Raw genomic sequence first — 91840 nt, forward strand, 5'->3', positions numbered from 1 at the left:
AAAATAAAGGTCGAATTAGAAAAATTAATTAAAAAAGATCATAAAAAGATAACGCTGAGCGCACATCCTTTTATTGCAGCTTTTTTAACAAAAGGATTTCCATCCACCCGATCCAAATGGCTTATAAACCATAAAAGATGGGTAAAGATTGTACCTAGAGACGCTTACACGTATTTAGAATATCATTTTCACGATAAAAATGGTGAATTGATAAAATAGCAAAAAACCCAACCCTTTTCAAGAGTTGGGTTTTTTTGTTTTTACTATCACACAAAAAAAGTGTGCCTGTTAAGTGTTATATCTTTTAACCCTGTTTTATGCTACAACACATTTTATTCAAAAAACAGAAAGTCAGGAAGATGCCAAATAACTTACCTGCGTTTTTTGATATCGGGATAAAAAATCATAACAAACCAGTTCATAAAAACGCTGCCTGGATCTAAATGCACGATTTACCAACATGTGTATATAACTACTTAAAAGGTCATCCAAAGATATTTCTAATTCCTTTTTTTGATGCTTGTCCCTAATGTTTTGAATTGCAGATACCGATTTTTTAACTTTACGGTCTATTATCTGATCTAATACAGAATAATCTTCCTGAGTATAATCTCTTTCTAAAAATGAGGTAACCTTATTTTTTAAACCTCTGTACTTTTTATCCAATTGCTTGTTTAATAACTTATCTGCATTAAATTCTTTTTTAAATCCCATGCCATTTTGACTTGCCAAATCTAATTTTTGTTTGTTGTTATACCCAAAGCTATTCAATAAACTATCTATGGCTTTTACTACAAACAAAAAATACAGTTCTTCATCTTCAATACTCACTATCCCATCCAAAAGCATTAAACTATCATAAAAAAACAATTCTTCAGAGACCACCATAGTATTATTGCCATAACGCTCAAGCTCCCTTATATAAGTATCTGTTTGTATTTTATATATTATATGTTGTTCTACATACTTTTGTAATGCTTTATTTATTTTAAGAATAATATCTCCTATATGTTTTACATCTTGCAAATGCAATCGTATTCTAATATGAAAATCAGGATCTGCATATCGTATAAAAAACCAGGAATCTATCCATTTTTTTTTCAACAACTCCTCTGTAACAGGTTTAATGGATTCTGTAAGAATTGTATCTGATGTTCTTGCCCCACAATATATCTTATAATACAACCACTCATCCCCTGGTATAAATGTTCTTTTAATGCTCATAAAGTAATTTATCTTATCTCGATTTGTGCCTTTTTTGAAATGTTGTTTCTTTCTCTTGCTTGTTTTAATTTTTCATCATTATATAAGGAAACAACAAATTGATTGGTATAGTTATTTTTGTTTTGTTGAACTATAGCTGATTGTTTTTTAGAATTGATTTCATTCATAAATAAAAATTCTTCGAGAACACAGTTTTTTTTGTTTTTTATGGCATCCAACCACATTTCTATCGAATTATTGTTTTTCAAATTAATTAGCAGAGTATTATCTCCATCTACCAATTGTACCAAATCTGGTATGTTCAGTTTTGTTTTCCATACAGTTATGGCTTCAAACATATCCTTTTTATCGTCTGAGTTTGTAAATTCTAAATCTGCAACAATGATTTTCCACCGGGCTGCTGCCAAAATAAAATCTTTGTATACTACCCTTGGTAAAAAGGTATTTTTTTCTAATGCTTCTCCCCAATAAAATCCTATACCCGACCTACCGCCTTGTTTTTGCATATCACATAAAAAATGATATACCGGCAATGCATTGGCACTATAATTATGTGCATTGGTCAACCGTGGTACAATCTCTTTATTTAAGGTTTTAGACCTCAACACAATTCTGTCATACTTTACAGAGATCATCAAATCTTCTATAGGTATTTGTTTTTTTACAGATACATTTGATTTCCCCAAATAAGGTATTTCGTGCTCTCTTATAGTTGCCCTGCGTATTACGTTCCCGGTTCTGGATTCTGGCAAATGAACCACCTCTGCTATAATAAAATTTTGATGTATTTCCTGCTCTATGGCAACTATATTGTGAATATGTTTTAAAACTTGTTTGTTTCCCGTAGAAAATCTGCCCAAAAGGTTTGCTGCCGATGATCCCCCCATCGAGGATAAAACCATTTTTTCTTCGTCATCTATTTTTATAATTTCAACAATTGTCGACATGGTATCTGGCAAGTCGTTCCAGTTTGGCTCCAAATCTTCAAAATCTTTATCTTCCAGCTCTAAAATATATGAATTTTGTATTTCTTGTAATTTATTGCCCAATATTTCAGAAACAGCCCCCCAAGAGATCTCCTGTCTTGCATTTGATTTGAACGGAATATAAAGGTCATCCAAAAAAGAGGTGGAATCGCTGGCATCCTGATGTTGTAAATAACCAATGCCTATTTCTGTATCCAGAGCAATTGCCAGAGGGATCTCTTGTGTTTCATATCGTTTTACAAAAGCATCTTTAAACCGTTTTAAATCCGTTTCTTTATTAGCAATACTTATTTTATTTAGCACTACTAATACCCGTTTCAATTTATATCCCCATCTAATATCTAATTGATTGGATTGTGTTTGGGTGTACATGTCGGTTTGAAAAAGGTATTTTAACTCAAAAGGGGTTTCTAATTGTTTTAACCTTTCACTTACTTCAATGTATTTTTTGGTCTCGTTGCCCAGTTTATGGTCTATTTGATCCAGAAATTTCTTATAAAACTGAATTTCTTTCAGAACAGTTGTGTGGGTGTCCAATCTAATCAGGCATTGTTCTAATTGTATCAAAAAATCTTCGCCGGTTACCGTTGGTTCTATTTCACTTATCAAAATTTGATTATCGATAAGCTGTTCTATAAACTCTTCGGCCTCTTCTTGGGTAATTTCATCATCTACCAATAGCAATGCTAATTCCCCAATTTTTTTACCTGCCTTTGCATTATCTATTATGGTTTCGAGATACCCGGCATAAGTAACTGCTTCTATAGAATGCTCTCTGCGATTGTTTTTATTATAGGTATACTCTATATACCGGTATTGATCCCCTATCCTGTATATACTGCTGTTAGGATACCATAATAATTGCTTTTTGATTGCTTTTTCCTTAGCTAGTTTTTGTGAAAAAGCTACCAAAAAATTCATATCAAAACGGGTTTGCCTTTTATACAAATTATAATTCCCCAATTCGATATCTGTGGTTTCTGCAAAATTGCCTATACTACAGCCTGCAAATAACCCAAAAGGAGTACATCGCGAGCTCATCCTGGAAATATATTTTAATAAAGATACTTCTAGTCTTTTTTGTTTTTTGGTGTCTTTTAAATTTCCTGACAACCATTTTTCTATTTCAGAGAACAGTTCTGGCGAAGCTAAAAAAATGGCTTCTCTTATAATATCATCTTTCCATATATCTGCAAATATGTCTGTTGTTATATTTTTCTCTTTGGTAACGTTATAATAAAAATCCAATGGCAAGATTGGTGTTCTAAGGCAATACTGATCAAAAAAAGTATATGGGTTTTTTAGTTTCAAGAGGTCTCTAATTTATTTATGCTTAATAATCCGGAATAAATATACTACTTTCTGGTTTTATAGTTTTTTATGAGATCATCCTTATAAAAAACATCTATCCCCTGATTTTCCAGAAAGAAAGGCAACGTAACGGGTTTGTGGTCAAACCAAAGCCTTATCTTTCAAAATAGATAATAAAATAGTTATAGTAATGGTTTTGTATCGAAGTTCTGGGAACTGGTTTTATAAAATCCCACAGATAGATTTTTTTCTAATTACAAAAGTACTTTACCTTTGTGTATTATGTACAAAAACTTTTCAACACCTGTGACTGTAGCCGAGGCTATAAAAAAAATGGAGCATTATTGTGCTTACCAGGAACGTTGCCATAAAGAGGTGGAGGATAAGTTGTATACCATGAAACTGATTCCTGAAGCTAAAGAAAAAATCATATTACACCTTTTGGATCATAATTTTATTAATGAAGAGCGCTTTGCCAAAGCTTTTGCCAGAGGTAAATTTACCATCAAAAAATGGGGAAAACAGCGTATTACCCAAGAATTAAAAATACGACAAATCTCTGCTTATAATATTAAAAGTGCTCTTAACGAAATATCCAAAGCAGATTATCTGGAGGCTTTTCATACACTTGCCGAAAAGAAATACAAAAGCATAAGCGAACACGATAAAAATAAAAAACGAAAAAAGCTGGCAGATTATCTTTTATACAGAGGTTGGGAAACAAGCCTTGTGTATGATAAAGTAAGTGAACTTGTACCTTAAACCTGCATCAGGTTTGCCATAAATTTTTGTCTTTATGAAAAAAATAGAATCTTAAGATATAAAAAAAAGACCCAAAAAAATATTAGTATCAACAACTTATATTGTCAAAAATAATATTATACTAAATTAATAGCTACCAAAACTTACCTTCTCTGTTTATAAGTAACATTAAAATAGACTTTTCAGGTCTTTTTCAAAAAAAAATCAATAACTACTTACTATTTCACTTCAATTTCTTTAAATATTTCTACTTCAACAATACGTTGTCCATTGTTTATTCCGTCAGATTGATTAAACCCGTCTAATTTTTTTCTTCTTGTTACTGTAAGTATCGCTTTTCCTTTTTCCATTTTTCCTACAAAAACCTTGTCAAACTCCAACAATTCTGTTCCTTTTATTATTTCTGTGGCCCCATTACCTGCTTGTTGCAAAGACACTATAATTTGTTCATTTTTGCCTAAAGAAGCTCCGGACCATTTTAGCTTGGTTTTGCCATCCAGGGTTACCGATGCAAAAGATGCCGGTATCTCAATAGTTTCTGCTTCTTCAAAAGAAATTTTATTTTTAAAAGATTTCGAATCACTCTTTGTATATATAAATTCTGCATCAACAAGCCCTTTTACCTTCCAACCGTGACTATTAAATATAAGATTAAACCTTTGTGGTGGTTTTCCATTGCACAAAATCTTAGAATCCCCTTTTAATTCTAGTCGGGTCCCTTTTTCATCTATAGTTCTAAGAGTTGCTTCTGCAACTGTTTCTTTTTGATTCATCTGGTATCGCACAAGCAATTCTTGATAAACGGGTATATTGAGTTCTAAATCTGTAGAATCTCTTTTTTCACAAGAAAACACAGTACATAACAACATTAGAGCAGATACTACGCTTAGTGTGGTTTTAATTTTTTTCATCCTATTGGTTTAAGGTTTGTATAAAAAAATAATTGTTCTGTATACTACCTACAACAGGCAAAAGTAAAAACACCCTATTTTTTTTTTTACTTAAATTATCCATCAAAACTATAATCGCAATCTGGCAAGGTATGTTTATAAAAATGCTTCTTGTTGGGGGGCTGATTCTTCAAAATTTTAATCCATATTAGGGAATTAAAAAAGTTGTTCTTTTTGAATGAGCTTTTGGATTTGGGTTTCACTAATAAAACACTATTTTTGTCCAACGCTTTTAGCATCCAAGCAAACTAATGTATCTATGTCTATAAAGAAATCTATTCTGGTTATAATTTTGGTGTTACTTATTGATCAAATCACAAAAATTTATATAAAAACTCATTTTACCATCCATGATAATGTAAAAGTTTTTGATTGGTTTAGAATTATATTTGTAGAGAATAAGGGGATGGCTTGGGGGTTTGAACTTCCTGGCAATTACGGAAAACTAATCCTTACCCTGTTCAGGCTGGTAGCAATAACAGGTATTGGCTATTGGCTTTACGACTCTGTACGCAAAAATAGTGCGCCAATACTTACATTTTGTATAGCGTTGATTTTTGCAGGGGCGTTCGGGAACATCATCGATTCTATTTTTTATGGTATCCTGTTCAGCGAGAGCACAACCCTGGAGGTTGCAACTTTTTTGCCTGAAGGAGGAGGATATGAAGGAGTTTTTTATGGCAAAGTTGTAGATATGATTCAGTTTACCTTTTATGATGATATTTTACCAGAGTGGATTCCTTTTTGGGGTGGACAGCATTTTTCTTTTTTCGATCCGGTATTTAATATTGCTGATTCTGCAATAAGTGTAGGTGTATTTTTACTTATTGTTTTTAACAAAAGGGCTTTCCCTAAAAAATAACCTTTAAAATTAATTTCAGGGCACAACAATTCTGTTAGCCTGCTACGTTTTTATAAATCGCCTGTAATTTCAGAACCTGTAAATTGGAAAGCAAGGGATATTGTTTTTTGTAAAGTAAAAGGATAAACAGCCCCCTTATGAGTGATAATTTTTGGGCTAAAGTGCTTTCCAGAAGGGGTAAAAGTGATATATTCTGGGATCAGATCCCGCTCTAAGGTAGTTCGAATTACCTCTGGATGGGCTGGAAGCACTTCCATGGTTCTTCGAAGAACCCTGGTAACCACTATAAGTAGGTAGTAGTGTTCAATAAAGTGTGATAGGATTATGGATTCTCTGCCAAAACAAGGTTTTCCTAATTGAAAATGACCGTTCCCTCATTCTATGTTTTATAAAAAAGTTTTGGGTATTACTTTTGGGTAAACCAAATGAATATATATGCACTTTGCTCTAAAGCATGACTTTGGAAAAAGGGGTTTCAAAAAACAAAAGAATATGGTAACAATTGTGGTATGTGCAAATAGAACAGAGTTTACATAGGTTCTCTAAAATTTATAGGATGGATGCTGGAGGAAATAATTTTAGGTTGGTTAGTTGAAAAGAAACGAATGGGACATGGGGTAGTCCCGTTCGTTTTGATGTAATAAAGAGCTTCTAAATCGCTAACCTCATAGCAAGCTGAAAGGGGCATGCTTCTCCAAAATTATGTTTTGTTTTCAAGGCAATCCAGAGAGAATCAAAACCCTTAATGAGGGGGCTAATGAAGCTCTTTTCATGGTTAATAAATAAAAATGGTTGGTTATAATCTTTATTCCTCAGGAGTAAACCATTCTCCCCTAGAATTGGCATACACAGTTTTTGTGGTGTTATTTATAGTCAAAATCAATTTACAATTGCCCTTTTTATCTGTGTAAGCTTCAGAAATAGTTGCTTCGGGAAAATCTTTTTCTACAGCAGCTTTAATAATTTCAGAAAGCTTATCTGTATGTATTTTTTTATAATCCCCTTGATCTGCATAGGTTTTTGTAACCGGTAGTTCTTCTTCTGTCTGTTGGGCAAATACATTTGCAGAAGATAATGATATAGCGCATACAGCTATAAGAACAAATATCTTTTTCATAAAATATTAATTTAATTGCTCGTGTATGATTTTAAAAGAAATTATCATTCCAAAAAATTAAATAAATACAACAATGTTTTAATGTCTTGAAAAACAAATAATTGTATTTTTTATTGGTTTTAAGTTGTTTTTTGAAATGTTGACTTATCGTTATAGTTTGTGGAAATTTTCCACAAACAAAAATAAATAAAAACAGAGGTGCCTTTATTATGATAATTTTTGGAATAGTTTATTCATAGAGTTTCTATTTTTGAAAATAAAATAGCTGCAATTCAAAATTAAAGATCCCTCTTTAATTTTGAATTGATACTTACTAAAGAAAAAAATGAAATATACTACATTACCTGATACCGATATAAAAGTTAGTAAAATATGTCTGGGGAGTATGACCTGGGGAGAGCAAAATACAGAGGTACAAGGGCATGAGCAATTAGATTATGCTATTGCTCACGGAGTCAATTTTATAGATACGGCAGAGTTGTATTCTGTACCGGCAAATAAAAATACACAAGGCAGTACCGAAAAAATTATTGGCTCATGGCTGCATAAAACGGGTAAGCGAGAGGAGTTGGTTATTGCTACTAAGATAGTAGGACCAAGAGATTTTGTAAAACATATTCGTACAGGTGGTTTTACCAAAGATGAATTTACCGATGCTATACATAAAAGTTTAAAACGCCTGCAAACCGATTATATCGACTTGTACCAGTTACATTGGCCAGAAAGGAACACCAACTTTTTTGGGGTAAGAGGGTATTTGCATGACCATGAAGAACAATGGCGCGATAATTTTAACGAAGTATTAGGATACTTACAAGAATTTATAAAAGAAGGAAAGATACGACAAATAGGACTGTCTAACGAAACCCCTTATGGGGTAATGCGATATGCAGAAGAAGCCCGAAACGGTATGCCAAAAATGATTACTGTTCAAAACCCGTATAGTTTGTTAAATCGAAAAGATGAAGTGGGGCTTACCGAAGTTTTGCATCGTGAAAATATAGGGCATTTACCATATTCTCCTCTTGGTTTTGGGCAACTTACGGGAAAGTATCTCGAAGAAACACCAAAAAATGCAAGAGTAACCTTATTTCCTCAATTTTCCAGATATCACAACAAAAAATCATTTGAAGCTACCCGTGCATATAACCAAATAGCAAAAAACCATGGTATTGGTTTAACACAAATGGCACTGGCGTTTGTAAACCAACAACCTTTTGTAACCAGTACTATAATAGGGGCTACATCTTTAAAACAGTTAAAAGAAAACATAGGTAGTATAGATATAATCCTTTCTGATGCGATTATGAAAGAGATAGAAGCTGTACATGAAAACAATCCAAACCCTGCACCGTAGGTAAAACCAGAATTATGCATTAGAAAATGGATTACAACTCGAGCTATTTCAAGATATATTACTTTGTTTAGTACATGATAAAATTTTTCAGGATGTAGAAACAAGTTGATTTGTCATTCCGTTGAAGAACGGAATCCACTTATTAATAACACTATGCCAAAATGGATCCCAGCCTTTAGTTTATCCTGAGCCAAGTCGAAGGGCTGGGAGAAGAAAAAACAAGAAGCATTATTTTATTGCATTTTCAAAGTTAAAATGGTATAAGTACATCACAAAAATTGATCGAATTGTCATTCCGTTGAAGAACGGAATCGAATATTAATACTACCTAAGTAAAATGAATTACACCCTTTACTTTATGTAAAATACTAAGAGAATAAAAGATTTTTATGTCACATTGAGCTTTGTCGAAGTGTTTTTTAACCCATTACCCAAACAAGTGTTCTGCCACATCTTCAATTTTGGTAACCAATTGAATTTTGATCTGCGTATTTTGTAGCGATATCTTATTGTATTTAGACACAAAGATAGTAGAAAAGCCTAGTTTTTCTGCTTCTTGTATTCGTTGCTCTACCTTGTTTACCGGGCGTATTTCTCCTGCCAATCCAACTTCTGCGGCAAAACAATAATCTTTTGGCACAGGAATGTCTTCATTAGAGGATAAAATGGCTGCAACTACTGCCAAATCAATAGCAGGATCGTCTACAGATATTCCTCCTGTAACATTTAAAAACACATCTTTTGCTCCTAGCCTAAAACCCGCCCTCTTTTCTAAAACGGCAAGGATCATATTAAGACGTTTAAGATTGTAACCGGTGGCACTACGTTGTGGCGTTCCATAAACTGCGGTGCTTACCAAAGCTTGTATTTCTATCATAAGCGGGCGCATCCCTTCTACCGTAGATGCAATAACGGTACCGCTTAATTCTTCATCGTTTTTAGAGATCAGGATTTCACTGGGGTTATTTACTTCTCGCAGACCACTGCCCTGCATTTCATAGATCCCCAACTCTGATGTTGATCCAAAACGATTTTTTAATGCACGTAAAATTCGGTATACATGATTACGGTCTCCTTCAAACTGTAATACGGTATCTACCATGTGTTCCAAAATTTTTGGTCCTGCAATATTACCATCTTTTGTGATATGCCCAATCAACAAAACAGGGGTCGCTGTTTCTTTGGCAAATTTAATAAGCTCTGTGGTACATTCCCGAATCTGAGAAATACTCCCTGCACTACTTTCTATATAATCACTATGCAGGGTTTGTATAGAATCTATAATAACAATATCTGGCTGTATTTCTTCAATCTGCCTAAAAATATTTTGTGTCTTGGTTTCGGTTAAAATTAAGCAGTTGTCTGTTTTAGAATGTATTCGTTCTGCGCGCATTTTTATTTGCTGCTGGCTTTCTTCACCAGAAACATATAGTGTTTTATAAGGCAGTTTAAGGCTTATTTGTAATAAAAGTGTGCTTTTTCCTATTCCCGGCTCTCCTCCTAACAAGGTTAAAGATCCCGGCACTAAACCGCCACCCAATACTCTGTTTAGCTCTGCATCGTCTGTATTGTAACGAGCCTCCTGGCTGGAGTTAATTTCTGAAATACGTAAAGGTTTGGCCACCTTATTTGTTTTTGGGACAGAGGCAGCATTTCGCCAATCGCTTTTTTCTGCTTTTTGAACAACCTCTTCGGCAATAGTATTCCATTCTTTACATGAAGAACATTGTCCCTTCCATTTTGGATATTGGGCTCCACAATTTTGACAAAAAAAAACAGTTTTGGTTTTGGGCATTTGGTTTCAACAAAAAATGCCTTCAAGGCTTTTAAAAACCTTGAAGGTTTTGGTTTATTTTGGTTTATGTTTGTGATTGGATCAGTTTACCAGCCAAAATCTTCTTTGATCTTGTTTACTTTATCCAGCATATAATCTTTGGTTAAAAAAGCTACTTCAGCTAACTGAAATCCACTTTCATAAGCTCTCATTGCTTTTTTAGGTTCTCCTGTTTGCTCATAAAACATCCCCAGATAATAATACCCTAGCATTAGATCAGAGTGCTCTTTGATTGCCAGTTTTCCTAAAGGCTCTAATTCTGTCCAATTTTCATTTTTTTCGATAGCAGTAGATACTGCAATAAAGTCATTGATCCTTATTTTACGTTTTATCCCATATAATTTTTCTGTAGTTCTGTATATATCTACCAAATACTCATAGGGAGAGGTCTCCAGAGAAAGAATAACTTCTTTATATGTTTTTTTACTAATAGGGCGGTACATTTCAAAAATGTTTTCTAACGCTTGAGGGATTGCTTTACCTACCAGAGTGTAATGTGAAGATTCTTCAAAATTATTAAAGAAATAATTCATTTCAGTATTTTCAATTGCAGATAACTTTTCATTCAAAGCAACAAGATCATTTTTAATATTATCTGCATCATTGGTTGCTGTAGCCAAATAATACCAAATATCAGAAGAGGTTGCAAGCTTACTTTCAATACGCTCCCCCATTTTTGGAGCCAATTCTGGACTAAGACTTATATATCCTTGAAAAATAGGGTTGTCTTTAAATAAAAAATAGTTAATAAAGTTTGCCGTATAATCATGCCCTACAATAATTTTTAATTGAGCGGTACGATATGTTTGATTTAGATAAGGAACGAGTTCCTGTCCGATAAACTCAAAAAACTCTGCCCCTTTAAGTTCTGGCAAAAATTCTGCGGTATCATATTGGCAATCTGTTTGTCTGGTTTTACGCTGATTAACGCCTACAACTATAGATTCTGGCATATCTTCCCAGTACGAAAAATAATCTACATTACCAGCAACTGGTTCGAATAAATAATCCCCGTCTAAAACAATAATTAGTGGATATATTTTATCTTCATTTTTTTTATAATTACGAGGGAGCTGTATTTTTAACTCTCTGCTTTGATCTAGTTTGATAGATCTAAAAGACTCATAGATTGCCTGGGTATAACCAGAAAAGGCAAAAAGACAAGCTATAATAAGAGTTGCACTTTTTTTCATGATGTAATTAGGATTAAGGTTAAGCAAGGGACAATATATAAATTATTTCCTTATTTTTCTCTGTTTAAAATAGGAAGAAATAAAAAGGATAACGCTCCTATAATTATATTTATTGCGGTTTGAGACCCCCACAATATCCAACCTAAAGCTTCTCCCGCGGGTTTTTCTACATCAAAAAGCAGTAAAATAGCTGCTATTGCTATAGGAAAAGCCCCTATTCCTCCATTAGTGGTGGACATAGCAAAGGATCCTGCCACAAAAGTAGCAAGTATTGGGCCAATAGATAAAGATGCTGTTTCAGGAACTGTAAATTTAATTACATAAAACATACATATATATAATCCCCAAATAAGAAAGGTATAAAAAACAAAAGCTCCCCGCTGTTTGATTTTTGAAATACTTTTTACCCCTTCTAACAAGCCGTTTCCAAAGTCCCTTATTTTTATAAGTATTGGGTTGGTCGATTTTTTTAAGAGTCTCAAAAAAAATATTCCTGCAATTAACAAAATCAATAAAGCAGCCAAAGTAACAAATGGACTTGCAATTTTTTCTTGCAGGTAGGATAATAATAGTTCGGATTGAAAAAGCAAGGTGACACCTATTACCAATAGTAGCATTATCAAATCAATAACCCGTTCTGAAATTATGGTTCCGAATGCTTTTTTGAAAGGGATATTTTCGTAGGTAGAGATAGTACCTCCCCTAAGGATTTCTCCGGATCTGGGTATTCCAAGATTAGCAAGATACCCTATCATAACTGCCATAAAGCTATTAGACAGTTTTACAGAGTACCCTAACGGGGCCAATAAAAATTTCCATCGATATGCTCTGGCAAGATGAGAAATAATACCTAAAGCAAGAGATAAAAAAACCCACTCAGGGTCTGCTTGCATAACATATTGAAATGTTTTTTGTCTTTCTTCGGGTGTAGCAGACGAGATCGAATACCATATTAAAAAAACTCCCACTGCTAATGGGAGTATTATTTTAAGAATTTTTAGGATTTTGGGATTCACTATTTATTTTAATAAATTGTTCTCTTCGTTAGGAAAAAGGAGTCTGGGTTTAAAGCTTTTAGCCTCTTCGATGTCCATCATAGCATAGGTAATTAATATTAAAATATCCCCTTTGGCTACTTTTCTGGCCGCGGCACCATTAAGAGTAATTTCTCCACTATTTCTAGGTCCTGGTATTGCGTATGTTTCTAAGCGTTCTCCGTTATTATTATTCACAATCTGCACCTTTTCTCCTTCAATTATATTGGCGGCATCCATTAAGTCCTGATCAATAGTGATGCTGCCAATATAATTAAGATCAGCACCAGTTACTTTAACGCGATGAATTTTTGATTTTACTACGTGTACAAACATTTTACAAAGTTAGTTATTTTTAATTTAGGGCAATGTTATCAATAAGTCTTATTTCTCCTGCAAATACAGCTATAAAAGCTCTGTATTTTGTATGTCTTTGTTTTCTTTTTATGGATTTTAGATCCGAAACCTTAGCAATTTCAAAATATTCCAGTTTTAATTCTCCGTGGTTTTTAAACTGATCTAATACCCAGCTATTTAAGTTAGTAACACTTTTTGTGCCAAAGTCTTTTTTGACCTGTTTAAGAACTGTATAAATAAATGGGGATGCTTCAAGCTGTTTTGTGTTAAGCCTTTTGTTTCTGGAACTTAACGCCAAACCATTTTCTTCTCTATAGATAGGACAGCCAATAATTTGTACTGTCATTTTTTCAATTTCAACCAACTTTTTAACAATTTGAAGTTGCTGGAAATCTTTTTCTCCAAAATATGCTTTATCCGGGTCTACAATTGTAAAAAAATGTTTTAGTACAGTCCCCACTCCATCAAAATGTCCTTCTCTAAATTTACCTTCCATTTCATGCTCTAACCCATTAAAATTGTAATTCGTAGATAGCATTTTATCTCCATATATCTCTTTAGGTGTGGGAGCAAACACAATTATATTTTTGGACAAACCAGATAAAAGCCCGATATCAGAATCCAAAGTACGGGGATAATTAGTCAAATCTGCATTGTTGTTAAACTGTGTGGGATTTACAAAAATGCTAACTATTACCTTGTCATTTTCTTTTAATGCTCTTTCTACCAAAGCAAGGTGCCCACGGTGCAATGCTCCCATAGTAGGGACAAACCCAATGGTTTTCTTGTTTTTTTTAATAGATGCAACATCTACTAATATATCTCGTCTTTTTTCGTGTACCCGCATTGGTATATAAACTTATAAAGCGTGCAAAAATAAGATATTACTGGCAGACTGCATAAATTTTCGTAATTTTGCAAAATTAATTCCAAAAGGAGGACGATAAAAGTATCGATATATATGAAAGATAAGAGGATATTGTACGTATCATCAGAAGTAATACCTTACCTGCCAGAGACTGAAATTTCATCTATGTCTTTTGAAGCACCAAGAATGGTAAACAGCAAAGGAGGACAAATAAGAATTTTTATGCCAAGATATGGGAATATCAATGAAAGAAGACACCAATTACACGAAGTAATCCGGCTTTCTGGCATGAATTTAGTAATTAACGATTTAGATATGCCTTTAATCATTAAAGTTGCCTCTATTCCTAAAGAAAGAATGCAAGTATATTTTATTGATAATGAAGATTATTTTAAACGAAAAGCAACTTTAACAGATGAAGAAGGAAAATTATTTCCTGATAATGACGAGCGTGCGATCTTTTTTGCAAAAGGAGTTATTGAAACAGTAAAGAAGTTAAACTGGTCCCCAGATGTGATACATGTGCATGGTTGGCTGGCTTCTCTTCTGCCATTATACCTAAAAAATTATTATGCCAATGAACCTCTTTTTGGTCAAAGCAAAATTGTAACCTCTGTATATGATTGTGGTTTTGATGGAACATTAGATAAGGATATGATGGCAAAAGTAAAGTTTGATGGTATAGCCGAAGAAAAGATTAGCGATTTAGCAAAGCCAACATACAGTAATCTTATGAAAGTTGCTGTAGATAACTCTGATGCCGTAATTGTAGGTTCAGAAGAAATCCCCACAGAACTTGTAGAACATTTAAAAAAGATCAGCCAACCAGTTTTAGAATATAAAAAACCAGATGAATTTGCCGAAGCTTATGAAGCTTTCTACAAAACGGAAGTATTAGTATAAGCAAAACGATGAAAACTATTTATGAAATTGATGAACATTTTTATTAAAATAACAACTATAGTAGTTGTTGTTTTTACTTTTTTATCCTGTGATAATGATTTTAATTCTGTTGGTAGTGAAATTATAGGGGATGTTAATTTTAAAGACAGCCAATATATTGCCATACCTGTAGCATACAGCAAAAAACTAGAAAGAGTCCAGACCAGTAGGTTGGTTCGACAAGTAGGCGCCAACAATCAGCTCATTAACCATGCTAACTTACTAGGGGTTTATGATGACCCGGCTTATGGGCAATCTGTGTATAGTATATTATCGCAAGTGCGATCAGGGGTCGACAACCCTAATTTTGGAGAAGCGCCCGTACTGGATAGTGTGGTTCTTAATTTACCTTATTTTAGTAAAGAAACAAGCACAGTAACCAATAATAATATAACCACAAAAACATACCGGTTAGATTCTATTTATGGCACACAACCATTTAAATTATCCATATACCAGTCCAACTACTTTTTAAGGGATTTTGACCCTTTGTCTAATAACAGACAACTATACTATTCTGATGATGTAATAACCAACTTTAGTTCTGAAGTAGAAAAAAGTTTGTTGTATACAAATGAGTCTTTTGTGCCGTCCTCTTCAGAAATAACCTTACTTGGTCCTGATGGGAGTGATGAGAACACAGATCCAGACGTTACCAAAGCAAAACCAGCGTTAAGGGTTAAATTTTCTGATGCTGTTAAAGATAGTTTTAAAACACAGTTTATAGATAAACAAGGTAGCTCAGAATTAAGTAATTCAAACAATTTCTTTAATTATTTCAGAGGAATATATTTTAAAGCAGAACCATCTGGTACTTCAGGAAACATGGTTCTTTTTGATATGAGCCAAGGGAGAATAACTCTTTATTATACTTCTGGAGCAGGAACACCTGCAATAAGAGAACAAAAAACGCTAGAGCTGTCTTTTGCCAATAATATTGTTAATTCTATAAATACTAATTTTAAGGCAGATATTGTTAATAATCTTAAACCAGATAATCAGGATAAAGTTAATGGAGAGCCCGATTTATATCTTAAAGGAGGAGATGGTGCATACGCAATAGTTGATTTGTTCAATAGATATGTGGATACAGACGAAAATGGAAACTTTATCTTAGATCAAAATGGAAACCCGATTTTTATACCAACCCCACAAAACCCAACAGATAAAGATAAAACTGAATTAGATTTTTTAAGAACACAAAATTGGTTGATTAATGATGCTATTCTTACATTTTATGTAAACCAAAGCGCATTGACATCCGGAGGAGCAACAGAACCGGAAAGAATATTTGTTTTTAATGAAAAAACAGGTTCTGTTCTTGCAGATTATGCATCTGATGCAAGTTTTCAATTACTTAATGAAGAATCTCCTGTAAATTCTATTCTTAGCCATTTAGGAAGAATCAACAGAGGTTCTGATGATATAGGGGATTTTTATAAAATAAGACTTACCCGACACATTATTAATCTTTTAAAAGATGAAAAAACAGAAAACATTAGGTTGGGAGTATCGGTATCTCAAAATGTAAACGTAACAACAAGCGCAATTGGCATAGTAAAAAATGAAAATCCCCCTTTTAAAGATGAGATTATCCCCTCCTCATCAATAATTTCACATGAAGGAACTATTTTATATGGAAATACAGAAAATGTTCCCGAAGAGAAACGTTTAAAACTTGATATTTTTTATACAGCGTCAAAAAAAAACTAATAACATTTTAAAAACTTAAGTCATGTGCGGAATTGTAGGGTACATTGGGCATAGAGAAGCCTATCCAATTGTGTTAAAAGGGTTAAAAAGATTAGAGTACAGAGGGTATGATTCTGCAGGAATCGCTCTTTATGATGGTACGGATATAAAGTTATCCAAAACAAAAGGTAAAGTTGCAGATCTTGAAGAAAGATTAGTAAAAGAAATTCCTACAAAAGGAACTATTGGAATAGGACATACCAGATGGGCAACCCATGGAGTACCTAACGATGTAAATTCTCATCCTCATTATTCTAACTCTGGAAACCTTGTTATAATCCATAATGGGATTATCGAAAACTATGAATCTCTTAAAAAGGAATTATCAAATAGAGGGTATACGTTTACCTCAGATACAGATACAGAGATATTGGTAAACCTGATTGAGGATGTAAAGACCAAAGAAAACGTAAAACTGGGCAAAGCCGTTCAGATTGCATTAAATCAAACGATAGGCGCTTATGCAATAGCAGTTTTTGACAAACAAAAACCAGATGAAATTGTTGTTGCAAGATTAGGCAGCCCGCTTGCAATTGGTGTGGGTGAAGATGAATTTTTTATTGCCTCTGATGCCTCTCCTTTTATAGAGTATACAAATAATGCAATCTACTTAGAGGATGGCGAAATGGCTATTGTAAGCAGAACAAAAGGGGTTAAAGTAAGAAATATTAAAAACGACAAACCCGTAGATCCATATTTGCAGGAATTACAAATCAACCTTGAGCAAATAGAAAAAGGAGGTTATGACCACTTTATGCTTAAAGAAATCTATGAGCAGCCCAATGCTATTAGTGATACTTACAGAGGAAGAATACGAGTAGCAGAAGGAATAATAAAAATGGCAGGAATCGATGATAACCTTGCAAAACTTTTAAACGCAAAGCGTATTATTATTATTGCTTGTGGTACATCCTGGCATGCTGGTTTGGTGGCAGAGTATATTTTTGAAGAACTGGTTCGTATACCTGTAGAGGTAGAATATGCTTCAGAATTTAGATATCGAAACCCTGTGATTCATCAAGACGATGTGGTTATTGCAATATCGCAAAGTGGAGAAACAGCAGATACTATGGCAGCTATTAAGTTGGCTAAAGAAAACGGAGCTTTTGTTTTTGGGGTATGTAATGTGGTAGGGTCTTCAATTTCCAGAGAAACCCATGCAGGAGCATATACTCATGCAGGACCAGAAATAGGAGTTGCTTCAACCAAAGCATTTACTACTCAGATTACAGTTTTATCCTTGATTGCATTAAAACTAGCTGAACGAAAAGGAACAATTCCTAACAGTGATTTTCATTATTATTTACAAGAATTGGAAAGAATCCCTGAAAAAGTAAAACAAGCATTAGAGTCTAATGAGCACATTAAGTTTATTGCCGACACTTACAAAGGAGCAAAAAATGCTTTATATTTAGGCAGAGGGTTCAATTTTCCTGTGGCATTAGAAGGGGCTCTAAAGTTAAAAGAAATATCCTATATTCATGCAGAAGGATATCCGGCAGCAGAAATGAAGCACGGGCCAATTGCTTTGATCGACGAGCAAATGCCTGTAGTGGTAATCGCTACCAAAAAAGGTCACTATGACAAGGTAGTAAGCAATATCCAGGAAATTAAATCCAGAAAAGGTAAAATTATTGCCATTGTTACAACAGGTGATGAAACTGTTAAAAATCTGGCAGATCATGTAATTGAAGTTCCTGAAACAGTAGAGTTTTTAACTCCTCTTCTTACCACTATACCATTGCAATTATTGTCATATCACATAGCAGTAATGTTGGGTAAAAATGTAGATCAGCCAAGAAACCTTGCAAAATCAGTAACAGTAGAGTAATTTTTTTCTACTTGTACCAAAATAGACAAAACCTGTTTGAAAAATTTTCAAACAGGTTTTTTATACTATGATTGGTGTTATTGTAAAGTAGCTGAATAAAAAGTAGGATAATTTTTTGCTTGCACCATAGGCAAATTAGATCCATATTTAGCATTTATAGATTCCATTGCTTTATTTGCCAAAAAAGCATAGCCTCTTGCAGTAGGATGAACCCCGTCTAATGAAAATGCTCCTCCAAAAACCAAGTTGCCTTTCAACAAAAATTCATCAAATTTCACTCCATTTACAGAAGCTTCTTTAAGAATTGTATTTGCATCTACAAAAGCCAGATCTGCTTGTTTATATGCTGCCTCAATAACGGCATTAAATGCAGACGTTGCATCTTTAATCTCTTTTTGTTCCCGGGGTGTCAACACCCATTTATCTGCCAAAGGAATAGCTACCCCATTTACCGACAAAGGATTTTGTGGGTCTGCCAAAGTCCCTATAAAACTGCTTGCAGGTAATACCAAAAGGTCTTTTACAGTAGCTTGCCTTATACTTATCAAAGCCGGGTTTATTGATGTCAAATCAGTTAGGTATTCATCCAAAATAACCACAGCATTTCCTTTTCCTTCTGTAAAACTAATTTTTCTTTGCGCTATTTCTTTATCTGCAGCTTCTTGTGACATTATATTTTGGCCAACCAAAAAAGCAAAGGCTTGTACTATACCTCCATTATACGCCGCATAAGATCCGTTTAGCAAATTTGCCGTTGTTGCATCCAAAGGAACAGGGTTATAAGGTACAGTTGTAAAATGTGGTATGGACGTTACATCTGGTATGTTAAACACCACTCCTTTTGCTCCTCCAGAAGTTAATGTTGTAACCAGGGTATTATATGCCTGGGTAAACAGGGTTATATCTGTAATTGGATCTGATTTACCCGGGTCTGATTCTGCACCAGACAATGCATATCCTAAAACATCGTTATTACCTATCCATAGTGAAAAAAAAGTTGGTTTTTGTGCCATTGCATCCCCAATAACAGAGGCTGTGGCAGCAGATGCCATTCTTGCAAAATAGGGGTTTGCTGTGGGTGGTGTTGTACCCAATCCCGCTACGTTTCCATAACCTTGAGCAAGTAAGTGAAAACTCTTTGCCCCGGGAATCCCCATATTGTTAAATGGTCCTGTTACCGGAGTTGTAATTTCGGTAGTTGGCACACCATTAAGAATACTTGGTTTAGCTCCGTCAAAAAAGAACCTTGGGTTTAAGATCCGGGTTCCTCCCAAAAGTGCCCCTCCAATATTATCATTCATCAAAGGCTGTTTAAACTCTCCTCCTCCTGCCAAAGCAAATTGTTGTGCCAAAATATTGGATATTGAATTTTCTTGACCGGCAATAAACAGAGCTCCGTCTGTAAATCCTGCTGTTAGTGAGTTTCCTAGAGAAACGTACTTTGAAAAATCCGCGTTTCCTGCTGTAATTACTACTTCTGCACCTGTTGTTGCAGTTTTATCGTCATCTGATTCGCAAGCAATACACCCAAAAATTAGCAGGAGTATTAACCATTTATATTGAGTATTTATATTTTTCATATTTCTTTTACTATAATTAATAATTAGTTATAAATTATTTATAGACAAACCTATATAGTACTGGGATCCTATATATCCTGTTCCAAAAGCTGTAAAATATTCATCCCCTCCAAGGTTTGTTCCCCCAACTTTAAGAGTAGCTTTCAATTTTGGGATCTTATAATTTATTTGTGCATCGATGACAAAAAAAGAAGGTATATCCCCATCTCCAAACGAGGCTTCCCAGAAATAACTATCACTCCATCTGTAGCTTGTATTAAAACCAAAGTTTTTAAACAGATCTGTGTGCCCAAAAGTAGCTTTTACTTTATGCTCCGGGGTATTAAATTCGGTTCTGAAATCCGGATCTTTATTTTTGTCAAAATCTTGTTTTGAATAGGTATAATTAACTCCCAAATCAAAATCTCCCGGTATTTTGGTATTTACACCTATAGTACCCCCAAAGGATTTAATATCTATATCTGAGTTTGTATATGCCTGATACACCTCGACATCATCATTCTGCAAAGCCAACAAAGACAATGTTCCATCTCCTACTTTACCATACAACGGCACTAATACATTTTCTGTAGATATAAAATCTTTATACTGGTTATAATACCCGCTTAAATCAATAATAAATTTGCTTACTTTACCACGATATCCTACCTCGAATGCGGTAATTTTTTCTGGTTTTACTATGTTTGCGTCCGACGCTTCCGGGGTTCCGTTTCGCACAGAGTTTACCGAAAAAGAGTTTTCGTAGGCATCTCTGCCCGTAATAGTAACCGAACCAGAACCTATAAGATTTTGACCGTTTCCGCTTACATCAAAAGTTCTGACATCCCTGTCCAGATTATCTTCTGCAGAGCCTACCAATATTGCTCTTCCTACATTTAATCCTATATATAAATCCTGTGTGGTTGGATTTCTGAAACCTGTTTGTACAGAAGCACGAATATTATGATTTTTTTCTGCACCCAGTGTATAGCCAACAGATAATCTTGGTGATAAGTTACCATCAAATAATTCTGACTTGTCATAACGAACAGATCCGGTTAATTTTAACTTTTCTTCCATCAATTTTTTCTGAATCTGAGTATATATACCATACTCACCATACCGAATAGGACCATCAAAATCAGTAAAAATTGTACCCGAAGAGTTTAGTTTATATTCTCTAAAAGAGCCCCCTACTTGTATATCAGCAAAATCCCCTGCTATATGTGTAAAATTATAATTGGCATCTACATGCCTTAATTGGGTTGCGTCCTGAAATTTTGATCCTGTGGCAAGACTGGGATCATTGGTAACCTCTTCAAAAGCTTGTTCAAAACCGGGTGTTCCCGGTAATAGCCTGCCTGTATCTGCAGCTTGCCTTGCAAGAATATGTGCTTGTTCTGGCAATTGCCCGCCCAAAGTTGCCTTTACAAATGCTCCTGCATACTGACCAAACCATGTTTGATCATTTTTCCATTTTCTATTAATATTTATACCTGTAAATCTTGTATCATAGGAGTCCCCTGCATCCTCATCTGTCAAATACCCCCTTATAAAAAAGTTGTTGTTTTTGAACTCTAACTTATGTTGTTGCAAGAAAAAATTACGTATCGAATATCGGTTTGCTCCTTGATAAATTGTGGTTCCTTTTCCTATTTTTCCGTTATAAATAATCTCAAAATCATTTGCAAATGGCCTGTAATGCATTGCTGCATCAAATTTTATGCTTTCTGCTTTGTACTCGTTTAAATCCTGCTCATCATACCCCGTTCTGCTAACACTTTGATTTGGCAGTAAGTTTTCTGCTCCTGCGGGCAAAACCCCTAGATTTACCAAAGCCACTCCAACACCTCTAATATTTGTGCTAACCTCATCACCATACACATTTAAGCCATCATAATTAGGATCTGATCTATCTGTATTTGTATTTAACAGATTAATTCTGTTAGATGCAAACCAGTCTGTACCTCTTAAGTAAGAAAAATTTGTTTTTGCAGCAAACTTATCTGAAAACTTATGTGCAATTCTTATCCCATAATCATAAAATTCATTGTCCCCCGCAGCTTCTTGTGAGGTGATCCCGCCTTTAAAATATGCACTTATACCTGAATGATCAAATGGGTTTTTGCTTGTCATAAACAAAATCCCGTTAAAGGCATTTGCTCCATACAATGCAGAGGATGCTCCTGGTAATAACTCTACACTATTTACATCCAACTCTGTCATTCCCAATAAATTTCCCAAAACAAAATTAAGAGCAGGAGCTGTATTATCCATACCGTCTACCAATTGAACAAATCTTGTGTTTGAAAACGTAGCAAATCCCCTGGTGTTAATAGATTTAAAGGTTAAGCTATTGGTATTGATATCCACTCCCTTTAGGTTTTCTAATCCATCATAAAAGTCTACCGAAGGAGTGCTTTTTATTTCTTTGACCCCAAACCGTTCTACACTTACAGGTGATTCAAAAATACGCTCTGGAGTTCTGGAGGCAGAAATAACCACCTCATCGAGTTCGGTTCCCTCTTTTAATACGATAACTAAATCTTTGGCTTGTGATGATATATTTGTTGAAGAAGATTCAAACCCTATACTGCTTACTTCTATTGTAAAAGGAAGAGATTCCTCAATGGTTAAAGAAAAAAGACCATCAAAATCGGTTACTGTTCCCAAAGAAGAGTTTTTCACAGTAATATTAGCTCCTGGTATAGGATTGCTATTATTGTCTACAACTTTACCACTAATTGTTGTTTGTGCTGTTGCAATTGCAACAAAACTTGCCATTAACAAAATCATTAATGTAATTTTTTTCATGCCCAAAATATTAAATGATTATAACAACAAGATACGTTTTTTTATGATTCGTTTAATCAAAATGTTAAAACTATGTTTTATTTACACAAATAAAACTTAAAAGATAGGGGTCTGTAAAAGGTTGCATAATCAAAAACCTGAGAGTACCCAGAAATAACGCGGGAGAGTCAGGAAATAAGGCAGGAGTCCTGAGAAACCTCGTCGGAGAGCCAAGAAATAACCTCAGAGTCCTAAGATATAAGGTTAAAGTACCAGAAGATATAACAAAATGTTTAAAAATAATGTAAAAAAGATGGGGTGAAAAATACAAAGTTCCGAAAAATGAAGCTAATATACTTTACTATTGTACTGTTAAACATAAAGTAATAACTTTTAAAATTTACTTTATTTATGAAACAGACACAAATCAATCGATTAGAAATGGCTCAAGCAACCGATAACCATTTAAACTTGCATACAGCTATATGGAACACCATTCCTATTTTTGGAGAAACCAAAAATAGATTAGCACAGCTTATTTCTGAAATCAAAAAAACGGCTAAAGATCAAAATGAAGCTCAGGTATTTATAGGAAGTTCACAACGTGAAATTAAAAAAACAATTGCAGATAAAATGGATATTATTGATGATGCTATCGAATCGTATGCAGAAGATACCGAAAATGCAGAGTTACTATCCCGGTCCAGTAATACTGCATCTGATTATTTTAAATTACCTAATGAAGACTTTGAAACCAAAGTACTTGCTATGATCCAACTTTCTGAAGATACTTTGCCTGCAATGCAAGAGTACGGGGCAACACAGGAAGAGATCGAAGATGTAAAAATCCTGGTAAATAATTTTCTGGAAAAAAGACAAAAACCAAGAGCTTTTCAAATAGCATCTAAAGTAGCTACCTTAAGCCTGGACGATCAATTTAAAGAAATAACACAGGTTTTAAAAAGGTTGGACAGGTTAATGAAACGATTCAAATCTTCTAATCCTACGTTATATAAAGGATATACAGCTTCTAGATTAGTGGTGGATAAGTAATTTAATTCTGGAATACGACATTTTAGAAAGGAATTGGTATAAAAGCAAAAATCCTCGTTCGATTATTGAACGAGGATTTTTAAAAATATAGTTTTTATGTCTTAGAAGTTGTAACGTAAACTTGCATTCCAAGTTCTTCCTATTCCTAAAAAGTAACCAAAAGAGTCCAATTGATTAATATATGGTGAATTAAATACATTTTTAACATTTCCTCTAAATGTGAATTTATTTTCTCCAAGATTGAGTTTATATGTTAAACCAGCATCAACTAGATCATAAGATGGTAATCTAGGAGCTTGATAAACTTCTCCATTTTGACGTGCATTAAAAACATCTTCAGGATCTACAAAACCATATAAATCTGTATAAACATTATAGTCTGCATCAAAAGATAAATTATCTAAAATGTCAACATATATCCCTGCACCAAAAGAAGTTTGAGGTGCATTACCAACTTTGGTTTCTGTTAGATCAATTTCTCCACTACCAATAATAGTCGTAGTTTGATCGTTTGTTAAGGTAAATGGGGTTTTTCCATCGAATTTCCAGTTACCTATAGAACCGTATCCTTTTAATCTCCATCTTCCACCATCAGGACGATATTCCAAATCAAATTCAAGTCCTTTGTGGATTTGAGCAATATTGGTTAATCTAAATGTTGTAAAATCTCCTCTTGGCTGTAATTCAGGCCCGTTAAATGATAAAAAACGATTTGCCCATTCGGTTTGATAAATATCAATGTTTAATCTAAAATTATTATTTTTAAAGCGATATCCAGCTTCAAAACTTGTTATTTCTTCGTTATCTACTTCTGGTTCTACCATATTATTAGAATTTCTGACATCAACAAAAATATTATCTAAGAATGGTTGACGAGAGAAAAATCCTGTATTAGCGAATACGGAATGCTCTTCGGTAATATTATAAGATACCCCTCCTTTTATATTGTATCCTATTTTATTTAATTTTTCAGATTTCCCTAATCCATTTTCAGTACCTGAAAAACGACCATCTCTTTGATAAGATTGGGTAGATACAGCCGCTTGAACAAACATAGCGAACTTATTAGTAGAGTATTCTACCTGTCCAAATCCTCCTAAGTAATTGATATTTTCTGAATAATCAAACTGAAGACGATCAGCTTCGTCTGCATAATCAAATAATGCAGACCATGGATTTGCTTCAAATTCTGTGTTAATCACATAATCAGCTGGTCTATCATTCCTGAAATTGTCATTATATCCAGTAAGACCTAATAGATCATTAATTTGATAAAAGTGATCTCCTCTATATAATCTACCATCAAAACCAACATTAAATGTCCAGTTTTCTTCTAATTCGATATTTAAGTTAGAAAGTAGTCCATACCAGTTATGGTTGTTAACAGAAGATCTTCTAAGGTATGAATCGCTATTATTTCCAATGCCATTATTAGCACTAGCAATATTATTCATCCTTATTTGTTCAAAATCTATATTATCATTATTGTTATTATTAACTCTAACACGACCTCTACCAAGACCTCCTGTACCACCACCGCGTCCCCAAGATGCATAAAGTACTGTTGATAAATCTAATTTTTCGTTAATGTCAAAATCCCAGTTTAGGTTGGCAACAGGTTTGTGATAATAGTTTCTACGTTCTGTAAAACGTTCCCCATCCAAGAAACCTGAATTTCTATTTTGCTTTGAACCAAATTCATCATAAACTTCTAAGTTTTGAGAGAAATTTTGGTCATGCCATTGTGGAGCACCAGTAATTAAAAAGTTAAAAGTATTTTTTTCATTTGGTTTATATCCTACAGAGAATAAATAGTTTTGCCCTTGCCCAGCAGTACCTTCTGAATATTTTCTATGTGCTTGCCAGTGATCTACTAAAACTGAAAATGCCCAACCTTTATCACTTAATCCAGTATTATAACTAATAGTACCTTTGGCATAACTATCATTACCTCCTAATAATCTTACAAATCCACCTTCTTTTTGGTCTGTACTCTTAGAAATAATGTTTATGGTACCACCTACAGATGAAATGGCTAGCTTAGAGGATCCTAAACCACGTTGAACCTGTACAGCATTAGCAACATCAGACATTCCTGCCCAGTTTGACCAATAAACTCGCCCATCTTCAGGGCTATTAATTGGCTGACCGTTTAATAAGATTGCTGTATTGGTATTATCAAAACCTCTTAAGAAAATCTGACTATCTCCAAAACCTCCTGCTTGATTAGAAACATAAACTGAAGGAGTATTTTTTATAGTTTCAGTAAATTCTACGTTACCTGCAGCTTTAAGTTGAATCTCTTCTCCTTTTACTGTCGAAACCGCAATTGGTGTTTTTCTGTCTTCTGCTAAGTCGACAATTCCTGCTCCTACAATTACAATTTCTTCTAAAGAATTATCAAATCCTAAGCTAATAGCCCCAAGATCCTGATCTCCATTAGTTACATCAAAAGCGATGTTTTTAGACCCAAACCCTACATACGAAATATTAATCGTGCCTGTAAGATTGCTTACTTTAACAGAAAATTTTCCGTCAAAGTCTGTTGTAGTTCCATTAGAAGTCCCTGCTTCTAAAATATTTGCTCCCGGTAATGGAGCATTTGATTCGGTATCAAATACCGTTCCTGTCACTACCCCCTGTGCAAACGTCTCCCCAACGATTGCCATAAGGATTACAACTAATAAAAATGTAATCTTTTTCATGTGTGTTGTTTAATTGTTTGTTTGTTTGTTTTATAAAACTTTTAGCAAAAAAAATAAATGTGCTGTATAGTAGTAGCCTATGGGTTATTTAAATCGCATCCTGTTTTACATTAATTTATAGCATTAATAATCTTCGCAAAAGAACAAATTTTTATGCATGCATAGCTTATCTTAATGTTAAGTTTTTAACAGGTTCTTATTATGGTTTTAAAGTTAGTTTTTATATATATTGTGTTGATTTTTAATAAATTAAAAATAACGAAAAGTTGCCACTCAAAAAAATATTAACCAATAATTGATAAACTTTTGCAACAATTATAAAAAAAGGGGGTTGGCCCGAGTTGATTAGCTGGGTTTAAATAATACTATTTTAACTTTGAAATCGTGCGTATAGAAATTGAATTTATTTTTTAAGTATTCAAGGCAAAAAGCTTGTGCCAGACTTGATCTGGTATCAAGCATAGCTGTAGTTACGGTTATATTTTTTAACGAAGAATAGATGAAAAAGAAATAATTTATTAGTACTATTTCAAAGTTAAAATGGTATAATACTGAAATGTTGGTTTTAGATACAAAATTCTTAACAGAATTTCACTCAAATTGGTGCATTTTAGATTAATCGAGTTTAAGGTCAATAAATTATTTACCCGCTTATTGTTTCTTTTCCAGATATCGTTGTAAAAGCGCACTGGTAGAAGAGTCGTGATCTTTAATTTTTTTGGTACTGATCTCAGATAATATAGAAGTTGCCAATTGCTTGCCTAATTCTACTCCCCATTGATCATAGCTAAAGATGTTCCACACTGCTCCTTGTACAAAAATACGTTGTTCATACATCGACACTAATGCTCCCAGATTTTTAGGAGTAAGGCTATCAATCAAGATAGTGGTGGTGGGTTTATTGCCTGCAAAAACTTTAAACGGGATTAGTTGTTTTACTTTATCTGCAGATAGATTTTCAGAGGCTAAGTCTTTTGTTACTTCTTTTTCTGTTTTACCGTGCATAAGGGCTTCTGTTTGTGCAAAAAAGTTTGCCATTAGCTTGTCTTGATGTTCCTGATCGCCAAACAAAGGGTTTTTAAAGCCTATAAACTCTGAAGGAATTAGTTTAGTACCCTGGTGGATTAGCTGAAAAAAAGCGTGTTGTGCATTTGTTCCGGGTTCTCCCCAGATAATAGTTCCTGTTTGATAAGAGACAGGGTTTCCGTTACGGTCTATACTTTTTCCGTTACTTTCCATAATACCTTGTTGCAGATATGCGGGTAACCTGTGCAAGTATTGAGAGTATGGTATTATTGCTTCGCTTTCTACTTTAAAAAAATTATTATACCATATACTTAGCATTGCTAATAATACCGGAATATTTTCTTCAAAAGGAGTATTTTTAAAATGTTGATCCATTTCATAAGCTCCTTCGAGTAGTGCTTCAAAATTTTCAAAACCTATGGACAGGCTTATGGACAATCCAACAGCACTCCATAACGAAAAACGACCGCCTACCCAATCCCACAGAGGAAAGATATTTTCTTCGGTTATTCCGAATTTGGTAACATTGGGGATGTTGCTCGATACTGCTACAAAATGTTTGCTTACTGCTTGTTTTGGGGCATTTTTGGTAAACCAGTTTCTTGCTGTAGTAGCATTGGATAAAGTTTCTTGTGTAGAAAAAGTTTTGGATACTACTACAAACAAGGTGGTTTCGGGATTTAATTTTTTCAGATTTTGATGTACATGGTCCCCGTCTACATTAGAGATAAAATGTACATTAAGATGGTTTTTGTAAAAAGCCAAGGATTCTGTGATCATTGCAGGTCCAAGATCGGATCCTCCAATACCAATATTTACAATATCGGTAAATGGCTTATTGGTATATCCTTTGCGATCTCCCAAAATGATTTGATTGCTAAAGGTTTTTATTTTGTCTCTTACTTCAGTGATTTCCGGAATTACATTTTTACCATTAATTTGTACAGAACTTGTATAAGGGGCTCTAAGTGCTGTATGCATAACTGCCCTGTCTTCGGTTTCATTAATGATGTTTCCGTTAAAATAATGTTGTATAGCTATATCAAGTTTTACTTCTTTGGCTAAATCCAACAGCAACTTTTTGGTGGTAGAATCTATTCTGTTTTTAGAATAATCTACATAAAAATCTTTCCATATAACCGAAAAATCTTTTGCTCGTTCCGGATGTTGGGCAAAAAAGTCTTTGAGATGGGTATTTCTAATATTTTGGTAATGTGTATTTAGTGCATCCCAGGCTTTTGTGGTGGTAGGGTTAATAGTTGGTAAGGTCATGGTTTATAAAATTTCTCTTGGTTTTTGCGGTTTAAAAATAATGTTGTCCAATTCTGTCTTTAAGGGCTCAATTTGGTTATAAAATGCTGGTCTAAGACTGTCGGGTAGTGGTTTTGATGCAGGAAGATCTTCTTTGAACGGATCTATTTCTTTGCCGTTTTTCCAGAATCTATAGCATACATGGGGACCACCTGTATTACCGGTCATACCAATATATCCTATAACATCTCCTTGTTTAACAAATTGTCCTACTTTTACTGCTTGCCTGCTCATGTGCAGGTATTGTGTATCGTAGGTAGCATTATGCCTTATTTTTACATATTTTCCATTACCTCCTTTACGTTCGGATTTGGTTACTATACCATCTGAAGTTGCTAATATAGGCGTGCCAATGGGTGCTGCAAAATCGGTTCCTCTGTGAGGTCTTACTTTGTTGCCGTAATATTTTATTCTGCGTGTAAGGTTATATCGAGAAGAGATTCTGCTAAATTTTACGGGAGCAGTAAGAAATGCTCTTCGCAGGTTATTTGCCTGGTCATCAAAATAATCGGATACTTTATGGATAGAATCATTCATAAATCTAAATGCATAGATCGGTTTACCTCTGTGTTCAAAATAGGATGCTTTGATTTTATCAATTCCTGCCGGAATTGTATCATCAATAAATTTTTCGGTATATATTACCTTAAATTTATCTCCTGCTTGTAGTCTTGTAAAATCTATAGTCCATGCATAAATGTCTGCCATTTTGTATGCAACCAAAAAATTAAGATCCATATCATCAAAAGTTTGCATTAAACTACTATTAATGATTCCTGAGGCTGTTTTTTCTACAAGTTTAACGGATTTCTTGTTTTTTTTGGCAATAATACTATCTCTAAAATCTATTACGGTGTACTCTATTTTATTGTTTTGGTATACAAAAACCTGAGCTTCTTCTGTGGTGTCTTTTGCTTTAAGAAGCATATATGGTTTTCCGGCCTGGATCTTGGCTACATTAAATGTATCTTTAATGGTATTGGTTATTTCAAAAACTTTTGCTCTGGTTATTCCATGCGTATCTAATATAGCCCCAAAACTATCTCCTGGCCGTATAGTATCTTTTATAACATTGAAATCATTTAGCACATAACCAAACTCTTTTATTACAGGAGGTTTTTTTTCTGCTTTAGTAATTTCGGGAAGGATAACTTTTTCTTCTTTTTTTTCTGTATTACATGAAAATAATACTACCATTATAAGTAGTAGGTGACCAAATTGTTTCAACTGACGACTATTTTATTTTGCGGTATTAAATTGATGAGTAACCCATTGCTGACCCCAGTTTTCTTTTTCTTCTTCACTCCAAAGCGTAGGAAAAAATTGTATTTTCTGAAAACTGGGAGGTAAGAATTTTTTCCAGTTTGTTCCTCCTGTAGCCAAAACTTCTCCTTTCTCTTTATTGAGATACCTATAGGCAGCACCCATGTGCATTAATAACCAATTAATATTCACATTAGTGTCAAAAATACGTAATGCTTCGATAAGGTGCACATTATTTTGTTCTTTTTCTGGTAGTTCAAGATATTTATGATAAATAGTACTTTTTTTTACTTGATGAGCAATACGCATCATCCTTGGGGTATATCGGTATTCAAACTGTTTTAGAGTAAGTGTTTTTTCTCCGGTTTCTTTATCGGTAGCACCAGATTTCCAGTATAAATGTTCGAATACTTCTTCTAGAGAGTCTTTTTCTGAAAACAAACTTCTTTCTTTGGTGTTTACCAGATTTGTTAACGGGGTAGAGTAAATTTCGATTAGTCTAAACTGTACTGATTGAAAACCACTGGCGGGCAGAAGAGACATTCTGTATTTAAGAAACTGTTCTTTGTCCATCCCTTTAATCATTACATCAAAAGAACTGATTAGAACTCCAAAATACCGGTTTATTCTATGGATTTTTGTAGTAAAAAACTCTGCATTTTGCAGCTTATCATCTGCAATTTGTTTTAACTCATGGATGATTAATTTAAAATAGAGTTCTGTAATTTGATGATATGTAATAAATATTTCTTCGTCGGGAAAATGTGTTTTTGGTATTTGTAAACTTAGCAAGGTATCCAGATGAATATAATCCCAATAGGTCAAATATCTGTCATGAAGTAGTCCATCCAGATAAGACCCCAAATCTTGTCCAGAATTTTTAAATTTTTTTTCTAGTTGCTTTATTTTTTCAGCAATCTCGGGTTTTATAGTGTCATTCATTAATCTACTACAATTTTAAACGGGTGCTTAAGTCCTTTAAAGGCGTCTAAATCTGCTTTTATCGAACCTACTAATATATCTGCTTTTATTCTTACAGGCATACGGTTTTCGTCATCGCTTACCCAAACAGTCATACTTTCTTCTTCTTTAAAAATCCTGTCTGCCTGAACGTATGGTCTGAATTTTAAACAGGCTATTTTACCCATTTTTGTATTAATAACCTCTCTGCCCAGGAATTTTAACTTAAAAGGATAGTTTTCGTTATCAAAAAACATATTTACATATTGCTCATCTCCTTTTTTTAAGGAAGATGTGTTGATTTTATTTCGTAAATAATAAAATGAAGACATCATGTCTTGCACACCTGATTTTACAGAAAAAGATTCTTTGGTATTATGTTTTTTATTAAAAACCAAAGCTTCATTTTTTTGATGGTCAAAGTTAATTTCTATGTCTTTGGTGTGCCCGCCTTCATTTATTTTTCGAATAAACCGATACGGTTTAACCTCATTTTTGTCTATATAGGTTTCATAGTAATCTTCTACTTTAAAAAATACGCTTAAAAATCCAGAGGATTTACCTATGCCTACTACGTGGTGTACAGGAATCCCATTAAGTTTTTCATCTTTAATCTCGAGTGTAGCATAACTTGCAGTAAACAATCCATAGTGAATTCTGAATCTAAACCATTCGCCAGAATCAAATGCTTTATGGTTTTCCTGTGCTATAACAGAAATTGTGCTTGTTATTAAAAGTAATATCAGGATATACTTTTTCATAGTTTAGGGCATTATTATAATTTAACATACATATAATTAGATATGTAGTTACAATATCCATTCCAAAAGTACTATTTAATGCAAAGAGATAAAAATGAATATTGTTATCAAATTTAAAAATATAAACAAAAAGAGAGCCACCACAGCTCTCTTTTTTACTTTTATTAACCAACTAAAAACTTAAATTATGAGAATAATTATTGTTTTAGATATAGGTAGTAACCACTCCACCTATATTTGCAAAAATGAGCTTTTTTTGCATAATTATCAAACGAAAACGTTTTTTTATTATTGGCTTTAACAAAAATTTATATTGATTGCTTTAAAAATTACATTTTTCTCAAAATTTAATGAACTTGTATTTTAAGTAAAAAGGTGCTTTTTGTTCTTTAACAGATAGGTTTATATGATTTTACAACTTGATCTATTTTTCCAAAAATAGAGTTTCCTTGTTTGTCCTTCATTTCTATTTCGATACGATCCCCAAAACTCATAAATGGAGTAGAAGCTTTTCCTTCTTTTATAATTTCTAAGCATCGAACCTCTGCTAAGCAGCTAGAACCATTGGGGCTTCCTTGATTTGCTACTGTACCTGACCCAATTATAGATCCAGCCATCAAAGATCTTGTTTTGGCTGCATGAGCTATTAATTGTGCAAAATTAAATGTCATATCAATTCCTGCATTAGGAGAACCTATAATTTTAGAATTTAACGCAGATAGTAATGGTAGATGAACTTTGGTGTCACTCCAAGCACTGCCTAGCTCATCCGGGGTAACAACTACAGGAGCAAATGATGTCCATGGTTTTGATTGATAAAATCCAAATTGTTTAGATAGTTCGTTTGGAATTAGATTTCGTAAAGAAACATCATTAATAATTGCTATAAGTTTAATGTGTTTTTGTGCATTTTTTACACTTACTCCCGCAGGGACATCATCTGTGATTACGGCTACTTCGGATTCAAAATCTATTCCCCATTCTTCGTTTTCGATTTTAATATCGTCATTTGCCCCAATAAATGCATCTGAAGCCCCCATGTACATTAAAGGGTCTGTCCAGAATGTCTCTGGCAATTCTGCATTTCTGGCTTTTCTTACTAACTCCACATGGGTTACATAAGCGCTGCCATCTGCCCAATGATAGGCTCTTGGAATTGCTGCCATTGCCTGCGTAGGGTCAAAATCAAAAGAGTTAAGTGCTGTTTTATTTTGTAATTGTTGGTATACTTGTTCTAGTTTAGGAGCGATAGTGTCCCAATCGTCTAATGCTTCTTGTAATGTTTTAGAAATTTCAGGGACTTTTATTGCCTTGGTCAAATCTCTGTTTACTACTACTAATTGCCCGTCCCGGGTATTGTTTTTTATGGTTGCTAATTTCATTTAGTCTTTTTTATAAAGTGAATTGTCCGGCAATGCATTATTTATGACTGCCTTTATATTTTAAAGGGATACAAATACGTTATACCATTTTAACTTATCTATTATTATAACTGTATAATAATGGGTAAAAAACAGGGAATAGGATTACAGAGTACCTCTTTGTTCTTGTTCTCTCTCTATAGCTTCAAACAGGGCTTTAAAATTACCTTTCCCAAAGGATTGTGCTCCTTTGCGTTGTATGATTTCAAAAAACATAGTTGGTCTGTCCAGAACAGGTTTGGTAAAAATCTGAAGTAAGTATCCTTCATCATCGCGATCAATCAGGATTCCTAGTTCTTTAAGTGGAGCAAGGTCTTCGTCTATTTCTCCAACTCGATCCAAAACAGTTTCATAATAACTGGCAGGTACGGTAAGAAACTCTATCCCTCGATTTTGAAGTGTCGAAACAGTTTCTATAATGTTATCTGTAGCTAAGGCCATGTGTTGCACTCCTGCACCTTTATAGAAATCTATATATTCTTCGATTTGAGATTTTTTTCGTCCTTCTGCAGGTTCATTGATAGGGAACTTGATTCGTCCATTACCATTGCTCATTACTTTGCTCATCAAGGCAGTATACTCTGTAGAAATATCTTTGTCATCAAAAGATACTAATTGAGCAAATCCCATTACTTTGGCATAGAACTCGCACCATTTGTTCATTTCGTTCCAACCAACATTACCTACCATGTGGTCTATAAATTTTAAACCTGTAGATTCTGTTTTGTATTGTTTATTCACAGGCATATATCCAGGTAAAAAGATTCCTTTATAATTTTTTCTTTCTACAAATATGTGAACAGTTTCTCCATAAGTATGGATTCCCGAAAAAACAACGCTGCCATTTTCATCTTTTTCGACTTTAGGCTCAAAGTAGGGGTTAGCGCCTCGCTTAACAGTTTCTTCATAACTTTTTGTTGCATCATCTACCAAAAGGGCTATTACTTTTACCCCGTCGCCATGTGCATTTATATGATTGTTAATGTCCCCATCTGGTTGTAAAGGAGAGGTAAGTACCAATCGTATTTTGTCTTGTTGCATTACATAAGAAACACTATCCTTGCGTCCTGTTTCTAATCCGGCATAAGCTACGGTTTGAAATCCCCATGCTGTTTGGTAGTAATAGGCTGCTTGTTTGGCATTACCTACATAAAGCTCTACATAATCTGTTCCTAAAAGAGGCAAAAAGTCTTCTGCTTCGGGAACAATTTTTTTTAGGTTTTGAGAAGTTGTATTGGCAGACATATTATTTTGTTTTTAATGATTTAATCCCTCACAGAGGGTTTTTAATTTCTTAAGGATTCCCTCAAAAACAAGATATGTTTTTGAAAACATACCTTGTGGATTCCCTAAGGTTGTTGATTAAAAAATGAGATATGATTTTTGTTATGGTTTGTTATATCAAATATAATTACCACATCGCCCTTAAGTGTGCAGTAATATCTTTTCTATAATTTAACATAATAACTATTTTTATTGAAATATTTTATATTTGTCATTCCAGCCAGGATTTATGATAATCTTCATCTGCTATTTTCATAGCTTCATCGGTAATCATAAGTGGTTTAAAAGTATCTACCATAACTGCTAATTCATCTGTTTTGGTTTTACCAATGCTTCGTTCTACTGCTCCCGGGTGTGGCCCGTGCGGGATACCAGCTGGATGCAGGGAAATATGCCCTGCATCAATATCGTTTCTGCTCATAAAATCGCCGTCTACATAATACAATACTTCGTCACTATCAATATTACTATGATTATATGGTGCAGGAATGCTATTGGGGTGGTAATCGTATAATCTGGGCACAAAGGAGCATACAACAAACGCATCGGTTTCAAAAGTTTGATGAACAGGAGGCGGCTGGTGTATTCTTCCTGTAATGGGTTCAAAATCATGTACAGAGAGCGCATAAGGAAAATTAAACCCGTCATAACCTACTACATCAAAAGGGTGTGTGGCGTAGATCATATCAAAAATTTCATCCTGCTTTTTTACTTTTATTAAAAAATCTCCTTTTTCGTCATTGGTTTCTAATTCGTATGGAGCTCTAAGATCCCGTTCGCAAAATGGGGAATGTTCTAATAGTTGCCCAAACCAATTACGATATCTTTTTGGGGTATAAATTGGTCTTCTTGATTCTACGATAAACAATCTATTATCTGTTGTATCAAAGTCAAGTTTATAAATGGTCCCTCTTGGAATAAGGATGTAGTCTCCATATTTAAAATCTAGGTTTCCCAGATGGCTTCGAAATTTTCCGCTTCCTCGATGTACAAAAATTAACTCATCTGCATCGGTATTTTTATAAAAGTAAGTGGTGGTTGATTCTTGAGGGGCAGATAAAATAATACTTACATCGCTATTGGTTAATACATTTTTTCGACTTTGCAAATAGTCTTTTTCGGGGGGTACTTTAAAGCCATGAAAGCGATAGGATTTAATATTGTTTTTGATTGCTAATCCCGGAGCTATACTATAACTGCCTTCGATTTTTTTTACTTGTGTTGGTCTATGGCAGTGATACAGGTTTGTAGACATCCCATCAAAACCAATGGTACCAAACAGTTGTTCATAATACAAATTGCCATCGGGCTTTTTAAAGATAGTATGGCGCTTGGGGGGTATTTTTCCCAGAGAGTGATAAAAAGGCATGTTGTTACAAGTTTATGGTATAACTATTTTTTATAAGATAATCAGATATCAGTTTTACCTTATTCGGGGTTTCGCTTAATAAGGTAGCATAGTAATAATAGCAAATCCTGCCAAAACAAGTTCATAACATTACAAATATCGTAAATATTTTTTTTCTTTTAAGGGTATATTTTTTTTAAAACCAAAACCCTATACTAAAAAACCAATTGCTTTCATCCAGTTCTGGAGAAAAGGAGTATTTAACTTGTATTGGTCCGGCAAAGGTATCCAATCCATAACCAAGAGCATATCCAGAAAACTCCGGGCTTTCAAACCATTTTCCTGTACTAAATAATTTGTTGCCCACATTGGCAAAATTAGCAGATAAATTTATGTGGTTATTTCTAAGTACTTCATAGTCTAACGTTACCAAAGTTTTTGCAAAGCTTTGTCCTGTAATAGCCAAAAAATCATATCCATAAAAAGGAATAAAATTATTGATTGTTTTTGCTCCAAACCCCCCTAAAAGGAAATCCAAAGAGTTTAGAGAAGCGTTACCAATTTTTGTGCCTGCCTCTAAGGTTATATTCATGGCAATATTTTCGAATAATGGTGCTGCATAGCCAAATTCTGCCTTTGCAATAGAAAACTCGTTAAAATCTTTTGTAAAATCGCTTGAAAAAAGATATGTGTGTATATCTCCTTCGAATAAAAACCCTTGTTTAGGAAAATATTTGTTATCGTAGGTATCTAATTTAATATACCCAAAGACGCTCCAATAATCACTATCGTCAAATACGGTTCTTGGCACTTGATTTTCGTCTTTTCCAAATGTTTCAGAAATGATTCTAAGGTGCTTGTATTCTCCCCCTAAACCAACAGAAAAAGTTTGCTTCAACAGTGTTTCTGCATACGCTTGGGCATTAAAATTACCGTATTCTATATCTATAGTGTTTATATTTAAGTCAGGAATTTCTCTAAAACGACCTATAAAATCGAAGTCAATTGCTTTGTTAAAATTACTATAACTAACTTTTAATCCGGTACTCCAATAAAAACCTTTGTCTACATAATAATCCAGATTATATCGTATGTTATCTCCCAGAGCAGCATCGACAGATAGTACGTCATTATCCAAAAACAAACTTTTTCTGGTTACATTTACTAAAGCTGCTGTTTGGTATAGATCGTCATAATGAAGTGCAAATCGCAACAACATTTTATTTTCACTTTCTTTTACATTAATGGTTAGCTCCTTACCATCTTTTGTGTCTTCCAATCTATGATTTACACGATCAAAATTTCCTGTGGCAGATAAGTTATTGATCCCTTCATTTAATTTTTCGTATGTTGTAATACTTGGTGTTTTAAGCTTTAGTTTTCCTTTAATATAAGCTCTTGTATATCTTTCATTTCCCAAAATAACCAAATTGCTTACAAGTATATTTTTTGATCTTTTAGGAAAGGTAATTTTTTTTGGAAGTGATTTTTGCTGTTTTGCAATTTTTTTTAAACTTTCATATTTTGCAAACGCAGCTTTTTCTCCATTAGTAATAATTTGATCAATTTGGTCAAAGGATATTACCGAAAAATCTACTATTGAAGGTTTGATATACAGATCTGTTTCAGAAACTTTGGCTCTCATCGCTTCATAGGTCTTGAAATTACTAATCTGTAACATAATATTAGTTACAGAGTTTAACTGTTCTTTGGACATTAAACTATCCTGTACATCAACTCCTATTACTATTTCGGCTCCTTTTTCTCTAATTTCTTTTATTGGGTAGTTATTGGTTACCCCTCCATCGGTCATCAAAACACCGTTAAGTTCTACAGGATTAAAAACCGAAGGCAGCGCACCACTTGCAGCAACTGCTTCTGGCAAATACCCTTTGTCTAAAAGGACTTGTTTTCCGGTTTCAATATTCGTGGACATACAAAAAAAAGGGATCGGTAATTCTCCAAAGTCTTGAATATGATTTACATGAGCTGTAAATCTTGAAAATTGGTTGTAAAAATTTTGACCTTTGGACAATCCTTTGGGCAAATCAATTTTAAAATTGTCAAAAGGCAGGGTAACGGCATATTTTTCTGAATCTTCCCGTTCGTAAAAAGTTTTTGCTGCTCTTGGCAATTCATCTTGTATAAAAGCGCTAAAATCGACAGCTTTGAATATCGAATCTAATTCTGTGGCATTATATCCGGATGCATAAAGGGCTCCCACTATTGCTCCCATACTTGTGCCTCCGATATAATCAATACGTATCCCGGCTTTTTCTATTATTTTTAGAACGCCAATATGCGCAAGTCCTTTTGCTCCACCGCCACTTAACACCAAACCTACTTTTATATCTTTTGCAGGATCGTCATGGTTTTTATCTGGAATTTCTTTTTGTTGTGACCAAGTTATATTGGTAGCAAGTAATGCTATATATACTATAAAGCTTAAAAATAATCTTGAAATATTGTGAATAACCACGTTTATTCTTTTTTAGAAAGATAATAATTATATACTTTGGTTGCTCTGGAACTGCCGATTACTTCGATTAATTCTTGTTTAGAAGCTTCGCTTATCCTTTTTACAGATCTAAAATGTTTTAACAATTCTATCGCTGTTTTTTCTCCTACTCCGGGAATTTCATCCAGTTCTGTGTCTATTGCAGATTTGCTTCTTTTTTGTCTGTGAAAAGTTATTCCAAATCTATGTGCCTCATTACGCAAATGTTGTATAACTTTTAAGGATTCTGATTTTTTATCCAGATATAACGGTACAGAATCCCCCGGATAATAAATTTCTTCTAATCGTTTTGCAATACCTATGATGGTTATTTTTCCTCTTAATCCCAATGATTCGAGAGCCTTTAATCCAGAAGACAGTTGTCCTTTTCCTCCATCTACAATTACCAGTTGTGGCAGCGGTTGTTCTTCTTCTGTTAAACGTTTGTAACGGCGATACACTACCTCTTCCATCGATGCAAAATCATTAGGGCCATCTACAGTCTTGATATTAAATTTTCTGTATTCTTTTTTGCTTGGCTTACCGTTTTTAAAAACGACACATGCAGCAACAGGGTTGGTTCCTTGTATGTTAGAATTATCAAAACACTCTATATGTCTGGGTTCTTGGGGCAACCTTAAATCTTTTTTCATTTGTGCCATTAATCGGTTTGTATGCCGGTCAGGGTCTATAATTTTGATTTGTTTAAAGCGTTCTTGCCTGTAATATTTGGCGTTTCGTACAGACAGATCCAATATCTTTTTTTTATCCCCTAATTGTGGAACAGTAACTTTTAGGTTTTCACCAACGGCTACTTTAAAGGGCACATATATTTCTTTGGAGGTACAATCAAAACGTTGTCGAAGTTCAACGATAGCCAATTCTAAAAGCTCTTTGTCTGTTTCTTCCAGTTTTTTTTTGATTTCTGTAGTGTGCGATCTAATAATAGAACCATACGATAGTTGAAGAAAATTTATATACCCATAAGACTCGTCGGATATAATTGAAAAAACATCTACATTACTTATTTTAGGGTTTACTACAGTTGATTTTGCCTGGTATTTTTCAAGTATTTGGATCTTTTCTTTAATTCGTTGCGCATCTTCAAACTCCATTTTTTCAGCGTGGGCAGTCATTTGATCTCTAAAACGATTAAGGGAATCCTTAAAGTTGCCTTTTACAATTTGTCGAATAGCTTCAAGGTTTAAGGCATACTCTTTTTCATCTTGTAAACCTTCGCAAGGTCCTTTACAATTTCCCAAATGGTATTCCAGACACACCTTATATTTATCGTTGTCTATTTTTTCCTGAGATAAATCATAAGAGCATGTTCTAAGGGGATATAACCCTTTAATAAGGTCCAAAAGAATATGCACTGTTCTTACAGAGGTGTATGGTCCAAAATACTCAGACCCATCTTTGATAAGGTTTCGGGTAAGGAATACTCTTGAAAAGCGTTCTTTTTTAATGCAAATCCATGGGTAGGTTTTATCATCCTTGAGCATTACATTAAAACGTGGTTGATGTTTTTTGATTAAATTGTTTTCCAGAAGCAAAGCATCCGTCTCTGTTTCAACAACGATATGACGTATATTTTTAATTTTTTTTACAAGAACATTTATTCTGTAACTATCGTGACTTTTTGTGAAATAAGAAGTTACCCTTTTTTTTAAATTTTTTGCTTTTCCTACATAAAGCAACTTGTCTTCTTTATCATAATATTGATATACACCAGGACTGGTGGGCAATGTTTTAATTTGTATGTCCAAAGTTGCTTCTTGCATATTACAATTGTAAAGTTAAGGGTTTACCTTAATTGAAAGGTAAATATGGTGGCTTTAAATTTTTGTTAAATCTGTATTAGAATACTGTTTTTTATTAAAAAGGACAGATCTCTTATATTGCTAATTGATTTTTACTACTTTAGTGGCCTTTACTTAGGAATAGATTTTTTGTAAAAAACAAAATAACCGGCTTGTTTATTAAAGTCGGTTTGTACTTTTTAAAAAAGAATGGATTCCAAAAAAAGCAACACAGATCTTTGATTATTTATAAATTTAATATAAGAAAAGTTAACCAATTGTTATTTTACCTTTTTTGATGTTGTATATATAAGTTATAAATAGTAAAATATTTATATTTAATCTATACTGTAGAGTTTAATCCTGCGGGGCTTGCCTCGAAAACAAAATATATTTTGAAAAACATACCTTGTGAGCTTGCTCCAAGGTTGTTTATTAATCATGATAATACAACTATAAAAGACTGTGCTAAAAAATTAAGAATACCAGATACTATTAAAAGAAAAATTACTTGTTTTTATAAAAACCCTATATCTCTTTATAGGAGAATTTACGTTCTAATATAGCGGTATCGTAAATTTTTAAGCAGAAAATTTTTAGTGGATTCACAACTGTAAAATTCGTCTTATAACCAAAAACCACCATGAATATAAAAATATTGTCGCGAAGTGCGAATTTGTTTTCTACTAATGCGCTTGTTCAGGCAGCAGTAAAACGGCGACATAATGTACAGGTAATAGATCCTCTTAGTTGTGATATTGTAATAGAAAAGAAAAAACCCGAAATTTATTATCGGGGCAAAAAATTAGACCATGTAGATGCTGTGATCCCAAGAATAGGTTCTTCTATTACTTTTTATGGAACTGCCGTAGTAAGGCAATTTGAAATGATGAATGTATTTACCACTGTACAATCACAAGCATTGGTACAATCCCGGGATAAATTAAGAAGTTTACAAATATTATCCAAAGCAGGTTTAGGATTACCAAAAACAGTATTCACCAATTATTCCAAAGATGTATCCGAAGTTATTTCTCATGTAGGAGGGGCTCCGTTAATTATTAAACTTCTGGAAGGCACTCAAGGATTAGGAGTAGTACTGGCAGAAACAAAAACGGCAGCAGAGTCTGTATTGGAAGCTTTTAACGGTTTACAAGCAAGAGTAATCGTTCAGGAATTTATAAAAGAGGCCAAAGGAGCAGACATCAGGGCGCTGGTGGTTGACGGGCAGGTAGTAGGGGCAATGAAAAGACAAGGTAAAGAAGGAGAGTTTAGATCTAACCTTCACCGAGGAGGCAGCGCATCTATTATTACTTTAACAGACGAAGAAGAGAACGCAGCAATAAAGGCTGTTAAGGCTTTAAAATTAGGGGTTGCAGGAGTGGATATGTTGCAAAGTACCAGAGGCCCCCTGATTCTGGAAGTAAATTCGTCTCCCGGATTAGAAGGCATTCAAAGTGCTACAGGAAAAGATATCGCAAAAACTATTATTCGTTATATAGAAAGAAGTGTATAAGCTATATGGCAAAGAAAAAAGAAGAAAACATACTTAACATTCTGGGCAAAGAGGTACTGCCAGGAACCAGTACAACAATAAATTTTAATATTGCAAAGTTGTACACTTCTACCAAGGTAGAAATACCAATTATTATTGAAAGATCCAAAACCCCCGGGCCTATAGTCCTTATTACTGCCGGGATTCATGGGGATGAGATCAACGGAGTAGAAGTGGTACGGCAAATTATTGCAAAAAAAATCAACAAACCCGTAAAAGGGAGCATTATATGTATCCCGGTACTTAATGTTTTTGGGTTTTTGAACATGGATCGTTTTTTTCCGGACGGAAGAGATCTAAACAGGGTTTTTCCCGGAACCAAAAAAGGATCCTTAGCAAGTCGTTTTGCATATCAGTTTGTTAACGAAATTTTGCCGGTAGCGGATTTTTGTCTGGATTTTCATACAGGAGGTGCCAGCAGATTTAATGCACCACATATTAGAGTAGATCCCAAAAATGAAAGATTGGTAGAGATGGCAAAAAAATTTAACGCCCCCTTTATTCTGTTATCCAAAAATATGGATGGATCCTATCGCTCTACCTGTAGCAAAAAAGGAAAAGATATATTATTGTTTGAAGGCGGAAAATCCCAAAATAGCAGTAAGGAAATTGCTATTGAAGGAGTACAAGGCACCATGCGTATATTGCATCATCTGGAAATGCTGGATATTAAATTTGAAGTACCTGTAAGATCCACAGATAGTATAATAATTAAAAATAGTTTTTGGGTACGTGCAAAATATAGCGGGTTGCTACATATAAAGATACCTATAAGCAAACATGTGGTAAAAGGAGAGATTCTGGCAACAATCACAGATCCGTATGGTAAACTTAGACATGTGGTTAAATCTACTAACGATGGATATGTGATCAATGTAAATGAAGCTCCAATTGTGTATCAAGGAGATGCAATTTTTCATATCACCAAAGAATTGATTCATGAATAAAAAACAATTACGAGCCAAATATAAAACTCTAAGATCGGGTTTAAGCGATAAGCAAATTGAGGATTTAAGTGTTGATATTGCTAATCAATTATTAAAACTGCCAATTTGGGAAAAATCATTCTATCATATTTTTTTGCCAATAGATCAGCAAAAAGAAATTAATACAGAATATATATTAAATATCCTTCAAGGAAAGGATAAGAACGTAATTGTATCCAAAAGTAATTTTGAAGATAATACATTAACTCACTTTTTACTTTTGGATACAACCGTATTGAAAAAAAATGCATGGGGAATCCCGGAACCGGTAGATGGAATCGAAATCCATGAAGATAAAATAGAAGTGGTTTTTGTTCCGTTACTGGCTTTTGATACCAGAGGAAACCGAGTAGGATATGGCAAAGGGTTTTATGATAAGTTTTTAGCAAAATGTGGTTCTGAAACTCTTAAAATAGGACTCTCTTTTTTTGAAGCTGAAACCGAAATCCATGATGTAAACGATACAGATATACGTCTCGATTTTTGCGTTACACCTCTACAAACAGTACGATTTAATCCCCTGTAAAAGCTTATTTTGCAGACCTTGCTTTTAAAGGTGTTGATTAAGCCCGATTTATCGGGATCTCTCTATGAAAAATCACTTTTTACTTCAATTCCTTACCTCAAAGCCAAGGTTATAATCGTTACCAAGGTACTTCGAAGAGCCATCGAGGTACTTTCAGCCCACCCAGAGGTAGTTCGAACCACCTCTGGGTGGGTCCTGACCCCAAAACATATCACTTTTACCCCTCCTGGCAAGCCTTTTAGCCCAAAAATTATCACTTATAAGGGTCTGTTTATGGGCTAAAGGGGGTCTGTATGACCCTTCGAAGCGATAAATTATCGGCTCGAACCACCTCTGGGTGGGCTCGACCCCATACCTGCAAGGGGGTACCCCCTTATCGGTATGGGGTAAAAGAACTAAAAATATTATGTTTTTGAATGCTTAAAGGTCTGGTGTTAACCCAAGTCTCGATTAGTCTGAAATGCTGGTTTTCGATAGTTCTGCTGAGTTTTACCGACGTAAATTTTCTTATATAGAACTCTGGTTTTCAAGGCAAGTCTTAAGGAAATAAACTCCACAATATAGATAAAACGGGATTGGCAGAAACAAAAAAAGCGCTCCTCGCGCTACTTTTAGGATACGGGTAATATTTCTATTACTTTGCCGTATACATTTTTGGTCCAGCCATTAAGGCGACCATGGTTGTTACCTATAAGGAGTCCTCGTTTTGCATTTTTTCCTTTTACCAAATGCGTAAAACAGTTTCCTCTTACTTTACAAAAAACAATATCTCCTGCTTCACAATCTTCCCAATGTACGGGTTCTAAAAGTACAGGTTGTTTTGATTTCAAGATAGGTAACGTCGAATTACCAGGTTCTTTAGAGACGATAGTCTCGCCATTCAATAGCTTTTGAATTTTCCAATTCATCATATATAGTTTTAAAATTAAACATAAATTCAAAAACTATGGAGTATGGTTTGTTTACAAAGAACTGGTACAAAAGTAGGTATTTATCTTGAATTATTATAATTATCTGTTTTTTAATCGTTTCCTGTACTGCCATCCAACAAAAACAAGAATACTTAAAATGCCCAATCCAAAGATACAATATATAAACGTATTATCTACAAAATGCATGGGATCCGGGTTTCCTACCAGATAAAATCCTCCCCAATAAAAAGGATCGGTACGGTTTATATCTGCGGTGGTAAGGTATTGCAATTTGGCTTGTTGTAATGCTTTTCCTTTATTCATTCCTTCTTTAAGGTTGGTATAAAAATATTGCATGATCTCTGGGGTGGTTTTATCTGATACCTCCCAACCGGTTAATACCAAACTTTTGGTGCCCGCATATTGAAAAGCAGTGCCCAAACTCATTATCCCCTCACCTTTAGCGATTTTTCCTGTTCCTGTATTACATGCACTAAGTACGGCTAGTTCTGCCGGTATGTCCAAAGCAAACAACTCATGGCTATACAGGTTATTATCCTCCAGGGTATCTTTGGTTTTGGTAAAAAATAGTTTTGAGTTTTCAGGATGTTCGTTATCTACCTCGCCATGTAATGCAAGGTGTATGATCGCATATCTGTCGGCATTTTTTTTAAAATTGGCTTCTATGGCATTGGATCCAAAATAATACTCCCCATCGATAATATTAGATATTGCTTTGATCTCTTTACGGGTTCCCGGCAGATCTGCTCCTGTATTTCTAAGAGCTGCCAGACGCATAGTTTGCGAATCTGTTATTTGTGTACTGTCTGAAAAAGAAAAGGCAAGGCACTCTGGGGTTGTTTTCGTTTCTGTTTCGTTTTTAAAATCCTGAAACAACAGATTTGCAGAATTGGCATAAGTGATTGCATACTCCCGCAACATATACGATAAAAGCGCGGGGTTATTAGAATCATCCTTTTTTGTTAGTAGCAGATCAAAGTTGAGATGCCATAAAGAGGCATCGGGGATAATGATAAGATTATCTCCTACTAATTTATTAGCAACAGGCGCAATAAGAGTAGTATATAACAGGTGTGCCTGTTTTTTATACGTTGCTACATCTTTAGAGATAATACTAGTACGAAATGCCTCTACTTTATCGGTAAGTTGTGGGGTAGCCAGCTCGTGTACTGCGATATCATTTTTGGATATGGTAAACGCATACGTAGTACTGTCTGCTGTAAAAAACTCTAACAAAGTAGTGTTGTTCTCTAGTTGTTTCTGGATCTGCTTAACACTTACAATATTGTTTTGATATTTAAGCTGATAGTATTTAGGATAGGTTTTTTCTAAAGTTTTGGTTACAGAATCTTGCTTCCTGTTAATGTCAAACAGCTTGTTTTCGTATTCTCGTATTTTAGAAGTGTCTTGATTGGTATTGGATCTCTCATTTAATATTTGAGACTGATAAAAAGATTTGTTAGCTCTAAGACTATTATAAAAATAATGAAAATCTTTTGATACCAGACTTTGATTCCTAGCTTCTACATCATTTAACAACTCTTGCAGAATATTTGATTTACTTCTTTCACTATAATAAAAAGCTTTATTTAATGCTTTTTTGTTCTTATAATTTTTATTCTCGATAAGTTGAAGAATTATGGACTCTTCATATATATTCTTTGCTTCCTCAGCTAAAGCAAGTTTATCTTTATAGTTTTGATAGGTTTGATTCATTTTAAATAATAATGAATCTGTTGTTCTATATAAGGCAAAACATGAATCAATTAAACTCTTATTTTTATTTATTTTATATAAGGAAGAGAAAGACTTAGCTTTACCTTTTAAAGTGGATATCAATATCCAGGAATCATAGTAATTATCAATATTAAACCTTTTTATTTTATTAAGATGAATAGTGTTTTTAGTATTTGACTTTAATGCCTCATTGTAATATTTAATTGCATTACTATATTCTTTTTGTGTATAATAGATCTCCGCTACACGGTTTAATGTATTAGTAAGGATAGGCTTTCTTAATAAATTTTTATTTTTTAATATCCTTAATGCCTTTTCTAAATAAAATAAAGCTTTTTCATCATTACTTTTTATAAAATACGTGTCGGACATTATGGAATACCTCTCCGCAACTTCATAGTAATTATCTCCAAATAATTTGATCAAAATATTTGAAGATTTTTGATAATATTCTAATGCTAAATCATATTGTTTTTGCTCTTTATAGATATATCCTATATTAAAATAAAGCTCAGATTGTGTTTCTAATTTTTTTTTACTGTCTGGTTTTATTAAATGCAAAGCTTTGTTGTAATAGATCAATGCTTTATTACTTTCATTTTTAGCGCTGTATATACTCCCTATATTTAAATATCTAGAACTAATTTTTGCATGATCTTTCCCTAAAATTTCAATATCAATTTTAAGAGCCTTTTTGTAGTACTCTAAAGCTTTATCATGTTCTCCATTATCCATCAATACTACACCTATATTGTTATAAATCACAGCTAAATCTGGAGTATTAATTTTATTTTTATTATAAAATTTTAAAGCTTTTTTATAATATTCTATGGCTAGGTTATCTTGCCTTATTTTCTGTAAAACACCTCCTATATTAACAAAAGTTTGAGCTACTAATAAATGCTCTTCTCCATAAACCTTAGATATTATTTCTATCTTCTTTTCATAATATCTAATAGATTCATCAAATCGTCCAAATCTTTCATAAATAACTCCAAGATTATTATAAATAACACCATTTTTTGGGTCATCAGGACCAAGCACTTCTATCATTATTTCTAAAGCTTTTCGATTATAATATATCGCTTTTTTGTATTCTGAGAGGTGAGTATAAATTAGTGCCAAATTACTGTATGATTTAGCTCTTTCAAAGTGAATTTCTGGCAATATTTGCTTTCGAATTTCTAGAGCTTTAGTATACAACTCTAAAGCTCTATGCATATTTGAAGATCTTAAATAAAACTTTGCCATATTATCGTAAGCATATGCAACCTGAAAATGATATTCTGAAAAGAATTTTTGACAAATACTAAGAGCTGTTTTAGCATTTATCAAAGCTTGTTCTAGCTTATAAATCCTTAGCTGATTATCCGACACCCCGTTATAGCAAGCAGCCAAACGTTCCCAAGCCTTTGCTTTCTCATAAATAGGTATAGCTCTTTTAAAATAAACAATAGAACTATCCATTTTTCTTGCTTGTAATAAAGAATCTGCTTTTTGATAGTGCTGGTATGCTAATAGCGTATCTTTTGCTGTTTGTGCGTTGGTAATATGCAAGGAGGTAATAAAAAAAATAACGGCTAAACAAAAAGCATTAAAAAATGAGGATATAGGTTTCATAAGAGATATATAAATACTAACAAAGTAACTAAAAAAGGGTAACAAATCTTTTGCCCGATTAAAAATAATCCTGTTTTTATCCTTAGTGCTTCGACAGGCTCGTGCAATGTCATTACGTTAAGCCATATCTTTTTGGGGATTAAACATTTGTAAAAGCAAAATACTTCTTTATTTATATCATGGATCCAAGCCTTTAGTTTATCCCGAACTTGTTGAAGGGCTGGAATGACAATCAGAAAGCATTGTGTTTTGGTTATTTTGTCATTAGTCTTTCGATTACGCTCAGGATAAACCAAAGGTAGGAATCCACTATTAACAAACTTTAAACGTGAGTTCGATCTAAAAATTTGGTTTAAAAAGCCATCAAATGGAGTGATTTTTCATAGGGTAATGAAGAAAAATTGTACTGCTCTTTCGACAAGCTCAAGATGACAATGCCTTTGGTTTAAAATTTACTTGTCTTCGATAGTTCTGCTGAGTTTTGCCGAAGTACAATTTTCTATTGAAAATCACTCTGACTGACGTAAATTTTCTTACACCGAACTCAGGTTTCAAATCAATAGTTTACATTATTAACTTAAAGATAATGAGCTTGTTCCGAGAGTATTGATGTAAACATAAATTTCAAAAACTATGGTGTATATACCTCTACCAAAGAACGGGTTCAACAAGTAATAAACCTATATATTTTATCAGGACTTAAGCTATACCTGGATTGGAGTAGCAGGAGAGGTTATGTTTTTCGCCAACATATCGATATAACACCGCCTGTGACCTTAAATTTACTGGTGTATAAAAATAGTTCGTGTTATAGCTTATTCACTTTTTTGGCGATACCACATTTTCTACGGACAGTTCTTTCGGCGAGGGCTGCGGCATTTCTGGCATGATCCTCAGAGCCCCCGTTTTTAACAACCTCATTGTATATGGTTTTGTTTTCTATAAGACCCTTTAAGACACAGGCAAACCCCGGGCTGTCTTTACCTTTGAAAGGCTCTTTTTTTTTGGGTTTTGCGATCAACTCCCCAAACAAACGATCTTTTAATACGTTATCTTTTTGAACCTCTACTACCAACGTATATAGGGTATTTTGATCTTCTGGATCCATCTCATTCACCTTATCCATAGCATTAGAATATTCATCATTGGTGAAATTAAAATATTCATAGATGTCAAAGTAGTTGTTTTCTCCTTTTTTATCCTCCTGCACCTCTTCTTCACTCTGTATTTCTTCTTCATTTGGATAGCCTTCTTCGCTTTCCTGGCTTACTCCTTTGATCACAGATACCAGTAACATTATAAAAATGGGTAGCCTTTTCATTTGTTCTATAGTTTTAAATTAATTGGGTATACTAAACGTTTGGTAACCTCCTTTTGTTACCTGATTTCCTTATTTTTATACTTTTATGTAAAAATAGTTTGTTTTTTTACTATATGCATAATTAAGGATTTTATTTTTGTTTAGTAAATTCGTGGCATGCTTTTTGGTTTTTATGAAATAAATTGCCTAATTTGAGTCGATTTTTAAGGTTATTTTAACAATAAAAAGCATTTTGCCTCGTTAAATAACCGGTGTAATTAACCTATAAACTTATAATACATTAAACACCCAAACATTATGAAAAAATTATTTCTACTTGCATTTGTTCTATTCGCAGGATTAACCGCACAAGCTCAAGAAGATTGGAAAGACCAAAAAATTATATTTGATAGAGTATACTCTTTGGCTACCGATTTAGGAGAACAAACAGATAAAGTGGCTGCTGCTGGAAATGTTATTTCTGTAATTACTGCTAAAGGAACTATATCTGTACAAAAAAAATTAGATCCATCCAAACCTAAGAATTTAAATCATTACGAATATCATTTATTAACTACTACAGGAAAAGATATATTATTAGATAAGATGAATGCCGAGCGAGTAATTGAAACTTTTCAAGCAAAGCTTTTAAAATTAAAAACTTCTTTAGCAGAAAATCAAGATGCAGATGTAGAAAGCATTTTGAAAGATTTGTTTAATTAAAAAGAATATATCTATACATACAAAAACAGCGACCCATTTGGATCGCTGTTTTTGTAAATGCTAATTTCTACAGATTATATATCATTCAACAATTTGGTAATCTCATCCAGTTTTGGAGTTAGGATTACTTCTATCCTTCTGTTTTTACTTTTACCATCGGCAGTCTCATTAGATGCTACAGGGGCAAACTCTCCTCTACCTGCTGCAGTAAGACTTTGTGGGTCTATATTTTTATTTTGCAATAAAATGTTTACAATTGCTGTAGCTCGTTTGGTAGACAGATCCCAGTTACCTGCTATCTGTGTGTTACCAATATAAGGATCATCATCGGTATGCCCTTCTATCGACACCGCTATATCGGGGTTTTCTGCCAGTACATCCCCTAATTGTTGTACTGCTTTTTTTCCTTGTGTTCCTACTGCCCAACTACCAGATTCAAACAGTAATTTGTTTTCCATAGAGATATATACTTTACCATTACGTTCTTCTACCGTTAGCCCTTTTCCTTCAAAATTTCGTAAGGCTTTGGATATCGCCGTTTTTAGTGCTTGCATTTTGGCATCTTTTGCTGCAATCAATCCTTCTAACTCGTTAACTCGCTTAGAGCGTGCAGCTATTTCTTTTTCTAATGCATCCAAACGGTTACGTTCTGTAGCAAGGGCTTTTTCTTTTTCTTCTAGTCTTGCCAATAGCTCCCTGTTCTTTTTACTATTGGCTGCAATGGCATTAGAGCTATTTTTTTCTAAAGCGTCATAGGAGTCTTTTAGGTTTTCATAATTAGCCAGAGTAGCATTATAGTTTCCTTGCAGATCGTCTCTTTCTGCTTTTAGCTTTTGATATTCGGCATCTAATTGCTCCAGTGCTTTTTTATCTGCTTCACTGGTTCTTTCTAAACCTGCTAACTGATCTTTGGTTTTGCGGTTTTCTCGTTTAAGACGAGCATATTTACTTTCTAATTCTTTATATACTTTGGTACTTACACAAGAGGTCATTAACGCTCCTACAAGTATCATACATAGAATTTTTTTAATCATTTTTTATTTATTTATGGGGTTGTTTACTATAAAAATAAAGAGGTTTAATATCTACTTTTACTACCTGTTTTGTTTATTAAAATTACACCTCTAATTCGACAACAATAGGGCAGTGATCACTATGTTTGGCTTCTGATAAAATAACGGCTCTTTTTAATTTATCTTGCAATGGCGTAGATACCATACCATAATCTAATCGCCAGCCTTTATTATTTGCTCTGGCATTTGCTCTATAGCTCCACCAGGAGTATTGGTCTGGTTCTGTATTAAAATGTCGAAACGAATCGATAAAACCACTATCGATAAAGTTTCCTATCCATTCTCGCTCTACTGGTAAAAACCCGGATACGTTTTTGTTACGCACCGGATCGTGTATATCTATTGCCTGATGACAAATGTTATAATCTCCTAATATAACAAGGTTAGGTCGTTCTTTTTTTAGGTCGTTTATATAGGTCTGAAAATCTGCCATGTATTGTAACTTATGTTCTAAGCGATCTATATTGGTACCACTTGGCAAATAAAGACTCATTATAGATACGCCATTAAAATCTGCCCGCAAGTTACGCCCTTCAAAATCCATATATTCTATCCCGGTACCATACTCTACATGGTCGGGTTCTTTTTTAGAAAGAATAGCGACACCACTATATCCTTTTTTTTGGGCACTATACCAATAATTATAAGCGTATCCTGCCTCTGCAAACATATCCAGATCTAATTGTTCTTTATTGGCTTTTATTTCCTGAAGACAGATTACGTCTGGATCTGCTTGTTGTAGCCATTCTAAAAAACCTTTGTTTATTGCTGCTCGGATTCCGTTTACGTTGTATGAAGCGATTTTCATGGAAGTATTCTATTTAATTTTTAGTAAAAATAAAACTTATGAAAGAAAATGGATACTATATCGATATTTTTTAATCTGCTAAATCCTGTTCTATTCTAATTATTTTTTAGGATCTTTATAATTCTAGTTCATAGATAATACCACAAATCATGAAGAATATGCTTAAAATAGCTTGTGCACTACTGCTGCTTAGTACTTATAATTGTGCTCCTTCAAAAGGGAAGAAAGATACTACTAATATTAATAACTCTGCTGTTATTGCCAAAAACGAAAATACTACAGATATGCAAGAAAAAGGGTTTAAAAAAGGAACTATACTTGTTACTAAATCCAAAGATTGTCCTTATATCCTAAATGTAGAAGAATATAAAGACAATCTTGATCCTATTAATATTAATGAGTTTTTTAAAACCGAGGTCCCTGAACAAGTCTGGATAAAATTTGCTAGTCTTAGAATGCCAAGCAGATGCAATGATGCCCGCCCGGTTTCAATTTTAGAAATTCATAAAAGAAAGGAATAAATTACTCTACTACAAACTTAGCAGAGTATCCTTTTTTCTTTTCGCCATATCTAACAAAGTAAACTCCTGTTTTTGCATAAGACATATCTATCGTATATGCAAATCTGTCGTTAGCATCTTTTTTAACCATGTTAGAAGCAATTATCTGCCCTAGTACATTAAAAACATATACCCGTAATTCTTTTTCTAATCCAGTATCTTGCTTCGTGATCAAAAACTGGTTATCTGAATTATTAACTACAAACACCTCTGTACTTGCCTCTTTACTCTCTCCTATAGTCACCGCATAATCATGAGTTGTACCTTGTTGCATAGAGCTACAAGGTTCATTTAAAGGCGCACCGTTATTTTCATCAACATCTCCTGCACGAATTCTAAGAATATGTTTTCCTAAAGGGAATTCTTTAGGAAGAGAAAGTATAATATCCTGATTTGTATTTGCTTTTTTTACAATTATATTATCCAATAGCAGCTCTGATTCTTCAAAAACCGTGTTATCATTGCTGTCGATCCATAAGGATAAACGTTCTGCGCCATCTGCATTTGCAAATCCTGTTTGTATAGTAAGAGTATAGGCTCCTATAGAACGGTTTAAGTTAATATGGAAGTCTATATTTTTACTAAAATCTTCGTACCCGGTATTACAAACAATGGGTGCATTGGTAACATTAGATAATTGAAAATAGGTAATCCCGTCTCCAAACTTAGTACAATCTGAAGTTGGTCTGCAAAATACCCTTTCTACGATTGTTGTAATAGTATCATTAGATGTATCCTGGTCTTCTGGTAATTTGGTTCCTGTCTTAAACTCAAAGCTTCCAATCCCTGTTATATCTGCATCTACAGTAAAGGTATAATTTACAAACTCTTGTGACGGTACAGTTCCTGAAAACACTTCGCTTATGGTATCCCCATTATTCAAAATATAAAATACCGGGATATTAGATTGCGGAAGATTTCCGTAATTAAAAATAGTTACAGTTACCCGCTCCGGAGCAGTCGAAACCCCACTATCTGATGTTGGAGAAACCAATTCTGTTACCCCTACATCTACTGGGGGTAAGTTTTTAAGCTTTTTGATAGCACAATCATTCTCTGGCGTAACATCTCCGGTCAAATTTGTTTCTGCTTGAATAGTATATTCGTTTTCTTTACTAAGATCTGCTGTTGTTGCAAAAGAAAAAGAAGCTGTTTGTCCGGGATTAAGAGGTCCTGCAAACAATTCGCTAATTGCGGAGCCCCCGTTAATACTATACGTAACCGGAATATTAGTTTGGGCAGTAGTTCCAAAGTTTTTGATCGTTACCTTAATAATTTCTGCAGTACTAAAAGCTGCATCTACTGCCGGAGCATCTATACGTACTACTCCAACATCTGTTGTTACCACTTCTGCTACTTTAAAAACTCCTACAATATTTCTGGCATTATCTCCTGTAGCTTCAAAATATTCTGCGATATGCCAAAAGGTCTGATCATCCAGAGGATCTACAGTAAGATGTGCATAATCTCCATAACGAGCTCCTCCATTAACTTGTGGTCCAGTACCTTCTACAATAGTTTGCTCTGCAATAGTCATAGTTCCGGGAGCGTCTCCTGCAAATCTACCTGTATACCGAATAGAAGCAAAGCTATCTGCTGTCGCCCCGTTTGCTATAGTACCCATTGTGGTATATGCCATACCTATATTACCAAAAACATCCATAGCCATACTACCACACCACGCACTTTTACCATCTGGAGAGGTATAAGTTCCTTCTTGAAAAACAGTCCAGGGTTGTCCATCCCCGTTTTGGCGCAGCTCGTACCATCGTATTCCAGATATATTATCTGCTACAGGGTCTATATCTACTGCAAAATTAAGTACTACAGAGTTGTAACCACAAAACCTTCTATAATTAGTAGCATACATGATTGCTCCTTGTAATACATCTATATTATTACTTGCACCTCCTGGCTGTGGAAGATTACTAAAATCTCCTCCATCAAATACAGAATCAAATGGTGTTACTGCTATTTCTTCTGCCTCTGCAATGGTAGATTGACTTGGAGCGCTCCAATCTACATTTATTTTCCAAAATTTTAAGGCATCCTGACTTACTCCTTCCCACTCATCATCTTGATAAAAAACTATTCTTGCATCTCCTTTTGGAGGTAATTCATTACCTAATGCATTAAAAGATGCAGGGCTGTAAAAACCAAAAGTATTACCTCCCGGAAGTGGAAAACCAATTATTTTTGATTCCTCATCCCCTAACAGCATTTTATCTCTTTCCATTACATACACTACCTCATTATCTCTTATTGCATCCTGATTTTTGTTGGCAGTTACATAATATCCATCAGACCAGATAGAAAATTTTGGGTAATCCGGAAAAGAATCTAAAATAAATTGATACGTATACCATCCATCAGTTACCGGATTGGGACCTTTGCTTATTGCTATTAATAACCCGTCTGGATTGCTAAAAGCACCTTTAAATTGGGTTATAACGAAACGATCTGCAAAATTATCGTAAAATACTACAGGATCTCCATCTGTTTCTCCTGGAAAAATCTCGGATAACGAGGTAGAGGATACTAGTTCATTACCAGATCTGTCATGTATTGCAAATGCAGAATTTTTTGCACTTACATAATGATTAGGTCCAATAGCTCCGGTAGGATCTGTTGGTGCCCGACCACTAGAATTTACCTCGAATAAAAAAGATGGTCCTTTACCTGCTCTTTTATTTTGATTGTTTTTTTGCTTTGCTAATAAAGGGTCTATGCCTCTGGGATATCCTTTGCCAGGAACCAATTTATTAGATCCTGCCTTTCTTTTTGGATTAATTTCACCTTCTCTTGGTTTTGCCGGCTGCAGTTTTCTTCCTTCAAATGGTGCTACTTCTTTCATATACGTAGCAGTAGTAACCATAGTGGCTTTCATAATTTTCTTTTCCTGTGAAAAGCCTAAGGCAACAAAAAACAGAAAAGAAACAACTATAATTTTCTTAAATAGCATAGGGGATAATTTATATAATAATATAAGAATTGGCTTTTATATTGCGACTAAAATACAACTAAACTTCAAAATATGACAACTATAAAACATTTTATCTAAGTTATTGCTAAAAAAATAGCTATTTTTTTAGTAATAACTTTACAAATCAAAAAAAGCTTCCTTAGTTAAGAAAGCTTTTTGGTTTGTGAATTATTTTAACCAATATTCTGGATCTGTTTTTTCTGCTATAATGTTTTTTAGATCTGCAATAGGTACCCGTTTTTGCTCCATCGTATCCCTGTCTCTAATGGTAACTGTATTATCTTTTATGGTATCGTGGTCTACCGTAATACAAAATGGGGTCCCGTTAGCATCTTGTCTTCTGTACCGGCGGCCTATTGCATCTTTTTCGTCATAGATGATATTAAATTTCCATTTTAGATCTTCTACAATTTGCTCTGCTATCTCTGGCAGACCATCTTTTTTAACCAACGGGAGTATTGCTGCTTTTACCGGTGCAACAACTGCTGGTAATTTTAACACTACCCTACTGGTACCATCTTCTAACTCTTCTTCTTGTAATGCTGTAGAGAACACTGCTAAAAACATTCTGTCCAACCCTACCGAAGTTTCTACAACATAAGGAACATAGCTTTCTTTAAGCTCCGGATCAAAAAATTGCAGTTTTTTGCCAGAATGTTTTTCATGCGCTTTAAGATCAAAGTCTGTTCGGGAATGTATACCTTCTAATTCTTTAAATCCAAACGGAAAATTAAACTCTATATCTGCTGCTGCATTTGCATAATGCGCTAGTTTATCGTGATCGTGAAAACGATAGTTTTCTTTGCCTAATCCTAAGGACAAATGCCAGTTTAATCTGGTTTCTTTCCAGTACTCATACCATTTCATTTCTTCTCCCGGGCGAACAAAAAACTGCATTTCCATTTGTTCAAATTCCCGCATTCTAAAAATAAATTGTCTTGCTACAATTTCATTTCTAAATGCTTTTCCGGTTTGTGCTATACCAAATGGTATTTTCATACGACCGGTTTTTTGCACATTTAAAAAGTTAACAAAAATACCTTGTGCTGTTTCTGGTCTTAAAAACAGATCTGTGGCAGATTCTGCAGATGCCCCCAACTTGGTTCCAAACATCAAATTAAATTGGCGAACTTCAGTCCAATTTTTTGATCCGGTTTCCGGGTCTGCAATTCCTAACTCTTCAATCAATGCTTTTACATCTGCAAGATCTTCATTTTCTAAAGATTTTGCCATACGTTGTATTATTTCTTCTTTTTCTGAAAGATACTTTACAACTCTTGGATTTGTGGATATAAATTGGGCTTCATCAAAATCATCTCCAAAACGGTTTTTGGCTTTACTGATTTCTTTTTGTGCTTTTTGATGTAGTTTTTCAGCATAGTCTTCAATAAGTACGTCTGCTCTATATCTTTTTTTAGAATCTTTATTGTCTATAAGAGGATCATTAAAGGCATCTACATGTCCAGAAGCTTTCCATGTTGTGGGGTGCATAAATATAGAGGCATCGAGCCCCACAATATTCTGGTGCATATTCACCATGCTTTTCCACCAATACTCTCTTATGTTTTTTTTAAGTTCTACTCCGTTCTGACCGTAATCATATACGGCGCTAAGTCCGTCATAAATCTCACTAGAACCAAAAATATACCCATACTCCTTGGCATGGGAAATCACTTTTTTAAATTTATCTTCTTGCTGTGCCATTCCGCAAAAATAACTGAATTAAAATAATTTAAAAATGAATTTATATAATTAATACGCAACAAAAGTAATTTCTGATAAAAGCACAAAAAAACCGTCATATTTTTATATAATATGACGGTTTTTCTGTTTTTATATCAAATACTATTTCAATTCAAATTGTGTATTTGCAATCATTCTTGGTCCGGAAAAAAGGTTTACCACATAGTTACCTTTAACCAGTTCTCCTTGCGCTGCATCTACCAATATACAAACATCTAATGCTTCGTTTTCATAAAATACTTTGTTACGACCACTATAAGTAAGTACTGCATCATCAAAGTTTACAGATATTTTATCTCCAATAAGATTGTTTTCTGGGTTAATAACCTGTACAAAAAGTTCTTTATCTCCTTTTTCTGTTAATTTATTTGGAGAAAGTGTAAAACAAACTCTTACTTTTTCTGCTCTACTGGCTTTAGAAGCGTCTGTTATTTTACCATTATTACGAACTCTTACTCCTTCTGCTTTTATATTAGCTGCAGTAAGGGCTGCACCTCTTTCAACGATTTCAGCTAACTTGCTGTTTTGTGTTTGCAAAGAATCGGATAAAATGATTCTTTGATTAAGAGCTACAGAAGTACTATCCAAATCTGTTGCCAATCTGGTATTTGCTGCTGTTAAACTATCGGCTAGTTTAAATAATCTTTCACGTTCCTTTTTAAGTTTACCAACTTCTCTTCTATATCGGGAGATTAGTGCTAAGTTAGCCTCGTTGTCTTTTACGCTGTCTAACAGGACTACAATTCGCTCTTTTGCTTTAAGCAAATGATCGTCCATTACTTCATTAAGTGCGATAGCATTGTCATACTTTGTAATTAATTCTCCTAATTCGCTTTCAATAAGATCCTTTTCTTGTTGCAAAATTGCTTTATTTTGCTTCTCTTCGTTGTAAAACTTATACGTAAATATTCCTAAAATAAGCAAAAGTGCTGCTAGAACACCAATTAGAATTTTAAGGGTCAAGTTATTGTTTTGAGTTGTCATAATTAAAATTTATAATTTTTGATGGTTATTTTAATGGCTAAATATAATAATTAATGTTAATCTCCTTGTCAAAATGCTAAGAGACTTAGCTTATTTATTCTTTCCTATATATTGTGGAGCATGTGACAGCCCACTATATAAAAACGAAAAATTGCTTTGCACTTCCTGCAGACATGAACTCCCTTTGGGGAATTTTCATAACGTAAACGCAAAAAAAATTGAAAAAGTATTTTATGGTCGTGCCAAAATTGAAAATGCAACGTCTCTATTTGTATTTTATAAGGATAGTTTAGTTCAAAATTTACTACACAATTTAAAGTACCGGGGACAAGAAGAAATAGGTGTCGAATTAGGAAAATGGCTAGGACAAGAATTGAAACAATCTATTAAATATCAAGATATTAACATAGTAATACCTGTTCCTTTACACAAAAGAAGAATGCGGGAAAGAGGGTATAATCAGGTAGAAAAGTTTGGAATTGAAATTGCAAAATCACTAAATGCAAAGTATGTAAATTCTGTGTTGAAAAAAATTTCCTACAATAAAAAACAATCTAAACATGAACGAACAAACAGATGGACAAACACTGTTGAAACATTTGGCACGCAAAATGAGTCTTTACTTGTAAACAAACACATCCTTTTGGTTGACGATATTGTAACTACCGGTGCAACTATAGAGTCTTGCATAAATGTACTGCAATCTATACCCGGGATCAAAATAAGTGTTGCAACTATGGCAATAGCAGAATAAAAAATATATTTGTATTAGAGATAAAAAATAATGATGTATTAAAATTTGGAGCTCTGTTACGAAACTTAAACTATTTATACCCGCTATTTAACAATATGTTTTGATATGGTTTCTAAATAGTGTTTCATTAAGTTTTTTGTTTTTTAAATATAGTTGTTTCTTTGTGTCTTAAAAAATCATCGCGGAGATTATGAGTAAAAAAATAAATACGATACTCCTTATTTTAACTTTGTTGGTAATAGTTATTGGCTGTGCTAAAAAGGGTTCGATATCTGGCGGTCCTAAAGATGAAAAACCTCCGGTTTTTATCAAAGCTTTCCCTCCTAATTTCTCTACAAATTTCAACAAAAATGAAATCCGTATATATTTTGATGAATACATCAAATTAAAAGACCCTCAAAAACAAATCATTGTGTCGCCACCCATGGATCCCAAACCAACCATTACTCCTCTTGGTGGCGCAAGCAAGTATATAAAAATCAAATTTTTGGATACCCTGCTTGCAAACACAACATATAGTATAAATTTTGGAGAAAGTGTAGTGGATAATAACGAAGGGAATCCTAATCCATTTTTTAGGTACGTTTTTTCAACAGGCGATTTTTTGGATTCTTTAAGCATAAAAGGCACTGTAGGAGATGCTCTTCAAAAAAAACCGGATTCGTATATTACAGTAGCCCTATATGAAATCGATGAAGAATATTCTGATTCATTAGTATATAAAACTGTCCCCCGATATATCACCAATACTTTGGACAGCACCAATTTTAGCTTGCAAAACCTAAAGGAAGGGAAATTTAAGTTAATTGCCTTAAAAGATGTTTCTAATAATTACTTGTATGAGCCAAAACAGGATAAAATAGGGTTTTATGAGGAGATTGTTACGCTTCCTCAAGATACTGCCAAGGTTTTCAATATTAATGTATTTAAAGAGATTCTTGAGTTTAAAGCATTAAACCCAAAACAAGCTTCAAAAAACGAGTTCTTCTTTCCTTATGAAGGAATACTGGACAGCATGAAAATAACATTGTTAAGCAATATTCCCGAAAATTTTGAAACGAGAATATTTCCGGATAAAGAAAAAGATACATTACATTATTGGTTCAGACCATTTTTTAAAGCAGATTCTTTAATATTTGAAGTTACTAATTCTACAAATTATAAAGACACCTTAGTTACCAGGTTTAAAGATCAGTATAAAGATTCTCTTATTGTTAAACCCAATGCGGGATCTATCCTTCCCCTTAATGAAAATTTTATTTTTTCGGCAAATACCCCTTTGGACAGCATCAACGAAAAACAAATTTTCTTAACCGATAAAGACACTTTGGATGTTCCTTTTTCTATAGCATTAGACACATACAAAAATGAAGCTAAACTTATTTTTGAAAAAACTGAAAACAACAATTATCGATTACAGTTTCTGCCAGAAGCTGTTAAAGATTTTGTAGGAAATGTTAATGACACCATAAATATTAATTTCAGAACAAAAAAAACAGCCGATTACGGTACTATTTTCCTAACACTTCAAAATGTAGAAAACTACCCTGTTTTGGTTCAAATCACTAATGAAAAAGAAGAAGTAATCTCAGAAAAAGTAGCACGAGCCCAAGAAACCTTGGTTTTTGATTACCTTGAACCCAATAAGTACTACGTGAGAGTAATTTTTGACAGCAATAATAATGGAAAATGGGATACGGGTAATTTCTTAAAAGGGATACAACCCGAAGAGATTCGTTACCTTGCTGAACCTATCGATGTACGAGCAAACTGGGAGATAAAACAAACTTTTATTCTAGATTAATTGAAAAACATCCCTGTCTTCTAAAAAAGGTAATTTTTGCCTGCTATTTTTGATATGGGACTTATTTAAAGTTGTATATATAATAGTTTCTTTTTCTACAGGAGATTCTTCCAAGATGGTGTTTCCTAAAACATCGTAGATATTAGAATGCCCGTTATACTCAAAACCTTCGCCATCCAATCCTGTACGGTTTACCCCTATACAATAACTCATGTTTTCTATTGCTCTGGCCTTTAGCAATGCATCCCATGCATTTATACGGAGTTTTGGCCAACTGGCAACATATAATAATACATCGTAGTATGTAGTATTTCTTGCCCAAACAGGAAACCTAAGATCATAACAAATTAAAAGTTTGATTTTCCACCCCTTAAAGTCTACGATTACCTCCTTCTGTCCTGCTGTAAACACCTCTTGTTCTTTGGCCAGGGTAAACAGCTGATGTTTATCATAGGTCTCATAAGTGCCATTAGGAAACATAAAAATCAAACGGTTATAAAAATTCTCTTTTTCTTTTATAATAATACTTCCTGCAATTGCACAATCTGTTTCTTTAGCCGTTTTCTTCATCCAATTAACAGTATCCCCACTCATTGTTTCTGCCACCTCATCCACATTCATAGTAAAACCTGTGGTAAACATTTCTGGCAAAATAATCAAATCTACCTTTGATGTAATCGAATTGATTTTTTGAGTAAAAGCTGCACGATTCTGCTCTGGATTCTCCCAAGCCAGATGGGATTGAATTAATACTACGTCTAAAATTTCTTTCATCTATAATTAATATAATATAAATCTTCTATACCAGAAGCACCCGCTCTAATCCTTTTCATTATCCATGTTTAAACCCGCTTTATGAGCAAAAAACCTATTACATCTTGTAGCTGCTGCAAATACAGACGCTTTGCTTCGTTTTTTAATATAACCAAAGCCCTTATACTGCATAAAGTGGGTTAAAAATACTAAAATATAATCTCAAAAAAGTAATCTTTCAAACAGTTAATTCTACCCTTAGTTATATATCTGATACTTTACAGCATCTCCTAACTAATATACACATATCTTGGGCACTCTTTTTAATAAAAAGATAAAGGCCTTGTTAAAAATTGATGTTTCTATAACAATTATTTTATATCGTAATTCAAATTCCGCCCTCTTTTTTATAGAAAATCCTTATTTTCGCAAACTTAATAGAAAGAACGACAAAATGAGCACGAAGTTTCCTGAATATAAAGGACTTGACTTACCTGAATTAGCTAATGAAATACTAGACTTCTGGCAACAGAATAACATATTCGAAAAAAGTATTAGTGAGCGGGATGGAGCAGAACCATTTGTGTTTTTTGAAGGGCCTCCTTCTGCAAATGGATTACCTGGAATCCACCATGTAATGGCTCGTGCAATCAAAGATATTTTTTGCCGCTATAAAACTCAAAAAGGATATCAGGTACAGCGTAAAGCAGGATGGGATACCCACGGGCTTCCTATAGAGCTTGGCGTAGAAAAAGAATTAGGAATTACCAAAGAAGATATTGGCAAAAAGATTACCGTAGAGGAGTATAACGAAGCTTGTAAAAAAGCGGTAATGCGCTATACAGATATATGGAATGATCTTACTCAAAAAATAGGATATTGGGTAGATATGGAAGATCCGTACATTACCTACAAATCCAAATATATGGAGAGTGTATGGTGGCTACTTTCTCAAATTTATAAGAAAGGGTTATTGTACAAAGGGTATACCATACAACCGTATTCTCCCAAGGCTGGTACTGGATTAAGTTCACACGAGCTTAACCAACCAGGAACCTATCAGGATGTTACAGACACTACTGTTGTCGCTCAGTTTAAAACCATAAAAGATACTTTACCGTCTTTTTTACAAGATATAGATGGAGATCTTTACTTTTTGGCATGGACTACAACTCCCTGGACATTACCATCTAATACCGCATTAACTGTAGGTCCAAAAATTGATTATGTTGTTGTAAAAACAGTTAACCAATATACTTTTGAGCCTGTTCATGTTATTCTTGCCAAAAATTTAGTAGGAAAACAGTTTGCAGGTAAATTTAGTGCTGTTGAAACCGAAGAAGAAGTAAATTCCTTTAAAGAAGGAGACAAAAAGATACCATACCTTGTTTTAAAAGAATGTAAAGGAGCAGATCTTGTAGATATTCGTTACGAACAACTTATCGATTACGTACAACCTTATCATAATCCCGAAAATGCTTTTAGGGTAATTGCTGGTGATTTTGTTACCACAGAAGACGGAACTGGTATTGTACATACCTCTCCAACTTTTGGAGCAGATGATGCTTTGGTAGCTAAACAAGCTTCTCCAGAAGTGCCTGCTCTATTAGTAATGGATGAAAACGATAATCTGGTACCAACTGTGGATTTACAAGGAAGGTTTATCCAACAAATGGGAGATCTTGGTGGTAAATATGTAAAAAATGAATATTATAATGAAGGGGAAGCTCCCGAGAAATCGGTAGATGTAGAGATTGCGATACAGCTTAAGACAGAAAACAAAGCTTTTAAAGTTGAAAAGTATGTACACAGCTATCCAAATTGCTGGCGTACAGACAAACCAATTTTATACTATCCTTTGGATTCATGGTTTATAAAAGTTACCGATTTTAAAGATCGAATGCACGAACTTAACCTTGGTATTAACTGGAAACCAAAAGCTACAGGAGAAGGCAGGTTTGGTAACTGGTTGGCAAATGCCAATGACTGGAATCTATCTCGTTCTCGTTTTTGGGGAATCCCATTACCAATATGGAGAACAGAAGATGGTAAAGAAGAACTTATTATAGGTTCTGTAGAAGAATTGAAATCTGAAATGACAAAAGCTGTAAAAGCCGGAGTTCTGGAAGCAGATATATTTGCAGATTTTACTATTGGAGACATGAGCGAAGAAAACTATGATAAAATAGATCTTCATAAAAACGTAGTAGATCAAATTACTCTGGTTTCTGCATCAGGAAAACCTATGAAAAGAGAAAGTGATTTGATTGATGTATGGTTTGACTCTGGATCCATGCCGTATGCACAATGGCATTATCCTTTTGAGAATAAAGAAAAAGTTGAAGATGGAGAAAGAAAAGCTGACTTTATAGCAGAAGGGGTAGATCAAACCCGTGGATGGTTTTACACTCTTCATGCCATTGCAACTATGATCTTTGATGATGTTGCCTACAAAAATGTAGTCTCTAATGGTTTGGTATTGGATAAAAATGGACAAAAAATGTCTAAGCGACTAGGAAATGCTGTGGACCCGTTCGAAACCTTAAAAGAGTTTGGTCCGGATGCTACCAGATGGTACATGATAAGCAACGCAAACCCCTGGGACAATTTAAAATTTGATTCTGAAGGAATTGCTGAAGTCCGTCGTAAATTTTTTGGCACCCTGTACAATACGTATTCGTTCTTTACTCTTTATGCTAATATTGATAATTTTACCTACAATGAAGCAGATATCACATTAGCAGAACGCCCGGAAATTGATCGTTGGATATTAAGCGAACTGCATACTTTAATTAAAAACGTAGATTCTTTTTATAAAGAATATGAACCTACAAAAGCAGCAAGAGCTATCTCTGATTTTGTGCAAGAAAACCTAAGTAACTGGTTTGTGCGTTTAAGCAGAAGAAGATTTTGGAAAGGAGATTACCAACAAGATAAAATTTCTGCCTATCAAACGTTATACACTTGCATGCTTACCGTTTCTAAACTTGGAGCACCAATAGCCCCATTTTTTATGGATCGATTGTATAGAGACCTGATAGCAGGAACAAAAAAAGAAATATTTGAAAGTGTACATCTGGCAAGTTTTCCTGAATATGATGAGAGTTTTGTAGACAGATTACTGGAGCATAAAATGCAAAAAGCACAAACTATTTCTTCTTTGACCCTTTCTTTACGACAAAAAGAAAAAATAAAAGTTCGCCAACCTTTACAACGTATCATGATTCCTGTACTGAATGATGCAGAAAAAAATGAAATCAATGATATAGCCGATCTTATAAAAAGCGAAGTGAATGTTAAAGAAATAGAGCTTATTGATGATGCTTCCGGCATATTGGTAAAACAAATTAAGCCCAATTTCAAAACATTAGGCCCACGCTTTGGAAAAGACATGAAACTGATTGCTAGCAAGATACAGTCTTTTGGTCAAAAAGAAATCAAAATTATTGAACAAACCGGGCATTTTGATGTAAAAATTAATGATAAAATTATTACATTAGGTACCGATGATGTAGAGATTAGTTCTCAGGATATAGAAGGATGGCTGGTAGCAAATTCTGGTGCTTTAACAGTAGCACTAGATGTTACTATTAGTCCCGAGCTTAAAAAAGAAGGTATTGCCAGAGAACTTATAAATCGCATTCAAAATATTCGTAAAGATAGTGGCTTGGAAGTAACTGATAAAATACAAATTGTATTTCAGGAAAATAAAACTATACAAGAAGCTATTGCTACAAATGAAGATTATATTAAAAACGAAACCTTAACCGAGACAATTGAATTTGCGACAGATGTAATAAATGGTACAGAAATTGCGTTTGACGACATTGCAACCCAATTGATAATTAAAAAACATTAAGAAGTATGGCAGACGATATCAAAGTAAGGTACAGCGACGCTGATTTAGCAATGTTCAAGGAAATAATTCTTGAAAAAGTAGAAAAAGCTAAAAAAGATTTAGATTTACTAAGAAGTGCTTACAAAAATGATGGAAATAATGGCACGGATGACACCTCACCGACATTTAAAGCATTCGAAGAAGGTAGCGAAACAATGTCTAAAGAAGCAAATACACAGCTTGCTATCAGACAGGAAAAATTTGTGCGTGATTTAAAAAACGCTTTACTAAGAATTGAAAACAAAACGTATGGTATATGTCGTGTAACCGGCAAATTAATCAATCCAGAACGTTTAAAACTGGTTCCGCATGCTACATTAAGTATTGAAGCAAAAAATATGCAAGGATAGATTCTAAATAAAATAGTTTACACCAACCTCACAAGCTTTATTTTTGTGAGGTTTTTTTATTCCTTTTTCTGAATAAAAAAGATCCTGCCATCCAAACCTAACCGCAGCAGGAGCAAAAGATTTAACCATAAAATGTCTCATCTAAACTTATTCATTTTCTCCAAAGGAAGGGCTTTTTAAGGGATATTTATTTTTGCGGCAAGCTCCTGACCCTCAATGAGGGATTACTATATCAAAGTTTTTTTACTCTTTTATTGGTTCTTTTTATAGCTACTTTATTTTTATATTCTATCCATTTTTGTCCTTTGGTTTTTCGCATAAAATTATCTATACGCCTTAACACAAAAACATTGTACATAGCTTTTACAAACCTAACTTTGCTTTTGGTAACAGAGCGAATACTCATAGAAAAACCAGGGCTTAGATATGTCATGTGATGCCAGTACCCTTCTGGCATATAAAGCATCTCACCATGTTTTAAATTGGTTATATACCCTTTTGCTTTTTGCAATGCCGGCCATGTATCAAAATCCGGATTGGTATAATCGATCTCTTGATGGGATAGTAAAGAGTGTGGTAATTTGTATATATATTTGGTTTGTGAAGGGGGGAACAGTATACATTGTTTTTCGCCATGAAAATGAAAATGAAGTATGTTGGCATAATCTATATCATAATGCATAAATACTTTAGAACCAGTCCCTCCAAAAAAAAGAAAAGGTAATTTCTTCATGAATTTTAAACCCATATCGGGATAAAAAAAATCCTTTTGAAGCTGTGGAACTTCTTTTAATAAATTATATAAAAAGATACGGTAATTTGTAGGGCCACTATGTAGTAAGTTAATGTAGTCGCTCATTTTCATACGGGTATGCGCTTCATTAAACTTACGATCAGACGAAATAGGTCTGTCATCGTATATAGGCACAATGTTATCGCCTGCTTGCGTATTTATATAATCCAAATTCCATTTCTTATATGCTACCCAATCTTCGGTTAGTCTTTCTACCACAACCGGTTTTTGCAAATGGACATACTCTTTAAGAAATTTTTCTTTGGTAATTACAGTTACCCTTGGTATTTGCTCTAAGTCTAATTTCACTTACTTATATATGAGCTAAAAATTAAATTGTGATTTGCCAAAAATAGATATCATACTTTATACTAATCTATATCTCTAAAAAACAAACAGTATTTTAATTGTAAATCTAAAATCAATGTCGTTTAGGTAAGCTTTTAGTTATGAGTCTGATCCTGACAAAGACATTAGAAAATGTAAATTAAAAACACTTCGACAAACTTAGTGCGACAAAGAATTTTAAATATCTTTAACTAAAGGCATGGAATCTAAAACTGTTAACGTATTTTCTAAAAGATATATTAAACACCTTATACCAGTCCCTAAAAACAATCCGGTACGTACTATTTGTTTGCTGCTACTTCTTTTGCTTTTTGTTTTGCAGTTTCATTTTTTTCGATAGTGTGATCTGGTCTTGACCATTTGGGTTTTTCTCCCAGAGGTTCGTATTTAGAATCTTTTGCCTCGACTGTTTCTGGCTGCGCTTTTTTAACAAACGGTTTTTGTGGATTAAGCCCCAACGTTTTAAACATTTCCATATCCTCGCTCACATCCGGATTAGGAGTGGTCAACAGTTTGTCTCCTGCAAAAATTGAATTAGCGCCTGCAAAGAAACACATTGCTTGTCCTTCTCTGCTCATTTCGGTTCTTCCTGCCGATAGTCTTACCTGAGTTTTTGGCATAATGATTCTTGTTGTAGCTACCATTCGTATCATATCCCATATTACTACAGGTTTTTCATTTTCCATTGGTGTTCCTTCTACAGCAACCAATGCGTTGATTGGTACCGATTCTGGTTGTGGGTTTAGTTTGGATAATGCAACAAGCATTCCTGCACGATCTTCTACTTTTTCTCCCATACCAATAATACCACCACTACATACGGTAACATTGGTTTTACGAACATTATCTATGGTCTGTAAACGATCTTCATATCCTCTGGTAGAAATTACTTCTTTATAATATTCTTCAGAGGTGTCTAAATTATGATTGTATGCATATAGTCCTGCTTCTGCCAGTCGTTGTGCCTGGTTTTCGGTAATCATACCCAGGGTACAACATACTTCCATCTCTAATTTATTGATAGTACGAACCATTTCTAATACACTTTCAAACTCCGGCCCGTCTTTTACATTACGCCATGCAGCACCCATACATACTCTGGAGCTGCCTGATGATTTTGCTCTAAGTGCCTGCGCTTTTACCTGCTGCACGCTCATAAGATCATTACCTTCAATATCGGTATGATATCTTGCTGCTTGCGGACAATATCCGCAATCTTCCGGGCATCCTCCTGTTTTAATAGATAAAAGAGTAGATACCTGTACTGTATTTGGGTCATGGTACTCCCGATGAATGGTAGCTGCTTTATACAGCAAATCCATTAATGGTAAGTTATAAATATCAAGAATTTCTTGTTTTGTCCAATTGTGTTTAATAACGCTCATATATCATCTAAATCTAAAAATCAAATGTAATAAAATCTGGTATGGTAGCCATTAAAGTGCCAGATTAAAATAGCAAAGTTTATTTTTTTATACTTAAAAACTGTTCGAATAGTTTAAAAAAATTCTCTGGTTCTTCTAAATATGGATTGTGCCCACTTTTTTCAAACATCACAAATTCTGCTTGTGGCATATAGGTTTTGTACTGTATTGCGAACTCTGGCGTAGATACACCATCGTATCTGCCAGCGATTATTAATGTTGGTGATTTTATTTCTTTTAGCTGTTTTCTAAAATCGGTATCTCCCATATCTCCAGTAACATGAAAATCTCCATCCCGACCTACAATGTTATAGTATACATCCAGATTCCATGAGCGTTTTACATTTTTTGGTACTGGTTGATTTAATTCTGTATTATGATAGTATATATATTTGGTCGGAAAACTACCGTATGCTTTTAAAAACTCGGGGTCAGAAGACACATAGCCTGCTGCTCTTAAGGAATCTACTGCTTTCCATTTTTCAGGAAAATGTGTTCTGGCATAGTGGTTATAGCTATCGCAATTTGCCTGCCACATTAATCCACTATGAAATCCATTAATCAATACCATTTTTTCTGTATACTGTGGGTATTTTATGGCATAAGCCTGTGCAACTACAGTCCCGTAAGAGTGTCCTACAAGCGTCCATTTAGGCAACGCTAATGCTTTTCTTATTCCTTCTAACGTTTCTACATCCCCTTGTATAGAGTATTCTTTTTTGTCCTTGGCATCTTCAGACAAACCTCTGCCCAGTGCATCAAAAAAAACTACTTGCGCAGAGGTATGATATTTGCCAAAATTACCCTGCAGATAATCGTGTGAGTTCCCTGGCCCTCCTGCGATAAATACCATGGGATTTCCTTTACCTTTGGTTTCTACATTAATTTGATACCCGTTAATATTTATAAATTCAGGCTCAAATTCATCATGAATGGTGGTTACTTGTGCCTTAACCTGAATACCAAAAACAAAACTTATGAAAAGAAGAGTGATTTGTGTTTTCATCTGTTTACATCTTTTTCAATTATATTTATTTTATAGTCTAAATATCGTAAAAATTTAAGGAATCTGAAGTAATATACTTACTGCATTGCCTCCAAAACCAACAGCGTTGACTATAATTTTGTTTAACTGTTTAGGAGTTATTTTATGTTCTATAAACGGTACCGGAATAAATTCTTGATGCTGCATCATTAGTATTGCTAACTCTAAACTTAAAATTCCGCTAGCGCCAAAAGTATGTCCTATTTTCCATTTATTAGTGGTTAAAGCTGGTAATGCATCTTTAAAAACGGTTTTAATGGCATTATATTCTGCCATATCTCCTTTTACTGTTCCCGGTGCATGCATTACAATAGCGTCTACATCCTCTACAGGGGTTGTTCCCAAAGCCATTTTCATTGATTTTTGAAAACAATCTGCCTCTGTCGATATCGATATGTTATGTTTTAAAGGTTCTGTAGCATATCCTATACCTTTTATTAAAGCTATGGCATTATCTTTTACTCCTTTTTCGAGACAAGCAACGGCAGCTCCTTCTCCCAAAAACATCGAATTCTTTTTTTTATCTAAATTCATTGCCTGGCAAGGGTACGCAGACTCTGTATCCAAAGCATATATTTTTAATGCTTTCATTTGTGCAATAGTAAATGGTGTTAATGGCGCTTCGCTCCCGCCTACCAAAAACTGTTCTGCTAAGCCCGATTGTAACCAGGCTACTCCATTAAGAATTGCATGTAATGCCGTGGAGCAGGTTATAGAATGGCTTATTTCTGGGCCTTTGGTTTGTAAATCATGTGCTATCCAGGAGGATATATTGCCAAGCGTTGTAGTAGGGGAACTTAGCGTAGAGGACTTGCCTGTTTTTAGAAATTCCTGATGGTATTTTTCAAAAAGACTTGTTGCCCCTCTGGAGGAACCTATATTAATTCCAAAATTATACTGCTTGTCCCATCCTGCATGTAGTACTGCTTGCCTGGCAGCATAGATCCCAAAAAGAACAGAGTCGTCTAAGTCTTTATAATGATCTGTTTCTTGTCTTAATGCTTTGATTATTTGTTTCGCTTCTTTAGAGAGCAAGGCTACAAGTGCTTTTTCTCCACCAAAGTTTTTAATAGAAATACAATGGGATGGATCTCTGTATGCGTTCCAGATATCTTTAGAAAAAAATCCTAAAGGAGATATTGAAGAAATCCCCGTTATAGATACTATTTGTTGCAATTTATAAGTTTTGGCAAATGTACAGGTTTGTTCTATCTTGTTCAATAGTTATTATACTTTTTATAGTATTTTTAGGGTATAATTACGTAACAAGAAATAGGTTTTAGGTACTTATATTTACAATAATATATATTATGGAAGATCATATACCGCATAAAAGTTGGTTTGCCAGAAATTGGGGATGGGCAGTTCCTGTTGGTGGTTGCTTAACCATTATTATCTTGTTTTTTGTTTTTGTAGGTTCTTTGATATTTGGGGTAAGCGAATTGATCACCGAATCTGTTCCTTACCAAGACGCTATTAAAAAAGTAAACGAAGATGAGTATGTTATAAACATTCTTGGAGAGCCTATAGAAACAGATGGCATGATGAATGGCAATTTATCTTATAAAAATAGTACAGGGTTTGCAGATATATCGATACCTGTTAAAGGCCCTAAAGGAAAAGCAGAACTATATCTTACAGGTACTAAAGAAAATGATCAATGGACCTATACAGAAATGTATGTGATCATTGAAGAAACCGATGAGCAAATTGATTTATTGGGGTATCAACAAGATGAATACAACGAAAACCCATAGTTATTTAATCGTTTTTGGAACACCATTACTTCTGATTTTATCTATGGTTTTAATCTCTAGAGATCGGTTGTTTGAAACAAATAGCAATGCCTTATCTATTGGTATAACATTGGATTTACTTTTTACTATCCCTTTTTTTTATTTTTTATTGATTAGAAAGAAAAACATACCAAAAACTACTGTTATTCCTTTTTTTGTTTTAGGAATATGGGTAGCTTCCTATAGTATTCCTAAAGAACATCAGTTTTTGCTTAACTGGATTAAAACCTGGGTGTTTCCTCTTGTAGAAATTGGAGTGGTTATTTTTGTTTTTCACAAAGTTAGACAAACCTTAAAACAGTATAAAACTAATACAAAAGACAAGCAGGATTTTTTTACTGCTTTGAAACAAACCTGCTTTGATATTTTACCAAAAAGAATAGCTACATTTCTTGCTATGGAGCTTGCTGTATTTTATTATGGATTTATAGTCTGGAAAAAAAGAGTTCTAAAAGAAAACGAATTCTCCTACCATAAAAACAGTGGCACCATTTCTTTATTAGTAGCTTTTATTTTTATTATAGGAGTCGAAACCTATGTAATTCATATTCTCCTACTAAAATGGAGTGCTATTGCTGCTTGGGTTGCAAGTGTTTTAAGTATGTATTCTAGTATCCAGATCTTTGGTTTTTTGAAATCTATTCTAAAAAGACCTATATGTATTGAAGGACAGCAGATACAACTTCGTTATGGTATCCTTAGTGAAACAACCATAAATATTAATGAAATTGAATCTATAGAAATTACCAGTAAAGATATAGAGCTTAATACCGAAACCCGAAAATTATCCCCGCTCGGGGAGTTAGAAAGTCATAATATGTTAATCACTTTAAAAAACAAGAACACACTTTTTGGTCTGTACGGAACGCAAAAAACGTATAAAAAAATAGCTTTTTATATAGATCAAAAAGAGAAGTTTAAAACTACGCTTGATAATACCATTTTACTTATAAAATCAAATCTGATCTAACAGCTCTACAATGGTATCATAAATTTTTTCTAACTGCTCTTGCGTTATTACATACGGCGGTAAAAGATACACCGTACTCCCCAATGGCCTTAGTGCTACTCCGTTTTTCATAAAATGATCAAAGATCTCATACCTTTTTTTTCCATACCGATCCATCTCGATATCCAGATCTAAAGCATAGATCACTCCTAGTTGCCGGGTGGTCTTTACTTTTGGGTGGTTTTTTATTTTAGCATCAAAATTTTTATGAGACATGGTTATCCTTTGTATGTCATTTTGAATTTCTTCGGTATGCAAAAGCTCTATTGCACTTAATGCTACAGAGCATGCTATAGGATTGGCAGAGTAAGTATGCGCATGAAAAAAAGCTTTACCTACAGAATCGTCTAAAAAAGCATCATAAATATTCTGCGTGCAACTGGTTACTGCCATTGGTACAAAACCTGCTGTTAAAGCCTTGGACATCGATATGATATCTGGTTTGGTTTCTATATAATCCGATGCAAAAGTTCTTCCTGTTTTTCCAAACCCGGTCATTACCTCATCTGCAATGGTAATAACATTATTTTCGTTACAGATATTAAGGATTTGATCGAGATATGCAGCCTCATATATATGCATTGCATTGGCTCCCTGTACCAAAGGTTCGTAAATAAAAGCTGCCACTTTATTAGTAACAATGTACTCTTGTAGCTGCTTTAGTACAGAGTCTATGTTTTCGATATTTGGCGTAGGTATTCGTTTTACATCTATAAAAAAATCTTCGAAAGGCCCATTATATACAGATAATCCAGAGGCAGACATGGCTCCAAATGTATCTCCGTGAAAACCATCTTCGAAAGCAATAATAGTATTGCGTTTTTCGCCTTTATTAAAATGATATTGCAATGCCATTTTAATCCCTACTTCATTTGCCGTAGAGCCATTATCTGAAAAAAATATTTTTTGCTGGTTATCTGGTAATATTTTAATCAATTCCTCAGATAGCTTAATCGCTGGTTTATGGGTAAATCCTGCAAATACAATCTGATCTAACTTTTGCATCTGATGATTTACTTTTTGCAAAATATAATCATTACAATGCCCATACATTGCTGTGTACCAAGAGGCAATACCATCTATATACTCTGTACCATCTTCTCCAAACAACAAAGCTCCTCTTGCTTTTATGATTGGTAATGCATCCGGGTATACTTTATGCTGTGTAAGCGGATGCCAAAGATGTTTTTTGTCTCTTTCTGTTAAAGTCATAATGTATGGTATTTCTGCAAAAGCGAAAATTTTACTATTTTTTTATTCCTCTTTAAAGTCAAAAAATAAAAATCAATAACCTTGGAGCAAGCTCATGTGGTATGCTTCCGATAATATATTTTGTTTTCGAGGCAAGCCTCGGAGAATTAAACTCACAATGTGGATTAAAGTTTTTCTAATTTTTCTTTAAACAACTCGGCATACTCTGCCACTACAACTTTATCAAAATAAGGTTCCTGATCTATTCTGCCCAGTATAGAAACTCCTGTCATTTTTTTGATAATATCCTCGGTAGTTTTATTTTCTTCACCATTAAAAATCACAGACACGTTATATCCTTGCTCTTTTAAAATCCAGATGGTCATCAGGGTATGATTAATGCTTCCTAAATAATGCCTGGAAACTACGATCACTTTATAATCTGGTTGTATAAGATCTAAGATAGTATCTTCTTCGTTTAGAGGCACTAATATCCCTCCTGCTCCTTCAATAACAATATCATTATCTACTTTAGGAATACTTATTTTGTCTGTTTGTATGGTAACATTATCTATTTCTGCAGCAGCATGCGGACTCATAGGAGCATGTAAAGCATAGCTATTGTCATGAAATTTTGATTTTGAATTAGATACTAACTCTTGTACTTTATGTGTGTCTGAATATTCTAAATCCCCTGCTTGTATTGGTTTAAAATAATCTGCTTGCAACGCTTCTACCACAATTGCCGAAGCTATAGTTTTACCGACATCGGTACCTATACCTGTAATAAATATTTTTTTACGCATCTATATTAAATTCTTTGTTACAATCTTGACACCTATATCTCGTTTTTTGATACACAGGCAATAAAAATAAAATAAAACCAAAAAGAAAAAAGCAATCCTTTAAAGCTATCGAGTGTTGAAGCAAGAATTGTTTTTTTTCATTACATTCCGGACAATGAATTGCATCTCCTTCATGTAATCACAAAAGTAGTAAGTAGTTCTAAGACTTCAGAGATTTCTTCTTTAGAATTGTACGAATGTAAACAAAAACGCAGTCTTTCTTTGTTTTTTGCAACGGTTGGGGATAAAATTGGTTTTATATCAAATCCTTTCTTCTGTATATGTAACGCTATTTTTTTTACATTTTCATTACCAGGGATAATACAACAATGTATTGCCGAATTACTTTGGATAAACTTTGTTTTCAGGTTAACGGATTCTAATTTTTGATTAAAAAAAACAATATTTTCTTTCAGTTTTTTGATTTGGGAAGTTTTTTGAAGTTCCTGATATGCTACCAGTATAGTTGCCAGAGAATGCGGTGGCAAGCCTGTGGTGTATATAAAACTTCTGGCAAAATTAATCAGGTACCTTTTTAAATCTTTACCTCCTAAGATTACTGCTCCATGGCATCCCATTGCTTTGCCAAAAGTATGGATTCTGGCAAAAATCATGTCTTCAAGACCTAATTCTTGTAATAACCCCTCGCCTTGTTCTCCATAAACCCCTGTTGCATGTGCTTCATCTATAACCAGATTGTAATTATGGTCTCTACAAATTGTTGCAAGGCTCTGCAAATCAGGAACATCTCCATCCATAGAAAAAACAGATTCTGTTACTATATATATCTCGGCAAGCTTATTATTACCTGCTTTATCAAACTTAACGAATTGAAGCTTTTTTTGCAGATCACCCCAATCATTATGTTTAAATTTATAAGAGGTAGCAGTACTCATTTTAATCCCATCCCGAATCGAAGCATGAATTAGTTCGTCATACAAAATAATATCTCCCCGCTGCGGAATAGCAGAAAAAAATCCAACATTAGCATCATATCCCGAATTAAACAATAATGCTGCTTCTGCATTATGAAATTTTGCTAACTCTTTTTCTGTTTCTTCATATAATTTATAATTCCCAGAAAGTAAACGGGATCCTGTAGCTCCATTTTTATAAATTCCTTTTGTATCTAAAAGCTTATGTACTTTATCAAAAATATTTCTTTCGGTTGCAAAACCAAGATAATCATTAGAATAAAAATCTATTCCTTTTTTATCTATAGAGAGTTTACGAAGCGAATTACTCACTTCTCTATCCCCAAGTTTTTTCTGAAGTTTTTCTGGTAATTTCATATACAGAATCAAAAATAAAACAATTACTACTTAAAAAATATTACTTTTTTAAGTAATTGATACACTATATAGAAATCTAATAATTTTATGTAGGTATAATACTTATATTTGATTTTATCGATCTGTTCTTAAACAAATCCTAATAAAGATAAAATGAAAGTAGTACAAATATTAGTTGCCTTACTATTTATTCAATCAGGCTTCTCCCAATTCAAAAATACATACTCTGTATCTTTTGATAATGCAGTCCATCATGAAGCTAAAATAGAAGCTGTATTTTCTAACTTAAAGACAGACACTATTTCTTTACGAATGAGCAGAACATCACCAGGAAGGTATGCCTTGCATGAATTTGCAAAAAATGTATATGATGTAACCGTAACCGACGGGCAAGGGAATAAAATTAGCGTTGTTCGTCCTAATCCTCACCAATGGGATATCTCTGGTCATGATGGCACTATAAAGCTTTCTTACACCCTATTTGCAGATCGGGGAGACGGGACCTATTCTCAAATCGATGAAACCCATGCCCACCTTAATATTCCTGCTACTTTTATGTATGCTCCGGCACTTAAAGACAGATCTGTAGAAGTAACTTTTAACCTTAGAAAAGATCTGAACTGGAAAGTAGCCACGCAACTTATACCTAAAGGTGACAACACATTTACTGCTCCTGACTTACAGTATTTTATGGATAGTCCTGTAGAAATTAGTAACCACTCTACAAGATCATTTAAGGTTACCTCTGAAGGGGAAGAATATACTATACAACTTGCAATGCATCATCTTGGCACCGAACAAGAAGTAGATGCGTATTTTGAAAAGATTAAAAAAATTGTAGTGCAAGAAAAAGAGGTATTTGGCGAATATCCAAAATTTGATAACGGGACATATACTTTTTTAGCCTGTTATATGCCCCAGGTATCCCGTGATGGTATGGAACACAGAAATTCGACTATCCTAACCAGTACGAACAGCCTTTCTAATGGCGGAATGAAAAAAAACATAGGAACTGTTTCTCATGAGTTTTTTCATGCATGGAATGTAGAACGTATTCGACCTAAAACATTAGAACCTTTTGATTTTGAAAAAGCAAATATGTCTGGAGAATTATGGTTTGCAGAAGGGTTTACAAGCTATTACACTAACCTAATTTTATGCAGAGCGGGACTAATTAGCCCTGAAGAATACATAAATGGGTTAGCCGATACCTATAACTATGTATGGAATTCTCCTGCAAGAGCTTATTTTAACCCTACTGAAATGAGCTATCAAGCTCCTTTTGTAGATGCAGCAACCTCTGTAGATCCTGTTAATAGAGAAAATACATTTATTTCGTATTACTCGTATGGTAGCATACTTGGTCTGGCTCTTGATCTATCTTTAAGAAACTATAAAGATTCTCTACATCTGGACGATTACATGAAAATGATCTGGGAAAAATATGGTAAACTAGAAATACCATATACTCATACTAATTTGTTTACTGCGTTACAAGAATATGCCGGAGATACATTTGCTAATGATTTTTTTAACAAATACATTAATCATAGCGAAATCCCGGATTACAAAGCTTTATTTGCTGATTTTGGAATTTTGATGGATAACGATCCCAAAAAACCATACTACGGAGCTCTTATTGAGTTTGATGAAAACAATAATGCTATTATTTCTAATTATCCTCAAAAAGAAGGACCTGCATATAATGCCGGCTTAGACAAAGGAGATATTATTTTAACTATAAACGGGGATTCTTTTAAAAATCCCGAAGAATTTTTAAATCTTACAGGAAAAATTACCTTAGGTAAAAAAACACCTGTTACTTATCTAAGGTTAGGAAAAAAAATTACCACCCAAATTATTTTTACGGCAGACCCAAATGTTGAAATAGTGGCACTGCAAAACCCTGAGAAAGAAATTTTGGAAAAACGTAATAAGTGGTTACAAGCAAAATGAAGTGGTTTAAACTTTTTCAATAATATTTTATGAAAAACCTTATCTACACCCTTACTACTTGTGATGAAGAATTAGAACAAATAATAAAGCTTCAACAAAACAATTTACCTTCTTCTATTTCTAAAAAAGAAAAAGAGGCAGAAGGTTTTGTTACTGTGCAACATGATATATCTATCCTAAAAAAAATGAATAGTAAACAACCTCATATTATTGCAAAGGATAAAGATAAAGTTGTTGGTTACGCTCTATCTATGCTAAAAGATTTTAAGGAGGATGTCGAAATCCTTAAGCCTATGTTTGCTATGATCGACAATCATTTGGATCCCTCCACTTCTTATATTGTAATGGGACAAATATGTATAGATAAAGCCTATCGTAAGCAAGGGATTTTTAGGGGTTTATATCATGCTATGAGAAACGAATTGCAAAAAAAATATGATTTCTTGATTACCGAAGTAGCATCTAATAATATACGTTCTTTACAAGCGCACCAAGCCGTAGGTTTTACAACATTAATCACATACGAATCAGACAATATACAATGGCATCTTATTTATTGGGATTGGAAATAATAGTAGATGTTCTGGTATCCTCTAAATCATAACCAAAATCTTTTCCTTTTTGTATTCTGGGAACCCCACTGGTCATCCATTTAGGGACCGGTTTTCCTTTAAGATAATAATCAAAAAACTGCATCATACGAATAGACAGATCTTGTTTATTCTTTACTTTTTTTAGATTATGATCCTCATCATTATATACCAAAAGCCAGACTGGTTTTTGCAATCTTCGCATACCCATAAACATTTCTATTCCTTGATAATATGGTACTGCACCATCATTATCATTGTGCATCATTAGTAGTGGTGTTTCTATTTTAGGAATACCAAAAAGTGGTGAGTTTTCGATATAAAGATCAAAACCATCCCACAGGTTTTTACCTAGTCTGCTTTGTCTTCTTTCGTATTGAAAAGCTCTGCTTAGACCAGATTTCCATCGAATACCTCCATAAGCAGAAGTCATATTACTTACGGGAGCACCTGCCATTGCTGCTTTAAACTTATTGGTAACTGTTACCAGATATGCTACTTGATACCCTCCCCAGCTTTGTCCTTGTATCCCTATATTATCACTATCAATATACCCAGACTCTTCTAAAGCCTCAACCCCAGAAACAATACAGTTATATGCACTCGCCCCTGGTTTACCCTCATCATACACGATATCCGGCACAAACATAATATAATCATTGCTCACTAAATAAGAGGGATTTACAATAGAAGCACTTGGACTTGGAATATGATAATTTCTATAACTATCGGATCTTTTTTCATAAAAATAAGTAATCAAAGGATACTTTTTTAAAGGGTCAAAATCTTCTGGTTTATAAACAATCCCTTCTAGTTTTCTACCATCGTTTGCTTGCCACGTAAACAACTCTGCGGTTCCCCATTTAAAATCTTCTTGATGTGGGTTTATGTGGGTTATCTTATTTGTGCTTTTAAATGTATTTGTGGCAACATAAAGATCCGGAAATGTGGTAAAATTTTGCTTTCTGTAAGTAAAAACATTAGCATCTTTTGCTTTTTTATAGGAACTTATACGAAACTCTGAAGGTTTGATCTTCTCGATAAACTTTCCTTTTTTAAGAGTATATAACCCGGAAACCTTGGTAGTATTGTCAAAACTTGTAATTAATAATTCTTCGTTACTATAAGTTGCCCGATATTTTTGTTCGGGATCCAGCATTTCTGTCCTATAGGTTACATTTTTTTTTCTTCCGTTTTGAGTTAGGTTTATTGGTTTATCTTTCCCCTGCAAAGAAATTTTCCACACATCAAATTTATCATATATCAATACTTCTTCATTTACATCAAACCCTCCAAAACCGTAAGGAGAAGGCAATGAAGGGTGGTCATCATCTTCATCATAAAATGCCACGCCCAGATCTTTGGTGAGATTGTTTTTTTTATTAGTATATAAGTTTATAGAAAACCAATCCTTTTCTTGCATATCATAATACAATACAAATTGCCCGTCGGGAGAAAGTATGGGTTTCAGCCCTTTATTTTTGAGGATCCGTTCTTTGTTTCCTGTATAGGTATCGATTGTATAATAATCTTTTGTCCACGGGTAGTCCCAGGAACGTTTTGTATCGTAAGGAGAAGTAACAGAACCCAATATAAATTGCTGCTCTTTGGTCTTATCTAAATCAAGATCTTCAATAGTTTGATCCTGAATGTGGATATACCTTTTGGATGTAATATCATAATACGATATGAATGCCTTTTTATTAAGCTCTTCAAACTTTGATTTTTGCTCTGGTTGAATTAGTTTATCCTGCCAGTTCCATACATCTACTTGCGGGATTTCATCCTCCAGCAGTGTCGTGTCTTTTAAATAAACAACTTTTGGTTTAGAGTAAAAGTATAATCTATTACCTCTATCGGAGAAAAAAGGGTGCTTGTCTTTGCTTAATTCCCAATTTTCTTTAAGATTATTTCCTGAAAAATCTACAAGCTTTTGTGTTATCTTATTTTTATGATAGTATAATTCGAATTTTAAGGAATCTACCGCGGTTGAATCTGTTGCCGACAAATAAGCAAATTGGCTACCATCTCTGTATATGGCAAGTTTATCATAAACATATTTTGTGGTATCAATAGCAACTTTTTCTGCAGATAATAAATTATATGCGTATACCCCAATATCCTTTTGTTTTTCTTTTTTGTTTTTTAATGAGAAATAAAAAGTCGAACCTTCTTCTGGCAGGACAAAATCTTTTATCTGGTGTATGGTATCCTTTTGTTTGGTTTTTAAGTTATATACCAAAGCATAATTTTGCTCATATGCCATAGATATATTTTTATGTAAAGTATCTTGCTTATTTTCTGTTTTTCTTTTCCCTTTTTGTTTTTCTTTAATTTCTTTAAACTTTTCTACAATCAACCACCCTTCTAGTTTTTTTGGCATTTGATATTTTTTTATTCTGGAAATCGAATCGTAAATAGTATTATTTTTTACATCATAAATAAATAACTTATCCTTTGTTCTGTCTTCTTTTTTTATTTCTTTCTTTTTTTCTCTTCTTATTAACTGATATTCTGGTCTTTGTTTAAAAACCACATAATTTTCATTAAAAGATATGGAAGGTTCATACCCATTGAGATATACAAATTTTTCTTTGTTTTGGGTATTATATATTTCTATATACCCATCTCCTCTTTTGGTATTCGTCTCAATGGTAGTTACTACTAATTTTCCTTTCTCTGATATCTTTACATCTGTGATATTTTTCCATAAATCATAGTCTGTATGCATCAAAGTTTTTTTTTGCGCAAAAAGCGAAGAGGTAATTAAAAGAAAAACAAAAGTGATTAGCCTTGGGAACATAATTAAGGTTTTAATATTAAGAGTGCTTTATATCCTCTGGAAAAATATAAAACCTTTTGCCAAAAAAGCACAGGTTAACATAATTTTATCTAAAAATCAATAGTTTATTTATATATGTAATAATCCAATAGCAAGCTCGCCAGATATATATTTTGTTTTTGGGGCAAGCCATAAGGAATTAAACCTTGTTCCATCTCAAAATAGTTTATTCAAAAATACTATATAATATGCTATTTTTCAGTTTCTTAAAAAACACATTGTTATGCTTATGTTATGCCTGCAAAAAATATCTGGTGTAATATTTCCATACCTTTATATTATCATTAGGGTTTGCTTACCACATCTTTTTTAGGATTAATATTCTATAATTTCGGAAAATGAATTGTTAATCAGATGTATTATGAAAACCACAAAGAGGCTTGTTTTTTCGATATTAGGAGTAGCTATCATTTTTGCTGCTATTTATGTATATCATGTTCATTTTGACTATAGGTTTGTAGAAATAAATGAAAATAAGGTTTACAGGTCTGCTGCTATACCTCCTGAAAAGATTCATAAGTATATCGAGAAACATGGTATTAAAACAGTTATCGATCTTAGAGTAGGGCAAGTTAGTGATCCTCTTAACCCTGGTTTATCTTCAGATATCACCAAAGAAAAAATAGCTGTAGAAAAAATAAAGGGTACAAATCATATTAATATTCCTTCACAGCAAATCCCCAGCGAAGAAAATCTTAAAGAATTTTTTAAAGTCTTGAATCAGGATATTTCTTACCCTGTATTAATACATTGCCACCATGGTACCGGAAGAGCTGTTTTGTACAGTGCCTTATATCGAATTGAGTACGAAGGTTTCTCTAATGAGGCAGCGCGTTTAAAAACAAGGGTTCCTGTTTTTTTAAGTTCTTTTGATCACGGCACCCCAAAAGGAGAATGGTTAAAAACTTATAAGTCCCATCATAAGGAGAATGAATTTATGGCTACTACTGCCGTTAAAAATGAAGAAATCAAAAAATAAAACCATTAAACACATTTTTTATGAAGATTTTGGTCACAGGTGCAGCAGGATTTATTGGATTTCATACTGTTAAAAAACTACTACAATTGGGTCATGAGGTTTTGGGTTTTGATAATATTAATACGTATTATGATACTTCCTTAAAATACGACAGACTAAATGAGATAGGGATATCTCGTAATAAAGTAATCGATAATGAGTACGTAACTTCGTCTATATACAAAACTTTCCGTTTTATAAAGATGGATTTAACGCAAAAAGCTGCCATTATGGATTTATTTCGTTACGAACGTTTTGACACTGTTATACATCTGGCTGCCCAGGCCGGTGTGCGATACAGTATTGAAAATCCGGATGCATATATTAAAAGTAATATAGATGGCTTTTTTAATATTTTAGAAGCTTGCAGGCATTATCCGGTAAAGCACCTTACTTATGCTTCCAGTTCTTCGGTTTATGGAAACAATAAAACAATTCCTTTTTCTGTAGATCACAATGTGGACAAGCCTATAAGTCTATATGCCGCGACCAAAAAGAGCAACGAATTAATGGCGCATACATATAGCCATCTTTTTAAGGTTCCTACTACCGGGCTTCGGTTTTTTACCGTTTATGGCCCATGGGGAAGACCGGATATGGCACCATCACTGTTTGCAGATGCTATTATTAACAACAGACCGTTACATATTTTTAACAACGGGGATATGGAAAGGGATTTTACGTACATAGATGACATTGTAGATGGCATCTTAAAAGTAAATGAAACCCTTCCTAAACCAATAGATCCGGAAAAAGCTCCTTATTTATTACATAATATAGGCAATAGTAATCCTGTAAAACTAATGGATTTTATTACCTGTATCGAAAAACATATCGGTGCTGTGGCTAAAAAAACTTTTTTACCTATGCAACCCGGAGATGTTAGTAAAACATACGCAGATATATCCAGCATAGCTAAAGCTGTTGGTTATACTCCAAAAACAAATATAGAAACTGGTGTAAAGCATTTTGTAAACTGGTATATTTCTTATAAGATCAAATATAGTAGCAAAATCAAGGAAATTATTTAATCTTATTTTCCCAGATTACAGCATCTTACTTTAAAGCCATTATTTTTGGTACTAAACCTATTTTCGATAACTCTGCTAAGCTAGAAACACAATTTTCTATCCAAAAAAGCTGACTGGCATAAATTTTCCTAGACTTTTTTATTTAATATCCTTATCCATAAGGGTAGTACCCCTTACCAACACCCTTCGAAGGGTTTCTGAGGGGGGTGGAAGCACCTTGATGATGCTTCGAAGGATCTTCGAGGTACTTTGTTTTTTTTAGTAACAATAGATAATAGAGAAAATTCGGGTAATTTGGCTAATTTAATACAAAAGAGATACAGATTATAATCTATAACGTATAGAGTAACCTCGCCATATATAGTTTCTGTACATGTATTTTGTTTTCGATACACGTGTTATAGGATTAATCCCTTAATAAAGATTAAGCTTATCCATTTTATTTCCGGATTTTTTTGCATAGTACCTTTACTCCTTAAACCATATCAAAGAACTATTAACAGACGGTATTTACTAATTTTGAAAAGCAGTTAAAATTTATAAATATGTAACCAAGGATTTATAAATTCTTAGTTATTGTTCTTGTTAACAGGTGATTAAAGCCTTTACCTTTGTAACCTAAAAAGATGGATATACTTTTTTTGGTTCCATATTAAATTCTTCAACTTTATTTAGGTTTTTGATAGAAAAGAAAATTAGTATATCCTTTGTATTCTATAATTATATAATGTTAAATGTTTTAATTATGAAAAAATCAATTTTAGGCCTGGGCAGGGTTTTAAACAAAGTAGAACAAAAGTATATTAAAGGAGGTGGACCAATCGATGATTGGCATGATATCTCTCTGGAGATTTGGCATTCTTTGCTTAATAAACCCGGGTTTGTATGCCCTGTTGATGGGGACTGTGTTATATTACAAGGAGCAGAGTGTATTAACAGATGTTTGGTTGAAGGTCCTGGTGGCAGGTAAATAACCTTTTAAGATCACAGTGTAATTGAAACTCAAATAGTAGAATAAAAAGGAGGTATTCCTTAATTACGTTGGAGATTATATTGTTTAGGTAATAAAAAAACCAATACAACACGTGATTTTAGGTGGGTTTTCTATGTAAAAAGCTCTTGGTATTTAACATAGAAAACTCACATTATTTAGCAAAGTATTGTAAAAGATAGGCTTTTTCTAAAACTTCATCTCTTGTATTTGGGTTTATAAAAGACCCTGATACTCTTGTGATCCTAAAATGATTGATCTCATATTTTTCACTCCAGGAAATAGTATCTTCTTTAAGTTCTTTTAATTGATAATCGTATAAAAACAGCCAATCTCCACTTTTTAGCGTTTTAGAAATATCGTTTACAGCAACAACCGGTGTTATCCTATGGGTATAAAAATCTAAAGACCAACTTGGTTTTCCTGCAAGTATAAAAACGTTTTCGGGATTAATATTTTCAGTTTTAATAATATTGGCTGCATTGTTTCCTGCTTGATATAACAATAGTTTTGGATAAAACTGTGTGTTTAAACAAAAATTAATCAATCCCATAAAATAAACAGAAACCAATACTAATTTTCTATATACGTTCATTTGCTTTGTAACAACATAACACAATCCGGTAATTAAAAACACATAACATAAAACAATACCAACATTGGGCATGGTAAACCCCCAAAAGATCAAAAACAAAACTAATATACTACCGGATGTTAAAACAAAGTATTGTATACCAAGAATAATTTTTACTGTATTTTTTTTACCTATTTCAAATAATTGCACAATATACCCTGCAACTAATACGGATAATACAGGCAATAAACTATTAAGATAGTGCGGTAATTTGAATTTTGAAAAACTAATAACAATCATTACCAATAAAAACCCAACAGAGGTTAGAATTTCAACTTCTTTTATATACTTAAATCTTGTTGCAAATGCGAGTTTTAATTTTGCAAAAAGCGCTATGTATGCTATTAACGACCAAGGCAGAAATGCCCACAATAAGGTGTGAAAGAAAAAGAAAAAATCCGAACTTGTTTTCTCAAACCCACTTGCTGTAAGCCTGTTAAAGCTTTGATCCCATAAAATAAACCATACTCCCGAAACATTAGATTGCTCGTGGATTACTTTTTCGGGATGCAGGTCAAATTGAATATAGTATGCATATAAAACCGGGAATATCGAAATCACAAATGCAAAAAAAGCGATCGCTGTTTTCCATGACCACAATACCTTCCATTCTCGGTTATATGCCAAATAACTTAGTATACAAACCCCGGCAATAAAGACCCCTAATTGCCCTTTTGTAGAAAACGCTATTGCTACCCCAACAGCCCCAAGTACAGAATGCAATAATTTCTTATTATTTATATATAGTACAAACTGCCAAATACCAAAAATAGTTGCTCCGGTAAGAACGGCATCTGTTCGCACATCGTGATTAGACAAAAAAATTGCCTGTCCGGATAAAAATACCAAAGATGCTATATGTGCTGCCTTGTTGCCATAAAATTCTTTTGCCAGTCGATTACAGGAGTATGCCCCCAGGATAGTAAACAAAAGTGCCGGAACCCTATATGCCCATTGTGATATCCCAAAAATCTTAAAGGATAATGCTGCTAACCAAAAATGCATGTGGGGTTTATCTAAGTAGTCGTTCCCTGCTTTGTAAATATTAAGAAAATCATTGTCAAGATACATTCGCATTGCCATAGTTGCGTGTTGTGCAGAGTCGTTTTCCATTAACGGAATCCATAATCCTGAAATATAAACAATGGCTAATAATATATACAGTAGTATGTAATCTCTTTTAAATAAAATGGTATTCATATAAAATTTAAAAAATTCTTGCAATTCGACCAAAAGTAGTTTAAGAATCCCATATAAAGCTTTTATAAATCAGCTCTTAACAATTTTATAACCCCAGCAGTATTCCTTATTAATTTGTTATCAATTACCAAATATTAAATTGATGTGTTACCTCTACTTTTGCAAATTAACACAAGGTATCGTATGCATGTTTCTCCATTTTTATCTATAGTAATTCCAGTATATAATGAGCAAGGAAATACCAGCTTATTAACAGAGGCTATTGAAAAGGCATTGCACGATTATAAATATGAGATAATATATATAGACGACTTTTCTACAGATAATACAAGACAAGAAATTAAAGCATTAAAAAATCCTAATGTAGTTCTTATTGAACTTAAAAGAAATTATGGACAAAGTTCTGCTTTGGCTGCCGGGATAGAATATGCAAAAGGGGATTATATTGTTACTTTAGATGGAGATATGCAAAATGATCCGTCTGATATTCCCAGGATGTTAGAAATAGCAATTCGCGAAGAGTGGGATCTCGTAACAGGAATACGCCAAAAAAGAAAAGATAATTTTATTAGAACATTACCTTCAAAAATAGCAAATTATATTATTAGAAAGGCAACCAAATTTCATATTACAGATGCAGGATGTGCCTTAAAGGTAATGACCTCAGAAACAGCAAAAGGGATTCCGCTTTATGGCGAAATGCATCGGTTTATTGCACTAAATGCACACATAGACGGGGCTCTCATTACTGAAATTCCTGTAAGACATCATCCCAGAAAATTTGGAGTCTCTAAATATGGGTTGGGAAGGACTTTTAAAGTAATGAACGATCTTTTACTTATTCTTTTTCAACGTAAATACTTGCAAAAACCTTTATATTTATTCGGTAATATAGGGATGTTGTTTTTTGGGACAGGAGTCTTAATCAATATGTATCTTATAGCGGTAAAATTAATGGGCAATGATATAGGAACAAGACCTTTATTACTCTTAGGTGTTTTATTAATACTGGTTGGGATTCAATTTTTTACTATTGGGATTGTCGCCGATCTTTTAATGAGAACCTATTATGAATCTCAAAACAAAAGACCTTATAATATAAGAAAAATATCCACTTTTGAAAACAAAGAAAAAAAACCTGCTCTCCACGTTTTTTAAAATTGGGGTAACCGTCTTACTACTGTACATTATTTTTACCAAAATCCCATTGCATGAAGTATGGGGTACTATTAAAAAATCGAATACTTTGTACCTTAGCCTTGCTGTACTTTGCTTTATCGCATCCCAATGGATCTCTGCCAAAAGATTATTAATTCTTTTTAGAGCAGTGCATTTTTCTTTATCTTCTACGAGTAATTATATTTTATATCTAACAGGAATGTTTTATAATTTTTTTATTCCCGGGGGGATAGGTGGTGATGCGTATAAGGTATATATATTAAACAAAAATTTTAAGTGGCCTGTAAAAAAATTGTCTGCAGCTGTTTTGTTGGATAGATTTATAGGGTTAACCGCTATTGGTATTTTACTTATTATCTTATTAGCATGTATCCCTTTGGTAACAACGCTAAATTTGCTTTGGGTCGCTCCTTTTGCTCTGCTATTTGGTGTATTAAGCTCTTACCTTTTCACTAAACATATTTTTCCTTCCTTTTTATCTCTATATCCAAAAACATTGCTATTGTCTGTTTGTATACAAGTATTACAATGTATTTGCCTAATATGTATTGTTAAGAGTATTTCTATCTCAGAAACAGATTCATACATCCCTTATATTATTGTATTTTTAATTTCTTCGGTTTTATCGGTTTTCTCTTTTTCTGGTATCGGGGTACGAGAAATGATTTTTTATCAAGCATCTTCTTTATTTATATTTAATAGTACAACCGCAGTTACTATAGGTGTTTTATTTTCTGTCATTACTGCTTTTGTTTCTCTATTTGGTCTTATTTTTCATATCAAAAAACCAGAATTAAAGTGTACGAACACAAATTATATTACCAATGTAACTATGTAAAAAAACAAGATATATGTTTGCTCTTGCTCCCTTACCAAACAACTCTATATCTAATCGTTTTTTATTTCTTGTTACAGCATACTTTTCGACTCATCTGTTCATGCGGTTATGGTTAACTAATACTCTGGAAATCGATGAGGCAGAACAAGTTTTTTTTAGCCAACAATTACTCTGGGGCTATAACCAGCAACCCCCATTATATACCTGGATTATCATATTTTTAACCCGTCTGTTCGGGTATCATATATTTAGTATTATTGTATTTCGATTTATATTATTAACCGGTATATTTTTTTTGGTTTTTAGTATTTCCAGAAAACACATAAAGGGTATAAAAATACTTGTCGTTACTTGTTTAAGTTTGTTGTTGTTTTTTCAATTATCGATTGAAAGTTTACGGCAAACACATACGGTTATGGTAACATTTGGGGTAGCATATCTGCTCTGTTCTTTACTGCAATTGGTAAAAAGACCCAGTGTTACTAACTATATACTATTTGGAATCGCAATAGCTTTTGGAATGTTGTCTAAATATAATTTTATCATCCCTTTGGTTTCTCTTTTAATAAGTGCTTGTTTAGATCCTGTTTATAGAAAAGTTATTTTTAATAAAAAAATAGCGATTAGTTTTGTTGTATTTGCTTTATTAATTTCAAAACATACTATTTGGCTATTTCAAAACTTATCTGTCACCAGCAAAGAAACCATAGAAGATTTAGCGGCTTCTGACCATTCTTCTTTTTTATATATAATCCTCCTTAACTCATGGGCATTACTAAAAGGTATTCTTTCGTTTGGCGGGATGTTCCTTATTTCTATATTAATTATATTTAAGGGTAAAATAAGTTTTATATTTAAAAAGGATAGCCCTGGCTTTGTTCACTTTTTAGGAAAATTCTTTCTTATTTCTTTTGTACTCTTATGGGGGGTTTTATTAATAACAAAGGCTACCAATGCTCATGAGCGATGGATTCAACCTCTGTTTTTTTTAGTCCCTGTATATATATTTATAAAATATGACAGAAGTAAGACCTATACTATTAATTTAAACCGATTAAGAAACATACTTTATACATTTTCTGTACTTATTTTAATATATGTTGTGGGTAGTATATCGTTAGGGCCATATCTTGGATTTACAGAACGTATTAATCGCCCATACAAAGCCTTTTCTAATTATCTGAAAGAGCAAAAAATACTGGTTAATAATGCAGACCTTATCATTAGTGATGTAACAGATATGGCTGGAAATATAAAATTGCAGTTTAACGATCATCCTGTAGAGATCCTAAACCCTACAGATTGTCAAACTTTTTTTACACCCCGGGCAATCTATAATACCAAAAACCTGCTCGTAATCGGAAGTCAAAAAAATAATGAAGATCTGATTAATTGTATCAAGAAAAAATATAAACGATCATTTACTGAAAAACATTATAAAAAAGAGTTTTTATTTAAGTACAGTACTTCTCAATACTATACTTTTTATTACACTAGTATACGATTTTATAATAAGTAAAATAATATGCGGTTTCTTTGATTATTGTTGTTTATATATTCTGGTAGTGTGAGACTCAAAAAGAGCTTTGGCTTCAAAAACCTTGGTAAGATTATTATTGTTATCTAAATTCCCTACATTTCTATCATTGGTAATAAGATAACCATCTGGAAATTTTTTAAAAAAAGAGTCTATTTCTTCTGCATTAGAAAGTACCGTAAACGTTTTTCGAAAATTAATAGGAAAAGCTGCATCAAATCTTTTATAAGCAGCTATTTGTTTATTATCCTTAATCATAGTTTTTGCTTTTTCTACAGGATTATGCATGGTAAGTGCAGGGTATATAATCAAAAATAATACAGGGACCAGAATTATCCAACCTGATGAGATGGTTATAAATGCTGTTTTGTAACGTTTTTGAAAATATAAAAATGCTCCTCCTGTTGTAATAAGTGATGTTGGCAACAACCATAAACTAATATTACTGCTATTTTCTAACCCTTTTTCATTAAGTAAAGCAAATTTACCTGCAATTGGCAGGGCAACAGCCAACACGGTAATTAGTAGTACCACTACTGTTATATGAGCACTCTTTTTTTGTTTTAGAAAAAACTCCCAAAGTGCTTTACTTATTACAAAAGCAAGAAAAGGATAACAAGGCATCGTATAGTTAGGTAATTTTGTATTAGAAATACTAAAGAACAAAATAAATACCACACATATTATTGCAGAAAATTGTAAAAGAGTATCCTTTCTGTTTTTATATGCTTTTATAAACGCATAGATTACAAAAAACGAAAAGGGCATCATTCCTAATAAAACAAAAGCCCACGTAATTAGAAAAACTCCTCCGTGCCCCTCCATTTCATTGCCAAATCTATGTATATTATGATCCAAAAAAAAACCTTTTGTCCATACGCCACCTGTTTCAATATGTACCAAAACATACCACGGCAATGCTATGGTTAATACCAGTAACAATCCTAAAAATGGTTTATACCTAAGGATACTTTTGATTGTAAGGTCTTTTGTAATAATAAAAAACACAAGGCAAATTAAACCTGGTAACAACAAAGCAACAGGGCCCTTGGTAAGTGCCCCAAACCCAAACAAAATATACATAAACCAAAGGGAAGATATAGTATCTCTTATATAGAAATCATAAAAAAACCATAGCCCTGTACTAATAAAAAATATGAGATACGGATCCGGAACTGCTAAATGAAATTCCTGAATAAAGAAAATGGAAGACCATGTTATTAATGCAAAAGTATATGCTACATTTTTGCCGGAAAAAAAGTTAATGAAATGAAATGAAAAAACAATAGTAAGAGTGCCAAAAATCCCAGAGAAAAAACGTGCGCCAAACGAGTTTATCCCAAAAAAATTATATCCTATCATCATAAAATAATAATGCAACGGGGGCTTGTCTGTTCTTAATACCCCATTAAAGGTTGGTACAATATACTCTTGCCCAAACATCATCTCTCTGGCTGCTTCGGTATTTTTTGCTTCATCCAGTATATATATTGGGTATGCCCCTGATCCTATAAGACAGAGTACAAGGCTTATTAAAAAGACCAATATCACATTTTGATTCTCGTATAAAAACTTACCTAGCATTCCATCTTTTTATGTATTAAAAAACCCATATTGTTGTATATTAATATTTTGGTGAGGATTTTAGGTTTTTATTAAAAATTTCAAAACCAATACTTGTATATCCGGGCATTATCCTAATTAGGTATTTGTTCATCCACCAATATCCAAAAGGTATATATTGTACTATAATAACAGCAACAACAGAGGACAGAGTACCAAAAAGAAAACCAAAATAAATATCAATTATAAAATGCTGAGCAAGATAAACCCTCGAAAAACCAATACTAATGGCAATAAAAGCCAAAACAAAAGAAGTTTGTTTATTTTTTATAATCAAAGCAATAAAAGATGCAGCAAAAGTTGCCCCTGTTGTATGCCCTGAAGGAAAACTTGTTTTATGGTGAATCCTTATACCATCTACAATATGTAACAAATATTCTTTATCTATAGATTTAAAATAGCCCAGAGGCCTAAGCACTTCATTAAAAAGAATTTGTTTGTTTGTCTGAATAAGTATTATATGTAATAGTAATCCTAAAACAAAAGCAAACGACCACCTTATTTTTAGAAATAATAACAATATGATGCAACAGCATATCATAAACCCTTCTCCCATCCAGGTTATCTTTTTTAATGCCCAATCCCTAAAAGGGGAATGAAGACTATTTAAAAACAGAAGGCTTTGATCTTTTGGTATCCATAACAGGGGAAAGATTATAATGAGAATGATTACAAAAGGAAAAATTGATTGATATTGTATTTCTTTCATCTGTTTAAACTTATAATTTTTTTAATAGCTATTCAGATAGATTTTCCAAAATTCACTTTATGATAATGTCCACTAATATTTTTGGTTATTTACACTTTAAAATTATTATAAAGTAGTGGGTAGTACTTTATCTGTATGTTATAGTTATCTCTATCAAGGGTTAAAAAAAAATAAGGTTATTTAAAAAAATGTTATATCCGATCAAAAGGGAAAATGACAAATTTTACTTATTGATCCTTTTAACCCACAAAGGTGGAGACGAACCTAATACCATTTTAACTTTGAATTTGCCGCAATAAAATCCTCTTTTCTGACTATGTTCAAAATAAAAATCAGCCACAGCTATATTTTGTTACGTAACAGAAAGCACAAGGTATACAGGTATTTTCTTAATTTTAGCGTAGCAGTTTACTCTGGATCCGGTCAAAAGGGTACGATTGAAATCAACAACCCGGGATCAAGATTACGAGATATGTTTCTGAAAATTATATTTTATCTTGAAGGGCAAACCTCTGGGGATCAAATTTTTAATTACAGTCTAAAAAACACAGCGTATCGCCTGTACTTGATGTCTTTTACCCGGATCATCAATGTCGTTAAGTTAAGAATCTAAACTATTGATTTAAAGCTTATTAATGATGAGTCCCAGTCCCCTTCTAACGGGATGAACTGTGCTTAAAAACAAATATTTGGTTGA

General features: G+C 33.6%; 69 protein-coding genes (1 of these 69 running past the window's edge). 27 read left to right on the plus strand and 42 right to left on the minus strand.

What is annotated here, in order from left to right; all coding sequences use genetic code 11:
* On the plus strand, positions 1–219 hold the 3' end of the coding sequence (locus ACZIYX_RS01665) for an Rne/Rng family ribonuclease (RefSeq protein WP_462680451.1). 1320 nt of this gene lie to the left of the window's left edge; only the last 219 of its 1539 coding nucleotides appear in the window; the start codon falls outside the window, past its left edge; the stop codon is at positions 217–219.
* A gap of 132 nt (positions 220–351) precedes the next feature.
* On the opposite strand, the gene ACZIYX_RS01670 is transcribed toward ACZIYX_RS01665, so the two are convergent.
* Positions 352–1224: a thiopeptide-type bacteriocin biosynthesis protein gene (locus ACZIYX_RS01670; RefSeq protein WP_462680452.1), complete on the minus strand. Its 873-nt coding sequence runs from the start codon at positions 1222–1224 to the stop codon at positions 352–354.
* A gap of 8 nt (positions 1225–1232) precedes the next feature.
* Complete coding sequence (locus ACZIYX_RS01675; protein ID WP_462680453.1) at positions 1233–3521, minus strand: lantibiotic dehydratase family protein; 2289 nt, start codon at positions 3519–3521, stop codon at positions 1233–1235.
* A 333-nt stretch (positions 3522–3854) separates the two neighbouring features.
* Here ACZIYX_RS01675 and ACZIYX_RS01680 point away from each other — a divergent pair, with 333 nt between their 5' ends.
* Positions 3855–4283, plus strand: a complete 429-nt coding sequence (locus ACZIYX_RS01680) for a regulatory protein RecX (RefSeq protein WP_462680454.1) — start codon at positions 3855–3857, stop codon at positions 4281–4283.
* 218 nt (positions 4284–4501) lie between these two features.
* Here the strand turns inward: ACZIYX_RS01680 and ACZIYX_RS01685 are convergent, their stop codons facing one another.
* Complete coding sequence (locus tag ACZIYX_RS01685; RefSeq protein ID WP_462680455.1) at positions 4502–5194, minus strand: hypothetical protein; 693 nt, start codon at positions 5192–5194, stop codon at positions 4502–4504.
* A gap of 298 nt (positions 5195–5492) precedes the next feature.
* Here ACZIYX_RS01685 and ACZIYX_RS01690 point away from each other — a divergent pair, with 298 nt between their 5' ends.
* On the plus strand, positions 5493–6095 hold the full coding sequence (locus ACZIYX_RS01690) for a lipoprotein signal peptidase (RefSeq protein ID WP_462680519.1): 603 nt from the start codon (positions 5493–5495) through the stop codon (positions 6093–6095).
* Positions 6096–6145: 50 nt separating this feature from the next.
* Here ACZIYX_RS01690 and ACZIYX_RS01695 read toward each other — a convergent pair whose 3' ends face one another.
* Positions 6146–6352 (minus strand): hypothetical protein, encoded by a 207-nt coding sequence (locus ACZIYX_RS01695; protein ID WP_462680456.1) that lies wholly within the window; start codon positions 6350–6352, stop codon positions 6146–6148.
* A 548-nt stretch (positions 6353–6900) separates the two neighbouring features.
* Entirely contained in the window at positions 6901–7212 is a 312-nt protein-coding gene (locus ACZIYX_RS01700; RefSeq protein WP_462680457.1) for a hypothetical protein, read from the minus strand.
* Positions 7213–7537: 325 nt separating this feature from the next.
* On the opposite strand from ACZIYX_RS01700, the gene ACZIYX_RS01705 reads away from it, so the two are divergent.
* Positions 7538–8569 (plus strand): aldo/keto reductase, encoded by a 1032-nt coding sequence (locus ACZIYX_RS01705; protein WP_462680458.1) that lies wholly within the window; start codon positions 7538–7540, stop codon positions 8567–8569.
* Between the two features lie 427 nt (positions 8570–8996).
* On the opposite strand, the gene radA is transcribed toward ACZIYX_RS01705, so the two are convergent.
* The 5 genes from radA to panC all read right to left on the minus strand — a co-directional run bounded on the left by radA (position 8997) and on the right by panC (position 13834).
* Positions 8997–10364, minus strand: coding sequence for a DNA repair protein RadA (gene radA, locus ACZIYX_RS01710; protein ID WP_462680459.1), 1368 nt, complete (start codon positions 10362–10364; stop codon positions 8997–8999).
* Between the two features lie 86 nt (positions 10365–10450).
* Complete coding sequence (locus tag ACZIYX_RS01715; RefSeq protein ID WP_462680460.1) at positions 10451–11596, minus strand: alpha/beta hydrolase; 1146 nt, start codon at positions 11594–11596, stop codon at positions 10451–10453.
* Between the two features lie 50 nt (positions 11597–11646).
* Positions 11647–12612 carry a lysylphosphatidylglycerol synthase transmembrane domain-containing protein gene (locus tag ACZIYX_RS01720; RefSeq protein WP_462680461.1) on the minus strand — a complete coding sequence of 322 codons (966 nt, stop codon included), beginning with the start codon at positions 12610–12612 and terminating at the stop codon, positions 11647–11649.
* Positions 12613–12615: 3 nt separating this feature from the next.
* Positions 12616–12966, minus strand: a complete 351-nt coding sequence (gene panD, locus ACZIYX_RS01725) for an aspartate 1-decarboxylase (RefSeq protein ID WP_462680462.1) — start codon at positions 12964–12966, stop codon at positions 12616–12618.
* Positions 12967–12985: 19 nt separating this feature from the next.
* Positions 12986–13834, minus strand: coding sequence for a pantoate--beta-alanine ligase (gene panC / locus ACZIYX_RS01730; protein ID WP_462680463.1), 849 nt, complete (start codon positions 13832–13834; stop codon positions 12986–12988).
* Positions 13835–13948: 114 nt separating this feature from the next.
* On the opposite strand from panC, the gene ACZIYX_RS01735 reads away from it, so the two are divergent.
* The 3 genes from ACZIYX_RS01735 to glmS are packed head-to-tail and all read left to right on the plus strand — an operon-like array spanning position 13949 to position 18380.
* Entirely contained in the window at positions 13949–14758 is an 810-nt protein-coding gene (locus ACZIYX_RS01735) for a glycogen/starch synthase (RefSeq protein WP_462680464.1), read from the plus strand.
* Between the two features lie 21 nt (positions 14759–14779).
* The gene (locus ACZIYX_RS01740) at positions 14780–16510 is read left to right on the plus strand and encodes a DUF4270 domain-containing protein (protein ID WP_462680465.1); all 1731 of its coding nucleotides are present in this window, start codon (positions 14780–14782) and stop codon (positions 16508–16510) included.
* A gap of 22 nt (positions 16511–16532) precedes the next feature.
* Positions 16533–18380 carry a glutamine--fructose-6-phosphate transaminase (isomerizing) gene (gene glmS / locus ACZIYX_RS01745; RefSeq protein WP_462680466.1) on the plus strand — a complete coding sequence of 616 codons (1848 nt, stop codon included), beginning with the start codon at positions 16533–16535 and terminating at the stop codon, positions 18378–18380.
* Positions 18381–18457: 77 nt separating this feature from the next.
* Here glmS and ACZIYX_RS01750 read toward each other — a convergent pair whose 3' ends face one another.
* Together ACZIYX_RS01750 and ACZIYX_RS01755 are read right to left on the minus strand one after the other, a co-directional pair.
* The gene (locus ACZIYX_RS01750; protein ID WP_462680467.1) at positions 18458–19960 is read right to left on the minus strand and encodes a G-D-S-L family lipolytic protein; all 1503 of its coding nucleotides are present in this window, start codon (positions 19958–19960) and stop codon (positions 18458–18460) included.
* Between the two features lie 27 nt (positions 19961–19987).
* Entirely contained in the window at positions 19988–22753 is a 2766-nt protein-coding gene (locus ACZIYX_RS01755) for a TonB-dependent receptor (RefSeq protein WP_462680468.1), read from the minus strand.
* Positions 22754–23143: 390 nt separating this feature from the next.
* Here ACZIYX_RS01755 and ACZIYX_RS01760 point away from each other — a divergent pair, with 390 nt between their 5' ends.
* On the plus strand, positions 23144–23785 hold the full coding sequence (locus ACZIYX_RS01760) for a hypothetical protein (protein ID WP_462680469.1): 642 nt from the start codon (positions 23144–23146) through the stop codon (positions 23783–23785).
* A gap of 101 nt (positions 23786–23886) precedes the next feature.
* On the opposite strand, the gene ACZIYX_RS01765 is transcribed toward ACZIYX_RS01760, so the two are convergent.
* The 10 genes from ACZIYX_RS01765 to uvrC all read right to left on the minus strand — a co-directional run bounded on the left by ACZIYX_RS01765 (position 23887) and on the right by uvrC (position 40145).
* Positions 23887–26490 (minus strand): TonB-dependent receptor, encoded by a 2604-nt coding sequence (locus ACZIYX_RS01765; protein WP_462680470.1) that lies wholly within the window; start codon positions 26488–26490, stop codon positions 23887–23889.
* A gap of 651 nt (positions 26491–27141) precedes the next feature.
* Positions 27142–28788, minus strand: coding sequence for a glucose-6-phosphate isomerase (gene pgi / locus ACZIYX_RS01770; RefSeq protein WP_462680471.1), 1647 nt, complete (start codon positions 28786–28788; stop codon positions 27142–27144).
* Positions 28789–28791: 3 nt separating this feature from the next.
* Positions 28792–30054, minus strand: coding sequence for a peptidoglycan DD-metalloendopeptidase family protein (locus tag ACZIYX_RS01775; protein WP_462680472.1), 1263 nt, complete (start codon positions 30052–30054; stop codon positions 28792–28794).
* 12 nt (positions 30055–30066) lie between these two features.
* Complete coding sequence (locus tag ACZIYX_RS01780) at positions 30067–31032, minus strand: tryptophan 2,3-dioxygenase family protein (protein WP_462680473.1); 966 nt, start codon at positions 31030–31032, stop codon at positions 30067–30069.
* Positions 31032–31811 carry a DUF3108 domain-containing protein gene (locus ACZIYX_RS01785; protein ID WP_462680474.1) on the minus strand — a complete coding sequence of 260 codons (780 nt, stop codon included), beginning with the start codon at positions 31809–31811 and terminating at the stop codon, positions 31032–31034. Before ACZIYX_RS01785 ends, ACZIYX_RS01780 begins: the two co-directional genes overlap by 1 nt.
* Positions 31812–32200: 389 nt before the next feature.
* Positions 32201–33193, minus strand: coding sequence for a fumarylacetoacetate hydrolase family protein (locus tag ACZIYX_RS01790; protein WP_462680475.1), 993 nt, complete (start codon positions 33191–33193; stop codon positions 32201–32203).
* A gap of 144 nt (positions 33194–33337) precedes the next feature.
* Entirely contained in the window at positions 33338–34477 is a 1140-nt protein-coding gene (gene hppD, locus ACZIYX_RS01795; protein WP_462680476.1) for a 4-hydroxyphenylpyruvate dioxygenase, read from the minus strand.
* 250 nt (positions 34478–34727) lie between these two features.
* Positions 34728–35885: a homogentisate 1,2-dioxygenase gene (locus tag ACZIYX_RS01800; RefSeq protein WP_462680477.1), complete on the minus strand. Its 1158-nt coding sequence runs from the start codon at positions 35883–35885 to the stop codon at positions 34728–34730.
* 175 nt (positions 35886–36060) lie between these two features.
* Positions 36061–38343 carry a patatin-like phospholipase family protein gene (locus ACZIYX_RS01805; RefSeq protein WP_462680478.1) on the minus strand — a complete coding sequence of 761 codons (2283 nt, stop codon included), beginning with the start codon at positions 38341–38343 and terminating at the stop codon, positions 36061–36063.
* Positions 38344–38345: 2 nt separating this feature from the next.
* Positions 38346–40145: an excinuclease ABC subunit UvrC gene (gene uvrC / locus ACZIYX_RS01810; protein WP_462680479.1), complete on the minus strand. Its 1800-nt coding sequence runs from the start codon at positions 40143–40145 to the stop codon at positions 38346–38348.
* Positions 40146–40806: 661 nt separating this feature from the next.
* Here uvrC and rimK point away from each other — a divergent pair.
* The 3 genes from rimK to ACZIYX_RS01825 are packed head-to-tail and all read left to right on the plus strand — an operon-like array spanning position 40807 to position 43230.
* Positions 40807–41679: a 30S ribosomal protein S6--L-glutamate ligase gene (gene rimK / locus ACZIYX_RS01815; RefSeq protein WP_462680480.1), complete on the plus strand. Its 873-nt coding sequence runs from the start codon at positions 40807–40809 to the stop codon at positions 41677–41679.
* A gap of 5 nt (positions 41680–41684) precedes the next feature.
* Positions 41685–42665, plus strand: a complete 981-nt coding sequence (locus ACZIYX_RS01820; protein WP_462680481.1) for a succinylglutamate desuccinylase/aspartoacylase family protein — start codon at positions 41685–41687, stop codon at positions 42663–42665.
* Entirely contained in the window at positions 42658–43230 is a 573-nt protein-coding gene (locus ACZIYX_RS01825) for a 5-formyltetrahydrofolate cyclo-ligase (RefSeq protein WP_462680482.1), read from the plus strand. Before ACZIYX_RS01820 ends, ACZIYX_RS01825 begins: the two co-directional genes overlap by 8 nt.
* Positions 43231–43841: 611 nt before the next feature.
* On the opposite strand, the gene ACZIYX_RS01830 is transcribed toward ACZIYX_RS01825, so the two are convergent.
* The 3 genes from ACZIYX_RS01830 to ACZIYX_RS01840 all read right to left on the minus strand — a co-directional run bounded on the left by ACZIYX_RS01830 (position 43842) and on the right by ACZIYX_RS01840 (position 48840).
* Positions 43842–44138, minus strand: a complete 297-nt coding sequence (locus ACZIYX_RS01830) for a hypothetical protein (protein ID WP_462680483.1) — start codon at positions 44136–44138, stop codon at positions 43842–43844.
* 102 nt (positions 44139–44240) lie between these two features.
* A complete protein-coding gene (locus ACZIYX_RS01835; RefSeq protein ID WP_462680484.1) occupies positions 44241–47519 on the minus strand; it encodes a CHAT domain-containing protein in 3279 nt (1092 codons plus the stop codon).
* Between the two features lie 808 nt (positions 47520–48327).
* On the minus strand, positions 48328–48840 hold the full coding sequence (locus ACZIYX_RS01840; RefSeq protein WP_462680485.1) for a hypothetical protein: 513 nt from the start codon (positions 48838–48840) through the stop codon (positions 48328–48330).
* A gap of 297 nt (positions 48841–49137) precedes the next feature.
* On the opposite strand from ACZIYX_RS01840, the gene ACZIYX_RS01845 reads away from it, so the two are divergent.
* The gene (locus ACZIYX_RS01845) at positions 49138–49542 is read left to right on the plus strand and encodes a hypothetical protein (RefSeq protein WP_462680486.1); all 405 of its coding nucleotides are present in this window, start codon (positions 49138–49140) and stop codon (positions 49540–49542) included.
* Between the two features lie 74 nt (positions 49543–49616).
* Here the strand turns inward: ACZIYX_RS01845 and ACZIYX_RS01850 are convergent, their stop codons facing one another.
* A complete protein-coding gene (locus tag ACZIYX_RS01850) occupies positions 49617–50555 on the minus strand; it encodes an OmpA/MotB family protein (RefSeq protein WP_462680487.1) in 939 nt (312 codons plus the stop codon).
* A gap of 103 nt (positions 50556–50658) precedes the next feature.
* Positions 50659–51423 carry an exodeoxyribonuclease III gene (locus ACZIYX_RS01855; protein WP_462680488.1) on the minus strand — a complete coding sequence of 255 codons (765 nt, stop codon included), beginning with the start codon at positions 51421–51423 and terminating at the stop codon, positions 50659–50661.
* A 149-nt stretch (positions 51424–51572) separates the two neighbouring features.
* Here ACZIYX_RS01855 and ACZIYX_RS01860 point away from each other — a divergent pair, with 149 nt between their 5' ends.
* Positions 51573–51944, plus strand: a complete 372-nt coding sequence (locus ACZIYX_RS01860) for a hypothetical protein (RefSeq protein ID WP_462680489.1) — start codon at positions 51573–51575, stop codon at positions 51942–51944.
* Between the two features lies 1 nt (position 51945).
* Here the strand turns inward: ACZIYX_RS01860 and ACZIYX_RS01865 are convergent, their stop codons facing one another.
* The 3 genes from ACZIYX_RS01865 to ACZIYX_RS01875 all read right to left on the minus strand — a co-directional run bounded on the left by ACZIYX_RS01865 (position 51946) and on the right by ACZIYX_RS01875 (position 57693).
* The gene (locus ACZIYX_RS01865) at positions 51946–54945 is read right to left on the minus strand and encodes a GEVED domain-containing protein (RefSeq protein ID WP_462680490.1); all 3000 of its coding nucleotides are present in this window, start codon (positions 54943–54945) and stop codon (positions 51946–51948) included.
* Positions 54946–55134: 189 nt separating this feature from the next.
* The gene (locus tag ACZIYX_RS01870; protein WP_462680491.1) at positions 55135–56670 is read right to left on the minus strand and encodes a glycine--tRNA ligase; all 1536 of its coding nucleotides are present in this window, start codon (positions 56668–56670) and stop codon (positions 55135–55137) included.
* 141 nt (positions 56671–56811) lie between these two features.
* A complete protein-coding gene (locus tag ACZIYX_RS01875) occupies positions 56812–57693 on the minus strand; it encodes a hypothetical protein (RefSeq protein WP_462680492.1) in 882 nt (293 codons plus the stop codon).
* Positions 57694–57766: 73 nt separating this feature from the next.
* Here ACZIYX_RS01875 and ACZIYX_RS01880 point away from each other — a divergent pair, with 73 nt between their 5' ends.
* Positions 57767–58447 carry a ComF family protein gene (locus ACZIYX_RS01880; protein WP_462680493.1) on the plus strand — a complete coding sequence of 227 codons (681 nt, stop codon included), beginning with the start codon at positions 57767–57769 and terminating at the stop codon, positions 58445–58447.
* Positions 58448–58637: 190 nt separating this feature from the next.
* Positions 58638–60251 (plus strand): Ig-like domain-containing protein, encoded by a 1614-nt coding sequence (locus tag ACZIYX_RS01885; RefSeq protein ID WP_462680494.1) that lies wholly within the window; start codon positions 58638–58640, stop codon positions 60249–60251.
* On the opposite strand, the gene ACZIYX_RS01890 is transcribed toward ACZIYX_RS01885, so the two are convergent.
* The gene (locus ACZIYX_RS01890; RefSeq protein ID WP_462680495.1) at positions 60243–61025 is read right to left on the minus strand and encodes a nitrilase family protein; all 783 of its coding nucleotides are present in this window, start codon (positions 61023–61025) and stop codon (positions 60243–60245) included. The genes ACZIYX_RS01885 and ACZIYX_RS01890 overlap by 9 nt on opposite strands.
* Positions 61026–61458: 433 nt before the next feature.
* On the opposite strand from ACZIYX_RS01890, the gene ileS reads away from it, so the two are divergent.
* Positions 61459–64863: an isoleucine--tRNA ligase gene (ileS, locus tag ACZIYX_RS01895; protein WP_462680496.1), complete on the plus strand. Its 3405-nt coding sequence runs from the start codon at positions 61459–61461 to the stop codon at positions 64861–64863.
* Between the two features lie 5 nt (positions 64864–64868).
* Positions 64869–65252: a TraR/DksA family transcriptional regulator gene (locus tag ACZIYX_RS01900; protein ID WP_462680497.1), complete on the plus strand. Its 384-nt coding sequence runs from the start codon at positions 64869–64871 to the stop codon at positions 65250–65252.
* Positions 65253–65484: 232 nt separating this feature from the next.
* Here ACZIYX_RS01900 and ACZIYX_RS01905 read toward each other — a convergent pair whose 3' ends face one another.
* The 4 genes from ACZIYX_RS01905 to ACZIYX_RS01920 all read right to left on the minus strand — a co-directional run bounded on the left by ACZIYX_RS01905 (position 65485) and on the right by ACZIYX_RS01920 (position 70038).
* Positions 65485–66354, minus strand: a complete 870-nt coding sequence (locus tag ACZIYX_RS01905; RefSeq protein ID WP_462680498.1) for a cupin-like domain-containing protein — start codon at positions 66352–66354, stop codon at positions 65485–65487.
* A 320-nt stretch (positions 66355–66674) separates the two neighbouring features.
* Complete coding sequence (gene bioB / locus ACZIYX_RS01910; protein ID WP_462680499.1) at positions 66675–67778, minus strand: biotin synthase BioB; 1104 nt, start codon at positions 67776–67778, stop codon at positions 66675–66677.
* Between the two features lie 79 nt (positions 67779–67857).
* Complete coding sequence (locus ACZIYX_RS01915; RefSeq protein ID WP_462680500.1) at positions 67858–68823, minus strand: alpha/beta fold hydrolase; 966 nt, start codon at positions 68821–68823, stop codon at positions 67858–67860.
* Positions 68824–68877: 54 nt separating this feature from the next.
* Positions 68878–70038, minus strand: a complete 1161-nt coding sequence (locus ACZIYX_RS01920; RefSeq protein ID WP_462680520.1) for a beta-ketoacyl synthase N-terminal-like domain-containing protein — start codon at positions 70036–70038, stop codon at positions 68878–68880.
* A 134-nt stretch (positions 70039–70172) separates the two neighbouring features.
* Between ACZIYX_RS01920 and ACZIYX_RS01925 the strand changes: the two genes are divergently transcribed.
* The gene (locus tag ACZIYX_RS01925) at positions 70173–70619 is read left to right on the plus strand and encodes a cytochrome c oxidase assembly factor Coa1 family protein (RefSeq protein WP_462680501.1); all 447 of its coding nucleotides are present in this window, start codon (positions 70173–70175) and stop codon (positions 70617–70619) included.
* On the plus strand, positions 70597–71628 hold the full coding sequence (locus ACZIYX_RS01930) for a hypothetical protein (RefSeq protein WP_462680502.1): 1032 nt from the start codon (positions 70597–70599) through the stop codon (positions 71626–71628). The genes ACZIYX_RS01925 and ACZIYX_RS01930 overlap by 23 nt, the downstream gene beginning before the upstream one ends.
* Here ACZIYX_RS01930 and bioA read toward each other — a convergent pair.
* The 3 genes from bioA to ACZIYX_RS01945 form a co-directional block, all read right to left on the minus strand.
* Complete coding sequence (gene bioA, locus ACZIYX_RS01935) at positions 71614–72879, minus strand: adenosylmethionine--8-amino-7-oxononanoate transaminase (protein ID WP_462680503.1); 1266 nt, start codon at positions 72877–72879, stop codon at positions 71614–71616. The two genes, ACZIYX_RS01930 and bioA, sit on opposite strands and share 15 nt — an antisense overlap.
* Positions 72880–73043: 164 nt before the next feature.
* The gene (gene bioD, locus ACZIYX_RS01940; RefSeq protein WP_462680504.1) at positions 73044–73664 is read right to left on the minus strand and encodes a dethiobiotin synthase; all 621 of its coding nucleotides are present in this window, start codon (positions 73662–73664) and stop codon (positions 73044–73046) included.
* A gap of 170 nt (positions 73665–73834) precedes the next feature.
* Entirely contained in the window at positions 73835–74995 is a 1161-nt protein-coding gene (locus ACZIYX_RS01945) for an aminotransferase class I/II-fold pyridoxal phosphate-dependent enzyme (protein ID WP_462680505.1), read from the minus strand.
* Between the two features lie 153 nt (positions 74996–75148).
* Here ACZIYX_RS01945 and ACZIYX_RS01950 point away from each other — a divergent pair, with 153 nt between their 5' ends.
* A complete protein-coding gene (locus tag ACZIYX_RS01950; RefSeq protein ID WP_462680506.1) occupies positions 75149–76951 on the plus strand; it encodes a M61 family metallopeptidase in 1803 nt (600 codons plus the stop codon).
* Between the two features lie 29 nt (positions 76952–76980).
* Positions 76981–77523, plus strand: coding sequence for an N-acetyltransferase family protein (locus ACZIYX_RS01955; protein ID WP_462680507.1), 543 nt, complete (start codon positions 76981–76983; stop codon positions 77521–77523).
* Here the strand turns inward: ACZIYX_RS01955 and ACZIYX_RS01960 are convergent.
* Complete coding sequence (locus ACZIYX_RS01960) at positions 77501–80272, minus strand: alpha/beta hydrolase family protein (RefSeq protein ID WP_462680508.1); 2772 nt, start codon at positions 80270–80272, stop codon at positions 77501–77503. The genes ACZIYX_RS01955 and ACZIYX_RS01960 overlap by 23 nt on opposite strands.
* Before the next feature lie 472 nt (positions 80273–80744).
* Between ACZIYX_RS01960 and ACZIYX_RS01965 the strand changes: the two genes are divergently transcribed.
* From ACZIYX_RS01965 to ACZIYX_RS01975, 3 genes are all read left to right on the plus strand, one after another.
* Positions 80745–81362 (plus strand): fused DSP-PTPase phosphatase/NAD kinase-like protein, encoded by a 618-nt coding sequence (locus ACZIYX_RS01965; RefSeq protein WP_462680509.1) that lies wholly within the window; start codon positions 80745–80747, stop codon positions 81360–81362.
* A gap of 20 nt (positions 81363–81382) precedes the next feature.
* The gene (locus ACZIYX_RS01970) at positions 81383–82432 is read left to right on the plus strand and encodes an NAD-dependent epimerase/dehydratase family protein (protein WP_462680510.1); all 1050 of its coding nucleotides are present in this window, start codon (positions 81383–81385) and stop codon (positions 82430–82432) included.
* A 745-nt stretch (positions 82433–83177) separates the two neighbouring features.
* Entirely contained in the window at positions 83178–83402 is a 225-nt protein-coding gene (locus tag ACZIYX_RS01975; RefSeq protein ID WP_462680511.1) for a hypothetical protein, read from the plus strand.
* A 175-nt stretch (positions 83403–83577) separates the two neighbouring features.
* Here ACZIYX_RS01975 and ACZIYX_RS01980 read toward each other — a convergent pair whose 3' ends face one another.
* Positions 83578–85257, minus strand: a complete 1680-nt coding sequence (locus ACZIYX_RS01980) for an ArnT family glycosyltransferase (protein ID WP_462680512.1) — start codon at positions 85255–85257, stop codon at positions 83578–83580.
* A 183-nt stretch (positions 85258–85440) separates the two neighbouring features.
* Between ACZIYX_RS01980 and ACZIYX_RS01985 the strand changes: the two genes are divergently transcribed.
* Genes ACZIYX_RS01985 through ACZIYX_RS01995 form a run of 3 tightly spaced genes read left to right on the plus strand, consistent with a single transcriptional unit; the run spans position 85441 to position 88793 of the window.
* Positions 85441–86415 carry a glycosyltransferase family 2 protein gene (locus tag ACZIYX_RS01985; RefSeq protein ID WP_462680513.1) on the plus strand — a complete coding sequence of 325 codons (975 nt, stop codon included), beginning with the start codon at positions 85441–85443 and terminating at the stop codon, positions 86413–86415.
* Positions 86375–87274 carry a lysylphosphatidylglycerol synthase transmembrane domain-containing protein gene (locus ACZIYX_RS01990; RefSeq protein WP_462680514.1) on the plus strand — a complete coding sequence of 300 codons (900 nt, stop codon included), beginning with the start codon at positions 86375–86377 and terminating at the stop codon, positions 87272–87274. Before ACZIYX_RS01985 ends, ACZIYX_RS01990 begins: the two co-directional genes overlap by 41 nt.
* Before the next feature lie 13 nt (positions 87275–87287).
* Positions 87288–88793 carry an ArnT family glycosyltransferase gene (locus ACZIYX_RS01995; RefSeq protein ID WP_462680515.1) on the plus strand — a complete coding sequence of 502 codons (1506 nt, stop codon included), beginning with the start codon at positions 87288–87290 and terminating at the stop codon, positions 88791–88793.
* A 21-nt stretch (positions 88794–88814) separates the two neighbouring features.
* Here ACZIYX_RS01995 and ACZIYX_RS02000 read toward each other — a convergent pair whose 3' ends face one another.
* Both ACZIYX_RS02000 and ACZIYX_RS02005 read right to left on the minus strand, forming a co-directional pair.
* Complete coding sequence (locus tag ACZIYX_RS02000; protein ID WP_462680516.1) at positions 88815–90395, minus strand: ArnT family glycosyltransferase; 1581 nt, start codon at positions 90393–90395, stop codon at positions 88815–88817.
* Between the two features lie 40 nt (positions 90396–90435).
* Positions 90436–91143 carry a phosphatase PAP2 family protein gene (locus ACZIYX_RS02005; RefSeq protein ID WP_462680517.1) on the minus strand — a complete coding sequence of 236 codons (708 nt, stop codon included), beginning with the start codon at positions 91141–91143 and terminating at the stop codon, positions 90436–90438.
* Positions 91144–91840 lie beyond the last annotated feature (697 nt).

This window comes from Aquimarina sp., assembly GCF_977115655.1.

Excerpts from the sequence above, each read along its gene's own strand:
- ACZIYX_RS01830 (WP_462680483.1), bottom strand. The coding sequence starts at position 44,138 with ATGAATTGGAAAATTCAAAAGCTATTGAATGGCGAGACTATCGTCTCT.
- ACZIYX_RS01950 (WP_462680506.1), top strand. The coding sequence starts at position 75,149 with ATGAAAGTAGTACAAATATTAGTTGCCTTACTATTTATTCAATCAGGC.
- ACZIYX_RS01925 (WP_462680501.1), top strand. The coding sequence starts at position 70,173 with ATGGAAGATCATATACCGCATAAAAGTTGGTTTGCCAGAAATTGGGGA.
- ACZIYX_RS01790 (WP_462680475.1), bottom strand. The coding sequence starts at position 33,193 with ATGAAATTAGCAACCATAAAAAACAATACCCGGGACGGGCAATTAGTA.
- ACZIYX_RS01680 (WP_462680454.1), top strand. The coding sequence starts at position 3,855 with ATGGAGCATTATTGTGCTTACCAGGAACGTTGCCATAAAGAGGTGGAG.
- ACZIYX_RS01965 (WP_462680509.1), top strand. The coding sequence starts at position 80,745 with ATGAAAACCACAAAGAGGCTTGTTTTTTCGATATTAGGAGTAGCTATC.
- ACZIYX_RS01870 (WP_462680491.1), bottom strand. The coding sequence starts at position 56,670 with ATGGCACAGCAAGAAGATAAATTTAAAAAAGTGATTTCCCATGCCAAG.
- ACZIYX_RS01875 (WP_462680492.1), bottom strand. The coding sequence starts at position 57,693 with ATGACAACTCAAAACAATAACTTGACCCTTAAAATTCTAATTGGTGTT.
- ACZIYX_RS01735 (WP_462680464.1), top strand. The coding sequence starts at position 13,949 with ATGAAAGATAAGAGGATATTGTACGTATCATCAGAAGTAATACCTTAC.
- ACZIYX_RS01740 (WP_462680465.1), top strand. The coding sequence starts at position 14,780 with ATGAAATTGATGAACATTTTTATTAAAATAACAACTATAGTAGTTGTT.
- uvrC (WP_462680479.1), bottom strand. The coding sequence starts at position 40,145 with ATGCAAGAAGCAACTTTGGACATACAAATTAAAACATTGCCCACCAGT.
- ACZIYX_RS01820 (WP_462680481.1), top strand. The coding sequence starts at position 41,685 with ATGGCAAAGAAAAAAGAAGAAAACATACTTAACATTCTGGGCAAAGAG.
- ACZIYX_RS01985 (WP_462680513.1), top strand. The coding sequence starts at position 85,441 with ATGCATGTTTCTCCATTTTTATCTATAGTAATTCCAGTATATAATGAG.
- ACZIYX_RS01825 (WP_462680482.1), top strand. The coding sequence starts at position 42,658 with ATGAATAAAAAACAATTACGAGCCAAATATAAAACTCTAAGATCGGGT.
- ACZIYX_RS01715 (WP_462680460.1), bottom strand. The coding sequence starts at position 11,596 with ATGAAAAAAAGTGCAACTCTTATTATAGCTTGTCTTTTTGCCTTTTCT.
- ACZIYX_RS02005 (WP_462680517.1), bottom strand. The coding sequence starts at position 91,143 with ATGAAAGAAATACAATATCAATCAATTTTTCCTTTTGTAATCATTCTC.
- ACZIYX_RS01700 (WP_462680457.1), bottom strand. The coding sequence starts at position 7,212 with ATGAAAAAGATATTTGTTCTTATAGCTGTATGCGCTATATCATTATCT.
- ACZIYX_RS01880 (WP_462680493.1), top strand. The coding sequence starts at position 57,767 with ATGCTAAGAGACTTAGCTTATTTATTCTTTCCTATATATTGTGGAGCA.
- ACZIYX_RS01685 (WP_462680455.1), bottom strand. The coding sequence starts at position 5,194 with ATGAAAAAAATTAAAACCACACTAAGCGTAGTATCTGCTCTAATGTTG.
- glmS (WP_462680466.1), top strand. The coding sequence starts at position 16,533 with ATGTGCGGAATTGTAGGGTACATTGGGCATAGAGAAGCCTATCCAATT.
- rimK (WP_462680480.1), top strand. The coding sequence starts at position 40,807 with ATGAATATAAAAATATTGTCGCGAAGTGCGAATTTGTTTTCTACTAAT.
- ACZIYX_RS01760 (WP_462680469.1), top strand. The coding sequence starts at position 23,144 with ATGAAACAGACACAAATCAATCGATTAGAAATGGCTCAAGCAACCGAT.
- ACZIYX_RS01885 (WP_462680494.1), top strand. The coding sequence starts at position 58,638 with ATGAGTAAAAAAATAAATACGATACTCCTTATTTTAACTTTGTTGGTA.
- bioA (WP_462680503.1), bottom strand. The coding sequence starts at position 72,879 with ATGACTTTAACAGAAAGAGACAAAAAACATCTTTGGCATCCGCTTACA.
- ACZIYX_RS01855 (WP_462680488.1), bottom strand. The coding sequence starts at position 51,423 with ATGAAAATCGCTTCATACAACGTAAACGGAATCCGAGCAGCAATAAAC.
- ACZIYX_RS01800 (WP_462680477.1), bottom strand. The coding sequence starts at position 35,885 with ATGCCTTTTTATCACTCTCTGGGAAAAATACCCCCCAAGCGCCATACT.
- ACZIYX_RS01750 (WP_462680467.1), bottom strand. The coding sequence starts at position 19,960 with ATGAAAAATATAAATACTCAATATAAATGGTTAATACTCCTGCTAATT.
- ACZIYX_RS01835 (WP_462680484.1), bottom strand. The coding sequence starts at position 47,519 with ATGAAACCTATATCCTCATTTTTTAATGCTTTTTGTTTAGCCGTTATT.
- ACZIYX_RS01975 (WP_462680511.1), top strand. The coding sequence starts at position 83,178 with ATGAAAAAATCAATTTTAGGCCTGGGCAGGGTTTTAAACAAAGTAGAA.
- bioD (WP_462680504.1), bottom strand. The coding sequence starts at position 73,664 with ATGCGTAAAAAAATATTTATTACAGGTATAGGTACCGATGTCGGTAAA.
- ACZIYX_RS01995 (WP_462680515.1), top strand. The coding sequence starts at position 87,288 with ATGTTTGCTCTTGCTCCCTTACCAAACAACTCTATATCTAATCGTTTT.
- bioB (WP_462680499.1), bottom strand. The coding sequence starts at position 67,778 with ATGAGCGTTATTAAACACAATTGGACAAAACAAGAAATTCTTGATATT.
- ACZIYX_RS01890 (WP_462680495.1), bottom strand. The coding sequence starts at position 61,025 with ATGAAAGAAATTTTAGACGTAGTATTAATTCAATCCCATCTGGCTTGG.
- ACZIYX_RS01930 (WP_462680502.1), top strand. The coding sequence starts at position 70,597 with ATGAATACAACGAAAACCCATAGTTATTTAATCGTTTTTGGAACACCA.
- panD (WP_462680462.1), bottom strand. The coding sequence starts at position 12,966 with ATGTTTGTACACGTAGTAAAATCAAAAATTCATCGCGTTAAAGTAACT.
- ACZIYX_RS01945 (WP_462680505.1), bottom strand. The coding sequence starts at position 74,995 with ATGAAATTACCAGAAAAACTTCAGAAAAAACTTGGGGATAGAGAAGTG.
- ACZIYX_RS01955 (WP_462680507.1), top strand. The coding sequence starts at position 76,981 with ATGAAAAACCTTATCTACACCCTTACTACTTGTGATGAAGAATTAGAA.
- pgi (WP_462680471.1), bottom strand. The coding sequence starts at position 28,788 with ATGACCTTACCAACTATTAACCCTACCACCACAAAAGCCTGGGATGCA.
- ACZIYX_RS01765 (WP_462680470.1), bottom strand. The coding sequence starts at position 26,490 with ATGAAAAAGATTACATTTTTATTAGTTGTAATCCTTATGGCAATCGTT.
- ACZIYX_RS01785 (WP_462680474.1), bottom strand. The coding sequence starts at position 31,811 with ATGAAAAAGTATATCCTGATATTACTTTTAATAACAAGCACAATTTCT.
- radA (WP_462680459.1), bottom strand. The coding sequence starts at position 10,364 with ATGCCCAAAACCAAAACTGTTTTTTTTTGTCAAAATTGTGGAGCCCAA.
- ACZIYX_RS01695 (WP_462680456.1), bottom strand. The coding sequence starts at position 6,352 with ATGGAAGTGCTTCCAGCCCATCCAGAGGTAATTCGAACTACCTTAGAG.
- ACZIYX_RS01670 (WP_462680452.1), bottom strand. The coding sequence starts at position 1,224 with ATGAGCATTAAAAGAACATTTATACCAGGGGATGAGTGGTTGTATTAT.
- ACZIYX_RS01900 (WP_462680497.1), top strand. The coding sequence starts at position 64,869 with ATGGCAGACGATATCAAAGTAAGGTACAGCGACGCTGATTTAGCAATG.
- ACZIYX_RS02000 (WP_462680516.1), bottom strand. The coding sequence starts at position 90,395 with ATGCTAGGTAAGTTTTTATACGAGAATCAAAATGTGATATTGGTCTTT.
- panC (WP_462680463.1), bottom strand. The coding sequence starts at position 13,834 with ATGCGGGTACACGAAAAAAGACGAGATATATTAGTAGATGTTGCATCT.
- ACZIYX_RS01850 (WP_462680487.1), bottom strand. The coding sequence starts at position 50,555 with ATGATACTTGTAGGAGCGTTAATGACCTCTTGTGTAAGTACCAAAGTA.
- ACZIYX_RS01915 (WP_462680500.1), bottom strand. The coding sequence starts at position 68,823 with ATGAAAACACAAATCACTCTTCTTTTCATAAGTTTTGTTTTTGGTATT.
- ACZIYX_RS01980 (WP_462680512.1), bottom strand. The coding sequence starts at position 85,257 with ATGAATACCATTTTATTTAAAAGAGATTACATACTACTGTATATATTA.
- hppD (WP_462680476.1), bottom strand. The coding sequence starts at position 34,477 with ATGTCTGCCAATACAACTTCTCAAAACCTAAAAAAAATTGTTCCCGAA.
- ACZIYX_RS01840 (WP_462680485.1), bottom strand. The coding sequence starts at position 48,840 with ATGAAAAGGCTACCCATTTTTATAATGTTACTGGTATCTGTGATCAAA.
- ACZIYX_RS01860 (WP_462680489.1), top strand. The coding sequence starts at position 51,573 with ATGAAGAATATGCTTAAAATAGCTTGTGCACTACTGCTGCTTAGTACT.
- ACZIYX_RS01690 (WP_462680519.1), top strand. The coding sequence starts at position 5,493 with ATGTCTATAAAGAAATCTATTCTGGTTATAATTTTGGTGTTACTTATT.
- ACZIYX_RS01960 (WP_462680508.1), bottom strand. The coding sequence starts at position 80,272 with ATGCATACAGACTATGATTTATGGAAAAATATCACAGATGTAAAGATA.
- ACZIYX_RS01845 (WP_462680486.1), top strand. The coding sequence starts at position 49,138 with ATGAAAAAATTATTTCTACTTGCATTTGTTCTATTCGCAGGATTAACC.
- ACZIYX_RS01780 (WP_462680473.1), bottom strand. The coding sequence starts at position 31,032 with ATGAATGACACTATAAAACCCGAGATTGCTGAAAAAATAAAGCAACTA.
- ACZIYX_RS01755 (WP_462680468.1), bottom strand. The coding sequence starts at position 22,753 with ATGAAAAAAATTACATTAATGATTTTGTTAATGGCAAGTTTTGTTGCA.
- ACZIYX_RS01705 (WP_462680458.1), top strand. The coding sequence starts at position 7,538 with ATGAAATATACTACATTACCTGATACCGATATAAAAGTTAGTAAAATA.
- ACZIYX_RS01865 (WP_462680490.1), bottom strand. The coding sequence starts at position 54,945 with ATGCTATTTAAGAAAATTATAGTTGTTTCTTTTCTGTTTTTTGTTGCC.
- ACZIYX_RS01970 (WP_462680510.1), top strand. The coding sequence starts at position 81,383 with ATGAAGATTTTGGTCACAGGTGCAGCAGGATTTATTGGATTTCATACT.
- ileS (WP_462680496.1), top strand. The coding sequence starts at position 61,459 with ATGAGCACGAAGTTTCCTGAATATAAAGGACTTGACTTACCTGAATTA.